Source organism: Mesorhizobium sp. B2-5-4, from assembly GCF_006441095.1.
Lineage (GTDB): Bacteria > Pseudomonadota > Alphaproteobacteria > Rhizobiales > Rhizobiaceae > Mesorhizobium > Mesorhizobium salmacidum.
This window is the reverse complement of sequence record NZ_VFUR01000022.1, coordinates 1-91,081: the sequence shown is the minus strand read 5'-3', so window position 1 is coordinate 91,081 and position 91,081 is coordinate 1. Positions and strand designations below refer to the sequence as shown.

General features: G+C 62.9%; 96 protein-coding genes and 2 tRNA genes. 57 read left to right on the top strand and 41 right to left on the bottom strand.

What is annotated here, in order from left to right; genetic code table 11:
* Nucleotides 1-80: 80 nt before the first annotated feature.
* Together FJ492_RS23815 and FJ492_RS23810 are read right to left on the bottom strand one after the other, a co-directional pair.
* Nucleotides 81-989, bottom strand: a complete 909-nt coding sequence (locus tag FJ492_RS23815) for a DMT family transporter (RefSeq protein WP_140772565.1) — start codon at nt 987-989, stop codon at nt 81-83.
* Nucleotides 990-1,042: 53 nt separating this feature from the next.
* Nucleotides 1,043-1,930 carry a DMT family transporter gene (locus FJ492_RS23810; RefSeq protein WP_140509818.1) on the bottom strand — a complete coding sequence of 296 codons (888 nt, stop codon included), beginning with the start codon at nt 1,928-1,930 and terminating at the stop codon, nt 1,043-1,045.
* 335 nt (nt 1,931-2,265) lie between these two features.
* On the opposite strand from FJ492_RS23810, the gene FJ492_RS23805 reads away from it, so the two are divergent.
* The 3 genes from FJ492_RS23805 to FJ492_RS23795 all read left to right on the top strand — a co-directional run bounded on the left by FJ492_RS23805 (nt 2,266) and on the right by FJ492_RS23795 (nt 4,608).
* Nucleotides 2,266-2,847: a VOC family protein gene (locus FJ492_RS23805; RefSeq protein ID WP_140772563.1), complete on the top strand. Its 582-nt coding sequence runs from the start codon at nt 2,266-2,268 to the stop codon at nt 2,845-2,847.
* Nucleotides 2,848-2,873: 26 nt separating this feature from the next.
* Nucleotides 2,874-3,734: a glutathione S-transferase family protein gene (locus tag FJ492_RS23800; protein ID WP_140772561.1), complete on the top strand. Its 861-nt coding sequence runs from the start codon at nt 2,874-2,876 to the stop codon at nt 3,732-3,734.
* 118 nt (nt 3,735-3,852) lie between these two features.
* Nucleotides 3,853-4,608, top strand: coding sequence for a LuxR C-terminal-related transcriptional regulator (locus tag FJ492_RS23795; protein ID WP_140509823.1), 756 nt, complete (start codon nt 3,853-3,855; stop codon nt 4,606-4,608).
* Nucleotides 4,609-4,626: 18 nt separating this feature from the next.
* On the opposite strand, the gene FJ492_RS23790 is transcribed toward FJ492_RS23795, so the two are convergent.
* The 3 genes from FJ492_RS23790 to FJ492_RS23780 form a co-directional block, all read right to left on the bottom strand.
* Nucleotides 4,627-5,730, bottom strand: coding sequence for a polyamine ABC transporter substrate-binding protein (locus FJ492_RS23790; protein ID WP_140772559.1), 1,104 nt, complete (start codon nt 5,728-5,730; stop codon nt 4,627-4,629).
* 75 nt (nt 5,731-5,805) lie between these two features.
* Nucleotides 5,806-6,912, bottom strand: a complete 1,107-nt coding sequence (gene aguA, locus FJ492_RS23785) for an agmatine deiminase (protein WP_140772557.1) — start codon at nt 6,910-6,912, stop codon at nt 5,806-5,808.
* Nucleotides 6,913-7,095: 183 nt separating this feature from the next.
* The gene (locus FJ492_RS23780; protein WP_140772555.1) at nt 7,096-8,613 is read right to left on the bottom strand and encodes an alpha/beta hydrolase; all 1,518 of its coding nucleotides are present in this window, start codon (nt 8,611-8,613) and stop codon (nt 7,096-7,098) included.
* A 192-nt stretch (nt 8,614-8,805) separates the two neighbouring features.
* Between FJ492_RS23780 and FJ492_RS23775 the strand changes: the two genes are divergently transcribed.
* A complete protein-coding gene (locus FJ492_RS23775; protein WP_140509830.1) occupies nt 8,806-9,309 on the top strand; it encodes an OsmC family protein in 504 nt (167 codons plus the stop codon).
* Nucleotides 9,310-9,358: 49 nt separating this feature from the next.
* Here FJ492_RS23775 and FJ492_RS23770 read toward each other — a convergent pair whose 3' ends face one another.
* The 12 genes from FJ492_RS23770 to rpsF form a co-directional block, all read right to left on the bottom strand.
* Nucleotides 9,359-9,577 (bottom strand): hypothetical protein, encoded by a 219-nt coding sequence (locus FJ492_RS23770; protein ID WP_015318519.1) that lies wholly within the window; start codon nt 9,575-9,577, stop codon nt 9,359-9,361.
* Between the two features lie 256 nt (nt 9,578-9,833).
* Nucleotides 9,834-10,574 carry an SDR family NAD(P)-dependent oxidoreductase gene (locus FJ492_RS23765; protein ID WP_140509832.1) on the bottom strand — a complete coding sequence of 247 codons (741 nt, stop codon included), beginning with the start codon at nt 10,572-10,574 and terminating at the stop codon, nt 9,834-9,836.
* Nucleotides 10,575-10,622: 48 nt separating this feature from the next.
* Nucleotides 10,623-12,092, bottom strand: a complete 1,470-nt coding sequence (purF, locus tag FJ492_RS23760; protein ID WP_140509833.1) for an amidophosphoribosyltransferase — start codon at nt 12,090-12,092, stop codon at nt 10,623-10,625.
* A gap of 105 nt (nt 12,093-12,197) precedes the next feature.
* A complete protein-coding gene (locus tag FJ492_RS23755; RefSeq protein WP_140509835.1) occupies nt 12,198-12,857 on the bottom strand; it encodes a CvpA family protein in 660 nt (219 codons plus the stop codon).
* 47 nt (nt 12,858-12,904) lie between these two features.
* The gene (gene radA, locus FJ492_RS23750; protein ID WP_027144129.1) at nt 12,905-14,308 is read right to left on the bottom strand and encodes a DNA repair protein RadA; all 1,404 of its coding nucleotides are present in this window, start codon (nt 14,306-14,308) and stop codon (nt 12,905-12,907) included.
* 125 nt (nt 14,309-14,433) lie between these two features.
* Nucleotides 14,434-15,924 (bottom strand): replicative DNA helicase, encoded by a 1,491-nt coding sequence (locus FJ492_RS23745; RefSeq protein ID WP_027144128.1) that lies wholly within the window; start codon nt 15,922-15,924, stop codon nt 14,434-14,436.
* Nucleotides 15,925-16,165: 241 nt separating this feature from the next.
* A complete protein-coding gene (locus tag FJ492_RS23740) occupies nt 16,166-17,131 on the bottom strand; it encodes a small ribosomal subunit Rsm22 family protein (RefSeq protein WP_140509838.1) in 966 nt (321 codons plus the stop codon).
* A gap of 3 nt (nt 17,132-17,134) precedes the next feature.
* Nucleotides 17,135-17,458 (bottom strand): YnfA family protein, encoded by a 324-nt coding sequence (locus FJ492_RS23735; RefSeq protein ID WP_140772553.1) that lies wholly within the window; start codon nt 17,456-17,458, stop codon nt 17,135-17,137.
* An 89-nt stretch (nt 17,459-17,547) separates the two neighbouring features.
* Complete coding sequence (locus tag FJ492_RS23730) at nt 17,548-18,876, bottom strand: cyclopropane-fatty-acyl-phospholipid synthase family protein (protein WP_140509842.1); 1,329 nt, start codon at nt 18,874-18,876, stop codon at nt 17,548-17,550.
* 161 nt (nt 18,877-19,037) lie between these two features.
* Complete coding sequence (gene rplI, locus FJ492_RS23725; protein ID WP_027144124.1) at nt 19,038-19,622, bottom strand: 50S ribosomal protein L9; 585 nt, start codon at nt 19,620-19,622, stop codon at nt 19,038-19,040.
* Nucleotides 19,623-19,837: 215 nt separating this feature from the next.
* A complete protein-coding gene (rpsR, locus tag FJ492_RS23720; protein WP_006203718.1) occupies nt 19,838-20,086 on the bottom strand; it encodes a 30S ribosomal protein S18 in 249 nt (82 codons plus the stop codon).
* Nucleotides 20,086-20,574 (bottom strand): 30S ribosomal protein S6, encoded by a 489-nt coding sequence (gene rpsF, locus FJ492_RS23715; RefSeq protein ID WP_027144123.1) that lies wholly within the window; start codon nt 20,572-20,574, stop codon nt 20,086-20,088. The genes rpsR and rpsF overlap by 1 nt, the downstream gene beginning before the upstream one ends.
* A 464-nt stretch (nt 20,575-21,038) precedes the next feature.
* Between rpsF and FJ492_RS23710 the strand changes: the two genes are divergently transcribed.
* The gene (locus tag FJ492_RS23710; protein WP_140772550.1) at nt 21,039-22,679 is read left to right on the top strand and encodes a pilus assembly protein; all 1,641 of its coding nucleotides are present in this window, start codon (nt 21,039-21,041) and stop codon (nt 22,677-22,679) included.
* Nucleotides 22,680-22,721: 42 nt separating this feature from the next.
* On the opposite strand, the gene FJ492_RS23705 is transcribed toward FJ492_RS23710, so the two are convergent.
* Nucleotides 22,722-24,683 carry an LTA synthase family protein gene (locus FJ492_RS23705; RefSeq protein ID WP_181166736.1) on the bottom strand — a complete coding sequence of 654 codons (1,962 nt, stop codon included), beginning with the start codon at nt 24,681-24,683 and terminating at the stop codon, nt 22,722-22,724.
* A gap of 245 nt (nt 24,684-24,928) precedes the next feature.
* Between FJ492_RS23705 and fabD the strand changes: the two genes are divergently transcribed.
* From fabD to gmk, 7 genes are all read left to right on the top strand, one after another.
* The gene (fabD, locus tag FJ492_RS23700; protein ID WP_140772548.1) at nt 24,929-25,882 is read left to right on the top strand and encodes an ACP S-malonyltransferase; all 954 of its coding nucleotides are present in this window, start codon (nt 24,929-24,931) and stop codon (nt 25,880-25,882) included.
* A gap of 57 nt (nt 25,883-25,939) precedes the next feature.
* On the top strand, nt 25,940-26,677 hold the full coding sequence (fabG, locus tag FJ492_RS23695; protein ID WP_140772546.1) for a 3-oxoacyl-[acyl-carrier-protein] reductase: 738 nt from the start codon (nt 25,940-25,942) through the stop codon (nt 26,675-26,677).
* A 222-nt stretch (nt 26,678-26,899) separates the two neighbouring features.
* Nucleotides 26,900-27,136: an acyl carrier protein gene (locus FJ492_RS23690; protein ID WP_006203723.1), complete on the top strand. Its 237-nt coding sequence runs from the start codon at nt 26,900-26,902 to the stop codon at nt 27,134-27,136.
* 34 nt (nt 27,137-27,170) lie between these two features.
* On the top strand, nt 27,171-28,427 hold the full coding sequence (fabF, locus tag FJ492_RS23685) for a beta-ketoacyl-ACP synthase II (protein ID WP_140772544.1): 1,257 nt from the start codon (nt 27,171-27,173) through the stop codon (nt 28,425-28,427).
* A 109-nt stretch (nt 28,428-28,536) separates the two neighbouring features.
* Nucleotides 28,537-29,820: an endolytic transglycosylase MltG gene (mltG, locus tag FJ492_RS23680; RefSeq protein ID WP_140772542.1), complete on the top strand. Its 1,284-nt coding sequence runs from the start codon at nt 28,537-28,539 to the stop codon at nt 29,818-29,820.
* Between the two features lie 155 nt (nt 29,821-29,975).
* Nucleotides 29,976-30,866: a YicC/YloC family endoribonuclease gene (locus tag FJ492_RS23675; RefSeq protein ID WP_140772540.1), complete on the top strand. Its 891-nt coding sequence runs from the start codon at nt 29,976-29,978 to the stop codon at nt 30,864-30,866.
* 21 nt (nt 30,867-30,887) lie between these two features.
* On the top strand, nt 30,888-31,544 hold the full coding sequence (gmk, locus tag FJ492_RS23670; protein WP_140509905.1) for a guanylate kinase: 657 nt from the start codon (nt 30,888-30,890) through the stop codon (nt 31,542-31,544).
* Between the two features lie 6 nt (nt 31,545-31,550).
* On the opposite strand, the gene FJ492_RS23665 is transcribed toward gmk, so the two are convergent.
* From FJ492_RS23665 to lptF, 7 genes are all read right to left on the bottom strand, one after another.
* Complete coding sequence (locus FJ492_RS23665) at nt 31,551-31,844, bottom strand: DUF1330 domain-containing protein (RefSeq protein ID WP_027144114.1); 294 nt, start codon at nt 31,842-31,844, stop codon at nt 31,551-31,553.
* Nucleotides 31,845-31,912: 68 nt separating this feature from the next.
* The gene (gene rsmA / locus FJ492_RS23660; RefSeq protein ID WP_140509856.1) at nt 31,913-32,746 is read right to left on the bottom strand and encodes a 16S rRNA (adenine(1518)-N(6)/adenine(1519)-N(6))-dimethyltransferase RsmA; all 834 of its coding nucleotides are present in this window, start codon (nt 32,744-32,746) and stop codon (nt 31,913-31,915) included.
* A 25-nt stretch (nt 32,747-32,771) separates the two neighbouring features.
* Nucleotides 32,772-33,788, bottom strand: a complete 1,017-nt coding sequence (pdxA, locus tag FJ492_RS23655; protein ID WP_181166739.1) for a 4-hydroxythreonine-4-phosphate dehydrogenase PdxA — start codon at nt 33,786-33,788, stop codon at nt 32,772-32,774.
* 13 nt (nt 33,789-33,801) lie between these two features.
* Nucleotides 33,802-34,734 (bottom strand): peptidylprolyl isomerase, encoded by a 933-nt coding sequence (locus tag FJ492_RS23650; protein WP_027144111.1) that lies wholly within the window; start codon nt 34,732-34,734, stop codon nt 33,802-33,804.
* 88 nt (nt 34,735-34,822) lie between these two features.
* Nucleotides 34,823-37,243, bottom strand: coding sequence for an LPS-assembly protein LptD (locus FJ492_RS23645; RefSeq protein WP_181166735.1), 2,421 nt, complete (start codon nt 37,241-37,243; stop codon nt 34,823-34,825).
* On the bottom strand, nt 37,243-38,328 hold the full coding sequence (gene lptG / locus FJ492_RS23640) for an LPS export ABC transporter permease LptG (RefSeq protein ID WP_181166738.1): 1,086 nt from the start codon (nt 38,326-38,328) through the stop codon (nt 37,243-37,245). Before lptG ends, FJ492_RS23645 begins: the two co-directional genes overlap by 1 nt.
* On the bottom strand, nt 38,325-39,527 hold the full coding sequence (gene lptF, locus FJ492_RS23635) for an LPS export ABC transporter permease LptF (RefSeq protein ID WP_140714033.1): 1,203 nt from the start codon (nt 39,525-39,527) through the stop codon (nt 38,325-38,327). Before lptF ends, lptG begins: the two co-directional genes overlap by 4 nt.
* 350 nt (nt 39,528-39,877) lie before the next feature.
* Here lptF and FJ492_RS23630 point away from each other — a divergent pair, with 350 nt between their 5' ends.
* Together FJ492_RS23630 and FJ492_RS23625 are read left to right on the top strand one after the other, a co-directional pair.
* Complete coding sequence (locus FJ492_RS23630; protein WP_140509866.1) at nt 39,878-41,410, top strand: leucyl aminopeptidase; 1,533 nt, start codon at nt 39,878-39,880, stop codon at nt 41,408-41,410.
* 9 nt (nt 41,411-41,419) lie between these two features.
* Nucleotides 41,420-41,869 (top strand): DNA polymerase III subunit chi, encoded by a 450-nt coding sequence (locus tag FJ492_RS23625; protein WP_140772533.1) that lies wholly within the window; start codon nt 41,420-41,422, stop codon nt 41,867-41,869.
* Nucleotides 41,870-42,011: 142 nt separating this feature from the next.
* Here the strand turns inward: FJ492_RS23625 and FJ492_RS23620 are convergent, their stop codons facing one another.
* Nucleotides 42,012-42,482, bottom strand: a complete 471-nt coding sequence (locus tag FJ492_RS23620; RefSeq protein WP_140749327.1) for a carboxymuconolactone decarboxylase family protein — start codon at nt 42,480-42,482, stop codon at nt 42,012-42,014.
* 136 nt (nt 42,483-42,618) lie between these two features.
* Here FJ492_RS23620 and FJ492_RS23615 point away from each other — a divergent pair, with 136 nt between their 5' ends.
* From FJ492_RS23615 to FJ492_RS23590, 6 genes are all read left to right on the top strand, one after another.
* Complete coding sequence (locus tag FJ492_RS23615) at nt 42,619-43,260, top strand: TetR/AcrR family transcriptional regulator (RefSeq protein WP_246676098.1); 642 nt, start codon at nt 42,619-42,621, stop codon at nt 43,258-43,260.
* Nucleotides 43,261-43,278: 18 nt separating this feature from the next.
* A complete protein-coding gene (locus FJ492_RS23610) occupies nt 43,279-43,890 on the top strand; it encodes a hypothetical protein (protein ID WP_140772529.1) in 612 nt (203 codons plus the stop codon).
* A complete protein-coding gene (locus FJ492_RS23605; protein WP_140772527.1) occupies nt 43,887-44,753 on the top strand; it encodes a 23S rRNA (adenine(2030)-N(6))-methyltransferase RlmJ in 867 nt (288 codons plus the stop codon). Before FJ492_RS23610 ends, FJ492_RS23605 begins: the two co-directional genes overlap by 4 nt.
* Nucleotides 44,754-44,937: 184 nt before the next feature.
* Nucleotides 44,938-45,390, top strand: coding sequence for a hypothetical protein (locus FJ492_RS23600; protein WP_027144529.1), 453 nt, complete (start codon nt 44,938-44,940; stop codon nt 45,388-45,390).
* 135 nt (nt 45,391-45,525) lie between these two features.
* Nucleotides 45,526-46,107, top strand: a complete 582-nt coding sequence (locus tag FJ492_RS23595) for a TetR/AcrR family transcriptional regulator (RefSeq protein WP_140772525.1) — start codon at nt 45,526-45,528, stop codon at nt 46,105-46,107.
* Nucleotides 46,104-46,940: a DMT family transporter gene (locus FJ492_RS23590; RefSeq protein WP_140772522.1), complete on the top strand. Its 837-nt coding sequence runs from the start codon at nt 46,104-46,106 to the stop codon at nt 46,938-46,940. The genes FJ492_RS23595 and FJ492_RS23590 overlap by 4 nt, the downstream gene beginning before the upstream one ends.
* Nucleotides 46,941-47,058: 118 nt before the next feature.
* On the opposite strand, the gene FJ492_RS23585 is transcribed toward FJ492_RS23590, so the two are convergent.
* Nucleotides 47,059-47,370: a transcriptional regulator gene (locus FJ492_RS23585; protein ID WP_140714045.1), complete on the bottom strand. Its 312-nt coding sequence runs from the start codon at nt 47,368-47,370 to the stop codon at nt 47,059-47,061.
* A gap of 642 nt (nt 47,371-48,012) precedes the next feature.
* Here FJ492_RS23585 and FJ492_RS23580 point away from each other — a divergent pair.
* Both FJ492_RS23580 and FJ492_RS23575 read left to right on the top strand, forming a co-directional pair.
* On the top strand, nt 48,013-48,405 hold the full coding sequence (locus tag FJ492_RS23580) for a hypothetical protein (RefSeq protein ID WP_181166734.1): 393 nt from the start codon (nt 48,013-48,015) through the stop codon (nt 48,403-48,405).
* Between the two features lie 438 nt (nt 48,406-48,843).
* On the top strand, nt 48,844-49,440 hold the full coding sequence (locus tag FJ492_RS23575; protein WP_140772518.1) for a glutathione S-transferase family protein: 597 nt from the start codon (nt 48,844-48,846) through the stop codon (nt 49,438-49,440).
* Between the two features lie 163 nt (nt 49,441-49,603).
* Here FJ492_RS23575 and FJ492_RS23570 read toward each other — a convergent pair whose 3' ends face one another.
* On the bottom strand, nt 49,604-50,260 hold the full coding sequence (locus tag FJ492_RS23570) for an outer membrane protein (protein ID WP_140509883.1): 657 nt from the start codon (nt 50,258-50,260) through the stop codon (nt 49,604-49,606).
* 412 nt (nt 50,261-50,672) lie between these two features.
* Here FJ492_RS23570 and FJ492_RS23565 point away from each other — a divergent pair, with 412 nt between their 5' ends.
* From FJ492_RS23565 to FJ492_RS23540, 6 genes are all read left to right on the top strand, one after another.
* Nucleotides 50,673-51,437, top strand: a complete 765-nt coding sequence (locus FJ492_RS23565) for an SDR family oxidoreductase (protein ID WP_140772516.1) — start codon at nt 50,673-50,675, stop codon at nt 51,435-51,437.
* Complete coding sequence (gene uvrC, locus FJ492_RS23560) at nt 51,434-53,500, top strand: excinuclease ABC subunit UvrC (protein ID WP_140772514.1); 2,067 nt, start codon at nt 51,434-51,436, stop codon at nt 53,498-53,500. The genes FJ492_RS23565 and uvrC overlap by 4 nt, the downstream gene beginning before the upstream one ends.
* A gap of 99 nt (nt 53,501-53,599) precedes the next feature.
* Nucleotides 53,600-54,196: a CDP-diacylglycerol--glycerol-3-phosphate 3-phosphatidyltransferase gene (gene pgsA / locus FJ492_RS23555; protein ID WP_010915213.1), complete on the top strand. Its 597-nt coding sequence runs from the start codon at nt 53,600-53,602 to the stop codon at nt 54,194-54,196.
* A 1-nt stretch (nt 54,197) separates the two neighbouring features.
* The gene (moaD, locus tag FJ492_RS23550; RefSeq protein ID WP_027144520.1) at nt 54,198-54,455 is read left to right on the top strand and encodes a molybdopterin converting factor subunit 1; all 258 of its coding nucleotides are present in this window, start codon (nt 54,198-54,200) and stop codon (nt 54,453-54,455) included.
* A gap of 5 nt (nt 54,456-54,460) precedes the next feature.
* Entirely contained in the window at nt 54,461-54,943 is a 483-nt protein-coding gene (locus FJ492_RS23545; RefSeq protein ID WP_140772512.1) for a molybdenum cofactor biosynthesis protein MoaE, read from the top strand.
* 80 nt (nt 54,944-55,023) lie between these two features.
* Nucleotides 55,024-55,788 (top strand): YbaY family lipoprotein, encoded by a 765-nt coding sequence (locus FJ492_RS23540; RefSeq protein WP_140772510.1) that lies wholly within the window; start codon nt 55,024-55,026, stop codon nt 55,786-55,788.
* 63 nt (nt 55,789-55,851) lie between these two features.
* On the opposite strand, the gene ndk is transcribed toward FJ492_RS23540, so the two are convergent.
* Entirely contained in the window at nt 55,852-56,274 is a 423-nt protein-coding gene (gene ndk, locus FJ492_RS23535; protein ID WP_027144516.1) for a nucleoside-diphosphate kinase, read from the bottom strand.
* Between the two features lie 291 nt (nt 56,275-56,565).
* Here ndk and FJ492_RS23530 point away from each other — a divergent pair, with 291 nt between their 5' ends.
* Nucleotides 56,566-56,838, top strand: a complete 273-nt coding sequence (locus tag FJ492_RS23530; protein ID WP_140772508.1) for a DUF2934 domain-containing protein — start codon at nt 56,566-56,568, stop codon at nt 56,836-56,838.
* A gap of 81 nt (nt 56,839-56,919) precedes the next feature.
* Here the strand turns inward: FJ492_RS23530 and FJ492_RS23525 are convergent, their stop codons facing one another.
* Nucleotides 56,920-57,612 (bottom strand): glutathione S-transferase family protein, encoded by a 693-nt coding sequence (locus FJ492_RS23525; protein WP_140509892.1) that lies wholly within the window; start codon nt 57,610-57,612, stop codon nt 56,920-56,922.
* A gap of 66 nt (nt 57,613-57,678) precedes the next feature.
* Here FJ492_RS23525 and FJ492_RS23520 point away from each other — a divergent pair, with 66 nt between their 5' ends.
* On the top strand, nt 57,679-58,191 hold the full coding sequence (locus FJ492_RS23520) for a DinB family protein (protein WP_027144513.1): 513 nt from the start codon (nt 57,679-57,681) through the stop codon (nt 58,189-58,191).
* A 104-nt stretch (nt 58,192-58,295) separates the two neighbouring features.
* Here FJ492_RS23520 and FJ492_RS23515 read toward each other — a convergent pair whose 3' ends face one another.
* A complete protein-coding gene (locus FJ492_RS23515) occupies nt 58,296-59,255 on the bottom strand; it encodes a LysR substrate-binding domain-containing protein (protein WP_140714059.1) in 960 nt (319 codons plus the stop codon).
* A 110-nt stretch (nt 59,256-59,365) separates the two neighbouring features.
* Between FJ492_RS23515 and FJ492_RS28850 the strand changes: the two genes are divergently transcribed.
* The 7 genes from FJ492_RS28850 (at nt 59,366) to FJ492_RS23475 (ending at nt 67,246) form a co-directional block, all read left to right on the top strand.
* Nucleotides 59,366-60,199 (top strand): hypothetical protein, encoded by an 834-nt coding sequence (locus tag FJ492_RS28850; protein WP_181166733.1) that lies wholly within the window; start codon nt 59,366-59,368, stop codon nt 60,197-60,199.
* Between the two features lie 45 nt (nt 60,200-60,244).
* Nucleotides 60,245-61,168 (top strand): DMT family transporter, encoded by a 924-nt coding sequence (locus tag FJ492_RS23500; protein ID WP_140509898.1) that lies wholly within the window; start codon nt 60,245-60,247, stop codon nt 61,166-61,168.
* The gene (locus FJ492_RS23495) at nt 61,161-61,364 is read left to right on the top strand and encodes a hypothetical protein (RefSeq protein ID WP_140772506.1); all 204 of its coding nucleotides are present in this window, start codon (nt 61,161-61,163) and stop codon (nt 61,362-61,364) included. Before FJ492_RS23500 ends, FJ492_RS23495 begins: the two co-directional genes overlap by 8 nt.
* 161 nt (nt 61,365-61,525) lie before the next feature.
* The gene (locus tag FJ492_RS23490) at nt 61,526-61,978 is read left to right on the top strand and encodes a MucR family transcriptional regulator (RefSeq protein WP_140509900.1); all 453 of its coding nucleotides are present in this window, start codon (nt 61,526-61,528) and stop codon (nt 61,976-61,978) included.
* A gap of 136 nt (nt 61,979-62,114) precedes the next feature.
* Complete coding sequence (locus FJ492_RS23485; RefSeq protein WP_140714061.1) at nt 62,115-63,992, top strand: ABC-F family ATP-binding cassette domain-containing protein; 1,878 nt, start codon at nt 62,115-62,117, stop codon at nt 63,990-63,992.
* A gap of 213 nt (nt 63,993-64,205) precedes the next feature.
* Nucleotides 64,206-66,326, top strand: coding sequence for a molybdopterin oxidoreductase family protein (locus FJ492_RS23480; RefSeq protein WP_140772504.1), 2,121 nt, complete (start codon nt 64,206-64,208; stop codon nt 66,324-66,326).
* 194 nt (nt 66,327-66,520) lie between these two features.
* The gene (locus FJ492_RS23475) at nt 66,521-67,246 is read left to right on the top strand and encodes an arginase family protein (RefSeq protein ID WP_348641917.1); all 726 of its coding nucleotides are present in this window, start codon (nt 66,521-66,523) and stop codon (nt 67,244-67,246) included.
* Between the two features lie 15 nt (nt 67,247-67,261).
* On the opposite strand, the gene FJ492_RS23470 is transcribed toward FJ492_RS23475, so the two are convergent.
* The gene (locus FJ492_RS23470) at nt 67,262-68,404 is read right to left on the bottom strand and encodes an NAD(P)/FAD-dependent oxidoreductase (protein ID WP_140772502.1); all 1,143 of its coding nucleotides are present in this window, start codon (nt 68,402-68,404) and stop codon (nt 67,262-67,264) included.
* Between the two features lie 62 nt (nt 68,405-68,466).
* Complete coding sequence (locus tag FJ492_RS23465) at nt 68,467-68,946, bottom strand: Lrp/AsnC family transcriptional regulator (RefSeq protein WP_140714067.1); 480 nt, start codon at nt 68,944-68,946, stop codon at nt 68,467-68,469.
* 106 nt (nt 68,947-69,052) lie between these two features.
* Between FJ492_RS23465 and FJ492_RS23460 the strand changes: the two genes are divergently transcribed.
* Genes FJ492_RS23460 through FJ492_RS23450 form a run of 3 tightly spaced genes read left to right on the top strand, consistent with a single transcriptional unit; the run spans nt 69,053 to nt 72,676 of the window.
* Complete coding sequence (locus FJ492_RS23460; protein ID WP_140749282.1) at nt 69,053-70,261, top strand: diaminopropionate ammonia-lyase; 1,209 nt, start codon at nt 69,053-69,055, stop codon at nt 70,259-70,261.
* 14 nt (nt 70,262-70,275) lie between these two features.
* The gene (locus FJ492_RS23455; RefSeq protein WP_140749432.1) at nt 70,276-71,523 is read left to right on the top strand and encodes a Zn-dependent hydrolase; all 1,248 of its coding nucleotides are present in this window, start codon (nt 70,276-70,278) and stop codon (nt 71,521-71,523) included.
* Nucleotides 71,516-72,676 carry a M20 aminoacylase family protein gene (locus FJ492_RS23450; protein ID WP_140507478.1) on the top strand — a complete coding sequence of 387 codons (1,161 nt, stop codon included), beginning with the start codon at nt 71,516-71,518 and terminating at the stop codon, nt 72,674-72,676. The genes FJ492_RS23455 and FJ492_RS23450 overlap by 8 nt, the downstream gene beginning before the upstream one ends.
* Before the next feature lie 201 nt (nt 72,677-72,877).
* On the opposite strand, the gene FJ492_RS28845 is transcribed toward FJ492_RS23450, so the two are convergent.
* Nucleotides 72,878-73,195, bottom strand: coding sequence for a hypothetical protein (locus FJ492_RS28845; RefSeq protein ID WP_181166732.1), 318 nt, complete (start codon nt 73,193-73,195; stop codon nt 72,878-72,880).
* A 230-nt stretch (nt 73,196-73,425) separates the two neighbouring features.
* Between FJ492_RS28845 and FJ492_RS28840 the strand changes: the two genes are divergently transcribed.
* The 6 genes from FJ492_RS28840 (at nt 73,426) to FJ492_RS23425 (ending at nt 79,651) form a co-directional block, all read left to right on the top strand.
* On the top strand, nt 73,426-73,599 hold the full coding sequence (locus tag FJ492_RS28840; RefSeq protein ID WP_015318449.1) for a hypothetical protein: 174 nt from the start codon (nt 73,426-73,428) through the stop codon (nt 73,597-73,599).
* A gap of 72 nt (nt 73,600-73,671) precedes the next feature.
* Entirely contained in the window at nt 73,672-75,765 is a 2,094-nt protein-coding gene (locus tag FJ492_RS23445; RefSeq protein WP_140772500.1) for an ATP-dependent helicase, read from the top strand.
* 9 nt (nt 75,766-75,774) lie between these two features.
* Entirely contained in the window at nt 75,775-76,554 is a 780-nt protein-coding gene (gene dapB, locus FJ492_RS23440; RefSeq protein ID WP_140772498.1) for a 4-hydroxy-tetrahydrodipicolinate reductase, read from the top strand.
* A 175-nt stretch (nt 76,555-76,729) separates the two neighbouring features.
* The gene (locus tag FJ492_RS23435; RefSeq protein WP_140714077.1) at nt 76,730-77,743 is read left to right on the top strand and encodes an ABC transporter substrate-binding protein; all 1,014 of its coding nucleotides are present in this window, start codon (nt 76,730-76,732) and stop codon (nt 77,741-77,743) included.
* A 160-nt stretch (nt 77,744-77,903) separates the two neighbouring features.
* Nucleotides 77,904-78,758 (top strand): ABC transporter ATP-binding protein, encoded by an 855-nt coding sequence (locus FJ492_RS23430; protein WP_140714079.1) that lies wholly within the window; start codon nt 77,904-77,906, stop codon nt 78,756-78,758.
* Nucleotides 78,759-78,772: 14 nt separating this feature from the next.
* Entirely contained in the window at nt 78,773-79,651 is an 879-nt protein-coding gene (locus FJ492_RS23425; RefSeq protein ID WP_015318444.1) for an ABC transporter permease, read from the top strand.
* A 45-nt stretch (nt 79,652-79,696) separates the two neighbouring features.
* Here FJ492_RS23425 and FJ492_RS23420 read toward each other — a convergent pair whose 3' ends face one another.
* Both FJ492_RS23420 and FJ492_RS23415 read right to left on the bottom strand, forming a co-directional pair.
* Complete coding sequence (locus FJ492_RS23420) at nt 79,697-81,049, bottom strand: sensor histidine kinase (protein WP_140507470.1); 1,353 nt, start codon at nt 81,047-81,049, stop codon at nt 79,697-79,699.
* A gap of 12 nt (nt 81,050-81,061) precedes the next feature.
* Entirely contained in the window at nt 81,062-81,739 is a 678-nt protein-coding gene (locus FJ492_RS23415; protein ID WP_140772496.1) for a response regulator, read from the bottom strand.
* A 487-nt stretch (nt 81,740-82,226) separates the two neighbouring features.
* Between FJ492_RS23415 and FJ492_RS23410 the strand changes: the two genes are divergently transcribed.
* The 4 genes from FJ492_RS23410 (at nt 82,227) to FJ492_RS23395 (ending at nt 83,840) form a co-directional block, all read left to right on the top strand.
* Complete coding sequence (locus FJ492_RS23410; protein WP_015318441.1) at nt 82,227-82,427, top strand: DUF680 domain-containing protein; 201 nt, start codon at nt 82,227-82,229, stop codon at nt 82,425-82,427.
* Between the two features lie 45 nt (nt 82,428-82,472).
* Complete coding sequence (locus FJ492_RS23405) at nt 82,473-82,700, top strand: DUF680 domain-containing protein (RefSeq protein WP_140507466.1); 228 nt, start codon at nt 82,473-82,475, stop codon at nt 82,698-82,700.
* Nucleotides 82,701-83,144: 444 nt separating this feature from the next.
* Nucleotides 83,145-83,378: a DUF680 domain-containing protein gene (locus FJ492_RS23400; protein ID WP_140714084.1), complete on the top strand. Its 234-nt coding sequence runs from the start codon at nt 83,145-83,147 to the stop codon at nt 83,376-83,378.
* A gap of 219 nt (nt 83,379-83,597) precedes the next feature.
* A complete protein-coding gene (locus FJ492_RS23395) occupies nt 83,598-83,840 on the top strand; it encodes a DUF680 domain-containing protein (RefSeq protein ID WP_140772494.1) in 243 nt (80 codons plus the stop codon).
* A gap of 37 nt (nt 83,841-83,877) precedes the next feature.
* On the opposite strand, the gene FJ492_RS23390 is transcribed toward FJ492_RS23395, so the two are convergent.
* From FJ492_RS23390 to purM, 3 genes are read right to left on the bottom strand one after another with little or no spacing between them, the layout of a single operon-like run.
* A complete protein-coding gene (locus FJ492_RS23390; protein WP_140714088.1) occupies nt 83,878-84,387 on the bottom strand; it encodes a histidine phosphatase family protein in 510 nt (169 codons plus the stop codon).
* A 15-nt stretch (nt 84,388-84,402) separates the two neighbouring features.
* On the bottom strand, nt 84,403-85,116 hold the full coding sequence (gene purN, locus FJ492_RS23385; protein ID WP_140772491.1) for a phosphoribosylglycinamide formyltransferase: 714 nt from the start codon (nt 85,114-85,116) through the stop codon (nt 84,403-84,405).
* Nucleotides 85,113-86,222, bottom strand: coding sequence for a phosphoribosylformylglycinamidine cyclo-ligase (gene purM, locus FJ492_RS23380; RefSeq protein WP_140772489.1), 1,110 nt, complete (start codon nt 86,220-86,222; stop codon nt 85,113-85,115). Before purM ends, purN begins: the two co-directional genes overlap by 4 nt.
* A 209-nt stretch (nt 86,223-86,431) precedes the next feature.
* Here purM and FJ492_RS23375 point away from each other — a divergent pair, with 209 nt between their 5' ends.
* From FJ492_RS23375 to FJ492_RS23355, 5 genes are all read left to right on the top strand, one after another.
* Nucleotides 86,432-86,986: a CDP-alcohol phosphatidyltransferase family protein gene (locus FJ492_RS23375; RefSeq protein ID WP_140714092.1), complete on the top strand. Its 555-nt coding sequence runs from the start codon at nt 86,432-86,434 to the stop codon at nt 86,984-86,986.
* Entirely contained in the window at nt 86,961-88,241 is a 1,281-nt protein-coding gene (locus FJ492_RS23370; RefSeq protein ID WP_246672735.1) for an AI-2E family transporter, read from the top strand. The genes FJ492_RS23375 and FJ492_RS23370 overlap by 26 nt, the downstream gene beginning before the upstream one ends.
* Before the next feature lies 1 nt (nt 88,242).
* Nucleotides 88,243-88,947 (top strand): DnaA regulatory inactivator HdaA, encoded by a 705-nt coding sequence (hdaA, locus tag FJ492_RS23365; protein ID WP_140772567.1) that lies wholly within the window; start codon nt 88,243-88,245, stop codon nt 88,945-88,947.
* Nucleotides 88,948-89,274: 327 nt separating this feature from the next.
* Nucleotides 89,275-89,532, top strand: a complete 258-nt coding sequence (locus FJ492_RS23360; protein ID WP_140507456.1) for a type II toxin-antitoxin system prevent-host-death family antitoxin — start codon at nt 89,275-89,277, stop codon at nt 89,530-89,532.
* On the top strand, nt 89,529-89,912 hold the full coding sequence (locus FJ492_RS23355) for a type II toxin-antitoxin system VapC family toxin (protein ID WP_140507454.1): 384 nt from the start codon (nt 89,529-89,531) through the stop codon (nt 89,910-89,912). Before FJ492_RS23360 ends, FJ492_RS23355 begins: the two co-directional genes overlap by 4 nt.
* 30 nt (nt 89,913-89,942) lie before the next feature.
* Here the strand turns inward: FJ492_RS23355 and FJ492_RS23350 are convergent, their stop codons facing one another.
* Nucleotides 89,943-90,224 carry a hypothetical protein gene (locus tag FJ492_RS23350; protein WP_140507452.1) on the bottom strand — a complete coding sequence of 94 codons (282 nt, stop codon included), beginning with the start codon at nt 90,222-90,224 and terminating at the stop codon, nt 89,943-89,945.
* Nucleotides 90,225-90,345: 121 nt separating this feature from the next.
* Nucleotides 90,346-90,422 (bottom strand) — tRNA-Pro (locus FJ492_RS23345).
* A 124-nt stretch (nt 90,423-90,546) separates the two neighbouring features.
* Here FJ492_RS23345 and FJ492_RS23340 point away from each other — a divergent pair.
* On the top strand, nt 90,547-90,852 hold the full coding sequence (locus FJ492_RS23340; protein WP_015318428.1) for an ETC complex I subunit: 306 nt from the start codon (nt 90,547-90,549) through the stop codon (nt 90,850-90,852).
* A gap of 47 nt (nt 90,853-90,899) precedes the next feature.
* Nucleotides 90,900-90,976 (top strand) — tRNA-Arg (locus tag FJ492_RS23335).
* The last annotated feature ends 105 nt before the right edge of the window (nt 90,977-91,081 follow it).

Genomic DNA, 91,081 nt, shown 5'->3' with positions numbered 1-91,081 from the left:
GGTTTGGGGGGACTTGGGGGGTGGCCCGTCGCAGCAACAATGTCCGAGCACGGTAATGGTTCCGTGACTTCCGAAATTTTTTAAGAAATATTTGACGACGCTTGCCGGGAGCGTGCCATCAGCCAGTCGCGGCCGGCGTGGGCAAAGACCGCGCAGAGCACGATCGCGCCGCCGACCATGCTGGCCACCGGCGGTATTTCGGCCAGGAACAGAAATGCAAACAAGATCGCGAACGGCACTTCCGCCGAGCCGAGCAGGCCGGATTCAGGCGCCGGGATAAGCCGCGAGCCTTCCGTCCACAGGACGGAAGCCAGCGCGAAGGACGCGCCGAATGCGGCAAGCAGAACCGCGTCCCTTGCTGAGACCGCCAGGGGATCGGTAACGAACCAGCGAAGTATGAACAACAGGAAGGCCGAAACCGCGCCGGCCCACACCACGGGCGTGTCGCGGAACGCGCGCACCATGATCATGTAAAGCGCGCTGCCGGCCGTCATCAGCAGCGCCAGCCCATCGCCGAACAGGTTGCCGGTGCCGAAACCCGACCAGACCATGATGGCAACCCCGCACAGCGACACGGCCGCGGCCATCATCGTCTGCAGGCGGAAAGGCTCGCACACCAGCATCCAGGCCAGCACGGCGGCAATGAAGGGCGACGTCGCGTAGATGACCGCGACATTGGCGACGAAAGTGAACTTGAATGCCGAAATGAAGGCGATGCTGGCCAGCGCGCCTTCCACCGCCAGCAGCCAGCCGCGCCAGCCGAGCCGCAGCGGCTCACGATTGCCGGCACGGTGGCGGCGCCACAGCACGTAGAGACTGATCAGAATCGCGCCGACAAAGCCGCGCCAGCAGGTGATCGTCAGCGGATCGGCATGGATCGACTTGGTCAGCACACCGGTCAGCCCGAATACAGCCGCCGAGGATGACACGAGAATGACGCCCAGCGTGCGCTCGGCGACAATGTCGGTGGTGGCTGTCACATCAGTCATACCGCAAGACTACGCCACTCCCCCTGACATCGTAGCGTCAGCAATAATGAATATCACAGCCGCTTGCGGAAATGCTCGCCGCCGACGATCAGCAGGCCGGCGGCGACGATAAGGGCAGCACCCAGAAAAACCTCGCGGCGTGGCACGTCGCCCCAGATCGCGAAGCCGAGCGCGAACGCCCACAACAGTGAGGTGTATTCGAGTGTCGCCAGGATCGATGCCGGCGAGCGCTTCATGCCTTCGAAGAGAAGATATTGCGCCAGGCCGCCGAGTGCAGCGACGCTGGCAAGAAGCAGCAATTGCGCCGGGTCCGGCGTATGCCACCACAACAAAGCCGGCACCGCCGAAAACACCAGGAAATAGAAATTGTTGAGGAGGAGCTGGATCATCGAGCGCTCGGCAAGTGCCGTCTTGCGCAGGAGCACGATGGCGATGCCCCACAGGCAGGCAGCCGTCAGCACCAGCAACACGGGTACCGAAAGGCCGAGATGGGCGGGATCGCAGGCGACAAAGACACCGGCAAAGCCGATCAGAACCGCCAGCCAGCGCAGGACAGGCACCTTTTCGCCGAGCAGGACCACCGAAAGCACGGTGACGATGATCGGGGCCGCGTAATAGACGGTGGTCAGTTCGGCGAGTTGCAGGCTGCGGGCCGCATTGTAATAACAAAGCCATGCGGCAAGCGTGAAGGCACTGCGAACCAGCATCCGCCGCACGATCGGCGATCGCACCGTATCGGCGAACAACTGCCGCCCGCCTATGGCCGCGCAGGCGCCGAGAATGGTGATGCTGCGGAAGAATAGGATCTGCCAGACAGTCATGCTGGTAACCAGCAGCTTGATCGAGGCATCCTGCGTCGAAAACAGCAAGTAGGCGGCGCCGGTCAAAAAGATGCCGGCGAGAACCCTTTCGCGTGTATCGAGAATGGCGATATCGGCCATAAGGCGTGAGCCTGCTTGAGTGAAGGCGGCTCCAGCCCCTGTCGGCCCCGCACCTGCCAACTATACTGGCGAAATCCGCACGGCGCTGCTCCAGCGCAGGGCTTGCGTTTGGGGCAGGGGAGGGCAGCGCTAAATACAGCCTGTCCCGGATGCCGGTTCTGGCGCGGCTCGGCTGATTGGTTTAGCATCGTCTCATAAAGCGGGGGCCGAAGGGCAGGCGCGCAGAACGCCGGGGAACGGACAGGGAATTGGCGCTCAGCCCATGCTGGATGTAGCATGTGCAGGTCCGGCCTGACGGGCCGCCTCTGACAGAGCGGATTTTGGGGAGAGGGCCGATGCAGAAACTGCAGTCGCAAGGCGTCCATCACATCACGCTGGTCGGTGCCGGCCGCCAGACCTCGATCGATTTCTGGGAAGGTGTGCTGGGCATGCCTTTCATCTTCGAGCAGCCCAACCTCGACAAGCCGACCGAAAGCCATCTGTATTTCGATCCGGGCGACGGCCGGCTGATCACCATCTTCACCGACGAGACCCGGACGGCTGTGAAGCGCCGCACGCCGACCGATCCGGGCTGCGTTCATCACATCGCCTTTGCGGTGTCGCGCGTCACCTTCCTGCAGGCAGTCGCCCGGCTCGACGAGCGCGCCATCAAGCACAGCGGCGTCAAGGATCGCGGCTTCATGGATTCGATCTATTTCGAGGATCCGCTCGGCCTGCTGATCGAGCTTGCCTCCTACCGTTTCGAGCCGCCTGCCGGCTTCGCCCATGCCGACGTGCTGATGGAGGCGCATAGGCTTCGCGTCGCGCGTGGCGACTACAACATCGCCGAAGTGCACCTGGCTGACGCCATCCAGGCGCTGGTGGAACGCGTGCGCGCGACATTGTCGGCCGACCGGGCACCCAAAAATCCATATTGAAGGCTGAACAGGCAAGGGAGGAATACGTGGCAAAGACAGTGACGAAGAGCGCAAGGAAACCGGCGGCCAAACCAGCGTCAAAAGCCGCAGCGAAGCCTGCAGCAAAAGCTGCGGCCAAACCCGCGGCCAAGACGGTGTCAAAGGCAGCCGCCGGCAAGGCCACGGCCAAGGCCAAGGCGAAACCGGCAAAGAAACCAACACTGACAATCAGCATGCTGAAGCCGAGCGTCAACAACATGACCGTTCGCGTCTTTGCCCGTGCTGCCGGGCTCGACCATGCGGAGGCCGATGCGTGGGGGCAGACGCGCTCGCCGGAATACATGGCGCGCAATCCGGCCCATCTGACGCCGATGATCGAGGAGAAGGGCCTGCCGCGCGGCGTGCTTTGGGAGAGCTGCGCCATCATGCAATATCTTTCCAACAAACATGGACTGGAGAAATTCTACCCCAAGGCGCCAGCCAAGCGGGCGATGATAGACAGCGCCATGTTCTATCTGATCGGCACGCTCTATCCCTATGTGGCGCGCGCCACCTATCCGGCGCTCGGCTTCCCGCAATATGCCGGCGAGGTCGGGCACAGCGACGCCCACCCGGACAGGAAATCGGAGGCGCAGAAGGCCGCGGTCGCCGCCATTGCCGAACCGCTCGAGGTCTTCCACTCCTTCTTCCGCGACGGCAAGCCGTTCATCGGCGGCAAGAGCCCGTCGATCGCCGACATCCGCCTTGCGGCGACCCTCGAGTTCCTCGCCGTCATCGACTACGCCCTGCCCAAATGGGCGAAGGAATACATGGCGGCAATGGAGAAGAAGCTCGGCAAGGCCTATGCCGGCCCGGCCGGCGACGTGCGCGGCTACATCGCCCATGTGAGATCGCAAGCCCAGGCGTGATTCCAACCAGTCGATGGGGCGACGATCTGCGGAGGCGGCCGCAGGACTGATTTCGCCGGTGGCGTCGTGATTCCCCGCCAGCTTGAAGTTGGCGGGGCTTGCGTTAGTCTGGGCGCGCATGCAGTCGAATTTTTCTCTCGACCGGCTTGGACGCTGGAGCGGTGGCGTGGTCGCCGCGGCCCTGGCGGCAACGCCCGAAGACTTGTCGGCCCGCTTCAGCGCGGCGGCAAGCATGCTGCTTGGCTCGGATCGCGCCTATGTCGGTTTCTATCGTCGCGACATAACGTCCTTGACAATCGACGAGGCCGGACCCGATCACTGGAACCGCGACTATGATGCGCGCATCTATCGCCAGGATCCCTTCTTCCAGAGGTTCGCCAGCACCAGACAGGATTTCCTGCTGCCGTTGTCGGCTCTCAGCCACGGCGATTTCCAGCGCACGCCGTATTATCGCGAATTCTACGGGCCGTCCGGCAGCTTCGATGAAATAACCGGCGTGTTCAACCTCGACGGACTGACCGCCGGCTATGTGACCTTTCTGCGCCGCGATGGCGCGCCGCGTTTTGGCGAGCATGATCTGGCGGTGGCCGGCGCGGCGAGCAGCGCCACAAAGCTTATTCTGCAAAGGCTGCTTCATTTGTGCCGTCTTCGGGACAAGGGGGCCGCAATCGAAGCCGCAGGGTCACACCTCAGCGCCCGGGAAAGGCAGATCGCACGGCTCCTGATCGAGGGCGGCAGCGCCAAGACGATTTCGCGAAACCTGTCGATTTCACCCGGCACCGTGCGCAACCACATCAAACAGATCTACCGCAAGCTCGGTGTGCACTCCCAGGTCGAGTTGCTGGCCGCCGGCTGGGAGGCCCCGCGCGACTGACGGTTTCGTTCGCCAGCTTCACTGCCCCGTCACGACGCGTGTCCACATGCGGTTCTGCAGTCGCAGCAACTTTGCGTCGTTGTTCTCGACCACGAACAGCTTGGCTTTTACGTCATCGGGCGGGAAAACGCCGGGATCCTTGGCTACAGCCTGATCCATCAGCGGCAGGGATTCCGGAATCGCATTGGCGTAGGAAACATAACTGGAATTGGCCGCTGCGATATCGGGCCGCAAATTGAAATCGATCCAGGCCTCGGCATTCTCCGGATGTGGCGCATCCTTTGGCACCGCCATCGTGTCGAAGTTTATCAGCGTGCCTTCCCTGGGAATGGAATAAGCAATTTCCAGCTTCTTGGCGGATTCCGCCGCACGGGTCTTGGCCTGCAATATGTCGCCCGACCAGCCCAGCACGACACAGATGTCGCCATTCGCCAGATCGTTGATGTATTTCGACGAGTGGAAGTAACGGATATAGGGCCGCACCTTGCCCATCAGCTCTTCGACCTTGGCGAGGTCGTCCGGACTGGTCGACCTGGGGTCGATGTGCAGGTAGTTCATAGCCATCGGAATGATCTCCGCCGGGGCATCGATCATGGCGACGCCGCAATCGGAGAATTTCTTGACGACGTCGGCGTCGAAGACCATGGCGAAGGAATCTGTCGGCGCGTCCGGCATCCGTTGCTTGATGGCAGCAACATTGTAGCCGATGCCATCCGTGACGGCCATGTAAGGCACGGCGTGCAGATTCTGCGGATCCGCGCCCGCGATCAGCGACAAGGCTTGCGGATCGATCTTCGAGTGGTTTGAAAGCTTCGATCTATCGAGCTGCAGGAAAACGCCAGCCTTCACCTGATTCTTCAGGAATGGAAAGGCCGAGGGATAGACCACGTCATATCCTGAGCCGCCGGTGAGCAGTTTCGTTTCAAGGACCTCGTTGCCGTCATAGACATCGTAGCGGACCTTGATACCTGTCTCCTTCTCGAATTTCTCAGCCGTGTCCGGCGCGATATAGTCGGACCAGTTGTAGACGTTGACCACCTTCTCATCGTCCGCCCGGGCGACGCCGAAGCAGATGCCGCAGGCAAGCGCGGCAGTCAGGACGGGGAGGAGCAGAGAGCGCATGGGTGTCCTTCTTTCGCTGGTGGCGGGCCGATGCGGTGTGCACCGTTCTGATTTCACTGTCGGCACCCTTGCCGCTCAACGCCGTTGCGGCGCGTAAACCGGTAAGGTGATACAGGCGACGTTGCCGCCGCCGAGCAGGATTTCGCGGGAGTTCTCGATGCCGACCACCTTGTGGTCGGGAAACAGCGTGGCCAGTTGTTGCTTTGCCTTGCGATCAAGATCGCAGCCGAACTCAGGCACGACCACAACGCTGTTGCCTGGATAATAGTTGATGTAACTCGCCGCGATCCGGTTGCCGGCCGGCCGTGCCCAGGTCGAATCGACCCGGTCCACGCTCTCGCTCTCCTCCATCGTCATTTCGATCGGTAGGGGGTGAGGAAGCCGATGAACCTCAAGACCACGGCCACGCGCATCACGGGCCGAACACAGCACCTCCTCGGCTTCGCGCACGATCTCATATTGCGGGTCGTCCCGGTCTTCGGTCCAGCTTAGCGCGACCACGCTAGGGCGCACGAAGCAGCAGAGGTCGTCGACATGGCCATCCGTCTCGTCGAAGGCAAAACCGCGCGGCAGCCAGATGATTTTGTCGACGCCGAGATAGTCGCCAAGCTGCTGTTCCACCTTCGCCTTTCCCAGATGGGCATTACGATTGCGATTGAGCAGGCACTGCTCGGTCGTGATGAGCGTTCCCTTGCCATCGCATTGCAGTCCGCCGCCCTCCGCGACCAGCGGCGCGCGGTAGCGGTCCATCCTCTCAACCTCGAGGACCTTTTGCGCCGCGAGGTCGTCCAGGTCCCATGGCGAGTAGAGCCCGCCGTCGAAACCGCCATAGGCGTTGAAGACCCAATCGACGCCGCGAACGCTGCCTCGATCATTGACGACGAAATTGGGGCCGCTGTCGCGTAGCCAGGAATCGTTGGTGGACATTTCCACGACGCGCACGTCGGCAGGCAATCGCGCTCTGGCATTCCGCCACTGGCGGCTGGATGCCGCCACGGTCACCGGCTCGCTTTGTGCGATCGCCGCCGCGACATTGGCGAACAGCTTCTGCGCGGGCTTGGCACCCAGACGCCATGTGTCCGGCCGTTCTGGCCAGATCAGCCAACAGCCTGATTTGGGTTCGAATTCGCCAGGGGCGCGAAAACCATCCTGTCTCGGTGTGGTCGAGAGCGTATGTGACATTGTGGGACTACCGGAAAATGGGACGACGAAACTTTTTCCGGATCAGATGGTTTTAGGGCCTTGTCCGTCAATGTCCCATTTGGGATACCTTGATCACTGCGCTAGCAACTGGCCTGCGTTCGGCTGGGGCGAGCACCATTGGTGCCGGGCCTTGGTTGCCCGTAAGTTCGATGTCTCAGTCGTTTACTGCGTCGCCTGGTAAAGTTCCGAAGCGGCCTCTTTCAGCGCGCGCCGGCCGTCCGGCTTGAGATACATCATGTGCCCACCTTCAACGACGTCGAGGCGGATCGGCTTGGCGCCGGCGAGCGACGGGATCTGGCCGACCAGATAACGTGACGCCAGATAAGGAGTGACGAGATCGGTGTAGCCATTGACGATGACGACGCCCAGCGCGGGATTCAGAGAGCGCGCTCGCTGCAAATCGTCCATCACACCGGCATAGCCCTGGCGCGAGGTGCTCGTGCCATAGTCCCAGTTGTGGCTGATATCACCGTTCAGCAAGCGGTAGCTGACATCGGTGCGAAAGTTCAGTTCGTCGCGCGCGTAACCGACAAAGGCCGAGGTCAGCGCCGGCACACTGCGGTCCAGCACCGGATCGGGACCGGCGATGCGGGCGCTCTGGGGAGCGATGTCCGCCGTCGCGATCATGCCGTCATAGGGGCTGAGCACCTTGCCCGTGGCACGGGCAAACTCCCTTGCGAAGAGCGAGGTCGGGACGCGGGCGAAGTTGCGGTGAACGAGGTCGGGTGGCAGGCCGGTGATCTCGGCCACGCGATCGCTCGCCAGCCGCCCGCCTTGCTCCAGCCCGCTGGTGAGCGCGGTGAGGTACTCGCCAAGTGCATAATGCTCGACCTCGGCGAGCTTTTTCCGCAGTGTATCGCCGTTGACACCTTCACTGCGCAAGCGGACCGCCGCGAGCGAGGGTAGTTCGAGAGCCCAATGCAGCGGCTCGAATTCGTCGGGCTGCACCAGGGTGAATTCCAGCGCCGGTGAGATCAGCACGACGCCGCTCGGGCTGATGCCGATATCTTCCTGCAGCGTCCTGGCAAGCAGTGCCGCCCGGAACCCGCCATAGCTCTCACCGGCGAGGAACAGCGGGGATCCCGTGCGGCCGCTTTGGGCGAGATAGAGCCGGATAAAGGCACCGATCGAACTGGCGTCCTGGCTGACGCCCCAGAAGTCGTGCGTGTCCTGGCCAGGAGCCTCGCGACTGTAGCCGGTTCCCACCGGGTCGACGAAGACGAGGTCGGTCATGTCGAGCCAGCTGTCGGAATTATCGACGAGCTTTTGCGGCGAAGGGAGGAATTCCCCGTCGGCTCCGGTCGCCACGATGCGCGGTCCGAGCGCGCCGAGATGCAGATAGGCTGATGCGGCGCCCGGGCCGCCGTTGAACACGAAGGTGATCGGCCGCGGTGCTTCCGTCGCGACGCTCTCCCGCGGTTTCAGCGTATAGGCAACATAGAAGATTTCCGCTGTGACCTCGCCCTTGCCGGAGAGCAGCGGGAGCGTGCCGGCCTTTGCCTGGTACTGCAGACTGCGCCCGCCGATGCTGATCGAATGGTCGGTGATCGCGGGCGGCGGCAGCAGCGACAGCACGCCGCCTGCGGGCGCCGGCCGCTCTGGCGTTTCAGCCGGAACAGGCTGCGCGAAGCCGGCAAGCATGAAGAGGACAAGGGGGACGAGTTTCAGCTTGGAACGCATGAGGCCTCCGCGGGAACGACACCCGCATAGGTATGGCCGAGGCGAATGAAGTCAAAGGGAATACAGGACGGCGAGCCTCCTGCTGTCCCGCCGACACCAGTTCCTGATAGCTTGGGACGTCCTGCTCGGATTGGCTCACACGTCTTGCCCGGCCGTGCTATCAAGGCAGAAAGCCGTTCGGAAGGAACGAAAATGGACGCAACCGAGCTCAAGGCCATGCAGGCGCCGCTGAAGCAGGCCTACCGCGACGACGCCGCGCAAGCACTGATCACGCTGAGGGCAAAGGGCTCGATCGACGAACAGTCGGTGGCCTGCAAGGTGGAGACGGGCAGGGCGTTGGCAATCGCCGGCCTTCATCCCGCAACAGGCGGCTCGGGGCTCGAACTGTGCTCCGGCGACATGCTGCTCGAGGCGCTGGTGGCGTGCGCCGGGGTGACGCTGAAGGCGGTGGCCACGGCGCTCGAGTTCAAGCTCGGCGCCGCGACCGTTGAAGCCGAAGGCGACCTTGATTTTCGCGGCACACTCGGCGTCGCCAAGGACGCGCCGGTAGGCTTTCGCGCCATCCGGCTCAATTTCAGTCTCGACACGCCGGAACCGCAGGAGCGCATTGATTCGCTGCTGAAGCTGACCGAGCGCTATTGCGTGGTGTTCCAGACCATCAACCAGAAGCCGGAACTGACGGTGAGCGCGCGGTGATGAATCACAAGGCCCGCGGCAATGGCAGCGGGCCTTGTGATACCTATGCTTACTGAGCTGCCGGCTCTTCGGCGTCGCCTTCGTCGGTGAAGGGCGAGGCGCTCGGCACGCACTGCACGGACCAGCCGGCGGGTGTCGGCTGCTTCTGATACTCGGTGATGGCGGCGGTACACTGTTCGCGCTTGTCGAAGGTGCTGGGCAGCACGACCATGCCGCCCTGCGGACCGGCGATTACCAGATACCAGACCAATGCTGCGGTCGTAGCCATGGAGTTTTCCTTGTCTGCCCGGCAGGGCGCTTGGTGTGGGAGTCGTCCGATGCTAACAACTCCTCGGAAATGACGAAAGCATGACCGCCGCCTTAGATAACAGTCGCGTCATGATTCTGCAGGTTTTCGGGCTAGGCGTGTTGCAGTCGCCACTCAATCTGTCGCAAAGCAATAGAACAGCCGCCGAGGCGTCGAGAACGGTGCGGTCGTGATGATCCATCATGGCCGCCTCTTCAGCACCGTCAAAGGCTCGAGTTTATTCCGGCTGCCGGTAGGCGACGAAGCGGTTGTGCTTGGCCTGGAAGATCAGCCCTGTCTCTTTGAGATCCGGGCTGGCCAGCGGCACGATGCGTTTGGCGATCTCGGAGGGGTGCGGCAATGTCTCGGGATCCTCACCGGGCACGGCTTGCGCGCGCATCGCGGTGCGCGTGGCGCCGGGGTCGGCGGCGTTGACACGCAGCGGCAGGCTTTGTGTCTCATGCGCCCAGGAGCGCATCATGGTCTCGACCGCCGCCTTCGATGCAGCGTAAGGCGCCCAGAAGGCGCGCGCTGAATGCGCGGCATTGGAAGACAGGATAATCGCCCGGCCGGCATCCGAAAGCCGCAGCAGCGGGTCGACGGAGCGGATCAGCCGCCAGGTCGAGGTGACATTGATGGTCATCACCTTTTCGAAGGTCTTGGCCTCGACATGGCCGATCGGCGAGATGACGCCGAGCACGCCGGCATTGGCGACGAGAATGTCGAGCTTGCCCCAGCGCTCGTTGATGGCGCCCCCTAGCCGGTCGATGCCGGCCATGTCGGCGAGATCGAGCGGCACCAGCGTCGCCTGGCCGCCGGCCGCCTTGATCTGGTCGTCGAGTTCTTCCAGCCCGCCGACGGTGCGGGCAACCGCGATGACATGCGCACCGGCGGCCGCCAATTCCCTGGCGATGAAATAGCCGATGCCGCGCGAGGCACCGGTGACGACCGCAACGCGGCCGGTAAGGTCGAGGGTCATGCGATGGCTTCCGCAGATATGGCTGGAGCTAAGGACGGTCCGGCAATCCTATGCCCCATTGTTAGCCAGCAGCGACAGCGTGCGCACATTGTCGTGGCCTTCGAAGTCGAGCAGGCGGGTCGGATATTGGCCGGTGAAGCAGGCGTCGCAGAATTGCGGCTGGTCGTCGTCGCGGCCGGCCTCGCCCACGGCACGGTAGAGCCCGTCGATCGAGAGGAAGCCGAGCGAATCGACGCGGATGAACTCGGCCATCTCTTCCACCGACATGCGCGAAGCCAGCAGCTTCGACTTCTCCGGCGTGTCGACGCCGTAGAAGCACGACGCGCTGGTCGGCGGCGAGGCGATGCGCATGTGCACTTCCTTGGCGCCGGCGTCGCGCACCATCTGCACGATCTTCTGGCTGGTGGTGCCGCGAACGATCGAATCGTCGACCAGCACCACGCGCTTGCCCTCGATCATGCGGCGGTTGGCGTTGTGCTTCAGCTTGACGCCCATGTGGCGGATCGAATCGCCTGGCTGGATGAAGGTGCGGCCGACATAGTGGTTGCGGATGATGCCGAGCTCGAAGGGAATGCCCGCCGCCTGGGAAAAGCCGATCGCCGCCGGCGTGCCGGAGTCCGGCACCGGCACGACGATGTCGGCCTCGACCGGATTTTCCTGCGCCAGTTCGGCGCCGATGCGCTTGCGCACCTCATAGACGTTGCGGCCTTCGACTGAAGAGTCGGGCCGGGCGAAGTAGACATATTCGAAGATGCAGAAGCGGGTCTTCTGCGGTTCGAACGGGAACAGGCTCTCGATGCCCTTGGAAGTGACGACGACCATCTCGCCGGGTTTCAGGTCGCGCACGAAACGGGCGCCGATGATGTCGAGCGCGCAGGTCTCGGAGGCCAGGATCCAGGCGCCGTCGAGATCGCCCAGAACCAGCGGGCGGATGCCGAGCGGATCGCGGCAGCCGATCATCTTCTTGGCCGTCATCGCCACCAGCGAGAAGGCGCCCTCGACCTGACGCACCGCGTCGATGAAGCGCGAGTTGAGATCCCGTTCCTTGCTGGTCGCAACCAGGTGCAAAAGTGTCTCGGTATCGGAAGTGGAGGAGAAGATCGCGCCTTGCTGCTGCAGCGCGCGCTGCACGGTCATGGCGTTGGTGAGGTTGCCGTTATGGGCGACCGCGAAGCCGCCATCGGCCAACTCCGCGAAAAAGGGCTGGATGTTGCGCATGCCGGCGCCGCCAGTGGTGGCGTAGCGCGTGTGGCCGATGGCGCGGTTGCCTTGCAGGCTGTCGATGACGCGTTGCTTGGTGAAGGTGTCGCCGATCAGGCCGACATGGCGTTCGACATGGAACTGGGTGCCGTCATAGGAGACGATGCCGGCCGCTTCCTGGCCACGATGCTGCAGCGCATGCAGACCAAGTGTGACGATGGCTGCCGCATCCTGCCGGCCAAAGATGCCGAACACGCCGCACTCGTCATGGAAATGATCGTCAGCCTCGGCGGAAAGCACGTCGTCTGCGTCTGCCATCTTAAGCTCCGCTAAAATCGCCATATAAGGCCGTCGCGCGTCGAAAGCAACGCACTGCGTGCGGTCGTTCACATGGATCGACCGTCCGACGTCCAGTTTGGGGCCTCAGTTCGCCGGCGCAGGCTGCGGCTTGGCCGTGTTGTCGGCAGGACCGGCGTCGTTATCGTCGGGCGCCGGCGCATTGGCGTCGTCGCCACCGGTTGGAGCATCCGCCGCCGGTGCGTCCGGCGCGGCGGGCGTCTCGGCGGCCGGCTGGTTCGGATTGAGCTTCTTGAGGATGGCGTTTTCCGGGTCCTCTGGCAGCAGGCTTTCGAGCTTGGCGCCGATCTGTTCCAGCAGCGGCCGCGACTTGGCTTCCGTGACCCAGGCCGGGGCCTTGGCGCCGGCCAGCCAGTTGAAGAACAGCAGCGCCACCGCGACGACCAGGATGCCGCGCGCGGCGCCGTAGAGAAAGCCGAGCGTGCGGTCGAGCGCGCCGATGCGCGAATCAATGATCCAGTCGGCGAGCTTCATGGTGATGACCGACACGACGATCAGCGCGATGATGAAGACGACGCCGGCAGCCGCCGCCATGGCGATCTTTTCGTTGTCGATATAGGGCTTCAGGTAGGGCAGGACCGGTTTGTAGAAGAAGAAGGCGGCCGCGGCCGCCGCCGCCCACGAAACAACCGAAAGCACCTCGCGCGAAAAGCCGCGAACCATGGCGAGCATCGCCGAGACCAGGGTGAAGCCGACGAGAATTCCGTCAAGCAGCGTAATCGGCATGTCTTTGGCCCCACTCCGATCTCATTTTCACGGCTCGGCGAGCCGCGTCACTCTTCATCGTCGACACGGCTGCGCCGTGAGCCGGCTATGCGCGCCACGAGGTCGGCAAGCTCGGTGGGTTGGAAAGCGCCGGCCCCGATCCCTCCGGCAAGTTCCTCGCTGCCCAAGGGCAGAACCGCGCTACCAAAACCCAGCTTTTCGGCTTCCTTGAGGCGCTGCTGCGCATGCGCAACCGGCCTCACCGCGCCCGAAAGGCTGATTTCGCCGAAATAGACGCAATCGGCGGGAAGGGCAAGACCGGTGAGCGAGGAAACCAGTGCGGCGGCGACCGCGAGATCGGCCGCCGGCTCGCTGATGCGATAGCCGCCGGCGACGTTGAGATAGACGTCATGCTGCCCGAAACGGACACCGCAATGCGCCTCCAGCACCGCCAGCACCATCGACAACCGCGCGCCGTCCCAGCCGACCACCGCCCGGCGCGGCGTGCCGAGTGAGGAGGGTGCGACCAGCGCCTGGATCTCGACCAGAACGGGCCTGGTGCCTTCCATGCCGGCGAAAACCGCCGCTCCCGGCGATTTCGCGTGCCGTTCGCCAAGAAAAAGTTCGGACGGGTTGGAGACCTCGCGCAGACCCTTGTCCGACATTTCGAAGACGCCGATCTCGTCGGTCGGTCCGAAGCGGTTCTTCACCGTGCGCAGGATGCGGAAGTGGTGGCCGCCTTCGCCCTCGAAATAGAGTACGCCGTCGACCATGTGCTCGACCACGCGCGGACCCGCTATCTGGCCCTCCTTGGTGACATGGCCGACCAGCACGATCGCGGCGCCCGTGGATTTCGCGTAGCGGATCATTGCCTGCGCGGCGGCGCGTACCTGGGTAACCGTGCCCGGCGCCGAATCGGCAAGGTCGGTCCACAGTGTCTGGATCGAATCGAGGATAACCAGATCCGGCCGCTTGCCGTCGGCGATCGTGGCGAGGATGTCCTCGACATTGGTCTCGGCCGCCAGTTCCACGGGCGCCGACGCGACGCCGAGACGCTGCGCACGCAGCCTGATCTGGGCAACGGCCTCTTCGCCCGAGACATAGACGATGCGATGGCCCTTGGAGGCAAGAGCGGCCGCGGCCTGGGTGAGCAGCGTCGACTTGCCGATGCCGGGATCGCCGCCGACCAGCAGTGCCGAGCCGCGCACGAAGCCGCCGCCAGTGGCGCGGTCGAGTTCGCCGATGCCCGAGACGATGCGCGGTGCGTCCTCGATGTCGCCCGAAAGCGTGGTCAGCACCACGGCCCGGCCCTTGCGGGCATTGCGCGTGTTGGCAGGCCCCGAGCCGATGCCGCCCGACGTGCCTTCCTCGACCAGCGTGTTCCACTCGCCGCAGGCATCGCATTTGCCGGCCCAGCGCTGGTGCACCGAACCGCAATTCTGGCAGATGAACTGGACGCGGGATTTGGCCACGCTTTTACCTTCCCGCGCGCTTGCGGGCGCCGCGATCCTCCGCGCCCCCTTCTGTCCTGCCGAACAGAGGGAAGCGTCGTAGGACGCCTTGCTTCCGTATTTCTGTTGCGACCGCGGGCAAGAGGCTACTCAAACCTCTCCGCGATGTGGTGCTCTTCCGCCAAATCCGAGAAGCGGGTGAATTCGCCGTGGAAGGCGAGCGTGACCGAGCCGGTCGGCCCGTGGCGCTGCTTGGCCACGATCACCTCGGCCTTGCCGCGCATCTCGTTCATGTCATTTTCCCACTTGACGTATTCCTCGGTGCCGAGCTTCGGCTCGCGGTTCTTGAGGTAATATTCCTCGCGATAGACGAAGATGACGACGTCGGCGTCCTGCTCGATCGAACCGGATTCGCGCAGGTCGGAGAGCTGCGGGCGCTTGTCGTCGCGGCTTTCGACCTGACGCGAGAGCTGCGACAGCGCGATGATCGGCACGGCCAGTTCCTTGGCCAGCGCCTTCAGGCCCGTGGTGATCTCGGTGATTTCCTGCACGCGGTTCTGCGAAGACTTGGCGGATGAGCCCTGCATCAGTTGGATATAGTCGATGACGATCAGGTCGAGGCCACGCTGGCGCTTCAGGCGACGCGCGCGGGCAGACAACTGGGCAATGGAAATACCGCCGGTCTGGTCGATGAACAGCGGGATCTTCTGCATGGTCTGCGAACAGGCGACTAGCTTTTCGAAATCCATTTCGCTGATTTCGCCGCGGCGGATCTTCGAGGAAGAGATTTCCGTCTGTTCGGAAATGATACGGGTTGCGAGCTGTTCGGACGACATTTCGAGCGAGAAAAACCCGACGACACCGCCATTGGCCGCCTTGAACGAGCCGTCGGCCTGCTGCGCCGGCTCGTACATCTCGGCAATGTTGAAGGCGATGTTGGTGGCGAGCGATGTCTTGCCCATGCCTGGACGGCCGGCGATGATGATCAGATCGGACGACTGCAGGCCGCCCATGCGGCGGTCGAGATCGCGCAAGCCGGTAGCGAGGCCCGACAGACCGCCGTCGCGCATATAGGCGGCGTTGGCCATGTCGACCGCGGTCTTGACCGCGTCGGTGAAGCTCTCGAAGCCGCCGTCATAGCGCCCGGTTTCAGCCAGCTCGAACAGGCGGCGCTCGGCGTCCTCTATCTGTTCGGAAGGCGACATGTCGACAGGTGCGTCATAGGCGATGTTGACCATGTCCTCGCCGACCGTGATCAGCGCCCGGCGCGTCGCCAGGTCATAGATGGCGCGGCCGTAATCGGTGGCGTTGACGACGGTGACAGCTTCCACCGCCAGCCGCACGACATATTGCGCCACCGTCATGTCGCCGACCTTTTCGTCGGCCGGCAGGAAGGTCTTCAGCGTGATCGGCGTCGCCGCCTTGCCCATGCGGATCAACTCGGCCGCGACGTCGAAGATCTTGCGGTGCAGGGGTTCATGGAAATGGCCGGACTTCAGGAAGTCGGACACTCGGTAGAAGGCATCGTTGTTGACGAGGATGGCGCCAAGCAGCGCCTGCTCGGCCTCGATGTTGTTGGGCGATTCGCGATAGAGCGGTTGCTCCGCGACGCCGAATTTTCGCGCTGCCTCTGCCATGATGTCCCCGATTTAGATCCCGGCCTTTCGATATCAGAACTGGACAAGTCGATGCTGACTTATCTGCAACAGCTCGTGTCGAAGCGGCCTTGATGCTCGCGATTCACAGCCAACATTTTTCCGTGGAAAGAATCGCAATTGACTCGAATCGAGAGTTGCGAGTTTAGCGTTTCTCGAAGGAGAACAAAACAGGAAAGTGGGCGATGATTGACACCGGATTGCAGAGCGTCTTCATTTCATCTCACGCCAGCGCATCGCCCCAGTCCAGCCGCCGCGCCACCTTGAAGGCGTCGCCGTCGCGTTTGGTGAAGAGCTTTTCGTCGGCATTGCCGTCTGCCTCGCATAATTTCAGCGACACCTTGCCGGATCCTGACTTCGGTGGCGCGATCACCCGTGCGGCGGGGGAGGCGGCCGGCTGGCGCGAAGCAGCGACATAGATGAATTTCTCGTCTTCCCACGGCACCTCCGCGTCCTTGGCCAGCCGGTGCAGGCGCGAGCGGGCGACGCGGCGGGCAAAGTGGCACCAGTCGGGTGGGTTGAGCGGGCAGGGTGCTTCGTGCGGGCAAGGCGCCAGCAGATGCGCGCCGGCGGCGACCAGTTGCTGGCGCACCGCCAGAATTCGCAGCCAGCCCGCCGGCGTGCCCGGCTCGACGATCAGCAACGTGTCCGTCGTGAGTTGCCATAGCCGATCGACCATTTTGGGCAAAGATGCCGGCACGATCTCGTCCAGCACATAGGCGCATGTGACGAGGTCGGCCGGTTGAAGATCGGCAAGGTCTGTCGTGACATCGCCGGCCTGCCAGATGGTCCGAGCCGCGATTGCGCCGGCCGCGAGCGTCTCGCCGATCTTGCGCACCGCGGCACTCGCCTCCAACAACGTTGCCAGTTCCAGTTCAGGCCAGAGATTGCTGGTGGCCCAAAGCACCGTACCAGGGCCGGCGCCAACGTCGAGCAAGGTCACAGGCGTGAAATCCGGCCGGGCTTCGGCGAGTGCATCGAGGCTGGCGCGGACCGCCGCGTAGGTCGCCGGCATCCGCGTCGTCAGATAGGCCTTGACCGCCATGTCCTGCGCCATGTGCAGGCGCCCGTCGCGCAGTTCGGCGCGGTAGCGGTCGGACAGGATTTTTGCTGCCTGCTTCAGGTCCGGCAGCGGCACCTTTTCCAAAATGCGATCGACAGCCTGTCGAAGAGTGGCCGGCAGTTCCACGGCCTATGCCCCTCTCGGTGCGAGCAGGATGATCGAGGCGCCGGCCATGCAGAGCGCCACACCGGCAAGGTCCCAGCGATCGGGCCGCACGCCCTCGACCAGCCACAACCAGGCGAGCGAGGCAGCGATGTAGATACCGCCGTAAGCGGCATAGGCGCGGCCGGCCGCACTGATGTCGACCAATGCCAGAAGCCAGGCGAACACAAGCAGCGAGGCAAAGCCCGGCACCAGCCAGAGGGGCGACTTCTCCAGTCGCCACCACGCCCACACCGAAAAGCAGCCGGCGATCTCGGCCAGCGCCGCGGCTGTGTAGAGGAGATAGGTCATGAAAAAGGCCTCGCTTCGATCACGAGGCCCTTTTCGGGGCAGGAGCCGGCAATGGCAAGCGCCAATAATGCGTCCTGACAGCGCCGTTCCTATTCCGCCACCTTGCGTCGGCGGGCGGGCTTAGCGGGCTTCTCGGCGGGAGCCGCCTCGCGGCGGCCCATATCTTCACGGTGCCCCATATCTTCACGGTGCCCCATGTCGCGCATTTCTAGAGCTTTTTCGCATTTGGCCATATAGTCGCGCGTCATCGGCAGCGTGTCGTTCGTCTTGGTGATCTGGAACTGGAAAATCACCAGATCCTGCCAACGGAAGGCGGCTTCCGAGGCGGCCAGATAGAACTCCCACATGCGGCAGAAGCGTTCGTCATAGATAGCTTTGGCCTTGTCGCGGTTGGCGGCGAAGCGCTGGCCCCAGTGCTTCAGCGTGTCGGCATAGTGGAGCCGCAGGATCTCGACGTCGGTGACCACAAGGCCGGACTTCTCGATCGCCGGCAGTACTTCGGACATTGCCGGAATGTAGCCGCCCGGGAAAATATACTTGCGGATGAAGGCGCTGGTCGCCCATGGCACGCCGGAGCGGCCGATCGTGTGCAGGAGCATGACACCATCAGGCTTCAGCAATGTTGCCGCCTTGTCGAAGAAGGTCCGGTAATGGTTGACGCCGACATGCTCGAACATGCCGACCGAGACGATGCGGTCGAAGCGTTCGTTGAGCTCGCGATAATCCTTCAGCTCGAAATGGACGTGGTTCTCCAGCCCTTGCGCATGCGCTCGGTCGGTGGCGACGCCATGCTGTTCGGTCGACAGCGTCACGCCTTGTACGTCGACGTCGAAGGCTTTGGCGAGGTAGAGGCCAAGCCCGCCCCAGCCGGAGCCGATGTCGAGCACCGTCTGGCCGGCCTTCAGCCGGAGTTTGGCGGCGATATGGCGCTTCTTGGCGGCCTGCGCCTCGTCCAGCGTCATGTCCGGTTGCTCGAAATAGGCGCAGGAATACTGCATGTCCTCATCGAGGAAGAGCCGGTAGAGCTCGCCCGACAGATCGTAGTGGCGCTGCACGTTGCGGCGCGAGCGCGAGGCGGTGTTGATCTGCTGCAGGCGGCGGAAGGCGTGGCGCAGGCCCTCGATGGCTTTCGACCAGGTTGCGTCGATGCCGCCGCTGCCCATGTTCTGGAAGGCAATGCGCATCAGTCCGAGCACGCCGCCTTCAAGAATGTCCAGCTCGCCGTCCATGTACGATTCAGGCACCGCCAGCATCGGGTCGAAGGTGATGGCGCGCTCGGCATGCCGGGTCTTGATGTGCATATGCACCGGCTCGCCGCTGCCGTCGCCGAAGATGAATGTCGAACCCTGCGGCCCGGTTACTTTGAGATTGCCCGTGCGCACCAGGCGGTCGAGAACGCGCTTCAACAGAATATTCATTGTCCGATGTCCCCTCGCGGTCAGACAGGCTGTCCTACTCTGCATCAATATATAGGGTTTCGAAAAGTTCCTTTTGGCACAAAAATGCCCGGGCGAGAGGCCCGGGCATTGGTCCAGAAATGGCTGGAAAGCGGTGGTCCGAGTGGCTCGGACCTGTGCGATCAGGCGTTTTCTTCGCCGCCTTCGAACTCGGCATTCGGATCGAAGAAATTTTCCGGCCGCGCATTGTCGTTGATGTCGTCGCCGTAAATAGCTTCGGCGGTGGTCAGCGTCTCGCCCTTGGCCTGGCGTTCGGCCTCGTCGGCCGTGCGGGCGATGTTGAGCGTGATGGTGACTTCGACTTCCGGATGCAGGGCGATCGCCACATTGGTGACACCGATGGTCTTGATCGGCTGGTTGAGCTGGATCTGGTTGCGGTTGACCGTGAAGCCCTCCGTAATCAGCAGATCGGCGATGTCGCGCGTCGACACCGAACCGTAGAGCTGACCGGTCTCGCCGGCCGAGCGAACGGCGATGAAGCTCTTGCCGTCGAGCTTTTCGGCAACCTGCGCGGCTTCAGACTTGCGCTCGAGGTTGCGGGCTTCGAGCTGGGCGCGCTGGCCTTCGAATTTCTTCTTGTTGGCTTCGTTGGCGCGCAGCGCCTTGCCCTGCGGCAGCAGGAAGTTGCGGGCAAAACCGTCCTTGACCTTGACGGTATCGCCCATCTGGCCGAGGCGGGAGACGCGTTCGAGAAGAATGACGTCCATGATTATGTTCCTTTTGGTTGGGCGTCCGTCCACAAGGCCGGCGCCGAATTCTCTGGAACAGGTCAGGAAGCAAAAGGGCGTTGCCGCCGGTGTCGCTGTCCTGCCTGTCGCGGCAGTTAGAGGTTTTGACCTCAACTCGGGATTTGATGCCTAACCGGTCATGCCCGTCATGGCCGGCGATAAGGAACGGGCGGCGAACCGCCCGTTCGGAAGAATTAGCGAACCACGTAGGGCAGCAGGCCGAGGAAGCGGGCGCGCTTGATCGCCTTGGCGAGCTCGCGCTGCTTCTTCTGGCTGACGGCGGTGATGCGCGACGGCACGATCTTGCCGCGCTCGGAAATGTAGCGCTGCAGCAGACGCACATCCTTGTAGTCGATCTTCGGTGCGTTGGCGCCGGAGAACGGGCAGGTCTTGCGGCGGCGATGGAAAGGGCGCCGGGTCGGGATCTGGTTGATGTCGACCATTATTCTGCACCCCCTTCAAAACCTTCGCGCGGACGGCGCGGACCACGGTCGCCGCCTTCGCGATCGCCGAACGAACGCGGGCCACGATCGCCGCGGTCGCCGAAGCTGCGCGCCGGACGATCGCCACGGTCGCGATCGCCGAAGCCGCCGCGCTCGGAGCGCTCTTCGCGCTTCTGCATCATGGCCGAAGGGCCTTCCTCATGCGCCTCGACCTTGATGGTCAGGAAACGCAGCACGTCCTCGGACAGACCCATCTGGCGCTCCATCTCGTTGAGCGCCGCCGGCGGGCAGGTGAGGTCCATCAGCGTGTAGTATGCCTTCCGGTTCTTGTTGACCCGGTAGGTGAGGGACTTCAGTCCCCAGTTCTCGACCCGGCCGACGGACCCGCCATTTGCTGCGATGACGCCCTTGTACTGTTCGACAAGCGCATCGACCTGCTGCTGCGAGAGGTCCTGCCGGGCAAGAAACACATGTTCGTAAAGAGCCATTATGTATCAGTGCCTTTCTTCGTTTCTCTCCCGGTTCCCGGCGGCAAAAGCCTCTGCAACTTCTCTGACCCGCGTGTGCCTCGAAAGGCGCGGGGAAGAAAGGAGCATGACGAGACGGTCGAGAGCGGAGACACGGGAGGCGGAAGCGCTTCTGGCATCACACGAAGGTTCTAGAAAAAACCTCCGGCCCTCCGTTCAGCCCCCAGCTGGGACCGGCAGATTGGCGGCGTCTATACAGCAATCCGCTGATAAGGCAAGGGCAAGCGGCATCCCCGATGTCGCAGCCACCGCAAAATCAAGCTGCGGCGCGCGCAAGGCCTGGCGATTTTCCCGGCAACCGGCGCTTAACCACAGTGTCAGCCTGCGCCGGGTTGAGCCCCACCGTCAACGGTCGGTTCATCATGCAACATGCAAAAGACCGGGCAACCGCGCATATCAAGCGGCAGGCTTTCCCGGGGGTAAGGATGCTTCTCAACAGATTCTGGCGCTCGAAGAGCGGCAATTTCGCGCTTCTGATGGGGTTGGGGCTGCCAGCCATTCTGTCAACCGTGGCCTTCGCGACCGATGTCTCGACCATGATGCGGGCGAAGAGCAACCTGCAGAACGCGCTCGATTCCGCAAATCTTGCCTCGTCGCATCTTGGCGATCTGGACATTACCCGCACCGACGCCTTCAACCGCTATTTCCAGGCAAACATCGCCGGGCATGGCGAACTCGTCAACGCGCAGGCGACGCTGACCGTCGACAAGGGCGTCAATTTCATCAAGACCAAGGCGGTCGCCTCGGCCGACGTCAATCTGAACTTCGCTTTCCTGTTTGGCCAAAGCAAGCACATCGTGGTCGATGCCTCGGCGGTCGAATCGAACAATCAGCTCGAAGTCGTGCTGGTGCTGGACAATACCGGCTCGATGCGCGGCGCCCGTATGACGGCGCTCAGGGCCGCGACCAAATCATTGCTCGATACTCTCGAATCGACAAAATCGCCGACGCGCCAGGTCCGTGCCTCACTGGTGCCATTCGTCACGGCCGTGAACGTCAACGGCGACGGGTTCGACCCGTCCTGGATCGATATGGACGGCAAATCCTCGACCAACGGCATAAATTTCCCCGTCATCGACGGCAAACGCCCGAACCACATGGCGCTGTTCAAGCAGCTCAAGGACACCGGATGGGCCGAGCCCGGATGGAACGACACGGGATGGAAGGGCTGCGTGGAGGCGCGGCCCGGCGCCTACAACATTTCCGACACGCCGCCCGATCCGACCAAGCCCGACACGCTGTTCGTTCCCTATTTTGCGCCGGATGATCCCGGAGATGCGCAGATGCCGTCCGGCACCTATGGCAATGAGGCAAAATACTACAACAATTCTTATCTCGCCGACACCGGCGACACTGTTAAGCTGGACAAACAGAAAGGCAACAACCGGCTCGGCATCGACTTCAGCGGCCTCGGCAGCGATCCCGACAAAGCCACCAAGGAAAAAGTCGCCAAATATGTGGCGCCAGACAAGGAACTTATCACCGAGACAGGAACTTCCATCACCGTTGGCCCGAACCGTTCCTGCCCGACCCCTGTCGTTCCCTTGACCGAAGATTTCGACAAGCTGCGCAAGGCGGCAAGCCAGATGACCGAGTGGAACGGCTCGGGCACCAACGTGTCGGAGGGCCTGTCGTGGGGCATGCGTGTGCTGTCGCCCGCTCCGCCTTATACCGACGGGGCGCCGTGGAAGACGCCTGGCATCAGCAAGATCGTGCTGTTGCTCACCGACGGTGAGAATGTCGTCTATGGTGCCAGCGAACAGCCGACGAAATCCGACTACACATCCTATGGCTATCTGGCGGGTGGCCGCTTCGGGTCGGATAACCAGGCCACGGCGGCCCGCAATGTCGACGGCTGGACCAAGAGCGTCTGCACGCAGTTGAAGAACGAGGCGGTGCAAATCTATACTCTGGTGCTGCAATCCGACACGCCCGCCAACCGTACGCTTTACAGCGCCTGCGCTTCCGACCCGAGCAACTATTATGCCGTCAATGACCCGACCAAACTGCCGGACGTGTTCCTGCAGATCGCCAACAAGTTCTCGAAGCTGCAATTGACGAATTGAACCGATGGCCCGAGAGCATCGGGCCTGAGCCGACCGGTCGGCTCAACTCGTATGGGAGACAACCTTGTCGACCGTTTCAGGGAAGAAGTCGGGTGCCGCGAGGCGTTTGCCGAACATCATGTCATATTGCAACAGACGGAAATCGCGGATCGCCGGGTCGATCTCCTTCTGCCGAGCCCAGTCGGACGTCGCCTCGCCCGTCGGCGTCAGCAACAAGTTGCGGTCGACGACGCGATAGCGCTCCCGCATCTCGCCCAGGAAACCGGTGTAGTAGGGGTGGGTGATGCCCGCGGCGGTCAGGATATGATAGGGCAGGAAGGCAGGGCTCACCGTCCCCAGATTCGCGACCGGGCCCGAGCGGTTCGACCAGATGATCAGCGGTGTCGCGTGGTGTTCGAGAGCCGCCTCCGGTGTCGGTTCCTTGCGTGGCGCGACATTGTCCTTCAGGAAGCCGGTCTCGACATAGACCGGTCCGAGCGGCGGCAGGTGGTCACCGAAAAAGGCGACAATCGTTGGCCGCTCGCGCGTCTTGGCCCATTCGATCAGCCGCTCGAGGCCGCGGTCCGCGTCGGCTGAACCCTCGGCGTAGGAGATCAGCGAGTCACGCGCCCACTGGCTGATCGGGGCTTGCACCGAGTGGGTCGGGTTTGAATAGCGGTTCGGTTCATACGGGCCATGGTTTTGCAGGCTGACGGCGAAGAAGAAGACCGGGTCGTCGCTGGCGTTGGCTTCCCGGATGATCTCGTCGGTCATCGCGGCGTCGGATGCCAGCGGTCCGCGCTTTTCCATGGGCGGCAGCGTCTCTTCCGATTTGAAGTCGTTGAAGCCGAAATCGGCATAGACCGCGCCGCGATTCCAGAACCAGTTTGTGCCTGGATGGATGGCGCGTGCCCTATAGCCTTCGCTCTTCAGGAAGGTCGCCATCGACGGCGTCGGGGTGCGTACATATTGCTGGTAGGGGATGCTGCCGGCCGGCAGGAAGGCGTTCGAGAACCCGGTAAGCGCTTCGAATTCGATGTTGGCGGTCATGCCGCCGAATTCAGGCGAGAACATCGAGCCGGAGCGGAGCGCCCGCACATTGGGGATCGGATCCGGGGTGATGGTGACGCCGGGCAGTTTGGTCGAATCCCAGAAGGATTCGCTCATGACGACGATGATGTCGGGCTTCTCGGTAGGTACCGAGGCCGTCACATTGGTTCGGTCAATGGCCGCAATTGCCTTGTCGGAATAGCCTGGTGGTGCCGAGACATGCGCCATCGGCACGTTGAGCGCGAAGGCGAGCGCAAAGCCGTTGGAGGCATAGTTTTCCTTCTGGTCCCACATGATGGGGATGATCTGCAGCCGGTCCCGCGTCCACGAGAAAGTGGCGTAGTCCATGATCGAGACGAAGAAGGCGAGTAGCGGCACCGCCAGCGTCAGCCGGGCAAGGCGGCCCTTGTGGCTGAGGGCTGGAACCTCGCGGCGCCAAAGCCGCCAACCGTAGACGAGCAGGGACAGGCCGGCGACGATGCCCGCGACCATGGCGAGCGCGGTCATAGGCCGCTCGCGCACCAGCAGCGGCAGCAGGGCGAAGATCTGGCGGGCATAGAGAAAATCCGTCGGATAGAGCGGATCGCCGAGATAATGCGACTTCTGGTGGCCGACAAAGGCCAGCGACAGGGTCAGCGGCGCCACGATCATCAGGCTCTGATGACTGCGCCCGAGGACCGCGTCGAGACCGATCAGGACCAGCGCGAACACGACGATGGTTGTCCAGCCCGGCTTGAACGGCTGCAGGAAGAAGGAAACGGTGCCGGCAACATCGCCGCGCACGATCAGTTCGATGGCGAACACCAGCACGGCCGAGATCGCCAGGCTGATCAGCCCGTAACGGACGACCGGCCATCGCCGGCCCGGGAGATAGCCGGTGGACGGATCGTCTTCCAGGAACTGCGGCACGGCGTTGCCGGCACGTTTAAAGCTCTTTGCCACTTTAACTTCCCACCCCAAGACAATCCATGTCATTCGATTGTCATATAATTGTCACGCAAAGCTAGCGCCTGTGACGAAAATAAGAAGAGCCAGCAAACGATTCGTGAGCGGTTTTCATCAGGTGTGATCGCCGCAAAGCCCTTTGGGAACAGGCGCTCGGCGCATGGTTCGGATTAGGCGCCGGGTTGAACCGGGCTTGACTTGGCGGCCTGCCTTGCGTCACAGGCAGGGAAAATTCGTAGTATCAGGCAAGCAAAACAAGTCTGGGGAGCCCTCGCATGGCCGTCGCATTCACCTTTCCAGGACAAGGAAGCCAGGCTGTCGGCATGGGCAAGGATTTTGCCGATGTCTTTCCAGAGGCGCGCAGGATCTTCCAGGAAGTCGATGACGCGCTTGGCGAAAACCTGTCGAAGCTGATCTGGGAAGGTCCCGAAGAGACCCTGACGCTGACGGCCAATGCGCAGCCGGCCCTCATGGCGGTGTCGCTGGCGGCGATCAGGGCGCTGGAAGCGCGCGGTTTCTCGCTGAAGGACAAGGTCGCCTATGTCGCCGGCCATTCGCTGGGCGAATATTCGGCACTCGCCGCCGCCGGCTTCGTTTCCGTTGCCGATGCCGCCCGTCTGCTGCGCATTCGCGGCAACGCCATGCAGGCGGCGGTGCCGGCCGGCGAGGGCGCCATGGCGGCGATCATCGGATTGGAGCAGGCCGATGTCGAAGCTGCCTGTGCCGAGGCCGCCCTGGGCGCTGGCAAGGGCGCTGCCTGCCAGGTGGCGAACGACAATGGCGGCGGTCAGCTGGTCATATCAGGCACGAGAGCCGCGGTGGAACTGGCGGCGAGACTGTGCACCGAAAAGGGTGCCAAACGGGCCCTGATGCTGCAGGTTTCGGCGCCTTTCCATTCCGCGCTGATGACACCGGCGGCCGAGATCATGCGCGAGGCGCTGGCGAGCGTCGCGAGGGCCGCGCCGGTGGTGCCCATCGTCTCCAACGTCACCGTCACTCCGACTAGTGACCCCGATGAGATCGCACGGCGTCTGGTCGAACAGGTGGTTGCCCGCGTGCGCTGGCGCGAAACGGTGGAATGGTTCGGCGCCAACGGCGTCTCCACGCTTTACGAGATCGGCGCCGGCAAGGTGCTTTCGGGCCTGGCGCGGCGCATCAACCGCGACATCGCCACCGCCTCTGTAGGTTCCGCGGCCGAGGTCGAGGCGGCATTGGCGGCGCTTGCATAAAACGCCATTTGATACCATCCCTATGCGGGGTGCCCTCTTCTCAACCTGGAGACAAAAATGTTCGAATTGACCGGCCGCAAGGCGCTTGTCACCGGCGCAACGGGGGGCATCGGCGAGGCGATCGCCAGGGTGCTGCATGCGCAGGGCGCGATCGTCGGCCTGCACGGCACGCGCCTCGAGAAACTGGAAACGCTGGCCTCCGAACTGGGCGACCGGGTCAAGCTGTTCCCGGCCAACCTGTCGAACCGCGACGAGGTCAAGACACTCGGCCAGAAGGCGGAGGCCGATCTCGAGGGCGTCGACATTCTGGTCAACAATGCCGGCATCACCAAGGACGGCCTGTTCGTGCGCATGTCGGACGCCGACTGGGATATGGTGCTGGAGGTTAACCTCACCGCCGTTTTCAGGCTGACCCGTGAACTGACCCACCCGATGATGCGCCGCCGCCATGGCCGCATCATCAACATCACTTCGGTGGTCGGCGTGACCGGCAATCCCGGCCAGGCGAATTACTGTGCCTCCAAGGCCGGTATGATCGGCTTGTCGAAGTCGCTGGCGCAGGAGATCGCCACCCGCAACATCACCGTCAACTGCGTCGCTCCGGGCTTCATCGAATCGGCGATGACCGACAAGCTCAACGACAAGCAGAAAGAGGCGATCATGGCGGCGATCCCCACGAAGCGCATGGGCACCAGTGCCGAAGTGGCGTCCGCCGTTGCCTATCTGGCTTCGAACGAGGCCGCCTACGTAACCGGGCAGACCATTCATGTGAATGGCGGTATGGCGATGATCTGAGTGAGGATCTGAGCAAGGTCCGCGGTAACATCGCCGCGCTGTGAAAACCCACCATTTCGGCTTGGACCTTGGCTATTTTTCGTGTAATGCGGCCCGCAACCCGGCGGTTCGGGCAAAAACCGGTCCGTGGCCGTTGCGTTTCCGGCAGGACCATCTTTCAGCTTGATTAGCGGCATTCCGCCCGCTAACGAAGACAGACAACCAAAAGACGAGGATGCCCAAATGAGTGACACCGCAGAGCGCGTCAAGAAGATCGTCATCGAACACCTTGGCGTCGATGCCGACAAAGTGACGGAGCAGGCGAGCTTCATCGATGATCTGGGCGCTGACAGCCTCGACACGGTCGAACTGGTCATGGCGTTCGAAGAAGAATTCGGTGTCGAGATCCCCGATGACGCAGCCGAGACCATTCTGACCGTCGGCGATGCGGTGAAGTACATTGACAAGGCTTCGGCCTGACGCTTTCGGCAGTCATCACCGGGGAGGACCTGCGATGAGGCGTGTCGTCGTCACGGGCCTTGGCCTGGTTTCACCGTTCGGCATGGGCTTCGAGCACGGCTGGAAGGAACTGCTGACCGGCCGCAGCGCTGCCAAGCGCGTCACCGAGTTCGAGGTGGACGATCTTGCCTGCAAGATCGCCCACGTCATTCCGCGTGGCGACGGCTCCAACGGTACGCTCAATCCCGAATCCATTCTTGAGCCGAAGGAACTTCGCAAAATCGGCGACTTCATCCTGTACGGGATCGCGGCCGCCGATGAAGCGCTGAAGGATTCCGGCTGGCAGCCTTCAACCGAGGAGGAGCGTTGCGCCACTGGTGTGCTGATCGGCTCCGGCATCGGCGGTCTTGAGGGCATCGCCGAGAACGCGATCATCCTCAAGGAACGCGGCCCACGCCGCATCAGCCCGTTCTTCATTCCCGGAAATATCATCAATCTCGTGTCGGGCCAGGTTTCGATCCGGCACGGATTGAAAGGCCCCAACCACGCTGTGGTCACTGCTTGCTCGACCGGCGCGCACGCCATCGGCGACGCCGCCCGGCTGATCATCTTCGGCGATGCCGACATCATGCTGGCCGGTGGCGCCGAATCGCCGGTGACCCGGCTTTCGCTCGCCGGCTTCGCCGCCTGCCGGGCACTCTCGACCGAGCGCAACGATAGCCCGCAAACGGCCTCGCGGCCTTACGACCGCGACCGCGACGGCTTCGTCATGGGCGAGGGCGCCGGTGTCGTCGTGCTGGAAGAGCTCGAGCATGCCAAGGCGCGTGGAGCGAAGATTTATGCCGAGGTGACCGGCTACGGCCTGACCGGCGACGCCTATCACATCACCGCACCGGCAGAAGATGGCGACGGGGCCTTCCGTTGCATGACGGCGGCGCTGAACCGGGCAAAGCTTACGCCAGCCGATGTTGACTACATCAATGCGCACGGCACCTCGACCATGGCCGATACGATCGAACTCGGCGCTGTCGAGCGGCTGGTCGGCAATGCGGCGTCCAAGATTTCAATGTCGTCGACCAAGTCGTCGATCGGCCATTTGCTGGGAGCAGCCGGCGCGGCCGAAGCGATCTTTTCGATCCTCGCCATCCGCGACAATATCGCACCGGCGACCATCAACCTCGACAATCCCGAACGCGAAACCGCGATCGACCTGGTGCCGAACAAGCCACGCCCTCGCCAGATCGACGTAGCCCTGTCCAATTCCTTCGGCTTCGGCGGCACCAACGCCTCGCTCGTCTTCCAGCGGTATTAATGGCTGACGGTCCGGCTACCGGGCAATGCTTTGGCGTGCCGTCAATTTTGCCATATTCGCCTCTACTCTGCCGCAGGGGATTCGTTGAGAGATCGAACGGTAGGGCGAAATGAACACAAATCCGTCAGACAACGGAGAATTCGGGCAAAGGCCGGCGAATACCGGGCCGATCGTGCCGAAGACGGCCAGCGAGGCGCTGCGGCCGGAAGCCGGAACGCCGCCGCCGAAACGCTCGCGCGCTTCGCGCAGCCAGGTCGTCGTGTTCATGAACTTCGTCATCTCCTCGGTGATGCTGATGGTTCTGGCGGCGGGCGTGGCCCTCTATTTCGGCAAGCAGGAGTTTACCGAGCCCGGCCCTTCCGCCAATGGCGACACTTTCCTCGTCAAGCCCAACACTGGCGTCCAGGATATCGCCGACCAGCTTGAGCGTCGCGGACTAATCAGCGACGCCCGCGTATTCCGCCTCGGCGTGCGTGCCTTCGGCAACGATTCCGCACTCAAGGCCGGAGAATACGAGATCAAGCCCAGGGCATCCATGCGCGACATCATGGAACTCCTGAAGAGCGGCAAGTCGGTGATGTACTCGCTGACTATTCCCGAAGGGCTGACGGTCGAGCAGGCCTTGCAGCGCATCGCCGACGAACCCGCCCTGAGCGGCGATATGCCGGCGAAGACGCCCCCCGAGGGCAGCCTTGCCACCGACACGCTGCGCTTCACGCGTGGCGCAACGCGTCAGCAGATGGTCGAAAAGCTGCTCGCCGATCAGAAGAAACTGGTCGATGAGGTGTGGCAGCGGCGCGCGCCGGATCTGCCCCTGGCCAACGTCGAGGACTTCGTCACCCTGGCCTCGATCGTCGAGAAGGAAACCGGCAAGGGCGATGAACGCTCACGGGTGGCTGCTGTCTTCCTGAACCGGTTGGCCAAGGGCATGCGCCTGCAGTCCGATCCGACCATCATCTATGGTCTGTTTGGCGGCAAGGGCAAGCCGGTGGACCGCCCGATCTACCAGTCCGACATCCAGAAGCAGACGCCTTACAACACCTATGTGATCAGCGGCCTGCCGCCGACGCCTATCGCCAATCCAGGCCGCGCGGCCCTCGAGGCCGTGGCCAATCCGTCGAAGACCGACGACCTCTATTTCGTCGCCGACGGCACGGGCGGTCACGTCTTTGCGTCGACCCTGAACGAGCATAATGAAAACGTCGCCCGCTATCGCGCGCTGCAGAAGAAGCAGGCCGATGAAGCAGCCAAGGCCGCCGCTGCCGCCGGTACCAGCGGCAGTGCCGACAAGCCTGCTGCCGACAACCCTGCTTCCGACAAGCCTGCCGACGACAGCGACGGCACCGGTGGCGACAACGGCAATGCCGGCGGTGATGCGGGCGCGGTCCAGTAAGGTGAAGAAAGGCGTTGCCTGGAAGGCGGCGGCCTGACATTTGAAGGAACGCCGGGCGTCCGAATTCGACGCATTCGCGGTGTGGTCATTTTAAGCCGCGCTTGCCCCTCCGGAAAACCGTTTCGGGGCAAGGCGCCAGGGGTGTACAGGGCGACATGAATTTGCAGAGCATGACCGGTTTTGCGCGCGTCGTCGCCGAGCACGACGGCACCGCGATTGCCTGGGAAGTCAAATCCGTCAATGGCAAGAGCGTCGAGGTTCGCCTGCGGCTGCCTCAGGGATTCGAGCGGCTGGAGCCTGTGGTCAGGCAAACGCTGCAGAAGCGTTTCGCCCGCGGCAATTTCCAGGCGACGCTGACCATCGGCCGCGCCGCCAGCGCGCAGACGCAACCTGTCGTCAACGAGGCGTTTTTGAAAGATCTCGCCGGTCTGGCCAAGCGGCTGCAGGAACAGTTCGGCGTTGCGCCCGCGACGGCTGACGGATTGCTGTCGCTGCGTGGCGTGCTCGACGTTGCCGAAACCATCGAAACCGAAGAAGTGCGGGCCGCGCTCGATACCGCCATCATGGCCGCGCTGGACGTGGCGCTGAACGGCCTGGAACAGGCCAGGCAAGGCGAGGGCGCCGCGCTGGCCGTGCTTTTGTCCGGCCATATCGACACCATCGAGACACTGACCCTGCGCGCGGAAGCCGACCCGTCACGCGATACCGCGGCGATCCGCGAACGCATTGCCGAGCAGGTCCGGCTGCTGATGGACGCATCCGCCAATCTGGATGCAAGCCGGCTGCACATGGAGGCGGCGTTCCTTGCCACTAAGGGCGATATTCGCGAAGAGATCGACCGGCTGAAAACGCATGTCGCGTCTGGCCGGGCTTTGCTCGAGGGCGGCGGCGCGGTCGGCCGCAAGCTCGATTTTCTGGCACAGGAATTTAACCGCGAATCGAATACGCTGTGTTCGAAGTCGAATGCCGCCGCCGTCACCGCGATCGGGCTGGAACTGAAGGCGGTCGTCGACCAGTTTCGTGAACAGGTCCAGAATCTGGAGTAGCCGATGGTCGCCAAGGAACCGATGGTTCCCAGGGATATGGGATCCCGCATCCGCCGCCGGGGGCTGATGCTCGTCCTGTCGTCACCATCGGGTGCCGGCAAGTCGACGATCGCGCGCAACCTTCTGGAGAGCGACTCCAGCCTCGAACTGTCGGTCTCGGTCACCACGAGGCCACGCCGTGGGTCGGAAATCGAGGGCGTTCACTACCACTTCCGCACGATGCGCGAATTCGAGCGATTGCGTGATTCCGACGCGCTCCTCGAATGGGCGGAAGTGCACGGCAATTGCTATGCGACACCGCGCGAGCCGGCCGAACTGGCGCTGGCGCAGGGCCGCGACATGCTGTTCGACATCGACTGGCAGGGCGCCCAGCAGCTCAAGGAGAAGATGCGTGCCGACATCGTCTCGATTTTCATCCTGCCTCCGTCGATGAAGGAATTGAAGGCGCGGCTGAAGCGGCGCGCCGAGGACCAGGAAGCGGTGATCGAGACACGGCTGAAGAACGCCCGCAACGAGATCGAGCACTGGAAGGAATATGACTTCGTCATCGTCAATGACGATCTCGACCGTGCCTTCGCCGAGGTTCGCGGCATCGTCGTGGCCGAGCGGCTGCGGCGCGACCGCCGGCCCGGTCTCTTCGATTTCGTGTCGGGATTGTTGGACGAAAAGACCGTGTGACTGGCGTCAGGGCGCCATGCCCTCGACCAGGATCAGATGTCGGCTGAGCGCGGCATCGCGTACCTCCAGCGCCGCCGCATATTCGGCGGATGCGTACCAGCGCCTTGCCCGCTCGATGTCGGGAAATTCGACGACGATCAGCGGACCAGGATGCCAATCACCCTCCAGCGTCTGCACTTGGCCGCCGCGCACCAGATAACGCCCGCCATGCCGGGCGATCGAGGCCGCGGCGCGGGAGCGGTATGTCTGCAACGCCTTTTCGTCGCGGACCGTGACATCGGAAATGACATAGGCGGGCATTCCTGGTTCTCCGGCATGTTCGCCAGACTACCTATGCCTCGGTCATCACAATTCCAGACCTGCCGGCGCTAGACCGCATTGGTCAGCCGCACGAACTCCTCGACGCTGAGCGTTTCGGCACGTCGCGTCGGGTCGATCCCCGCTCTTTCGAGCAAGGCCTCGCCGCCGAGGCTTTTCACGCTCTGCCGCAGCATCTTTCGGCGTTGGCCGAAGGCGGCTTCCGTGACCCGGCCGAGTTTCTTCACCTCGGCGGGCAGGGGCGTCGCGCGTGGTTCCAGATGCACCACCGAGGAGGTGACCTTGGGCGGTGGCGTGAAGGCTTGAGGCGGGACGTCGAAGGCGATCCTGGCCTGCGTGCGCCAGCCGGCGAGCACACCCAGCCTGCCATAGGCATCGCTGTCGGGTGCGGCGACGATGCGCTGCGCCACCTCACGCTGGAACATCAGCGTCATCGAGGCATAGAAGGGCGGCCAGTCCGCGACCGTCAGCCATCGGATCAGCAGTTCGGTGCCGATGTTGTAGGGCAGATTGGCCACGATCCGGACCGGAGCGTGGTCGGTTCCCGAGGCGAGGGCGGCGAAGTCGATCTTCAGCGCGTCGCCTGAAATCACCTCCAGCCGACCTGGGTAGTGAGCGGACACCTCGGCAAGCGCCGCCAGGCAGCGTTCGTCGCGCTCGATGGCGACGACCCGGCGGGCGCCGTTCGATAGCAGCGCCCTTGTCAGCCCTCCAGGCCCGGGCCCAACCTCGATCACCGTGGCATTCGTCAGGTCGCCGGCGCTGCGTGCGATCTTGCCGGTCAAATTGAGATCGAGCAGGAAGTTCTGGCCGAGCGCCTTTTTCGCCTGCAGCCCATGGCGCTCGATGACGTCACGCAGCGGCGGCAGCCCATCGATGCTCATGCGCGAAGACCGGAAGCGAAAGCGCTCATGCGGTGCCAGCCTTTGCGTCGACGTCAGCCAGTCTTCTGGCGAGCTTCAGCGCCGCGATCAGGCTGTCGGGTCGTGCCACGCCCTTGCCGGCGATGTCGAAGGCGGTGCCGTGGTCGGGCGAGGTGCGGATGAAGGGCAGGCCCAGCGTGACGTTGACCGCCTCGTCGAAGGCCAGCGCCTTGGCCGGGATCAATGCCTGGTCGTGATACATGCACAGTGCAGCGTCGTAGCCTGCCCGCACCCGGGCATGGAACAGCGTGTCGGCGGGCAAGGGCCCGAAAGCATCGATGCCTTCAGCGCGCAGGATGTCGACCGCCGGGCGCACGATATGCTCGTCTTCCAGGCCCATGGAGCCGCCTTCGCCGGCATGCGGATTGAGGCCCGCAATGGCGAGCCGCGGCCTGGCGATGCCGAAGCGGCTGGCAAGGTCGGCCGCCGTGATGCGCGCGGTCGCGACGATCAATTCGGTGCTTAGGACCTTCGGCACCTCGGCCAGAGCGATGTGGATGGTGACGGGAACCGTGCGCAGGTCGGGGCCTGCCAGCATCATCACCGGCATCGCCTCGACGCCGCTGTGCCGAGCCGCCAGATGCGCCAGATATTCGGTGTGGCCGGGAAAACGGAAGCCGGCATCGTAGAGCGGTTTCTTGGCTATCGGGCAGGTCACCACGGCAGCGGCCTCGCCGGCAAGGCAGGCGGCGACCGCGCGGTCGATCGCTTCGATGGTGCCGGCTGCATTGGCCGGGTCGGGTCGCCCGGGGCTGTCGATGAAGCGCGCCGTCAGGGGAACGATCGGCAAGGCGCGGCCAAAGACCTCGATCGCCTGCACCGGCGTCACTTCCTCGACAGGCAGCGAGACGCCAAGGTGGCGTGCTCGCGATGCGACCACGGCCGGGTCGGCCAGCAGGTAGAAGGCGGGCAAGCCGACGGCGTTCCGCGCAAGGAAGGCGGCGATGGCGATTTCAGGGCCGATACCGGACGGATCGCCGACGCTCAACGCCAGCGCGGTCATCGTGCTGCTCACGTCAGCGCTTGACGATGCGGGCTTTCGCCTTCAGCTCGTCGACATATTTCTTGCTGAGATCGTCGGCGGCCTTGTCGCTGGAGCCTTCGCTCTGGAACACCATCTGGGCCGTCTTGTCGTCGGATACTTCGCGCGACGAGCAGATGCCGATGAATTCGACGCCGCGTTCGGTCTCGCGTGTGACGGTGGCGCCACCGACCTTGGTCGCCTTGATCTGCTCCGCCCAGTCCGGCGGCAGTTGCGGCGCCAGAATCCGTCCGAGGTCGCGAACGGTGACGTCGATCAGCCCTTTGGCGAACTCGCGCGTCGTGTTGCAGCCGTTGAAGCGGGCACGCATGGCGTCGGCCTCGCGCTTGCGTTTGGCCAGCGTCGCGCTGCGTTCGGCCGCTGGCACGACGAAGATGACCTGCTGCAGCATGTATTCCATGGCACTCGGCTTGGCTCCGCCCTTGTCAAGCATGCGCCGCACCGCGTCCTGTTCGGTCACGCTGCCACCTTCGCCGGAACGGTAACGGGCGCTCAGGGCCTGGTTCCAGGCCATCTGGGCGCGAATGAACTCCTTGAAATGATCCTTGCCGACGCCGGATTTTTCCATGACGCCGTTGAGCTGGCCGAGCTGCATCTTGTTGTTGGTGGCAAAGCGCTGGTAGGCGGCCTCGACCTGGGCATCGCTGATACGGATGCCAAGCCGTCTGGCCTCGGCCATGCGCAGCGTCTGGTCGATCATTTCCTGGGCAGCGTCGCCCTTCTTGCGCTGCAGCTTCAGGAAGGCGGCACGATGGGCGATATCACCAGTGGTGATTGCTATGTCGTTGACGACGTATTTGATCTCGCTGGCGAAAGCCGGCGGCGTCATCACTGTCATCGACACGGACGTCGCCGCCACAAGCAACGCGAACCCTGCTGAAAAGAGGTATTTCCTCATCGTTGGCATCCCAATTCTATCCCGGCTCCGCCCAATTCCGTCCCCTTCCGGATACGCGAATCCGTGCCAGCCCTATGCGGCGAAACGATGTCGCCGCTTATTGGATGGTGTCGACTGCGTTGGTCGACGAGCCGAAGTCGCCGAGGGTACGGAACGACAGGTTGAATCCGATGCTCTGCGTCACTTCCCTGGTGTTCAGGTCACGCGACTGCGCGTACGTCATCAGGTAAGTGAAGCAGGAATCGTTGTAGGCGAAGCCCACCCCGTCCTTGACCAGCAGGCCTTCCTGCAAATCGTAGGTTCCTGTTCCGAACACGCGCCAGTTCTCGGCAAGATGCGTCGATGCACCGAGCGTGACCTCGTGACGGTCGGTCGTGAAACCATAGAGCGGCTGGGCCTGGATGAAGGCATACTTGGCGCTCAACGACACCGGTAGGCCGGAATAGGCGGCTTTAAACTCGGCGCGGCGGATCTCGAAGCTCTGTTCGTCGAAACGGCCGCTGACGGAGGCCGCGAATCCATTGGGGCTGGTTATGCCAAACAGGCCGACATAGTCGGACTTGGTGGTCTCGAGCCCCGAATTTGCGCCGACATTGACCAGATCAGGTGCCGCGAAGGAGTTTTCGCCGCCGATCTGATAGGACTGGCCGAAGATCGCATTGGTGCCCCAGCCATTGATATAAGAGCCGGAATAGCGCAGCCCGACATTGGCACGCGAGCCGCCCTCGATGCGGTCGTAGCCGGAGAACTTGTCGCGTTCGAACAGCGTGGTCGCATCGAAAACCATGCTCTGCGCGTCTTCGTTCGGAATGGAGAGGCCGCCGACATACTGTTCGTTCGGGCGCAGGAACACCTGAGCCATCGGCTCGAAAACGTGGCTCGACCCGCTGGCCAGCGAGAACAACAGGGGCCAGCTCATCTCGAGCCCGGCGGTCGCCATGTAGCGGGCAAAGGACGAGCGCATGTCGTCCTGCTCGCCCAGATTCGTCGCCATCTGGTTGATCGCGGCGAGCGAGGCCGATGATGGTCTGACATAGTCGACGTCGCCTTGCAGCGCCAGCAACGGCGTCAGCACCAACCCGTCATCGGTGACAAAGCTCCGTTTCCACTCGGCCTCGGCGGTAAGACGGCTGGACTCGCCTTCGATGCCGCGCACGCGCTGCGTACCTGACGGGGGGTAGTAAGGGGTGAAATATGTCTCGTCGAGATCTTCGCGGCGGATGACGCGCGTATTGACATTGAGCGACAACTGGCCGCCGGCAACCGATGCGTCGGGGATATAGGCATAGTCGAGCGAGGGCAGCACCCAGGGCTGCTGGCCGCTTCTCGCCGCGACATCGTCGTTGAGCGTATTTTCCTGGACTTCGAAATGCATGGCACGCACGTCGAAATAGTTACGGTCATTGAGACCAGTCAGGTAGACCGACGACTGGTGGACGTATTCGTTGTACTTGTTGATGTTGTAGGTGTGCGAGAAATCCTTGTCGGTCTGCAACAGCACGTCCCAGCCGAAATTCCAGCGTTCGTTGATCGCGAACTGCCCCTGCGTGCCCATCATGCCGCGGAACTTGTTGGAATCGCCAGCCGCGCCCGAATCGATGTTGCGGCCGGCGCTGTCGATGAAGGCGTCGGGATTCTGCTGCTGGATCCCGGCGACCTTAAAAGTGTATTCGCCATTGTTGAAGCGCTGGCGCCATTCGGCTTCGCCGAGGAAGCCCTGCTTGGTGTAGCCGCTTCCGGTCACCGTCAGGTCATATGTTGGGGAAAGAGCGAAATAGTAGGGGACCTTGACGCTATACCCCAGATGGCTGTTGTAGCCGATGCTGGGGATCAGGAAGCCGCTCTTGCGCTTCACCGTCGGGTCTGCGATCTCGAATGCTGGCAGGTAGGCCAGCGGAAAGCCGAAGAACTCGAAATTCGCGCTCTCGAAGCGAACCGTCTTCTTCTCACCGTTCCAGATGATCTTCCTGGCTTTGACGCGCCATGTCGGCGCCTTGTCGGGCTTGTCCTCGCACGGTTCGCAGGCGGTGTAGACACCATTGTGGAAAGTGGTCAGCACGCCGCCCATGCGTTCGGCGCTTTCGGCGGCGAAATAGGCCTTGTCGACGGTTTCAACGCGCAGCGCGTTGACGAAGCCGTCTGCGAAATCGTCGGTGATGTCGATGTGCTGCGAATTGATCTTGGTGCCGTCGCTGTTGACGATCTCGACATTGCCGCTGGCAACCATCCGCTTGGTCTTGCGGTCGTACACAACCTTCTGGGCGACGAGGCGGTTGCCGCCATAGTCGATCTGCACGCCGCCGATGGCGGTCACGGTCTGGTTGTCGTTGTTATATTCCAGGGTGTCTGCCGCCAGCAGCATCTGCGAGCCGGACGGAACCGTGGTCGCCATGTTGCCGACATCCTGCGCGAACGCCGGCAGCGGGACGCCGCAGGCGACCAGGCACGCCAAGGCGCTCGCCGCATAAAGGCGCGCCAAACGGGCCTGCCTGTCGCTGGGCAAAAACGCCTCCCTCACTAGCCGTCTTCCTTGTATAGCAGGAAAGTCACCCCGAAGAACATAGCTACCACGACCGGCACCCAGGCGGCTATGGCAGTCGGCACGAACCCCGCCACGCCGAACGCCTTCACCAGAACCGAAACGACATAAAGCAGAAACCCGGCAACGACGCCACCCAGAATCATCGTTGCCGACTGCCCCATTCGCGCAAATCGCATTGAAACTGTTGCCGCAATCAGCGTCATGGCGACGAGGAGGAATGGCAACGCCACCAGCGAATCAAACTGCATGGCAAAGGCATTTGCCTTGAGGCCGAAGGAACGGGCAACCTCGATTTTTCCGGGCAGGTCATAGAAGGGAATCGTCTCCGGGCGCGCCAGCCGCTCCTGCACGAATTCCGGCTTCAGATTGGTCGGCACACGATCGTTCGCGACGAGCTGGATGGTGCCGTTCCTGAAGATCTTCACATCCTGCAATTCCCAATAGCCGTCGCGCAGGTAAGCACGCGCCGCATCCTTGCGCTCGACGATATTGCCTTGCTGGTCGAGGATGAAAAAAACCGCGTCGGACATCTCCAGACCCTGGCCGAGGATGGCGCGCGCGCCGATGATCGTGTCGCCGGAACTGGTTTTCTGGCGGATCCAGGGAGCGGCATCGGCCGAAACCGTGTTGGATTTGCCAGAGCGCAACTCGGTCTCGATCTGTTCGGACAAGGAGAAGGCGTGCGCGGCGAGCGGGTTGATGATCCCGACCGATACGGCGCCGAACAGCAGTGCGCCGATGCAGCATGGCAAAAGGAACTGCCAGGCGGAAACGCCCGCGGAGCGCGCGATGACGAGTTCGTAACGTCGGTTGAGCGACACCAGCGTCGCCATCGCCGAGAACAAGCCGACAAACGGCACCGTCTGCAGCATGATCATCGGCATGCGAAGGCCTGAAATGGCCATCGCCGTGCCATAGGTGAACCCCGGCAGGCCGGTGGTGCGGCCGGACAGTTCGGTGAAATCGATAAGGAATACCAGCGCCAGAAGGCCGAGGAAGAACCAGATCGTGATCGCGACGTAGCGGAAGAAGAAGTAACGGCCCAGCGTCCAGCCCATCAGCCGGCTCCTTGGCCTGAGGTGTCGCGCCTGGATAGACGCAACTTGAGGGCATTCCAGCCCTCACCGATGCGGCTGGCCAGGTTTGTCATCCAGTCCGCCCAGGCAACCGGCAGTTCCATGGTCCGGTTCGACACGATGAACCAGATCGCCACCGCGGAAGCCACGATCGGCACGCCATAGACCACATAGGAATATTGCGGGACTTCGTCGGCCTTGCTCGCGGCGAAGAAACCCAGCCAGCGCACGAACAGCGATATCGCGATGGCCGTGATCAGCGGATTGACGCGCGCCTCGCGATGCGAACGTGCGTCTCCCGCGACCGCGAGCGCGATCAGGGCGAAAACCATGGAATATGTCCATTCCGAAAACCGCTGGTCGACCTCGGCCCGGTACTCCTGCGGATTTTGCTGATAGTTCTTGTCGTTAGGGCTTGGATTGAGCAGGTACTGGGTCGTCTGGTCCTTTGGCAGGAGCGTCACCTGGTTGGCCGCCGACATGAAGGCCGACATGTCGAAGGCATAGGACGTGAACCGGATGACACTGAGGTCGCCCGTCAGCGTTTTGCGATGGATGACGCCGTCATTCATCATCAGCACCTTTTCGCCGCCGCGTTCGATGATGCTGCCGGTCTTCGCATAATAGACGAGATTGACGCCTTCCTCGCGCGAATCGGCGACGAAGATGCCACCCAGCCGGTTGTTGGGAAGCCGCTCGCCAATCTGCAGGAACAGTCCGTCCTCGATTTTCCGGAACGTGCCTTCCTGGATGATCAGCGACAAAAGGTCGGCGCGCGACTCCGCCACCAGGGCGCGGTTCTTCTGTCGTGCATAGGGGTCGATGCCGTTGTCCACGGCGAATGAAAAGACGCTGGCGGCCAGCGCCAGCAGCATGATCGGCCGCACGATGGTCCAGCGCGAGGCGCCCGATGCGTTGACCACCGCGAGTTCCGAATCCGAATTCATCACACTGAGTGTCTGGGCGACAGCCACCACGAGCGCGAAAGGCACGACGATCGGGACGATGGAGGGGAGAATAAGGGACGCGACCTCGAAGAAGGTCAAGGCTGACTGACCGCTGTCGGTGACCAGGTTGATCTTGGCCAGTACCTGCGTCGTCCACACGATGGCCAGCGTCCAGACCAGTGCTGCCAGGAAGACCACGCAAGCGCGGCGCATGATGTAGCGTTCAACGACCTTCATGAAGGCTTTACTCGATTTTCTCGAACGGCATCATGCCACCACGCCAAAGGTAGCTGTCCGGCGACGCCCGCACAACTGGCTCCGTTGGGCTGTGTCGGGCAGGCGAGCCGGTCGCGTGCCGCAGTAGGCCGGAGTGTCGGCGGCAATGGATAAGAAAGGACGAACATCGATGGTTAACAACAGGTTGCGGCATTAAGCGGGCCGTGCCGCGACGAATCGCCATCGATTCCATGTCTCATATGGGTAGCCATTTTGGCAAAGTCTTGCCAAATGCCGGAAAACGACCAAATGTCGCGCATCGCTTCAAACCGCTTCGCGCATCATCGCGCAACCCCCGAAAGCAGGACATGATGAACCCGAGACCATCGATCGCCTTTGCAAAATTCGTCGCGCCCCAGTCGGCGGCGAACAGAAAGGGCACGGTCTTCGTGCTGTCGGCGGATGATGGCTTGAGCGATGCGGCCAGGGCTTACGATCCGGGCAAGACGCTCGACCGGGCTTTCCCGGTCGCCGAGTTTACCGGCAAGTTCGCCGGCACTGTCGAAATCCTGGCGCCGGAAGCAACATCGCTCGACAGGTTGGTCGCGATCGGCGCCGGCAGGGTGTCGGGGCTCGATGAATATGCCTGGCTGAAGCTCGGCGGCACCATTGCGGCATCGCTGCGCAAGGCAACCGACGTGGCCGTGGTCCTCGACCTGGCCGGTGCCTCGCCCGATGGCAAGGACGCCGCGAACCTCGCAGCGGGCATTCTTTTGCGCGGCTATTCCTTCGACAAGTACAAGACCAGGAAGGATAAGGACGACGGCCAGGGGAGCGGCCAGGGGGGCGGCAAGGCCGATCCGAAAAAGCCGGTCAAGGTGACCATCCATACCGCCGACCCGGCAGGCGCCAAGAAAGCTTTCACCGATGCCGAGGCGGTGATCGACGGTGTGCTGCTGGCGCGCGATCTCGTCAACGAACCGGCAAACGTGCTGGGACCTGTCGAGTTCGCCGCCCGCGCCAAGGACCTCGAGGCGCTCGGCGTCAAGGTCGAGATACTGACCGAGAAGGAGATGAAGAAGCTTGGCATGGGTTCGCTGCTGGGTGTCGCGCAAGGCTCGCCCCGAGGCGCCCGCATGGCGGTCATGCAATGGAACGGCGGCAAGCCCAAGGACAGCCCGGTCGCCTTCGTCGGCAAGGGCGTCACGTTCGACACCGGCGGCAATTCGATCAAGCCGGCCTCCGGCATGGAGGACATGAAAGGCGACATGGGCGGCGCTGCCGCCGTGACCGGGTTGATGCATGCGCTCGCCGCGCGTAAGGCCAAGGCCAATGTTGTCGGCATCATCGGTCTTGTCGAAAACGCCGTCGATGGTCATGCCCAGCGCCCGGGCGACATCGTCACCTCGATGTCGGGACAGACCATCGAGGTGCTCAACACCGATGCGGAGGGGCGCCTCGTTCTGGCCGACGCGCTGTGGTACTGCAACGACCGCTTCCAGCCGAAATTCATGGTCAACCTGGCGACGCTGACCGGCGCCATCATGGTTGCGCTCGGCCTGCATTATGCCGGCCTGTTCTCCAACAACGACGAACTGGCGCAAAGGCTGACCGCGGCCGGACAGTCAACGCAGGAACGGCTGTGGCGCATGCCGCTCGGCGCCGAATACGACAAGCTGATCGATTCCAAGAACGCCGACATGAAGAACATCGGTGGCCGCTACGGCGGCGCGATCATCGCCGCGCAGTTCCTGCAGCGCTTCGTCAAGGACACGCCCTGGGCGCATCTCGACATTGCCGGTACCGCGATGGGCTCGCCATTGAACGAGATCAACCAGTCATGGGGTTCGGGTTTCGGCGTGCGGCTGCTGGACCGGCTGGTACGTGATCACTACGAGAGCTGACGTCGATCCATGGCCGATGTGCTGTTCTACCATCTGACCGAATCGACGTTGGAGGATGCGCTGCCCGGCCTGCTCGAGCGCAGCATCGATCGAGGCTGGCGCGCCGTGGTGCAGACCGGCACCGAGGAGCGGCGCGACGCGCTCGACCAGCATCTATGGACTTGCCGTGATGATTCCTTCCTGGCACACGCGACCGATCGCGAAGCTTACCCAGCTGAACAACCAATCCTGTTGACCACTGGTGACGGCAATCCCAACGAAGCCAGGGTCAGGTTCCTGGTAGACGGCGCGGTGCCGCCCGACCTTCGCGGCTACGAGCGTGCGGTGTTCCTGTTCGATGGCCATGACGCGGCCCAGGTCGAGATGGCCCGGGCGCATTGGAAGACGATGAAGGACGCGGGCCACGCCGTCACCTATTGGCAGCAGACCGCGGACCGCCGCTGGGAGCGCAAGGCGTGAGAGCAGCGCCTAAGGCCGAAACGCGGACCAGAGACGACCCGCGCACCGAGGCATCTCTGTAGTGCCATTGAGGCTCACTGCCCGCCCATTTCCTTCTTGCCGGCGGGCTTACTGCCCGCCCATTTCCTTCTTGCCGGCGGGCTTACTGCCCGCCCATTTCCTTCTTGAATGTATCGAAATCGACCTGCATGCCGTTGAAGATGGTGCTCCAGTGGCGTGTCAGCGCCGCCATCGCCACGGCTTCCTGGATCTCCTCGTCGGTTGCGCCGGCGCGCTTGGCGTCCTGCGTGTCCGACCAGATGCAGTAGGTGCAAGGAATCTGTGCCGCCACGGCCAGGGAGATCAGCGACTTGACCTTGGGCGGCAGCGCCGTCTTGTCGCTGAGTTCGATGGCCTTGACCTCGGCCCAGGCACCAGGCAGACCGGTTTTGGGAAACTGCTTCACAAAGCTCGGCACACCGCCCATGGTCGACTGTATGTCCTTGAGGGTTGCATCATAGTCGTCGGCGTGGGCCGGCGCGGTGCCGAGCGACAGCACGCAGGCTGCGGCGGCGAACAGGAACACATGCTGGGACGAAGATTGCACGGATTTGACGACGCGATGGTACGACATGGTTTTCTCCTCTGGTCTTTGCTATCCTTACGATGTAAGGTAACGGTGAAAATGAACCTTACACTGTAAGTTGTCAAGCGGCGCAATGGATCAATCAATCAAGAAAAAGAGAGCGCGCGGACGTCTGTCGCGCGAGATGATCGAGGACGCGGCCTTCGAGGTGATCGAGAGGGAAGGGCTTGCCGGCTTTTCGATGCGCAAGCTGGCGGCCGCACTTGGTTGCGAGGCAATGAGCATTTATCATCACTTCCCCTCGCAGGCGCATCTCTTTGAGGCGCTGGTCGACAGGCTGATTGGTCCGTTGAAGATGCCGGATCCGGATCTGCCATGGCGCCAGAGGATGCGAATGGTGGTATTGGATTATCGGCGTATCGGTCGCGAGCATCCGGCCTTCGCGAGCTATTTTCTCAGCTACCGGATGAATTCGCCCATTTGTCTTGCCTATATCGACAACATCGTAGGCTTGTTCAATGACGGCGGCTTCGATCAGGAAATGGCCGCAAGGCTGTTCCGTGCGGTGGGGTACTATCTGTCGGGGGCGGTGCTCGACGAGACCGCCGGTTACTCAAAGGGCCCGTCGGCGGTCACAACAGTCGGCCGTGAGCAGCTTGAGCGCGATTTCCCCAACATCGCCACCGCGGGACGCTACTTTGGCACCGCTGAATTCGACAAGACCTTCGATCTTGGCCTGGAGATGCTTCTGGACGAGATGGAGCGGATCCGCACTGCTACCCTGGACAGGTCCGCGCAAGGCGGCAGCCATAGCGAGCAGAAGTAGAAATAGCCAAGGTTTTCGATGCGCTTTCTGTTTGTCCTGATCCTGCTCTCCGGCACCGGCATCGGTTTCATCTACCCCTGGGCGGTGAGCAATTTTTCCGGTCGCGAAATCGGCACCTGGCGAGTCTATGAGCAGGGCCGGTTCAGGCCGTTGACCGTATCGCTCAAAGATCGCGATGCGCCGGTGCGGGTGCTGGTCGACCTGACCGCCAGGGCCGAGCGCATCGTTTCGCAGCAGCGCACGGTATTGACGCTGACCGCGGCCACCAATGGCCGCACTGTGCTTGCCTCGACGCTGCAGTTCAACCATGTGGACAATCCGCGGCAGGCCAGCCCGCAATTGCCCGACAAGATCTTTCGCGACGAGGCCGGCCTGATTGCCACCGTCAGCCCTGGCGCTTACCTCTTCACAGTTGGCCCTGGCGATGCCGAGGACATACCGATGCGAGCGGTCGACCTTGTCTTGCGTTCCGGCGTCGGCGAGATCGACGCCCGCGCGCAGCCGATAGGCTTTTCGCTGATGGCGGTCGGCTTGATCGGCTTCCTGCTATCCCTGCGTTCTGGAGGCGGGCGACCGGAAAATCCGAACTCGCAACCGCCGCCGCCACGCTGGGGCAGGGGTCCCACATGAACTACCGCCACGCCTACCACGCCGGCAATTTTTCCGATGTCGTCAAGCATGTCGTGCTGACGCGCCTGCTCGACTATCTGAAGCAGAAGGACAAGGCGTTTCGTGTCGTGGACACCCATGCCGGCATTGGCCGCTACGACCTGTCGTCACTCGAAGCGCAAAAGACCGGTGAGTGGCAGGGCGGCATCGGCAGGCTGATCGATGCCTCGTTCGACGCGAAGGCGGCGGCGCTGCTGGCGCCCTATCTGGCGGCGGTGCGCTCGCTCAATCCCGAGGGCGGCGTGAAGAAATATCCGGGCTCGCCGCTGCTCGCGCGCAATCTCCTGCGCAAGCAGGACCGGTTGTCGGCGATCGAACTGCATCCGAAAGACGCCGCGAAGCTGAAGACGGAATTCGCCGGCGATTTCCAGACAAAGGTGATGAAACTTGACGGCTGGCTTGCGCTCGGGGCGCACCTGCCGCCGAAGGAAAAGCGCGGCTTGGTGCTCATCGATCCACCCTTCGAGGAAGAGGGCGAGTTCGGCCGCCTCGTCGAGGGGCTGGTGAAGGCGCACAGGCGCTGGCCCAACGGCATCTACGCCCTGTGGTATCCGATCAAGAACCGCAAGGCGATCATCGCCTTCAGGAAAGCGCTGAAGCAATCCGGCATCCCGAAAATCCTCGACATAGAATTCGAGATCAGGCCGGCCTCTTCGGAACCCAGCCTCGATGGCACCGGCATGGTGGTGGTCAATCCGCCCTTCATGCTGGAAGGCGAACTGCGAACCATATTGCCGGCACTGCACAAATTGCTCGCCATGGAAAAGCCGGCGCATTGGTCGATGGAATGGCTGGCCGGCGAGCAGGCCCCGCCGCCGGTATAGCTGGATTTGATCGCCGCGCCCCGTGCGACCGCATGATCCGCCCGCAGGGAACTTCGCCGTTACCCGCGGGTTGCTGCTTACAGCAACTGCCCGCGCCGGTTTCTGGAAATCATTGTTTCGGCAACCGCTTGACCGCCGTCGAGCGAATCCGCACAGTGCGCGCAATCGACCTTGAGAGGCTGCCATGACTCGCTTCGCCAAATCCGCACTTGCTGCCCTGATTTCGCTCTGCACACCCCTTGCCGCGCCTCTCGGTATCACCCAGGCGGTCCATGCGGCTGACCTTGCCGTCTATTCCGAGGACGATGGCAGCGTCTGTGGGGAGACATGGGTGCTGAGCAAGATCACGCATCGGTTCTCCTACCAGGTGCATCACGTGCCGCATCTGCCCGAGGTCGCCATCACCGATTTTCGCGACATTCGCCAACACCGCTATGAGCAGGCGAGCGAGGAATGGCCGATTGGCCGTCACTATTGCCGGGCAACCGTCAGCCTGTCGGATGGCCGGGACCGGTCGATCTTCTATCTGATCGAGGAAGGCCAGGGCTTTGCCTCGATCGGCGACAATGTCGAGTTCTGCGTCTCGGGCTTCGATCGCTGGATGGTCTATAACGGCCGCTGTCGCGTCCTGCGCTGAACGCTTCTCTTCCTTTCCGGTCTTTTCCCGCCTGCGGCCTGAAGGGGTCGCGGGCGCTTTGATGTCCTGCGTTGACAGGTGACGCGTTCCGGTGCACTGTGATGAGACAGACCTGTCTCATCACTTGGTTAGCGCATGACACCGTCACCTGCTTCCGACAAACGCCAGCATGTCGTCGAAACGGCCTATGCGCTGTTCAAGCGCGCCGGTTTCCATGCCACCGGCATCGACCGGATCATCGCCGAGGCGGACGTGGCCAAGATGACTATGTATCGCCATTTCCCCAGCAAGGACGAGCTGATCGTCGAGGTGCTCGACTATCGCGCCAGGCGTTTTAACGATCAGCTCGACCGGCTCGCCGGGGAGAGCACCACGCCGGAGCAGAAAATCGCGAAGATCTTCGACTGGCATGGCCGCTGGTTCCGCAGACCGGATTTTCATGGTTGCCTGTTTGCCCATGCCTTGGCCGAGTTCGGCGATCCCCAGCATCCGGTGTTCAAGGCTGTCGCCAGGCAGAAGAATAGCCTCAGGCAGCGCCTGCAGTCGATCCTCGAGCAGGTGATGCCGCGCGGGCGGGCCGAGAGTGCGGCGACGACCCTGTTGATGCTGATCGAAGGTGCGACCCTGATGGCGCAGATGGGGCAGGGAGACACCGCCATCCGCGACGCCCGCAAGGCTGCCTTGGACATCATCGCCGCCTCGCGCAGGCCGCAATGAGCCCGCTGGTCATCGGGCTCGCGCTGTTCGCAGCGATTCTGCACGCAAGCTGGAACGCCTTCCTGCGAACGGGTGCCGACAGATTGTGGACCGTCACCGTCATGAGCTTCTCCAGCACGGCGCTTGCCATTCCCCTTGCAATCTTCAATGGTTTTCCGGCGACGCCCGCCTGGCCCTATGTCGGGCTCTCGGCCTGCCTGCAGGTCGGCTACAGCGTATTTCTGGTGGCCGCCTACAGATATGGCGAACTGGGACAGGTCTACCCGATTGTTCGCGGCAGCGTGCCCCTGCTCGTCACGCTCGGCGGGTTCCTGCTGGCCGGCCAGCAGCTCACCGCTCTGGAGACCGTGGGCGTTGCCCTGGTCGGCGGCGGCATCATGGCTCTTTCGCTTGGGCGAGGAAGAGCCACCACGACATCGATCCTCTATGCGCTGGCAACGGGGGCAATCATCGCCGCCTATGCGATGGTCGACGCGATCGGCGTTCGTGCGGCGGGCAATGTCGGCGCCTACACCGCCTGGGTCCTGCTGGCCTATGGCGCACTGCTGCCGGCGACCTTCGTCGCCTGTCGCGGCAGGCTCGCTGTCGATGCGCGGGCACCGGAAACCTGGAAGGCGCTGGGCGGCGGCCTGTTCGCGCTTCTGGCCTATGGCGTGGTGGTGGCGGCCTTCGCGCTCGGGCCTGCCGGTCCGATCACCGCGATACGTGAGACCAGCGTCGTCTTCGCGGCCTTCATCGGCCGGTTGTTTCTCGGCGAGACGCTGACGCCCCGGCGAGTCGGCGCCTGCGCCGTCGTCGCGCTCGGCGCCATTTGTCTCGGCTGTCAGCCGTGATGAAGACCCACACGCCTGCCGGCACGCGGCGATTCCGCCACCATAGACAATTGTCGGACGAGCGGCTCGCCGTATCATGAGACGGTGAACCGCTCAAAGACGTTCGCTCGGCGCAGAGCTATTTTCTGCGCTGCGTTGCCTCTGCCTGATCGATGATCTTGCGAAGAAAGGCAATGTGACCGCGAAAGGCCCGCCGTCCGGCCGTCGTGGCTCTGATCCGTGTCTGTGGCCGCCGTCCGACAAAGAGCTTTTCAATGTCGGCATAGCCAGCTCTGGCCAGCGTATCGAGATGTGCCCCGAGATTGCCGTCGGTGGTCTCGATCATGGCCTTCAACCGGGTGAACTCAAGCGCCTCGCGCCTTTCCAGCGTGTTCAGGACGGCCATGATCCTGAGCCGCGTACTCTGGTGGATAATGTCGTCGGCGCTCATCAATAAGCTCCAATGCGGCAAAGCCTCGGGCTGTCGCCGCGTGACCCGGCAATCTCTGCCAGCGGTGTGTCACTTGCCTTTGCATGGCCGAAACCAAAGGCGCGATAACATCCCCTGACAGAATACTCTGTCATACAGAGTATTCTGTCAATCAGAAAACAGATGCGGGGAACATGCTTGACAAGGTGATCTTCAGATCGGGTGTCGCATCGCGCTCGTGATCCGCATGGACCGCTCGCTTGCAAAAGATAATCGCCTCGATGAGACGGCAAGTGATGATATTCACGACCGAAGATCATGCGTGAAGTTGCTCGCTGATCTTTGGAGCTTCATGGCGAACTCGCATCGGGAATGCCGGTGTCAAATTGCTGGCGACGCCGGAAGATCAACGGCGGATTTTTCCGGTGATGAGTGTGATTGTGTGTCGATCGCAACCAAAATTTAAGTTGAGAAAATCATACCATTGCTTCGCTGGCTAGCGAGACGCGAGTCAGATATGCATTGCGCGCCGGGGTCATTCACGGCCATCGGCATAACGTGAAGGGGCATGACATGGCTAAGCAGTCATCTAAAGCGCCGGCATCCAAGGCACCGGCAAAGAAAGCACCCGCAAAAGCAGTCGCGGCGAAGGCCGCAACGGCAGTGAAGAAAGCAGCGCCTGCCGCCAAGCCGAAGGCCGCCGCGGCCAAGGCACCGGCGAAGAAACCTGCGGCAGCGGCAAAAGCCGTCGCGAAGCCGGCAATGAAGAAGGCGGCGCCCGCGAAAGCCGCGGCGAAGCCGGCAGCGAAAGCGGCACCGGCCAAGAAGCCTGCGGCCAAGCCCGCAGCCAAACCCGCAGCCAAACCCGCAGCGAAGAAGGCGGCTCCCGCCAAGGCCGCGGCAAAGCCGGCAGCGAAAGCGGCACCAGCCAAGAAGCCGGTGGCCAAGCCGGCTGCGAAAGCAGCCGCCGCCGCGACCAAGCCGGCGGTGAAGAAAGCCGCGGCGCCGAAGGCAAAGGCGGCGCCCGCGAAGGCGAAGGCTCCGGGCAAGAAGTAGACGGATCGTTGGGGCGTCGCGTGTCCTTCGGGATGCGGCAAGGGCGCTCTGACGCTCTGGATCGGAGCATATTCGGCAACGGGTTCAGCCCTCGGGACTGAGCATCGGGAAGGGGCTGAGGGGCAAGCAAAGCGAGGCGCCGGTTGGCTGCCTCGCTCGCCCGACTCTCTTTCGCCCCTTGCGGTGGTTGGCGAAGGTTCTCGGCACGACGCTCTGGCGCCTGTGAAGTATGGGCTCCTGTGACGTGTGAACGCGGGGTTTAAACCCGGCGGCTTGCTGTCGTGGCCTGCTGATACTTCCTAATGTGCCGGTTCAGTTTGTCGTGATGCCAAGACGGAAACCGCGGCAGGTTTCTGGTCGCTGGTTTTTTGCACTCTGGCGATTGATCGCAAGAGTTTGTCCGGTCAACACTGGACGGTCGCAAACAGGAAACCGATCATGCCGAAGCTGCTCTACGCGTCCGCCTCTCCCTACAGCTCCAAGGTAAGGATGGCCGCGGCCTATGCCGGGATCGCTCTCGAGGAGGTGCCGGTCAGAACCGAGGACAGGCCGGCCGAACTGATCGGCGCCAATCCGCTCGGCAAGATCCCGGTGCTGGTGCTCGACGATGGCCGTTCGATTCACGACAGCCGCGCCATCACGCAGCACCTCAACCGGATTTCGAAGAACGCATTGTTTCCACGCAATCCCGACAAGCGTCTGGAAGCGGAAGTACTGGAGGCGCTGGCCGACGGTATCTGCGATTGCGCGCTGTCGATGGTCTATGAGCGCCGCACCCGCCCCGAAGAGATGGTCTATCAGCCCTGGCTCGACCGCCAGTGGGCGAAGATCACGGCAGCACTCGACCTGCTCAATGCCAATCCGCCAAAACTGCCGAAGAAGATCACGGCCGGTCAGTTGGCGTTGCGTGCCTGCCTCGGCTACCTCTCGCTGCGCTTTGGCGGTCAGTGGGAGAAAGGGCGCAGCCGGTTGATCCGCTGGGCGGCGCGCTTCGATGAAAAATTCCCGGAGCTGAAGTCCGTGGTTCCGGCCTAATGCATGTCGCTCGGAAGTGTCCTCGGTCCGAGACAACGACATGCATAAAATCAAAAGCTTACAGCAGGTCGGGCGAATCCTATTCGCCGCGACATGCTGTAAGCGACCGGACATAAAAAAGCCGGGCACGAGGCCCGGCTTTTCGTGTCGTGGCTTGAACGACTTAGAACTTCATGCCTAGGCCGAAGGTGACGCGGTTGTCCGTCGCCTTGACCTTGCCAATACCATCGAAGCTCTTGCTGCCGAAGTCGGTGTAGCGATATTCGACGCGGCCGAACACGTTGTCGGTCAGCTTGATGTCGGTGCCGACGCCGGCGGTCCAGCCGAGCATGGTGGCGGTGTCGCTGGCGCCGAGAACGGTGTCTTCCACCTTCAGGCTTCTGCCGGCGAGGCCGCCCGTGCCATAAAGCAGGATTTCCGGGGTCACGGCGTAGCCGAGACGGGCACGCAGCGAGCCTTCGAAGCCGCCCTTGGAGTTGATGCCGTTGTCGTCACCCTTCACGCCGTTGTAGCCGAGTTCGGCTTCACCGCCGTAAACGAAGTTCTCCTGCTGCCACTGATAGCCGCCGAATACACTGCCGACAAAACCTTTGGTATCGGTCGAAACGCCGAAATCCTTTTCCTTGGTCTTGCCGCTGAAGCCGTAGCCCAGGTTGATACCGGCATAGGGGCCGGCCCACGAGGCGACCGGAAGTTCGGCAACCGGAGCGGGTGCCGGCGGCTCTTCCGAAACGACGTCCGCGGCATAAGCGGTACCGCCGAGGGCGAAGAGCCCGAGCGCAACAGCCAGCGGCCGTGCGAATTTAAAATTGGCTTGCATTGTTCTTTACTCCTTAAGCCACAGGACACAGGCTTGTTTCTCACGATCGCCATCGACCCGTCCGGGGGGTGAAACGGATCTGGCGTTCGTCGGTTCCAAATGTCGTGTCAAAATACGGCTGAACCGAACCTGAACTTGGGTCATTCCCCGGCACGAATGAGGCAGAACCTTGACGTTGCATCTTCGCAACAGCGAAATGTCAGCAGCAAGTTCACGCTGCGCTGCACACCGCTTGGTGCAAGGAGTCCAGCGACCTATATTGCGATCCAATGGTTCCGAGTCCAGGAGGGCTCGGCATACCGAACTGGGCACTTCGCCACAATGTTGCCCCAGGTGCGAACGCCGTTTAACGCATGCCGGGCCACATTTCGTCGGCATCGCGTTTCGGGCCGAAATTGAGGATTGACAGCAGATGAGCAAAGCCACTGCCGTGGCGCTGGTGACCGGTGGGGCGAAACGGATCGGCAAGGCGATCGTCGAGGACCTCGCCAGCCATGGTTTTGCGGTCGCCATCCATTCCAATCGCTCGCACGATGAGGCGGATGCGTTGGCCGCGGGGATTAACCGGTCGGGCGGCCGCGCCGCCGTGGTTGGGGCTGATCTAACCGACATGGATGCCGTCAGCGACCTCGTCGGCCAAGCGGAAGCAGCGCTGGGCCCAATTTCGCTGCTGGTCAACAATGCTTCGCTCTTCGTCGATGATTCCGTGCAAGATTTCGACTGGCACGCCTGGGACCGCCATTTTGCCATTCACGTGAAAACCCCGGCGCTGTTGGCGCAGAACTTCGCCCGTTCCCTGCCGGAAGGGCAGGAGGGGCTGATCGTCAACGTCATCGACCAGCGCGTCTGGAGGCCGACACCGCGCTATTTTTCCTATGCGCTGTCGAAATCGGCATTGTGGACCCAGACGCAGATGCTGGCCCAGGCACTCGGACCCGGCATCCGCGTCAATGCGATAGGGCCGGGCCCGACGCTGAAGAACGTGCGCCAGGACGATTCGGATTTTGACGCGCAGGTCGCTGGCCTCATTCTGAGGCGCGGCCCGGAATTGCCGGAATTCGGCGCCACCATCCGCTATCTCTGGGAGACGCGCTCGGTCACCGGCCAGATGATCGCGCTCGATGGCGGCCAGCATCTTGCATGGCAGACGCCCGATGTGACAGGCATGGCGGAATGAGTCCTTTGGATCACAAGAACAAGGCGCGCGGCGGCGCTGATGATCTTCCTCCCGAAATCGACCTCGAGGACGAGGCGCTGGAGGAGATCGTCGAACCGGTTGGCCCGGATGTCGCCTTCACGGCCATCGACTGGGCGCCGCATGCCGGCGACGCCGAAGGCATGATCGGCGCCGAGGTAATCCAGACGCTGGTGAAGCGGCTGCCCAATGCGCCAGGCGTTTATCGGATGATGAACGCCGCCGGCGACGTGCTCTATGTCGGCAAGGCGCGCAGCCTGAAGAGGCGTGTCACCAGTTACGCGCAAGGCAGATTCCACACCAACCGCATCGGCCGCATGGTGCGCGAAACGTCGACGATGGAGTTCGTCGTCACCCGCACCGAGATCGAGGCGCTGCTGCTCGAAGCCAATCTTATCAAGCGTTTGCGGCCCCGATTCAATGTGCTGATGCGGGACGACAAGTCGTTTCCGTATATCCTTTTGACCGGTGACCATGTCTCACCAGGCATTTACAAGCATCGTGGGGCACGCTCGCGCAAGGGGGACTATTTCGGCCCCTTTGCTTCGGCGGGCGCTGTCGGCCGCACCATCAATTCGCTGCAGCGCGCCTTCCTGCTCAGAAGCTGCACCAATTCCTTCTACGAGAACCGCACGCGGCCATGCCTGCTCTACCAGATCAAGCGCTGCGCCGGGCCGTGCACCGGCGAGATCTCGCATGAGGGTTATGCCGAGTTGGTCGCCGAAGCGAAGGACTTTTTGTCCGGCCGCAGCCAGAAGGTGAAGACCGAGATTTCGGCTGCCATGCAGCAGGCTTCGCAAGACCTCGATTTCGAGCGCGCCGCCATCTATCGCGACCGGCTGGCGGCCCTGTCGCACGTGCAGAGCCATCAGGGCATCAACCCGGCGACCGTCGACGAGGCCGATGTCTTCGCTATCCACCAGGAGGGTGGCCAGGTCTGCATCCAGGTGTTCTTCTTCCGCACCGGCCAGAATTGGGGCAACCGTGCCTATTTCCCCAAGGCCGATCCGGCGCTGGAGGGATCGGAAGTGCTGGGCTCGTTCCTGGCGCAATTCTACGATGACAAGCCGACACCGCGTGCCATTCTCCTGTCGCAGACCGTCGAGGACCAGGAACTGCTGGCCGAGGCGCTCTCGACGCGCGCCGGCCGCAAGGTGGCGATCTCCGTGCCGCAGCGCGGCGAGAAAAAGGATCTGACCGACAACGCTTTGCAGAATGCGCGTGAGGCGCTTGGCCGCCGGCTGGCCGAAACCTCGACGCAAGCGCGGCTGCTTGCTGGTTTCGCCGAGACCTTCGGCCTGACCAAGCCGCCCGTGCGCATCGAGGTTTACGACAACTCGCACATTATGGGCACCAACGCCGTCGGTGCCATGGTCGTCGCGGGGCCGGAAGGCTTTGTGAAGAACCAGTACAGAAAATTCAACATCCGCTCGACCGAGATCACGCCGGGCGACGATTTCGGCATGATGCGCGAGGTGATGGAGCGGCGCTTTTCACGGCTGCTCAAGGAGCATGGCGACGTTGCTCCCGACGAGACTGCCTCGGCGGATTCAGGTGACGATATCGAAGACGATATCTCCGGAAGCTTCCCTGCCTGGCCCGATGTCATCCTGATCGACGGTGGCCAGGGCCAGATGACGGCGGTGCGCAAGATCCTGTCGGATCTCGGCATCGAGGACCGGGTCGTCGCCATCGGCATCGCCAAGGGACAGGACCGTGATGCAGGCCGCGAGCGCTTCTTCGTCAAGGGCAGGGACTCGTTTTCGCTCCCCGTGCGCGACCCCGTCCTCTATTTCGTCCAGCGGCTGCGCGACGAGGTCCACCGCTTCGCCATCGGGTCGCACCGGGCCCGCCGCAAGAAGGAAATGGTCAAGAGCCCGCTCGACGAAATCGCCGGCATCGGGCCCGGCCGCAAGCGCGCGCTTCTCTTGCATTTCGGCACCGCCAAGGCGGTCAGCCGTGCCGCAGTCGAGGATCTGAGGAAGGTCGACGGCATTTCCGAACAGGTGGCGAAACTGGTCTACAATCACTTCCACGAGAGCTGAAGAAAATCGTCACTTTCAGCTGGCCAGTCGAATCTGGCCTGTTGACCCCCTACATCCGCTTCTGATTTGAGTACGCAGGCAGAAAGAGTCTCTGAAGACATGGCCCAGCGCGCATTTAACCTGCCCAACATGCTGACCTACGCCCGCATCATCGCGGTACCGCTGGTCGTGCTGTGCTTTTTTCTCGAGGGCCATCTGAAATCGAGCGACTTCGCCCGCTGGTCGGCGCTGGTCATTTTCCTGCTGGCGTCCGTCACCGATTATTTCGACGGCTATTTTGCGCGCGCCTGGCAGCAGACCTCCAACATCGGCAAGATGCTCGATCCGATCGCCGACAAGCTGCTGGTCGCCACCTGCCTCTTGCTGCTGGCGGCCGACACCGACCGTCATGCCGGCATCGCCGGCTGGTCGCTGTGGGCGGCGATCATCATCCTGTGCCGCGAAATCCTGGTTTCGGGCCTGCGCGAATATCTGGCGGCGCTCAAGGTTTCGGTGCCGGTGACGCAACTTGCCAAGTGGAAGACCACCATCCAGATGGTCGCCATCGCCTTCCTGCTGGCGGGACCGGCCGGTGACAAGATCTTTCCGCTGACCACGCAGACCGGCCTCGTGCTGTTGTGGATCGCGGCCCTCGTGACGCTCTACACCGGCTACGACTATTTCCGCGCCGGTCTCAAGCACATCATGGACGAGTGAGATGACGACCCGTCTCATCTATTTCGCCTGGGTTCGCGAACGGATCGGCACATCGCAGGAAGATGTCGAATTGCCCGCCGGCATCGAGACGGTCGCCGACCTCTTGCGCTGGCTGCAATCGCGCGGCGAAGGGTACCAACACGCGCTGCAATATCCCGATGTCATCCGCGTCGCCATCAACCAGGAACATGTCGATCACCGCGAGAAGATATCGGGCGCACGCGAGATCGCACTGTTCCCGCCGATGACCGGGGGCTGACACTCATGCCGGCCGTCCTGGTGCCGACCGTGCGCATTCAGCGCCAGGATTTCGACGTCGCCGCCGAGATCGCCGGGCTGACGCAGGGCCGTGCCGACATTGGCGCGGTGGTCACCTTCTCCGGCCTGTGCCGCGACGAGCAGGGCGCTCTCTCGGCACTCGAGCTCGAGCACTATCCGGGCATGGCTGAAGCCGAGATCGGCCGCATCGCAACCGAAGCCACCGAGCGCTGGCCGCTGCAAGGCCTCACCGTCATACATCGCCATGGCAAGATCGCGCCGGGGGCGAACATCGTGCTGGTGGTGGCCGCTTCGGCGCACCGCCAGGCGGCATTCGAGGCGGCGAACTTCCTCATGGACTATCTCAAGTCGCGTGCGCCCTTCTGGAAGAAGGAGCATCGCACCGACGGCTCCGAGGGCGGCTGGGTCGATGCCAAGGAAACTGACGCCGAGGCAGCTCGGCGCTGGAAGCAGCCGCCGTCCGAATAGTTTACCGTGCAGGCGTCACGGAACGACCGCAATCCTTCTGCCAACTGGTCACGTGACTGATTTGGGCAAGGGAGACGGTCATGCTGGACAGGATCGCCGAGTTCTTCGTCTTCGGCTTGGTGCCGCTGGTCGTCGGCATCCTGGCGGTGCCGGAGCTTTCCCTTGCCGCGGAAAAGGCGGTGAGGGGCGAGGTTATCTATCGCGAGCGCATCGCATTGCCACCCAGCGCCGTGCTTTCCGTCGAGCTTGCCGACGTCTCGTTGGCGGACGCGCCCGCCAAAATCATCGGGCAACAGAAGATCAGGCCCGCCGGTCAGGTGCCGATCAGCTTCGAGATCAAATTCGACCCCTCTGTCATCCGACCGCAGATGACCTTTGCACTGCGGGCCCGGATCACCGTGGACGGAAGGCTGATGTTCATTTCCGATGTGCGCCATCAGCTCGATCCGCTGACCGACGCGCCACAGACCATCATGCTGAAGATGGTCGCACCCAGCAAGGAGCCAATTACTTCCGTCTTTGATCAGCTCTGGGTGGTCGACTATGTCGACGGCATTGGCGCCGTCACCGCGCCGCAGGCGACCTTCAGGATCAGCGAGGCCGGCAAGGCCGGTGGCAACGGTCCCTGCAACACCTATTTTGCCACGGCGAAGGTCGAGGGTCAGGCAATCGCGATCGGCGATATCGGTTCGACCTACAAAGCCTGCGCGCCCCATGTGATGGCCGAGGAAAAAGCCCTGTTCGATGCGTTGGCCAACGCGGCGTCATACACTGTCGATGCCGGCAAGCTCGCCATATCGGACAAGGACGGCCGCGAAATCCTGCGCTTCAGCGCCGCAAGCTGATTGCACTCCAGAAAAAAGGCCGGCTGAACGCCGGCCTTCCAGATCGGATTTGATGCCGTCGGCTCAGCCGACGATCTCGGTATCCGAGAACCAGTACTTGATCTCCTGTGCGGCCGTTTCCGGCGCGTCCGAGCCGTGCACCGAGTTCTCGCCGATCGACAGCGCATGCACCTTGCGGATGGTGCCTTCGGCGGCATTGGCCGGATTGGTGGCGCCCATCACATCGCGGTTCTTGGTAATGGCGCTCTCGCCTTCCAGGACCTGCACGATGGTCGGGCCCGAGGACATGGATTCCACCAGCTCGCCGAAAAACGGCCGCTCCTTGTGGACGGCGTAGAAGCCTTCCGCCTCGCGGCGGCTCATCCACACCCGGCGCGAGGCGATGACGCGCAGGCCGGCTTCCTCCAGCATCCTGGTGATGGCGCCGGTGAGATTGCGCCGCGTTGCGTCCGGCTTGATCATGGAAAAAGTGCGTTCGAGCGCCATGGGTCGTCCTTGTCTGAATTTGAATTGAGAGTGGCGGGCTCTATACAAGCCGCCCGGCCTATTGCCAAGGGGGTGAGGAGCGGGGTGAGGAGCGGTCCGCGTAGCGGGCGGAAAGCCAATTGCTTTTGCTTTCCGAGCGACGAACGCCCAGCGACAGCGAACGCCGGACCGGTCTGCGCTTCCATGGCTGGTCGCCGCAGGCAGGCGGGATCAGATGGCTGTAAAGCAACGGTTTGCTTGCTATAGTCGCTCGGTCGGCGCCGCGTTGAAGTCGGCCCGAAGGGAGACAACATGACCATGACAGACGATCGTCAGGAGCGCATTCGCAACCGTGCACATCAGATCTGGCAGGAAGAAGGGCGACCGGCCGGTCATCACGAACGCCATTGGCACCAGGCGGCGGCCGACGTCGATCGGGAGGACGCGGGGAAGCCGTCGGCGGACAAGAAGCCAGCCAAGAAGGCATCCGGCGCCGGCAAGACAAAAGCAGCCCCCAAGGAAGAAAAGGCCACCGCGAAAGCCAGCAAGCCGAAGGCCAGCAAGCCAAAGAAGGCGGCCAAATAAGGCCAGCTGTTCCGCCGCTGATTTTCGCAACAGGTAGACGGCGCTCGAGCTGCCTTGCGGGCAGGCAGGCCTTTGCGTCCGTCACGCTGCGGCGGAAACCTTTCTTCCCAGCCCGCCATGCAGGTCGAGGCAGCGGGTGAACCACTGCGCTACCGCGTCGCTGCCTTCGAGCAACTTGTAAGGTGATGCGATACGCGCCCATTGCAGCGCGCCGAAGACGATATAGTCGGCAAACAGCGGCGAGGCGCCGCCGATGAACGGCTGGTAGCTCAACATGGAGCGCAGCGGCTCCAGCGCTGCCCGGAAGGTTGCCAGGCCGGCGTCGCGTGCGGCAACGACGTCCTCCAGCCGCTTGCCGAGGCGCTGCTCCCGGCTCTGTCGGAAATACGAGGCGTTCTCCTCGTCTTGCATGGCATGAAGGTCAACGACCGCTGCGGTGGTGACATAGGGGTGGATGGTCAATTGCGACCAGCGCTCGGTGAAGCGCGCCATCGCCTTGCCGCCTTCGCCGCCAAACAGCGTCGGGCGATCCGGATAGGCCTCATCGAGATAGAGCGCGATGGTGAAGGAATCGGCGACGACCTTGTCGCCATCGCGGATAACCGGAACGGTTTTCGAGACACCGCCTTCAATGGCCGGCACTTCGAGAAAACGCGTCGGCGCGGTCGAGGCATCAAGTCCCTTATGGGCCAGCGCCATCGTTGCCTTCCAGCAATGTGGGCTGAACGGACGGCCCTCGTCACGCCCGACGAGATCATAAAGCAGAATGGTCATTGGCGCCGGTTCCTTTGCGGTCTAGGTATCGCTCCCGACACCCGAAACAGGCGCGGCGGGAAAAAGATGAAACAGCACTTCATGATGTTTGCGGCATACAATCAATGGGCCAATGGCCGCATCTACGATGCCGCCGACGATCTCAACGATGAGGAATTCAATCGCGACGTCGGCGCCTTCTTCGGCTCGCTGATGGGCACGCTCAACCACCTGCTCGCCGCCGATCGCATCTGGATGAAACGCTTCACCGGCGAAGGCGCCGCGCCGACGACATTGGACGCCATATTGTACCGGGCCTTGCCTGTCCTGAGGACAGCGCGCGAGGCCGAGGACCGGCGGATTATCGACTGGCTCGGCGGCTTGAACGACAAGGCGCTGTCGGGTCGTTTCACCTATATGACCGTATCGGACATGCGCACCGTCTCGCAGCGCCTGGCGCCCGCGCTGGCTCATGTCTTCAACCACCAGACCCATCACCGCGGCCAGGCGCATATGATCCTGACGGTTCTGGGCCGCCCTTCCGTACCGCTCGATCTGGCGCATTTCCAGCGCACCGAGGAAGGAAGGGCCTTCGCCTGATCCACATGGTTTTGTTTTAAATTCGGGGCGAGCGGTTCGCGCGGGCTACCGTCGCATTTTTTGCCGTCTGCGGTCACCGAGCGGCAAGTGAGACCTATTCGAATTCAGACAGCCTCTGAAGCCAAGTCGATGACTTCGCTGTCCAACTGGCGTTGCGTCATGGCCGCTTCCGCCATCACCCATTGTTTGAACAGCAGCACCTTGCGTGCGGCAGGGCTCTTGTGGGGCGAGACAAAGTACCAACCGGCCGTGTTCGGATGATGAACGGCAAACGGAGCGATCAGCTTTTCGGCGCGGATATCGCTGACCATATAGGCACGGTTTGCAACGGCAAAACCCATTCCTGAGTTGGCCGCCTCGTAGGACATCATGCACGAATCGAAATAGATGCTTTTGGTCTCGCTGAGCACAAAACTGGCACCAGCAAAACCAAGCCAGGATTGCCAGTTCTGGGTGCAGGTGTCGGAATGCAGCAACGTGAAGTGCTTGAGGTCGTCCGGTGTGACCTTTGACAGCGGCTTCTGGCCGAGAACTTCATGGAACAGCTTGCGGCTGCACACCGGCGTCAGGTCTTCCCGAAACAACAGGTCCGATGGCAGTCCGTTGAAGTGGCCGTCGCCATAGCGGATTTCGAGATCGAATTCGGAAGTCGTGAACTCATGCGTCGCGTACGAGGTCGAAACTCGCATCACGATATCGGGATGTTGCTGCTGAAAAAGTGGCAGGCGCGGAAACAGCCAGCGTGCGGCAAATGTCGGCAGTACGGATATCTTCAGCACATGTTCCTGTGATTGCCCGGTCGCTTCCATGCTGGCGGCGACGATCCGCTCCAGCGCCTCGCGAACGCGCGAGACATAGGTCTCGCCCTCGGGTGTCAGCGACACTGCATTGCCGCCGCGCTGGAAAATCTTGAAGCGCAGCTGGTCCTCCAGGCTTTTGACGCGTTGGCTGACCGCCGAAGCGGTGATGAACTGTTCTTCGCCGGCACGCGTGAAATTGCCATGCCTCGCAGCACTCTCCACGATTTTCAGCGAATTGAGGTTGACCTGACTGAGCAGACGCACGGTTTCGACCTTAAGCTGGGCTTATAGTAGCACTAGCATTCCTAATTTTACAGGGGGAGCTAATTTAATCGACTGTTAACCAAGTGTTTGCCCCCACTTGGAGAAGTACAATGAACGCACATACGATACCCGAATTGCGCTATGCGATGAGCCGCGAGGCCATTATCGGTCACGAAACCGCCTGGAAAGTGTCGAGCTTCGGCGTTGCGCAGTATCTGCATGGCTATGATCCGGCACTGCTTGCCGCGATCGAGGAAGCCGCCCTGAAGCTCAAGGCCAGTCATGCCGTGCACAAGCACCTCGACCTGACCTTCATCACCGGCGCCGACCGTTTCATCCCCGAAATCAAGGAGTTGCTGAACGACAAGTTGCGCCTGGAGCGGCTCTCCGACATGATGGGCACGAAGCTGGAGCCCTATCCGCTGTCGATCGTCGGTTCGACCGTCACCTTCATGAACCCCAGGGATGGCGCCGTCGAATGGCATTGCGACGGCGTTCCGGTCACCGAGCTCATTCCGCTGTCGATCAGCGATCCGCTGGTCGGCGGCCAGCTCGAAATCTATTGCGACGATTCCGAGACCGGCCGCGCCATTCTCGAATCCGGCCGCGAGATTCCGCGCAACCGCATCATGCGCATCGATCACAAGATGAACTACGCCACGCTCGGGCAGTTCCTCGGCGTCCTGCATCGCACTGCGCCGATCCAGTTCGGCGAGCGCGTCACCCTGGTGCTCAACCAGCGCTCTGTGGCCAAGCCCTATGTCGACGATAACAGGATGTTCTATCTTGCTGCCGACAACGATCACGACCGCGAGTGGGTCAACGAACTGGCCGACGACGTGTGGACCAACCAACTGCCGGCCTATCGCCGGTTCGAAGCGGAACATCCGACGCCGGCCCCTGCCGAAGCGCCGGTTCCGGGCGGAGCCAGGGAATCATGGTAACGCCCCATGACCCCGAAAAGTGGAAACCGGTTTTCGGACAGGATCATGGTCGACCACAGGGATAGCCCTTGCCGGTTCTTTCGGCATCGATCGGGCTCGGTATCCGTGCTGGTCTTCGCCACCGGCGCGGTGGCGTTGTGGTCGACAAATGCGCTGGTCGGCAAATCCCTGCTGGCCAGTCACCCGGTGTCGCAAGTGCAATTCCTGCAATTTGTAGGGGCCGCACTGGTGTTCGCGGTCATCCGGTTGATGAGCCGCGAGAAAGCCGCGGCAGTCACGGCGAGCACCGCGCTGGCGCCGCTCGCGGTTGGTTTTATCGGTCTGGTCGGCACCATGGTACTGCAATATATCTCCTTTGCCTTGATGCCGGTGATAGAAGCCAATCTCGTGGCCTACACCTGGCCCTTGATGGTTGCCGCGGCGGTGATCGCCTTCGACAATCCCCGGCGTCCGGCTTTGCTGGGCCTTGCCGCGGCCCTTGGGTTCGTCGGCGTCGCGTTGGTGATTTCGGGAGGACGTGACCGCACCTGGTTCCAGGGTGATCTCGCCGGCTATCTGGCCGCATTCGGATCTGCGCTGTGCATGGCTTTCTATTCGGTGATGGTGGGACGGCTCGCCAATTCGCCGGACCGCTTGTTGTTGCCCTCGTCGCTGGTTGGCGTCGCGTTGACACTCATATGGTCCGCTCGCGAAGGCGTCGCCTGGCCCACCGGGATGGATCTGGCCCTCGGGCTCTATCTCGGCGCCGGGCCAATGGGGCTGGGTTATTACTTCTGGTCGCACGCCTTGAAGCTCGGAGGCAGCGGCAAGGTCGCTGTCGTCGCCTATCTCACGCCGATTGCCTCGACGCTGCTGCTGACCTTGTCCGGTGAACGGCTGACGACGACCGCCATTGCCGGAGCCGTCCTCGTGATCGGCAGTTGTGTCGCCGTCGGCCTGGAGCGTACGGAGGCGCAAGACTATGTTTGACGACAATGAACGTCTCGCCAGGCAGGAAGCGCTCTGGCTCATCAAGGAATTCGGCGCGGAGGCACCACTTTATGCCGCGATGAAGGCTGAAAAGGCGATTGAGCAGAAGGATTTCGGGCGTTGTGCCCGCTGGAAGCGTATTCTTGAGATATTGGCGGATGGCCGGACAACCAAGTCTGTCGCTTCGAAGTATTAGATTTTCTAATTTGCGCGACGTCGATTTCCCATAAAGGTAGTTGATGCCAAGTCTTGATTCGTTTTGGGACTTGGCGGTCCGTCGGGGGACGCGGTTAAGGAGATACATCGACAAAAGTCTTCACTGGGGTAGATGACTTTGTCACAAATAAGGTGAAAGAATTGTCAAATATCGAGGATAAGACCGTTATCGAGCTAACCGCCGATATTGTCTCGGCCTATGTAGGCAACAATCCGCTTCCGGCTTCTGGCCTGCCTGACCTGATTGCCAGCGTTAGCGCCTCGGTCCGAAAGCTGGCTGGCGCGGCCGTCGTGGAAAGCCCGAGCCTGGTTCCGGCTGTAAATCCGAAAAAGTCGGTGTTTCCCGACTACATCATCTGCCTGGAGGACGGCAAGAAGTTCAAGTCGCTCAAGCGACACCTCAGGACAGACCATGGTTTGAGCCCGGACGACTATCGGGCCAAATGGGGTTTGCCGCCGGATTATCCGATGGTCGCCCCGAATTACTCGGCGACCCGGTCGGCGCTGGCGAAATCGACGGGACTTGGCCGCAAGCCGGCCGCTGCGCCGGCAGTGGTGGCCAAGGCGACAAAGCGTGGCAAGGCCACTGCCTGAGGCCTTGCTGGCCGGTATGGCAGATCACTGATCGGCTGCTCTGGCGGCGCATTATGTGCGCCGTTTCCAGGCCTTGTGCGGCCAACTGGCCCGCAAGGTCTTGCGAAGCGTTGATGTCCAGTGCAAAAGCGCGACCATGCTTATCATCAATGACCTCTCGCTCCGCATGGCGGGGCGCTTGCTTCTCGACCACGCCTCGCTCACCTTGCCGGCCGGCACCAAGGCCGGTCTTGTCGGCCGCAACGGCACCGGCAAGACGACGCTGTTCAAGGCTATAACAGGCGATTTCCCCTCCGAGACCGGCTCGATCAGCCTGCCGAAGAATACGCGCATCGGCCAGGTGGCGCAGGAAGCACCTGGCACCGAGGACCCGCTGATAGAGATCGTGCTCAAGGCCGACCTTGAGCGCACGGCGTTGCTCGAAGAAGAAAAGATCGCCACCGATCCACACCGTATCGCCGACATCCATATGCGGCTTGCCGATATCGACGCCCATTCGGCCGAGTCGCGCGCGGCCACTATCCTCGCCGGCCTCGGCTTCGACGACGCCGCGCAGCGCCGTCCGGCCTCGTCCTTCTCCGGAGGCTGGCGTATGCGCGTGGCGTTGGCCGCCGTGCTGTTTTCCGAGCCGGATCTCCTGCTGCTCGACGAGCCGACCAACTATCTCGACCTCGAAGGCACGCTGTGGCTTGAGAACTACGTTTCAAAGTATCCGCACACCGTGCTTCTGATTTCGCACGACCGCGATCTGCTCAACCGTGCGGTCAATTCGATCGTTCACCTCGACCAGAAGAAGCTGACGTTCTGGCGCGGCGGCTACGACCAGTTCGAGCGCCAGTACACCGAGCAGAAGGAATTGCAGGAAAAGGGCCGGGTCAAGCAGGAAGCCGCCCGCAAGCACATGGAATCCTTCGTCGAGCGTTTTCGCGCAAAGGCCTCCAAGGCAAGACAGGCACAGTCGCGCATCAAGGCGCTGGAAAAGATGAAGCCGATCTCGGCCATCGTCAACGACACGGTGCGGCCGTTCTCTTTCCCCGAACCTGTGAAGACGGTGGCCTCGCCGATCGTTGCGCTGAACAACGTCAATGTCGGCTATACCGAAGGGCAGCCGATCCTGAAGAAGATGACGCTGCGCATCGACGCCGACGACCGCATCGCGCTGCTTGGCGCCAATGGCAATGGCAAGTCGACGTTCGCCAAGCTGCTGTCGGGCCGTCTGAAGCAGGAGACCGGCACCATGACGGTGGCGCCCGGGCTGAAGGTGGCGATCTTTGCCCAGCATCAGCTTGACGATCTGCGCCCTGAGGAAAACGCCTATGAGCATGTCCGCCGGATGATGCCGGAGGCGCCGGAATCGAAAGTGCGCGGCCGTGTCGCCCAATTCGGCCTCACGACCGAGAAGATGAACACGCCCGCCAAGGACCTGTCCGGTGGCGAGAAGGCGCGGCTGTTGATGGGGCTGTCCGCCTTCGAGGGGCCGAACCTGTTCATCCTCGACGAGCCGACCAACCATCTCGACATCGACAGCCGCGAATCGCTGATCCATGCGCTCAACGAATTTCCCGGCGCCGTCATCCTGATCTCGCACGACCGTCATCTGCTCGAGGCGACCGCCGACCGGCTCTGGCTGGTGAAGGACGGCGCGGTCAATCCGTATGACGGCGACCTGGAGGACTACAAGACGCTGGTCACCGGCATCTCCGGCGACCGTCGCGGCAAGCGGGAGGCAGACAAGGCGTCAAAAGCCGACCGCCGCCGCGATGCGGCCGCGCGCCGCGCCGCCTTCGAACCGTTGGCCAAGGAAATCCGCGCCACCGAGGCGCTGATGGACCGCATCCGCAAGCGCATCGACGGCATCGAGGACGAACTCGCCAACCCGGCGGTCTACGAAAAGGATCCGTCGACGGCGACAAGGCTCGCCAAGGAACGCTCGCAGCTTGCGCAGACGCTGGCGGGCCACGAGGAAAAATGGCTGACCATGTCGGCCGAATACGAGGAAGGCACGGCGGAGTAGGATGAGCGCTTCTCCTTCTCCCCTCGCGGGAGAAGGTGGCCTGGCGAAGCGAGGCCGGATGAAGGGTATGCCAGGGAACGCCAGCGTCTCACTCCGCTGGAACACCCCTCAACGTCTCGGCGCTATCACGCCGATCCACCTTGTCCGCAAGGGGAGAAGGGAAGGTGCCATCTGGCCCTACACCTGACCGTCATAAACGGGTAGTTTGCCCCCATGAACCAGCACGCCAACCTCCGCATCGGCCATTCGGCCTGTCCGCATGATTGCCCGTCGACCTGTGCTCTTGAGGTCGAACTGCTCGACGGCAACCGCATCGGCCGGGTCCATGGCGCCAAGGCCAACAGCTACACATCGGGCGTCGTCTGCGCCAAGGTCGCCCGCTATGCCGACCGCGTCCATCATCCCGATCGTCTGCTGAAGCCGCTGGTGCGCAAGGGCGCCAAGGGCGAGGGCGTCTGGCAGGAAGCGAGCTGGGAGGCCGCTCTCGACCTCGTCGCCGAGAAATTCAACGCGGCCGAAGCGAAGCACGGCTCGGAGACGGTCTGGCCCTATTACTATGCCGGCACGATGGGGCTGGTGCAGCGCGACGGCATCGACCGGCTGCGGCATGCAAAAAAGTACTCGGGCTTCTTCGGCTCGATCTGCACCAATCTCGCATGGACCGGCTGGATGATGGGGGCAGGCGCCTTGCGCGGACCGGACCCGCGCGAGATGGCCAAATCCGATTGCGTCGTGATCTGGGGCACCAATGCGGTGGTGACGCAAGTCAATGTCATGACCCACGCTATCAAGGCGCGCAAGGAACGTGGCGCGAAAATCGTCGTCGTCGACGTCTATGAAAACGCGACCATGAAACAGGCCGATATGGGCTTGGTCCTGAAGCCCGGCACCGATGGCGCGCTGGCTTGTGCTGTCATGCATGTCCTGTTCATGGAAGGCTTGGCCGACCGCGCCTATCTCGAAAAATACACCGACGATCCGAAAGGACTGGAAGCGCACCTGAAGTCGCGCTCGCCGGAATGGGCCTCTGCCATCACTGGCCTTGGCGTTGCCGAGATCGAGGCCTTCGCGCGATTGGTCGGCACGACCAGGAAAACATATTTCCGCCTCGGCTACGGCTTTGCGCGCCAGCGCAACGGCGCCGTCAACATGCATGCGGCGTCCTGCATCGCCGCCGTCACCGGCGCCTGGCAGTATGAGGGCGGCGGCGCCTTCCATTCCAATTCCGGCATCTTCAAACTCAACCAGGATGTGCTCGAAGGCACGAGGATGCGTGATCCCTCGATCCGCTATCTCGACCATTCGCGTATCGGCCCGGTGCTGACCGGCGCCAGCGACGCGCTTTATGGCGGACCGCCGGTGACGGCGATGCTGATCCAGAACACCAATCCGGTGAATGTCGCGCCCGAGCAGCGGCTGGTGAAACAGGGTTTCCTGCGCGACGATTTGTTCACCTGCGTGCACGAGCAGTTCATGACCGACACTGCTAAGCTGGCCGACATCGTGCTGCCGGCGACGATGTTCGTCGAGCACGACGACATCTACAAGGGCGGCGGCAACCAGCACATCACGCTCGGCCCCAAGCTGATCGAGCCACCGGAAGGGCCGCGCACCAACCATTTCGTCATCGAGCAACTGGCCGAGCGCCTCGGTGTCGCCGACAGGCCGGGCTTCGGCCTCACCGAACAGCAGCATATCGACATCATTCTTGGAAAGCGCGGGCTGGGCAGTTTCGACTCCTTGAAGGACGAGAAGTGGATCGACCTGCAGCCGGATTTCGACACGGCGCATTTCATCCGGGGCTTTGGTCACGCAGACGGAAAATTCCGCTTCCGCGCCGACTGGACCGGGCAGGCGGCTCCCAACCGGCCGCCGAAGAGCATGGGGTTGTTCGGCCCGGTGGCGCTATTGCCCGAATTTCCCGATCATATCGATCTGATCGAAGTGGCCGACGAAGCGCATCCGTTCCGGCTGGCGACCTCGCCGGCGCGCAACTTCCTCAACTCGACCTTTTCCGAGACACCGGTGTCGAAGTCCAAGGAGGGCCGCCCGGAGCTCCTGCTGCATCCTGACGATGCGGCGGCTCTCGATCTTGCCGACGGCGATCGTGTCGAGATCGGCAACATGCGCGGCGAGGTGGTGCTGCACGCCAAATTGTTCGACGGTATCAAGCGCGGTGTCGTGATCGCCGAAGGCATCTGGCCGAACAGCGCGCATGAGCGCGGCGAAGGCATCAACGTGCTGACGGGAGCCGATGCGCCCGCCCCTTACGGCGGCGCTGCCTTCCACGACAACAAGGTGTGGCTGCGCAAGGCGGAAGACCTGGGCGCCTAGCGCTGCTGATTTCCCGTTCCCGATTCCACCTCTGGCCCAAACACCAGCGGTCGCGAACGCCAACTCCCGTCCCTATAGAGGCAGTCGTCCGTCGCAAATGGGAGAGTGTCGATGACCGGCGCGATTTCGCTTCTGGGAATACCGCATGACGAGAATTCGTCCTATTTCAGGGGGCTGCTAAGGCGCCACCGCTCATCAGGCGCGAACTCATCAGCGATCCTTACTCCTCATGGAGCGAGACCGGCTTCGACCTGACCGGCCGTTTCGTCGATCATGGCGACATCGACTTCGCCCAACCGGGCGATCCCTGGCAGCGGATCGAGAGCGAAGTCGACCGCGCGCTGGACGCAGGCCATCCCCTGATCAGCCTGGGCGGCGATCACGCCATCTCCTGGCCGGTGCTGCGTGCGGTGCGCCGTCGCCATCCAAGCCTGACGATCGTTCACATCGATGCCCACCCCGACATCTATCATGCCTACGGTGACAATCCGCGTTCGCACACATCGCCTTTCGCACGGATCATGGAGGAGCGGCTTGCCGACCGCCTGATCCAGATCGGCTTGCGCACTGTGAACGACCATCACCGCGATCAGTTCAAGCGCTTTGGCGTAGAGGTCGTGGAGGCTGCGCATTTCAGCGAAAGCCTGTCCCTTGATCTCAAGACGCCCGTCTATATCTCGATGGATATCGACGGGCTCGATCCTGCTTTTGCGCCCGGCGTCTCCCATCGTGAGCCTGGCGGGCTGTCGACACGGCAAGTCATCAACCTGATTCAAGGCGTCAACCAGCCGATCGTTGCTGCTGATATCGTTGAATACAATCCGAGCCAGGACCTCTCCAATGTGACGGCGCTTGTCGCCGCCAAACTGACGAAGGAGATCGCCGGCATGATGCTCAGGACATCATCAGCGGCGGATTGACAGCGCGGCCGAATTTCACACCGGCAGGGTCTCAGTCGCCTTCTTCCTGTTTTGCCGCTGGCGGATGTCGTCGGCGACCGCCTGGGCTTCGATACCGATTTCGCGCAGCAGCCCGGTGACCGCGTTGTGAAAGCCGACCAGATAGAGGCCGAGATCCGACGCGCGGGCATTGACGCCGCTAGGCCCCGGCTCGATGCCGGGTTCGAGGAACCTGGCATAGCCCGGCCGATAGCCGGTGGCGAAGAGGATGGCGTCGAATTCGCTGTTCCTGCCGTCCGCAAAACAGGCACCGCGTTCCGAGATTTCAGCGATGTCGGGCGCCACCTTGATCGCGCCCTCGCGGATCTTGCCGATGGTGCCGACATCGATCACCGGAATGCGCGATGCAAGCGCGATCTGCTGCAGCAGTCCCTGCTTCGGCCGTCTGAGCCCAAACTTCTCCAGCCTGCCCAGTACCAGATTGAGGATGACGGGGAACAGGGCGTCGTTGATGCGCTGCGGCCCGAGCCGCGTCGCCATGCCGACCATCTGGATCGGCACGCCGAACAGTTCACGCGGCACGATGTGAACGCCGCCACGCACCGAGATAGTCGGTCGGGCGCCGGCTTCCGCCAGATCGAGCGCAATCTCCGCACCGGTGTTGCCCATGCCGACGACCAGCACCGATTGGCCGGCAAAAGGCGTGGCGTTGCGATAGTCGGCGCTGTGCAGCGTCTTGCCCTTGAAGGTGTCGATGCCGGCAAATTTGGGCAGCAAGGGCTCGGCATTGTAGCCGGATGCGATCACCACATGCGAAGCGCGTAAGGCGCCGGACGTCGATTCCACCCGCCAACCGCGGCCCTCCCGGGCGATCGCCCGCACCGTCTCTCCGAAGCGGGGCTCCAGGTCGAAACGCTTTGCATAGGCTTCGAGATACTCGACCACGAGATGGCGCGGCACATAGCGCGGATAGTCCCTTGGGAAGGGAACGAATGGCAGCGAGGAGTAACGCTTGGTCGTATGCAGATGCACGCGGTCATAGTGACGCCGCCAGGCTGGCGCGGCCTGCTGCTCCTTTTCGAGCATGACGAAATCCAGCCTGGCTTGCCGCAGGCACGCAGCAACCGCCAGGCCCGCCGGTCCGGCACCGATGATCGCGACTTTCGTGGTTTCGTCCATGCGCGCCTCCCCCTCCAATTGGCGATCCAGAATGTCAGAAGCGTGGCAAGCGTACCACCGGCTCATCCAGGCAGGGGCACCGTCAAACCGACCTTGATGCGGTCCATGGCGACGAAGGTGCGGAACTTCCGCACATTGTTGCTGCCGAAGAACAGTTTTCGCGTCAGCGCCTCGTAAGCGCCCATGTCGGCCACGGTGATAACGAGGATGAAGTCGGCCTCGCCGGTGACATAATAGCATTGCTGTACTTGCGGCTCCGCCGAGAATTGCCTCTTGGCCTCGTCGATCAATTCGGTGCGTTCGCTCTCGAGCTCCACCTCGACGAAGAGGGTGATCGGCTGGCCGACGGCCGCAGGCTCGACGATGGCGACATTGCCGGCAATGACGCCGGTCTGCTCCATGCGCTTGATGCGGCGCTGCACGGCCGGCGCCGACAGGTTCACCGCCTCGCCGATCAACCGTTGCGGCGTCGTGTTGTCCCGCTGCAGGATGGCAAGGATGGCGAGATCGAAGCTGTCGAGTGAGGCTGGCGAATGAGGCATTGCTGTCCCGACGAAACAAACTTGCATTTCGAGAGCCAAATTACGGGCGCTTTTTGCGCATGGTTTGCAATATCTTTTCTTGGACGACGCCAAGGAGAGCCCGCCAATGTTCCTACCCAATCGCCATGCCTTGTACCGCCAGCCGCTGGACGCGGCCGATGCCGAAACCCTCGGCACCGCCGGGGCGGACACTGTCGAGCGTTTCCTTGCCTGCCGTGACAATCACCTGACGACGCCGCTGCACGCCCTGCCGGCGTTGGCTGGAGAACTCGGCCTCGGCACCTTGCATGTCAAGGATGAGGGCTTTCGCCTCGGCCTAGGCAGCTTCAAGGCGCTGGGCGGCGCCTATGCGGTCTTCCGTCTGGTCCTGGAGGAGGCAAGCAAGCGGCTCGGCCGCTCCGTCGATGTCGGCGATCTCGAACGGCCCGAAGTCCGGTCGGTCGCGGCCACCATGACGGTTGCTTGCGCTACCGACGGCAATCATGGCCGCTCCGTCGCGCAAGGCGCCGAGCTTGTCGGCGCAAAGGCAGCGATCTTTGTCCATGCCGGCGTCAGCGACGAGCGCGTCGCGGCCATCGCCCGCTACGGCGCGGAGATGATCCGCGTCGGCGGCAATTACGACGATTCGGTCAGGCAGGCGGCGCGTGTCGCCGCGGAGAAAGGCTGGACGGTGGTTTCCGATACCTCATGGCCGGGCTACGAACGCATTCCAGGCCTTGTCATGCAGGGTTACACGGCGATCGTGCGCGAGGCGCTGCGCCAGCTCTCCGAACCGCCGACCCATGTCTTCGTGCAGGCCGGCGTCGGCGGCATCGCGGCCGCGATCGCCGGCCATCTCGCCATCGTGCTCGGCGAAACCAGACCGGTTTTCACGGTGGTGGAACCCGCCCGTGCCGCCTGCGTTTTCGGCGCCGCCAAGGCCGGGCATCCGGTCAAGATCGCGCATGGCGAGGCGACAGTCATGGCGATGCTCGAATGCTACGAGGCCTCGCCGGTCGCCTGGCGCGTGCTGGCACGCGTCGCCGATGCGTTCATGACCGTCGACGAGGACGAAGCCATCGCCGTGATGCGGCGGCTGGCACGCCCGGCCGGCAATGATCCGGCCATCGTCGCCGGTGAAAGCGGCGGGGTCGGCCTTGCCGGGCTGATCCGGGCGATGGCCGATCACAAGGCCGAGCTTGGCCTCGACGCCACTTCGCGCGTGCTGGTCGTCAACACCGAAGGCGCGACAGATCCCCGCCGCTATGCCGAACTCGTCGGCATGAGTCCGGCGGATGTGCTTGCCGGCAAGGTGCTTTCTGGAGTGACGCCATGACCTTGATCGACGCAATGACCTCGATCGACGCACAAAGGCTGCTTGGCCGCATCCGCGAGCTCGGCGGCATCGGTCGTGATGGCGAGGGCAGATTGGTGCGGCTGGCCGCCTCCGACGCCGACAGGCTGGGTCGCGACCGCTTCGTCCGCTGGCTGCGCGAGGCCGGTCTCGAAATCGCCATCGATCGCATGGGAAATATCTTCGGAGTCTGGCGGGTGCCGGAGAATGCTGGCCATGCGCCGATCCTCATCGGCTCGCATATCGACACTGTCATCGATGCCGGCATCTATGACGGCTGCTACGGCGTGCTCGCCGGGCTGGAGGTGATCGAAACGCTGAAGGCGTCGGCTCTTGTCCCGTCGCGCCCGCTCGCGGTCGCCGCCTTCACCAATGAGGAAGGGGTTCGCTATTCCCCTGACATGATGGGTTCACTGGTCCATGCCGGCGGCGTCGGTATCGACGAGGCGCTGGCGGCCGTCGGCACCGATGGCAGCGTGCTGGGAGAGGAACTGGCCCGCATCGGCTATGCCGGCGACGAGGAGCCGGGCTTCCTCCAACCGCATGTCTATCTCGAATTGCATATCGAGCAGGGCCCGGTCCTGGAACGCGAAGGCGTACCGATCGGTGCTGTGGAAAACCTCCAAGGCATCTCCTGGCAGCGCATCACCATAGACGGCATCGCCAACCACGCCGGCACCACGCCGATGTCGATGCGCAATGACGCCGGGCATGCGGCTGCGCGTGTCGTCACGTTCCTGCACGACCGCGCCAAGGCTTCGAACACGCCGACTGTTGCGACGGTCGGCACGATGCGTTTCGAGCCAAACGCCATCAATGTCATCCCCTCGCGCGCCGTCTTCACCGTCGACCTGCGCGACCCTTTCGAGCATCGCCTGCAAGCCGAGGAAGCCGCGCTCGCCGCGTTTCTTGAGGACCTCGCGGCCGGCGATGGCGTCGCGATCTCGGTCGAGCGGCTGGCCCGCTTCGAGCCTGTGATCTTCGATATCAGCATTGTCGAATTGATCGAAGCCGCCGCGAAGAAGCGCGGGTATGCATCGAAGCGCATGACCTCAGGCGCCGGCCACGATGCGCAGATGATGGCGCGCCTTGCGCCCGCGGCGATGATTTTCGTGCCGAGCGCCGGCGGCATCAGCCACAATCCGCGCGAACATACCGCCGATGCCGAGCTTGTCGCCGGCGCCAACATCCTGCTTGATGTCGTCACCCGCCTTGCGGATCAGGAGATATCAGACAATGGCTGAAATCGATCGCGATGCGCTGAAGCTGGAGATGACCGGATGGCGGCGCGATCTGCACGCGCATCCCGAATTCGGCTTCGAGGAAAAGCGCACGGCGGCCTTCGTCGCGGCCAAGCTGCGCGAATTCGGCCTGGACGATGTCGCCGAGGGTGTCGGCGGCACCGGCGTCGTCGGCACTTTGAAGCGTGGCAGCGGCAACCGTGCCATCGCGCTGCGGGCCGACATGGATGCGCTGCGCATATCGGAGCAATCGACCGCGCCCCACCGCTCCGGCAATCCCGGTCTCATGCATGCCTGCGGCCATGACGGCCACACGGCGATGCTGCTGGGTGCGGCCAAGCTTCTGGCTGGGGAGGGTGGTTTCGACGGCACGGTGCGCTTCATCTTCCAGCCGGCGGAGGAATGGGGAAAAGGCGCGTTGGCGATGCTCGATGATGGCCTGATGCAGCGCTTTCCCTTCGACGAGATATTCGGCCTGCACAACATGCCGGGCCTGCCTGTCGGGCATTTCGAAACCCGCGCCGGCCCGGTCATGTCGGCCGAAGATATTTTCGAGATCGTCCTCAGGGGGTTGGGCGGCCACGCTGCTCGGCCGCATTCGGGTCAGGAAACGCTGGTTGCCGCCTGTGCGCTGGTCACCAACCTGCAGACCATCGTCTCGCGACGGCTGAGCCCGGCCGACATTTCCGTGGTTTCGGTGACCGAATTGATCACCGACGGCACCCGCAACGCGCTGCCGGGCCTTGCCCGCATCCTTGGCGACGCGCGCAGTTTCCGCCCCGAGGTCAGCGCCGCGATCGAACGCCAGATGCGCATTGTCGCCGAAGGTATCGCTGCCGCCTACAATGTCACCGCCGAGGTCAACTATACCAGGGAATTCGTGCCTTTGCGCAACGATGCCGAACTGGTCGATGCGGCCTTCGCCGCCGCCGGACACGTGTTCGAGCCCGGCAATATCGCGGTCGCCCGCGAGCCGATGACGGCATCGGAGGATTTCGCCCGCTTCCTCGATCATGTGCCGGGCTGCTTCGTCTTCCTCGGCAATGGCGAGGTCTCGGCACCGCTTCACAATTCCAGCTACGACTTCAACGATGATGGGCTGTTGTTCGGTGTCAATTTCCATGTCGCCATCGCCAGGCAGCGGCTTGGGACTTGAACCCTCATGGGCTTTTCGCGGCATTTTACGGGGGGAAAACGCCCGGGAACGGTTGAAATCCCTGATCTCGCATGACGCAACGGCAAGACTCAGCTAGCCTCCCTGGCGCGGCGGACCTGATATCCGCCTGGCCGGCGCTATCAGATTACCTCCCAAGCGGCGCCGGCCTTCTTCCCTGTGCTAAATTAGCTTTCGTTAAATTTAGAATGCTCGCGCTTGGCGGAAGTTAGAGTTTTGCTGCCATGACCGCGGCGGGCTTTTAGTTTGCTGTGGTTCATAGATGCGCGGGCGGAACTGGATAAAGGCGTGCGTCAGGACGAAGCGCGGCGGGTGCGCGCGCTTATCGCTGAACTCGAACGAAACTTGACCGCTGCCTCGGCCCAGATACAACAGCTGCGCCAGGACGCAGGCCACGAACTGCGCGATTCCAAGTTCCGCCTCGATCGCCTCGAGGCAATGCGTGAGGGCGATGCCGTAATCGTCTGGCGCAGGGCACCATTCACTGGCCAGCAATGCCATTGTTCACGACAGGAATTGCGAGGTCTTGGTCCGCTCCAGGCGCCTTTGTCGGCGGCAGTTTGTTGTCGCAAGCCGAGAGAGCCAAGGCCACCAGCGCGAGGATCAGTACTAGCTTTTTCATCGCTATTTCCTCCACCCCCAAAACGACGCGGTGTCGGTTTGGTTGCTCGATTGCACCGAGGGAACAAAATCCCCTGCCTCAGGTTGACCCAGCGAAGGAGGACCGCCGCATGATCCGTTTGCTCCTGGTTGGCACGTTGGCCTTTGTTACTTACCGTCTCGCCCGCAAGATGATCGATGAGGTACCCGACAGTGTCGATCCTCTCTTGCTGCCGGCGCCCGCAAACGACCGCGAGGCGTTGCGCCGGCAATCGGCGTCGATGGGCGTTGACCCGAAACGCTGACCTTCTTGTTTCGCCGAATTGGCGGAGCTGCTTCTCTGTTGCGAACAAAGCGGAAACGATGCTTGATGGGCGATGAACCTCGCCGCCCATGATTCGACCTTTTTGGACTCGACCGTCCAGCCGGCTTATCTCGCCCGGCTAAACGACGCCCAACGCCAGGCCGTCGAACATGGCGACGGCAAGATTGCAGGCCCGCTGCTGGTCATCGCCGGTGCCGGCTCCGGCAAGACCAACACCCTGGCGCACCGCGTCGCTCATCTGATCGTCAAGGGAGCCGACCCGCGCCGCATCCTGCTGATGACGTTTTCGCGGCGCGCCGCATCCGAAATGGCCAGGCGCGTCGAGCGCATCGCCGGCGAGGTGCTAGGCCGCGATGCTGCCGTGATCACGGATGCGCTGACCTGGGCCGGCACTTTTCATGGCATCGGTGCGCGGCTGCTGCGCGATTATGCAATGGAGATCGGCCTCGATCCGGCCTTCACCATCCATGATCGCGAGGATTCCGCCGATCTGATGAATCTCGTACGCCACGAACTCGGCTTCTCCCGGACGGAAGCGCGCTTTCCGACCAAAGGCACCTGCCTTGCCATCTATTCGCGCGCCGTCAACGCGCAGGTGCCGCTCGGCGAGGTGCTGGGATCTGCTTTCCCCTGGTGCGCCGGCTGGGCCGAGCAGCTCAAGCAGCTGTTTGCCGGCTATGTCGAGGCCAAGCAGGCGCAGAACGTGCTCGATTACGACGATCTGCTGCTCTACTGGGCGCAGATGACCGCCGAGCCTGAGATCGCCACGCATCTCGGCGGGCGTTTCGACCATGTGTTGGTCGACGAATACCAGGATACCAATCGGCTGCAGGCGTCGATTCTGCTTGCGCTGAAACCCGACGGCGCCGGGCTGACGGTGGTCGGTGACGACGCGCAGTCGATCTACTCGTTCCGCGCTGCCGAAGTGCGCAACATCCTCGACTTCCCCAGGCAGTTCGCCCAGACCGCCGATGTGGTGATGCTGGAGCGCAATTACCGCTCGACCGAGACCATTCTGGCGGCCGCCAATGCGGTCATCGGCGAAGCTTCGGAGCGCTTCACCAAGAACCTGTGGTCGGAACGCAAATCCGCCGACAAGCCAAGACTTGTGACCGTGCGTGACGAGGTCGAGCAGGCCAATTTCGTCTGCGACACCATCCTGGCGGAGCGCGAGGCTGGCACCGCGCTAAAGTCGCAGGCGGTGCTGTTTCGTGCCTCGCACCACAGCGGACCGCTGGAGATCGAACTTACGCGGCGCAACATTCCCTTCGTCAAGTTCGGTGGCCTGAAATTCCTCGATGCAGCCCACGTCAAGGACGTGCTGGCGGTGCTGCGCTTCGCCGAAAACCCGCGCGACCGTGTCGCGGGTTTTCGCGTGCTGCAGCTTCTGCCGGGCATAGGCCCTTCCGCCGCCGCGCAAATCGTCGAAGCGATGACGTCGGCGTTGGACGAGGCGATGGGCCTGGCCGGCTGGCGTCCGCCGCAGCGCGCCGCCGACGATTGGCCGGGTTTTGTCTCGCTTTATTCCGGCTTGCGAGCTGGCGCCAAATGGCCAGCCGACCTCGAACAGATCAGGCTGTGGTACGAACCGCATCTGGAACGCATCCACGAGGATGCGATCACGCGCCGCGCCGACCTGCTGCAGCTCGAGCAGATCGGCTCGGGCTATGCCTCGCGCGAACGCTTCCTGACCGAGCTGACGCTCGATCCGCCGGACGCGACCAGCGATCAGGCCGGGCCGCCGCATCGCGACGAGGACTATCTGATCCTGTCCACCATCCACTCGGCCAAGGGCCAGGAGTGGAAGAACGTCTTCGTGCTCAACACGGTCGATGGCTGCATTCCGGCCGATCTCGGCGTCGGCACCAAGGAGGACATCGAGGAAGAGCGCCGGCTGCTCTACGTGGCGATGACACGAGCCAAGGACAGCCTCAACCTGGTCATGCCGCAGCGCTTCTTTCCGCACGGCCAGGCGGCGCGCGGCGACCGCCATCTCTATGCCTCGCGCACCCGTTTCATTCCGCCCTCTATCCTTGCCGCCTTCCAGCAGCTTTCGTGGCCGGCCGCGCAAGCGGTGCAGGGCAGGGCACCCCGGCCGGAGGTGCGCGTCGACATCGGCGCCCGCATGCGCGGGATGTGGAAATAGCAGGAGTCGATGGCGCAACCGCCGATCAGGATCGCCATATCAGGCGCGGTCGGCCGCATGGGACGCCAGATGGCGAATGCGGTGCGGGCTGATGCGCGCCTGGCGCTTGCCGCCCGCTTTCACCGCCCAGACAGTGTCGGTGATGGGCTGGTGAGCCGCGACGAGGGGCTTGCCGTGGCCGATGTGGTCATCGACTTCACCACGCCGGCCGCCTCCGCCGATCTGGCCAGCTTCTGTGCGGAGCGCGGTGGACCAGCGCTGGTAATTGGCTCGACGGGTTTCGATGCCGCCGAACTGGCCACCATCGCCGCCGCCGCGAAAACCGTCGCAATTGTGCGGTCCGGAAGCTTCTCGCTCGGGCTCAACATGTTGGTCGGATTAGTCGGGCGGGCAGCGCGGGCGCTTGGCCCGCAAGACTGGGATGCCGAGATTTTCGAGGCGCATCATCGCCATAAGGTCGACGCTCCATCGGGCACGGCGCTGATGCTGGGGCAAGCCGTTGCCGGCGGACGCGGCGTCGAACTGGACGCGGTTGCCAGGCGCGTCCGCGATGGCGTCACCGGCACGCGGCCGGCGGGCGAGATCGGCTTCGCGGTGGCGCGCGGCGGCGGCATCGTCGGCGAGCACAGCGTCAGCTTCTGCGCCGAGGGCGAAACCGTCACCGTGTCGCATGCGGCTGGCGACCGCATCATGTTCGCGCGTGGCGCCATCGCCGCGGCACTCTGGGTGGCGGGCCGCGCTCCCGGCGAGTACGACATGCGCGACGTATTGGGTTTTGGCGCATCGTAACCGGCAAATCCTGGCTATTTTCATTCCCCGGTTGCTGAAGTGGCTGAAAGCCAGCTGAAAGCTTGGGCATGCAATTGATTCATTGCGGCGTTCGCCGCGTGACCGGTGCGGGAGTGGCCGGCAGGAGGAATGCGGCGCAGCCTGGATGGCGCACCGCCCAGGTGGAGGAAGTTACATGACCGGTTTGATCTCGAAGTGCATCTTGCGTTCGGCGGCGCTGACGCTCGCCATTGTCGGCACGGGCGCGACCGCGGCGTCCGCCGCGGACAAGATCACCATCATCGTCGGAGGCATGGAAAAGCAGATTTACCTGCCGGCCGTGCTCACCCAGCAGCTCGGCTACTTCAAGGATGAGGGGCTCGACGTCGAACTGATCAACTCGCGAGCCGGCGTCGAGGCCGAGAATGAATTGCTGGCCGGCGCCGTGCAGGGCGTTGTCGGCTTTTACGACCACACTGTCGACCTACAGTCAAAGGGCAAATACATCCAGTCGATCGTCCAGTTCAGCCAGGCCCCTGGCGAGGTCGAACTGGTCTCCGCCAAGCACCCGGAGATCAAGTCGCCGGCCGACTTCAAGGGCGCCACGCTGGGCGTCACCGGGCTTGGGTCGTCGACCGATTTCCTGACCCAATATCTTGCCGTCCGCAGCGGCCTGAAGCCGGGTGATTACACGCTGCTGCCGGTCGGCGCCGGCAATACCTTCATCGCCGCCGTCAAGCAGGACCAAATTCAGGCCGGCATGACCACGGAGCCGACCATCGCGAAATTGCTCAAGACCGGCGAGGCCAAAGTCCTGGTCGACATGCGCACGCCCGAAAAGACCAAGGAAGCGCTGGGCGGCGACTATCCTGCGGCATCCTTCTACGTCCAGTCTTCCTGGGTCGAAGGCCACAAGGACGAAGCACAGAAGCTCGCCAATGCCTTCGTCAAGACGATGAAGTTCATCGCCGGCCATTCGGCCGAGGAGATCGCCGACAAGATGCCGAAGGACTATTACGCCGGCAACAAGGATCTCTATATCCAGGGGCTCGCCGGCGGCAAGGCGATGTTCACGCCCGACGGACGCATGCCGGCCGATGGCCCCGAGACGGTGCTGAAAGTTCTGTCGACCTTCTCCAAGAGCCTGCAGGGCAAGCAGATCGACCTGTCGAAAACCTTCACGACGGAATTCGTCGACGCCGCCAAGTAGGCAGGCAGGCGAGGCGGGTTACCCGGTTCGCTCTTGAGGAACAACAAGTTGCGCCGCTGGCCTGAATCGATTTGGCAGCGGCGCGCCTACCGATGTCGAGAGATGGCGACCACAGTTTTGGCCGCAGGGCATTCTCGCATCATCGCCACAGGAGTATGCCATGCAAGTGCAAACGATGGCGGCTGAGAAGTTGTCTCAGGCCGCGCCGCCGGCCGATGCCGCGATCGCCATCGATGATGTGACGCTACGCTTCGTCACGCCCGACGGCCATATGATGACGGCGATCCGCGACTTCACCATGACGGTGGCGCGTGGCGAATTCGCCTGCGTCGTCGGGCCGACCGGCTGCGGCAAGTCGACGACGCTCAACCTCGTCACCGGCCTGCTGCGGCCGACCACAGGTCATGTCCGCGTCATGGGCAAACCGGTCACCGATATCAGCCGCGACATCGGTTTCGTCTTCCAGGCCGATGCGCTTTTTCCCTGGCGAAGCGTCATCGACAATGTCGCCGCCGGTCCGCTTTATCGCGGGATCGCCAAGGCGCAGGCCTATGATCGGGCCCGCGACTGGATCGCCCGCGTCGGCCTCGGCCGCTTCGAAAAACATTATCCGCACCAGCTTTCGGGCGGCATGCGCAAGCGCGTCGCCCTTGCCCAGACCTTCATCAACCAGCCGAAGATTCTGCTTATGGACGAGCCGTTCAGTGCGCTCGACATGCAGACGCGCACGGCCATGCAGGACGAATTGCTCGGCCTGTGGTCGGAACAGAAATCCTCCGTCGTCTTCGTCACCCACGATCTGGAGGAGGCGGTGGCGCTGGCCGACAAGGTCTATGTGCTCACCGCCGGGCCGGGAACGGTCAAGAGCGTCTACCGCATCGACCTGCCGCGTCCGCGTGTCATGGCCGACATCCGTTACGACCCGAAATTCGTCGAGATCGCCAAGGTGATCTGGAACGACCTGCGCGAAGAAGTGCAGCTCGGCCAGAGCCGCACCTTGCAGAGCGGGCATTGAGAGGAGACACCAACATGACCGCTATCTCTCCCACCGCTTCCCATGCCGCCGTCCGCGATGCCTCCATTGCCGTTGCCGAGGCCCGGGCGAGGGCCCGGCTGCGCCGCCGCCATGCTTTGGTCATCGGCCTGCGCCTGGCTATCCTCGTTGCGTTCCTTGGCCTGTGGGAACTCGGCGCCGACTATAACATCATCGACCCGTTCTTCTTCGCCAGCCCCTCGGGCATCTGGGAACAGATCTGGTCCTGGATCACCGAGGGCACCTCGCAGGGACCGCTCTGGCTGCAGATCTATGTGACGCTGGAGGAAACCTTCCTCGGCTTCGCCATCGGCGCACTGGGCGGCATCGCCGCCGGCATCATTCTCGGCCGCAACCGGCTGCTGGCCGATGTCTTTTCGATCTACATCAAGATCGCCAATTCCGTGCCGCGCGTCGTGCTCGGCTCTGTCTTCATCATCGCGCTCGGCCTAGGCATGGCCTCGAAAGTGGCGCTCGCCGTGGTGATGGTGTTCTTCGTCGTTTTCGCCAACGCCTTCCAGGGGGTTCGCGAGGCCGACAGGGCGATGATCGCCAACGCCCAGATCCTCGGTGCCTCGCCGTTCCAGATCACCCGCACCGTCATTATCCCGTCGGCGATGAGCTGGATCCTGGCCAGCCTGCATGTCAGCTTCGGCTTTGCCTTGGTCGGCGCCGTGGTCGGCGAATTCCTCGGCGCCAAGCAAGGCATGGGCCTGCTGATCTCGACCGCGCAGGGCGCCTTCAACGCCAATGGCGTCTTCGCCGCCATGATCATCCTGGCGGTTATGGCGCTGGTGGTGGAATTCATCATCACCCGCTTCGAGAACTATGTCGTCAAGTGGCGGCCGGCGCCGTTCAACGAGCAGGGCACCTGATTTTGTTCCGAGGACAGTCCGAGCCCGCGCTGGGCGCGGGTCGGTTCAGGCCAGGGGCAACCTGACCTCGACCACCAGACCGCCGGCCGCGCCATCCCCGAGGGTGACGCGGCCGCCGGCATTCTCGACAACCTCGCGCACGATGGCGAGGCCCAGGCCGCTGCCTTCCTCGGTCGAACCGGCGATGCGATAAAAGCGCTCGAACACGTGATCCCGCTCTTCGGCAGGGATGCCGGGCCCGTCATCGGCTACCGTCAACACGGCTTCGCTATCGATGGCGGCCAGCTTCACCGTCACGCTGGCGCCTGCCGTCGAGTAACGCAGCGCGTTGTCGACAAGATTGACGATCATCTCGCGCAGCATGGTGCCGTCGCCAATGACTGCAACCGGCCCTGTTTCCTCCAGCCCGAGATCGATCTTGCGGGCGATCGCCGCGGGCGCCTGCGTTTCCAGTACATGGCGGGCGGCTTCTGTCAGGTCGATGCGATCGGCGCGTGGCCGCCGGCTGCCAGGCTCGGCACGCGACAGGGTGAGCAATTGTTCGGCCAGCCGCGCCAGCTTGCCGGAGCTGGCCTGCAGCGCCACCAGCGCTTCCTGGCGCGCATCGGTGGCGGTTTCGCGTAGCGCATAGCTTGCCTGCGTCGATAGCAGCGCCAGCGGCGTGCGCAATTGATGTGCGGCATTGGCGATGAAACGGCGCTGCGCTCCCATCTGCGCGCGCACCCGTTCCATGTAGGCGTTGAGCGCCTCTATCAGAGGCCGGATTTCGCTCTGCGCGCCCGGCACGTCAACCGGATCGAGGTCGCTTCGGCTTGGCGAACGCACCGCGTCGCGCAGGCTCATCAATGGCGCCAGGCCGCGGCGCAGGCCAAGCAGCACGAACACGCCGGCGATCGCCACGAGCGCCAGTTGCTGGACGAAGGCGCTGAGCCACAGCCGCCTCACCATCGCATCATGCCCGGAGAGCGTTATGCCCACGGTGACCGTTATGGGGGAATCGCCGCCGGCGCCGATCACCGCGTGGCTGAGCGTCAAGAGCCGCAACATATGGTCGCGATAGCTCGCCTCGACGCTCGCATGCCGCGGCGCTTGCGGCAAATCGGGGTAGCCGGTCAGCAACCGTCCTCCGGCGGTCTCGACGCGATAGTAGACGCTGTCGCGATCGCCGGTATCGAACATCTCGATCGCCGCCGGCGGGATGGTGGCATCGAGTACGCCATCGGCCATGGCGACCTGCTCGGCGATGGCGCGAGCCGAGCCGACCAGCATGCGGTCGGTGACCAGATCGGCGGTCGCCAGAGCGTTGCGCTGGCTGGTCCACAGATTGATGGTCGCAAGCCCGGCCAGGGGGAGCACGACCCAGGCCAGCAATTGCAGGCGCAGGCTGTTAGTCTTCATAGCGCCAAATCATCATGGCGCCAGATCATCGTGGCGCAAGAGATAGCCGAGGCCACGCAAAGTGGTGATCTGGACCCGCGAGCCTTCAAGCTTCTTGCGCACACGGTGCACATAGATCTCGATGGCGCTTGGATCGGCGTCGGTCTCGAAGTCATAGATCGCCGCGGACAAGGCGGCCTTGCTCACGGTGCGTCCTGCCTTGATCATCAACTGCTCGAGCACGGCATGTTCGCGCGGCGTCAATGCCAGCGTCTCGCCGCCGAGCGAAAACAGCCTGGTGTTGGTGTCGAAGACGAGGTCGCCGCAGGCAACGACCGGTGCCGTCCGGACATTGGCGCGGCGCAGTTGGACGCGGATGCGTGCTTCGAGTTCCTCGATCTGAAAGGGCTTCGGCAGATAGTCGTCGGCGCCTTCGTTGAGGCCTTTGACTCGGCCATCGAGGCTGGCATTGGCAGTCAGTACGATCACCGGCACCCGGTTGCCGCGTGTTCGCAGCATACGCAGCACTTCCAGTCCACCCATGCGAGGCAGCGCAAGATCGAGAATGACAAGCGCGTGGTCGCCGGCGGCGAGCGCATGCTCGACATCCTCGCCGTCATGGACGATGTCGACGACATAATTCGCCTGGCGCAAGGTCTTGCCTAGCCAGTCCGCCAGTTCGCGATTGTCCTCCACAAGCAGCAATCGCATGTCTATTGCCGTTCCAGCATCCGCCCACTTTCGGTCTCAACGGCCGCCTCGGGCTCGATTGGCGGGCCCATTCGGCAATCGGACCCGAAATGATCGATAGTCTCGATCGCAACGCAAGGCAAATGCGGCTTGGCCGCGGTCGGGATCCGAATTTTTATAGGCTCAGACACCCCGTTTTTAATTAAATCGAACCGAACGGTTCGGTTCTGGTTGACGGATTGTATAGCAAAGGGTGAACAATGTCCTCCGATCTGCTCTGGCATGCGCCCGAAATGGAAACACTAACTATCTGAAAACGTGTGATAAATCAGACTAAAAATGCTGCGGTGCAATATGCATTGTCCATAATGTAATGAAATACTGCAAAACCGATGCGACTAGAAATCCCAAGAGGCCTTTTCCATCTGGAGGTGGTCCGAGCGACGCGAAATCCTCCCAAGGGCACGCCACTAGACGGACAGAACAAAGAAATTCTGGAGTAAATAAAATGACCAAGATCGCTCTTACCGCCGCCGCCATCCTCGTTGCCACGGGCACTGCTTTTGCCGGCAGCGACAATTATGGCTCGGCCAACGCCAACCAGCCTGCCGCCACTGTCGACCATTCGGTCACCGCTTCGACCTCGAAGTCGACGGCAGCGTCGGTCCAGGCTCCGCAGGGCGCTGACCGCAACCTCTTCGGCCGCTAATCGCGACTGCCAATCCATCCACCTTTGAATTCAGGAGTACTTGAAATGACCAAGATCGCACTCACCGCCGCCGCCATTCTCGTTGCCACGGGCACCGCTTTTGCCGGCAGCGACAACTACGGCTCCAACAACGCCAACCAGCCGGTTGCCAGCCAGTCGACCTCTAATGTCGACACCTTCCGCACCGGTTCGATCCTGAAGGCGGACAAAGCGCAGGCTGACGTCAATGCCAAGGTGCCTGCTCAGTCGGGCCAAGGCATCTGGGGCCGCTGATCCCTTCAAGCATCGCGTGACGACAAAGAGCGGTGGGCTTGGCCCGCCGCTCTTGTTTTTTTTTTGGCAGAGCGACCGGTTGAGCCAACCGGGCCGGCCATGCCGGACAACCATCGAGCGGGCGCAGCCCGCGTGCTGATCACGGATCGAACCAGTCGGTTCAATTAATGTTGACGAGCCGTGAGCGCAGCGCGAATCGGAACTCGGCGAAATACAATGCAATGCCCCGTGAGATCTTCAGTAAAAATCTGTTATTGCTGATGAAAATCGTCTTATTTTCAAATTCGTTGTTGACCTTTGAGGTCCGGAATCTGGCCGTGAAGGAACATCTTCGTGATTGGAAGCCGGCGAACGAAAAACCCACTTCCAGGTGGTCCGAGCGACGCGAAGTCCTCCCAAGGCACGCCACTTGACGGACAGACCAGAACTATTGGAGTAAAGAAAATGAACAGGATCGCACTTACCGCCGCCGCCATTCTCGTTGCCATGGGCAGCGCCTTCGCCGGCAGCGACCACTATGGCTCGGACAACGTCAATCAGCCGGCTGTCACCGCGCCTGCGGATAGGATCGACCACAGCTATACGGCTTCGATCCGCAAGCCGGTCGAACACCGCGGTTTCAAACTGACGCCCGACTCTAATCAGCCGGATCCCGGCCAGGGCAACTGGGGCCGCTGATCCCGCGCGGGGCCTCGACTAACTCGACGTCAAAGAGCGGTGGGCCTGGCCCGCCGCTCTTGTTTTTTTGGATGAGCCCTGGGCATTGCCGTATCAGCCGATCTTCGCAGTCGGCAAAAAACATTTCACGGTCAGGAATAAAACCAGGCTGGTTCTGGTCTTGTCCTCAGCGGAACCGTCCTCCCAAGACGCCGCCCAACGAATGACCTGGAGATTGAAATGAACAGACTTGCTCTCGCTGCCGCCGCTATGCTCGTCGCAACCGGAGGTGCACTCGCCGGCAGCGACCATTATGGCTCGGACAATGCCAACCAGCCGGTCGCCCCGGTCGCCGGCGTGGACCACGCCGCCACCGGCGCCGTCGACAACAACACGAATATGACCAGGCACAAGGCTGCCGACACCAAGATCAAGCCCGGCATCGACTGGCCGGAGCCCGGCCAGGGCATATGGGGCAACTGATGTCAGGGGTGCGGCAGGTCTGATCTGCCGCACCCGTCTAGCTCAGATCCTTCGGCCGCAGACAGTGCGTCAGCCGGGCGGCCGACAGGGCAGACCAATCGTGTTCAAAGACGAAGCGCGCGAGGGCTGCTGTCGGAAACTTTTGCTCGAGCCTCTTGCGCGCTTTCGCCTCCGATCCCGATCCGGCAAGCTGTTTTGCCAGATCCTCCAGGCCTGGATTGTGGCCGAGAACCAGCAGGCAGCCGCTCGACGGGTCTGCTTTGCGTACCTGGCTCAGAATATCCGCCGCTGGAGCATCGTAAAGCGCCTGGGCAAACGCGACCCGAGGCTGCGCCGGCAGTTCCGCCGCCACCAGCCGCCACGTATCGCGGGTGCGCAGCGCCGGTGACACCAATGCAAGGTCCGGCAGCCAGTCGCGCGCGGCAAGCTCGCGACCGATCAATCGGGCTGCCTTCAACCCACGTTCCGCGAGCGGCCGGTCGAAATCATCGAGATCAGGATCATCCCAGCTCGATTTGGCATGGCGTAGGAGGAGCAGCTGTTTCATCGCCGTGTCCTCGGCTTAAGGCGTGATCCGCGCCAGCTGCTCGAGATCGGCCTCCTCGCGCAGCGGGTCGGGTGCCATCACCACCGAGGTGCCGTTGTCGGCATCGTCGGCAAAGTGGGCGAGCACGGCGCGGCCCTCCTCCATGCGCGCCTTGCCTTCGGCCACCAGTCCAAGCGCCAGCGGATAGAGCCGATGTTCGGCCTTCAGTACCCGGGCAGCCAGCGTATCGGTATTGTCGCCGACCATCACCGGCACCGCAGCCTGGGCGATAATGGGGCCGTCATCCATCTCGGATGTCACGAAATGCACCGTGCAGCCATGGATGCGGATACCGGCGGCCAGCGCGCGGGCATGGGTATCGAGCCCTTTGAAGGCCGGCAGCAGGGCAGGGTGGATGTTGATCATGCGGCCCTGCCATTTCTGGACAAAGCCGGGGGTCAGGATGCGCATATAGCCCGCCAGCGCCACGATGTCGGCATTGAAGGCCGCGAGTGCCGCGTCGATCGCCGCGTCATGCGCTTGCTTGCTGCCGTGGTCGGCGCGCGAAATGACCTGTGTGGCGATGCCGCGTGCCCTGGCGATGACGAGGCCGGCGGCGTCAGCCTTATCGGAGATGACGCCTGCGATCTCGGCAGGGAAGGACGGGTCGCTGGCCGCCGCGATCAGCGCGGTCATGTTGGAGCCGCGCCCCGAAATCAGAACGACTGTGCGTTTCCTCCGCGCGCTCATAGGCCGATCGAGCCCCGATAGATGACGCCGGCGTCGCGGCGCGGCACGATGCGGCCGATCGGCGTCACCGTCTCGCCGGCTTCCTGCAGGACGGCCGCAACCTGCGCCGCCTGACCCGAAGCGACAGCCAAAATCATGCCGATGCCGCAGTTGAAGGTGCGCATCATCTCTTCCGGCGCCACGCCGCCGGTCTTGGCCAGCCAGGAGAACACCGGCGGCACGTCGATGGCTTCGAGGTCGAGCTCGGCCGAGAAATCCTTGGGCAGCACGCGCGGGATGTTTTCCGGGAAGCCGCCGCCGGTGATGTGCGCCAGCGCCTTGATGCCGTGCGTGTTGCGGATCGCCTTGAGGAGCGATTTCACGTAGATGCGGGTCGGCTCGAGCAGCGCCTCGGCCAGCGTCGCCTCGTCGTTGAACGGCGCCGGATCGCTCCACGCCAGGCCGCTTGCGGCAACGATGCGGCGCACCAGGGAAAACCCGTTGGAATGGAGGCCGGAGGAGGCAAGGCCGAGCAGCACGTCGCCTTCGACGATGTCGTCCGTGGGCAAAAGCTGCCCGCGTTCGGCCGCGCCCACCGCAAAGCCGGCAAGGTCATAGTCCTTGCCGTAATACATGCCGGGCATTTCGGCGGTCTCGCCGCCGATCAGCGCGCAGCCGGCCTGGCGGCAACCCTGCGCGATGCCGCCGACGATCGCGGCACCCTGTTCGGGATCGAGTTTGCCGGTGGCGAAATAGTCGAGGAAGAACAGCGGCTCCGCGCCCTGCACGACGATGTCGTTGACGCACATGGCGACGAGGTCGATGCCGATCGTGTCGTGCTTGCCGGCATCGATGGCGATCTTGAGCTTGGTGCCGACGCCGTCATTGGCGGCGACCAGCACCGGATCGGTGAAACCGGCGGCCTTGAGATCGAACAGGCCGCCGAAGCCGCCGATCTCGCCATCCGCGCCTGGCCGGCGCGTTGCGCGCACCAGCGGCTTGATCTTCTCCACCATGAGATTGCCGGCGTCGATGTCGACGCCGGCCTCGGCATAGGTGAGCCCGTTTCTGCGCTTGGCCGTTTTGTTCTGGCCCGTTTTATGCTGGCCGGTTTCGCGCTTGCTCATCGCAATGTTCCTGCTCGTTTGCGGGCTCTTCGCATGAACGGTTTCGGTCCGCAAGGATAACGGCCGAACCGGGCGCCGTTTGGTTGACAAAAGCGTGGATAGCCGGGGCATCGCGCACTGCGTCTGCCGCTGGCCCGTCCTGCTTCTCCCTTGCCTCGGCCCTCCATCTCCCTCATCTATCTCGAGGCATAATACGGCGGGACAATGCGTTGACCATCCCCAACCTGATCACCATCCTGCGCTTTGTGCTGGTGCCTGCCGTGGTGCTGGCCATGTTGCAGGCACGTTGGGAATGGGCTTTTGCCGGCTTCGTCGTTGCCGGCCTTTCCGACGGTGTCGACGGTTTCATCGCGCGCCGCTTCAACCAGCAGTCCAGGTTCGGCGCCTATCTCGATCCGATCGCCGACAAGCTGCTTTTGGTTTCGGTGTTCGTCGTCATGGGCTTCATCGGGCAATTGCCGCTGTGGCTGGTCGTCACCATGGTGTCGCGCGACGCGCTGATCGTGTGCGCTGTCCTGTTGTCCACGGTGATCGGCCATCCCGTCGAGATAAAGCCGTTTCTGGTGTCGAAGGCCAATACCGCCATACAGATCGCGCTGGCGGCGGTTGTGCTGGGCGAACTCGCCTTTGCCGGGCACCTCGACCCTCTGCGGCCCACCCTCATATTGCTGTCCTGGGTCTTGACCGTGGCTTCGGCCGCGGCCTATCTCGTGGCTTGGCTGAGGCATATGAACGGCTATGGCGAAGGCGGTAAATCAGGCTGACAAGCCCATCGACGGCAAGGCTGCCCGCAAGCCGGCCGCCCCCAAAGCGGTGGCGCGGGGCAAAGCCGTGGACGACCAGACGGTCGTCGTAGTGCCGGCCGGCGAGACGGCGGCTGAGGCCGAGGCGTCGGCCACGTTCCGCCGCCAGATCTTCTTCTGGCTGGCGGGTGCCGCGATCCTGGCGCTTTTTCTTTATGTCTTCAGCGCCATCCTGCTGCCCTTCGTCGCCGGCATGGTGCTTGCCTATTTCCTTGATCCGGTCGCCGACCGGCTGCAACGGCTCGGCCTCAGCCGCTTCATGGCGACCGTGGTCATCCTCATCACCTTCCTCATCGTGCTGGTGCTGGCCTTCGTCATCCTGATTCCGGTGCTGGCGACGCAGATGGCCGATTTCGCCGGCAAGCTGCCGGAGTACCTGACGCGGCTGCAGAGCTTGATCACCTCCTTTGATCCGAAGTGGCTGGAACAGAAATTCGGCGTCAACGCCAATGGCCTGCGCGACGGGTTGAACTCGCTGCTGACCTCCGGTTTCGGCCTGCTCACCACGGTTTTCACTTCGATCTGGAGTTCGGGCGTGGCGCTGGTCTCCGTGGTCAGCCTGTTCGTGGTGACGCCCGTGGTTGCCTTCTACATGCTGCTCGACTGGGATCGCATGGTGGCGGTCATCGACAGCTGGGTGCCGCGCGACAACGTGGCGACGGTCCGCGCCATCGCACGCGACATCAACACCGCCACCGCTGGCTTCGTGCGTGGCCAGGGCACACTCTGCCTGGTGCTGGCCGCCATGTATGCCACCGGCCTGACGCTGACGGGGCTGAACTTCGCCATCCTCATCGGCCTGTTCGCCGGGCTGATCTCCTTCATCCCCTATGTCGGCTCATTGACCGGGCTGGTGCTGGCCGTCGGCGTTGCCTTCGTCCAGTTCTGGCCGGACTGGACGATGATTGTCGCCGTTGCCGTGGTCTTCTTTATCGGCCAGTTCGTCGAAGGCAACATCCTGCAGCCCAGGCTGGTTGGCAAAAGTGTCGGCTTGCATCCGGTGTGGCTCATGTTCGCGCTGTTCGCCTTCGGCGCGCTGTTCGGTTTTGTCGGCCTGTTGATTGCTGTTCCTGCATCCGCGGCGGTTGCCGTTCTGGTGCGGTTTGCCATCGCCCGCTATCTGGAATCGCCGCTCTACAAGGGCCACGCGACGGCACCCGCGCCGACGTTGCCGGCCGATCGCGGTGGCGGCCATCGCACACAACCGCGTCGTTGACGTGACTGCCCAGCGAACCGATCCGCCGCGCCAACTGCCGCTCGATCTCGGCCACGGCACCGGTTACTCGCGCGACGAGCTGGTCGTCTCCGGCACCAACAATCAGGCGGCCGCACTGGTCGACCGCTGGCCGAATTGGCAAGCACCAGTGGTGGTGCTGGCAGGCCCCGCTGGTTCGGGCAAAACGCATCTGGCCTCGATCTGGCGTGCTCGCGCCAACGCGGTGGCCGTCGACGCCAGGCGCATGGGTGACAGCATCGCCAATCTCGGTGCGCGGCCGGCGCTGATCGACGATGTCGATAGCGGCGCGGTCGATGAGCAAGGCCTGTTCCATTTGATCAATACCGTGCGCGGTGCTGGCTCGACACTGCTTCTGACGGCGCGGCGCTTTCCGTCGGCCTGGGGCGTCAAGCTGCCCGATCTTGCCTCGCGGCTGAAGGCGGCGGCGACCGTCGAGATCCACGAGCCTGACGATCTCTTGCTCGCCGGCGTCATCACCAAGCTGTTCGCCGACCGGCAGGTCGAGGTCGAGCCGCATGTCGTGCAGTATCTGGTGCGGCGCATCGAACGTTCGCTGGCAACCGCGATGCGTGTGGTGGAGCGCCTGGATCGCACCGCGCTGGAGCGCAAGATGCCGATCACAAGGGCACTGGCCGCCGAGACCGTGAGCGCCATGGACGAGGGGCAGGGTGAGTTCGAGATTTGATGGCTTCAGGGCTCCAGCGATTCTCCGTCTCCACCTGGTCCCGTTTTGGCACACAAGATTGGCACCGGTCTTGCAGCGCGAGGTTGCCGGCTAACCCCGGTCCTGATTGCGTTCCAAATCAGGTTGTAGGCTCGCCGGGATGAGGCGGTTGGGGTTCTCGCCCGGCGAGCTTGCCTTTAAGAATGTATCGAGCGGGTGCCGCCGCAGCGGACATTCACCCAACGACACTGACCAGTCGCATCGTCGAAACTCTTGAAATGGACCATTCGATGGTCTATTTTTCCGTTGAAAGATTTGGACCACAGCATGGTCCGTGCGGAGTGATCGATGCAGGTATCCGTCACCGACGCCAAGGGACAGCTGACCGAACTGGTGCGCCGCGCGGAGGCGGGCGACGAGGTTATTCTGACCCGCCACGGTCATGCGGCCGTGCGGCTGGTTCCCATCAAGGCAATGCCCGAAAAGGGAGCTCGCCGGGCGCTTCTGGAAGCCGCGCGCACTGCCGGGGCGGCCAAGGCGAAGGCGGGGCCATCCGCCGCCCGTAGCCAGGATTTCCTTTATGGCGAAGACGGCATGCCCGAGTGATCGCGGTCGATACCTCTGCACTTATGGCGATCGTACTTGATGAGCCTCGGGCCGCCGCTTGCATCGCCGCGATCGAAGCCGAAGATGACCTCCTGATTTCCGCCGGCACCGTCGCCGAGGCGCTGATCGTAGCCGCCCATCGTGGCATCGCTGCCGAGCTATCCAGCCTGATTGATGGGCTTGGCTTCGAGGTTGTTGCGGTGACGCCGGCGTCAGCCAGGCGAATCGCGGAGGCTTATGCGCAATGGGGGAAGGGCATCCATCCGGCCGCGCTCAATTTCGGCGATTGCTTCTCCTATGAAGTGGCGAAGGAGCACGCTTGCCGGCTGTTGTATGTCGGGGCCGATTTTTCGAAAACCGATATCGAGGGTGTGCTCTGAACGTGGCGCCGTCAGCCGGTGAGCTTGCGGTCACAGCCATAGTCTGACGAAATGCCGGACCACCACATAGACGGCGGAATGCGCGGCGATGTAACAGGCCGCGACCAGCACGAACATCCCGATGCTGGCGGGCCAGGAATGGGAGGCGGCTATGCCCGGGGCCAGCCTGGCCTGTCTGCGGCTCTCGCGATTGTTCCACATCGCCAAGGCCGCGCAGGCGATCGCCCACGTCACCATGAACGGAACCGTCACGCCCGCATAGGCAAAATAGGCCGGCCCGAACAGCGACACCCAAGCATCGATCCCAAGCACCGCAAATCCCCCGTTTGCCGCAGCTTAAGCCGGCAATGGCGAGGGAAGCGAGCCTGAAATGGTGAAACGCGAATAAGGGCAAAACCCTTCGGTGCCATCGGCATCGCATTTTAGAGAGAAATGGTCGGAGTGGAGAGATTCGAACTCCCGACCCTCTGGTCCCAAACCAGATGCGCTACCAGGCTGCGCTACACTCCGAACGGTCTGTTGCCTATTCATTTCGGTGTTACATGGCAAGTGCAAAAACCTTGCCGCCGGTGCCAATGCGCAGTAATGACGGCCTACGGGCGGCGACGCTGCCTCGCACAACAAAGAGGTGGCCATGTCCGCGCGCATTTTCAGCCCAGCCAAAACCGCGATGCAGTCCGGCAAGGCCAAGACCGGCCATTGGGTGCTGGAATTCGATCCCGAGATGCGCAAGAAGATCGACCCGCTGATGGGCTACACCACCTCGGGAGACATGAGAAGCCAGATCAGGCTCACCTTCGACACGCGCGAAGAAGCGGTCGCCTACGCCGAAAAGGAAGGGCTTGCCTTCCGCGTCGAGGAGCCGAAAGAGACCAAGCGCCGCCAGATTTCCTATGCGGAGAATTTCCGCTATGACCGCAGGACGCCCTGGACGCATTGACCGGCGGCCAGCGCCAAGTATTTCAGCCGGCCCATTGGCCGGCCGACGGTCCCGTAGCTCAGCTGGATAGAGCACCGGCCTTCTAAGCCGATGGTCACAGGTTCGAATCCTGTCGGGATCGCCAACGTTTTCAGGTCCGTTCCGGACACATAGGTTACGGTTTATACCGGAGACATGGGTAACACTTTTGGCCCGAAGGGGTTTTGGAGTGGTTCGAGCCTGCATGTCT

Coding starts and splice junctions, on each gene's coding strand:
- FJ492_RS23735 (WP_140772553.1), bottom strand. CDS start 17,458: ATGACCTATCTCCTCTACACAGCCGCGGCGCTGGCCGAGATCGCCGGC.
- FJ492_RS23770 (WP_015318519.1), bottom strand. CDS start 9,577: ATGGCTACGACCGCAGCATTGGTCTGGTATCTGGTAATCGCCGGTCCG.
- FJ492_RS28850 (WP_181166733.1), top strand. CDS start 59,366: ATGAACGCACATACGATACCCGAATTGCGCTATGCGATGAGCCGCGAG.
- rpsR (WP_006203718.1), bottom strand. CDS start 20,086: ATGGTCGACATCAACCAGATCCCGACCCGGCGCCCTTTCCATCGCCGC.
- FJ492_RS23595 (WP_140772525.1), top strand. CDS start 45,526: ATGACACCGTCACCTGCTTCCGACAAACGCCAGCATGTCGTCGAAACG.
- FJ492_RS23410 (WP_015318441.1), top strand. CDS start 82,227: ATGACCAAGATCGCTCTTACCGCCGCCGCCATCCTCGTTGCCACGGGC.
- FJ492_RS23400 (WP_140714084.1), top strand. CDS start 83,145: ATGAACAGGATCGCACTTACCGCCGCCGCCATTCTCGTTGCCATGGGC.
- FJ492_RS23425 (WP_015318444.1), top strand. CDS start 78,773: ATGACCGCTATCTCTCCCACCGCTTCCCATGCCGCCGTCCGCGATGCC.
- FJ492_RS23755 (WP_140509835.1), bottom strand. CDS start 12,857: ATGCCGATTACGCTGCTTGACGGAATTCTCGTCGGCTTCACCCTGGTC.
- FJ492_RS23590 (WP_140772522.1), top strand. CDS start 46,104: ATGAGCCCGCTGGTCATCGGGCTCGCGCTGTTCGCAGCGATTCTGCAC.
- FJ492_RS23775 (WP_140509830.1), top strand. CDS start 8,806: ATGGACGCAACCGAGCTCAAGGCCATGCAGGCGCCGCTGAAGCAGGCC.
- lptF (WP_140714033.1), bottom strand. CDS start 39,527: ATGAAGGTCGTTGAACGCTACATCATGCGCCGCGCTTGCGTGGTCTTC.
- FJ492_RS23805 (WP_140772563.1), top strand. CDS start 2,266: ATGCAGAAACTGCAGTCGCAAGGCGTCCATCACATCACGCTGGTCGGT.
- FJ492_RS23795 (WP_140509823.1), top strand. CDS start 3,853: ATGCAGTCGAATTTTTCTCTCGACCGGCTTGGACGCTGGAGCGGTGGC.
- mltG (WP_140772542.1), top strand. CDS start 28,537: ATGAACACAAATCCGTCAGACAACGGAGAATTCGGGCAAAGGCCGGCG.
- fabD (WP_140772548.1), top strand. CDS start 24,929: ATGGCCGTCGCATTCACCTTTCCAGGACAAGGAAGCCAGGCTGTCGGC.
- FJ492_RS23465 (WP_140714067.1), bottom strand. CDS start 68,946: ATGCCTCATTCGCCAGCCTCACTCGACAGCTTCGATCTCGCCATCCTT.
- FJ492_RS23395 (WP_140772494.1), top strand. CDS start 83,598: ATGAACAGACTTGCTCTCGCTGCCGCCGCTATGCTCGTCGCAACCGGA.
- FJ492_RS23620 (WP_140749327.1), bottom strand. CDS start 42,482: ATGTCGTACCATCGCGTCGTCAAATCCGTGCAATCTTCGTCCCAGCAT.
- FJ492_RS23675 (WP_140772540.1), top strand. CDS start 29,976: ATGAATTTGCAGAGCATGACCGGTTTTGCGCGCGTCGTCGCCGAGCAC.
- FJ492_RS23765 (WP_140509832.1), bottom strand. CDS start 10,574: ATGACCCTCGACCTTACCGGCCGCGTTGCGGTCGTCACCGGTGCCTCG.
- FJ492_RS23815 (WP_140772565.1), bottom strand. CDS start 989: ATGACTGATGTGACAGCCACCACCGACATTGTCGCCGAGCGCACGCTG.
- FJ492_RS23545 (WP_140772512.1), top strand. CDS start 54,461: ATGCCGGCCGTCCTGGTGCCGACCGTGCGCATTCAGCGCCAGGATTTC.
- FJ492_RS23450 (WP_140507478.1), top strand. CDS start 71,516: ATGGCTGAAATCGATCGCGATGCGCTGAAGCTGGAGATGACCGGATGG.
- FJ492_RS23455 (WP_140749432.1), top strand. CDS start 70,276: ATGACCTCGATCGACGCACAAAGGCTGCTTGGCCGCATCCGCGAGCTC.
- FJ492_RS23420 (WP_140507470.1), bottom strand. CDS start 81,049: ATGAAGACTAACAGCCTGCGCCTGCAATTGCTGGCCTGGGTCGTGCTC.
- FJ492_RS23600 (WP_027144529.1), top strand. CDS start 44,938: ATGACTCGCTTCGCCAAATCCGCACTTGCTGCCCTGATTTCGCTCTGC.
- FJ492_RS23585 (WP_140714045.1), bottom strand. CDS start 47,370: ATGAGCGCCGACGACATTATCCACCAGAGTACGCGGCTCAGGATCATG.
- FJ492_RS23495 (WP_140772506.1), top strand. CDS start 61,161: ATGTTTGACGACAATGAACGTCTCGCCAGGCAGGAAGCGCTCTGGCTC.
- FJ492_RS23445 (WP_140772500.1), top strand. CDS start 73,672: ATGAACCTCGCCGCCCATGATTCGACCTTTTTGGACTCGACCGTCCAG.
- FJ492_RS23390 (WP_140714088.1), bottom strand. CDS start 84,387: ATGAAACAGCTGCTCCTCCTACGCCATGCCAAATCGAGCTGGGATGAT.
- FJ492_RS23480 (WP_140772504.1), top strand. CDS start 64,206: ATGAACCAGCACGCCAACCTCCGCATCGGCCATTCGGCCTGTCCGCAT.
- FJ492_RS23605 (WP_140772527.1), top strand. CDS start 43,887: ATGAACTACCGCCACGCCTACCACGCCGGCAATTTTTCCGATGTCGTC.
- FJ492_RS23745 (WP_027144128.1), bottom strand. CDS start 15,924: ATGGCAGAGGCAGCGCGAAAATTCGGCGTCGCGGAGCAACCGCTCTAT.
- FJ492_RS23540 (WP_140772510.1), top strand. CDS start 55,024: ATGCTGGACAGGATCGCCGAGTTCTTCGTCTTCGGCTTGGTGCCGCTG.
- purM (WP_140772489.1), bottom strand. CDS start 86,222: ATGAGCAAGCGCGAAACCGGCCAGCATAAAACGGGCCAGAACAAAACG.
- FJ492_RS23650 (WP_027144111.1), bottom strand. CDS start 34,734: ATGCCAACGATGAGGAAATACCTCTTTTCAGCAGGGTTCGCGTTGCTT.
- rsmA (WP_140509856.1), bottom strand. CDS start 32,746: ATGAGCATCGATGGGCTGCCGCCGCTGCGTGACGTCATCGAGCGCCAT.
- FJ492_RS23710 (WP_140772550.1), top strand. CDS start 21,039: ATGCTTCTCAACAGATTCTGGCGCTCGAAGAGCGGCAATTTCGCGCTT.
- FJ492_RS23790 (WP_140772559.1), bottom strand. CDS start 5,730: ATGCGCTCTCTGCTCCTCCCCGTCCTGACTGCCGCGCTTGCCTGCGGC.
- FJ492_RS23435 (WP_140714077.1), top strand. CDS start 76,730: ATGACCGGTTTGATCTCGAAGTGCATCTTGCGTTCGGCGGCGCTGACG.
- FJ492_RS23485 (WP_140714061.1), top strand. CDS start 62,115: ATGCTTATCATCAATGACCTCTCGCTCCGCATGGCGGGGCGCTTGCTT.
- fabF (WP_140772544.1), top strand. CDS start 27,171: ATGAGGCGTGTCGTCGTCACGGGCCTTGGCCTGGTTTCACCGTTCGGC.
- FJ492_RS23500 (WP_140509898.1), top strand. CDS start 60,245: ATGGTCGACCACAGGGATAGCCCTTGCCGGTTCTTTCGGCATCGATCG.
- FJ492_RS23415 (WP_140772496.1), bottom strand. CDS start 81,739: ATGCGATTGCTGCTTGTGGAGGACAATCGCGAACTGGCGGACTGGCTA.
- fabG (WP_140772546.1), top strand. CDS start 25,940: ATGTTCGAATTGACCGGCCGCAAGGCGCTTGTCACCGGCGCAACGGGG.
- FJ492_RS23430 (WP_140714079.1), top strand. CDS start 77,904: ATGCAAGTGCAAACGATGGCGGCTGAGAAGTTGTCTCAGGCCGCGCCG.
- rplI (WP_027144124.1), bottom strand. CDS start 19,622: ATGGACGTCATTCTTCTCGAACGCGTCTCCCGCCTCGGCCAGATGGGC.
- moaD (WP_027144520.1), top strand. CDS start 54,198: ATGACGACCCGTCTCATCTATTTCGCCTGGGTTCGCGAACGGATCGGC.
- FJ492_RS23810 (WP_140509818.1), bottom strand. CDS start 1,930: ATGGCCGATATCGCCATTCTCGATACACGCGAAAGGGTTCTCGCCGGC.
- FJ492_RS23575 (WP_140772518.1), top strand. CDS start 48,844: ATGCCGAAGCTGCTCTACGCGTCCGCCTCTCCCTACAGCTCCAAGGTA.
- FJ492_RS23625 (WP_140772533.1), top strand. CDS start 41,420: ATGGCCGATGTGCTGTTCTACCATCTGACCGAATCGACGTTGGAGGAT.
- FJ492_RS23405 (WP_140507466.1), top strand. CDS start 82,473: ATGACCAAGATCGCACTCACCGCCGCCGCCATTCTCGTTGCCACGGGC.
- uvrC (WP_140772514.1), top strand. CDS start 51,434: ATGAGTCCTTTGGATCACAAGAACAAGGCGCGCGGCGGCGCTGATGAT.
- FJ492_RS28840 (WP_015318449.1), top strand. CDS start 73,426: ATGATCCGTTTGCTCCTGGTTGGCACGTTGGCCTTTGTTACTTACCGT.
- FJ492_RS23565 (WP_140772516.1), top strand. CDS start 50,673: ATGAGCAAAGCCACTGCCGTGGCGCTGGTGACCGGTGGGGCGAAACGG.
- FJ492_RS28845 (WP_181166732.1), bottom strand. CDS start 73,195: ATGGCATTGCTGGCCAGTGAATGGTGCCCTGCGCCAGACGATTACGGC.
- ndk (WP_027144516.1), bottom strand. CDS start 56,274: ATGGCGCTCGAACGCACTTTTTCCATGATCAAGCCGGACGCAACGCGG.
- purF (WP_140509833.1), bottom strand. CDS start 12,092: ATGGCAGACGCAGACGACGTGCTTTCCGCCGAGGCTGACGATCATTTC.
- FJ492_RS23610 (WP_140772529.1), top strand. CDS start 43,279: ATGCGCTTTCTGTTTGTCCTGATCCTGCTCTCCGGCACCGGCATCGGT.
- rpsF (WP_027144123.1), bottom strand. CDS start 20,574: ATGGCTCTTTACGAACATGTGTTTCTTGCCCGGCAGGACCTCTCGCAG.
- FJ492_RS23340 (WP_015318428.1), top strand. CDS start 90,547: ATGTCCGCGCGCATTTTCAGCCCAGCCAAAACCGCGATGCAGTCCGGC.
- FJ492_RS23705 (WP_181166736.1), bottom strand. CDS start 24,683: ATGACATGGATTGTCTTGGGGTGGGAAGTTAAAGTGGCAAAGAGCTTT.
- FJ492_RS23370 (WP_246672735.1), top strand. CDS start 86,961: ATGGCGAAGGCGGTAAATCAGGCTGACAAGCCCATCGACGGCAAGGCT.
- FJ492_RS23530 (WP_140772508.1), top strand. CDS start 56,566: ATGACCATGACAGACGATCGTCAGGAGCGCATTCGCAACCGTGCACAT.
- FJ492_RS23730 (WP_140509842.1), bottom strand. CDS start 18,876: ATGAATATTCTGTTGAAGCGCGTTCTCGACCGCCTGGTGCGCACGGGC.
- FJ492_RS23690 (WP_006203723.1), top strand. CDS start 26,900: ATGAGTGACACCGCAGAGCGCGTCAAGAAGATCGTCATCGAACACCTT.
- gmk (WP_140509905.1), top strand. CDS start 30,888: ATGGTTCCCAGGGATATGGGATCCCGCATCCGCCGCCGGGGGCTGATG.
- FJ492_RS23460 (WP_140749282.1), top strand. CDS start 69,053: ATGTTCCTACCCAATCGCCATGCCTTGTACCGCCAGCCGCTGGACGCG.
- pdxA (WP_181166739.1), bottom strand. CDS start 33,788: ATGACCGCGCTGGCGTTGAGCGTCGGCGATCCGTCCGGTATCGGCCCT.
- FJ492_RS23520 (WP_027144513.1), top strand. CDS start 57,679: ATGAAACAGCACTTCATGATGTTTGCGGCATACAATCAATGGGCCAAT.
- FJ492_RS23570 (WP_140509883.1), bottom strand. CDS start 50,260: ATGCAAGCCAATTTTAAATTCGCACGGCCGCTGGCTGTTGCGCTCGGG.
- aguA (WP_140772557.1), bottom strand. CDS start 6,912: ATGTCACATACGCTCTCGACCACACCGAGACAGGATGGTTTTCGCGCC.
- FJ492_RS23470 (WP_140772502.1), bottom strand. CDS start 68,404: ATGGACGAAACCACGAAAGTCGCGATCATCGGTGCCGGACCGGCGGGC.
- purN (WP_140772491.1), bottom strand. CDS start 85,116: ATGAGCGCGCGGAGGAAACGCACAGTCGTTCTGATTTCGGGGCGCGGC.
- FJ492_RS23360 (WP_140507456.1), top strand. CDS start 89,275: ATGCAGGTATCCGTCACCGACGCCAAGGGACAGCTGACCGAACTGGTG.
- pgsA (WP_010915213.1), top strand. CDS start 53,600: ATGGCCCAGCGCGCATTTAACCTGCCCAACATGCTGACCTACGCCCGC.
- FJ492_RS23615 (WP_246676098.1), top strand. CDS start 42,619: ATGATCGAGGACGCGGCCTTCGAGGTGATCGAGAGGGAAGGGCTTGCC.
- dapB (WP_140772498.1), top strand. CDS start 75,775: ATGGCGCAACCGCCGATCAGGATCGCCATATCAGGCGCGGTCGGCCGC.
- FJ492_RS23665 (WP_027144114.1), bottom strand. CDS start 31,844: ATGCCCGCCTATGTCATTTCCGATGTCACGGTCCGCGACGAAAAGGCG.
- FJ492_RS23525 (WP_140509892.1), bottom strand. CDS start 57,612: ATGACCATTCTGCTTTATGATCTCGTCGGGCGTGACGAGGGCCGTCCG.
- FJ492_RS23630 (WP_140509866.1), top strand. CDS start 39,878: ATGAACCCGAGACCATCGATCGCCTTTGCAAAATTCGTCGCGCCCCAG.
- FJ492_RS23780 (WP_140772555.1), bottom strand. CDS start 8,613: ATGCGTTCCAAGCTGAAACTCGTCCCCCTTGTCCTCTTCATGCTTGCC.